The organism is Synechococcus sp. Lug-A (assembly GCF_024345655.1).
In the GTDB taxonomy this organism is placed as follows: Bacteria; Cyanobacteriota; Cyanobacteriia; order PCC-6307; family Cyanobiaceae; genus MW101C3.
The window spans coordinates 1-109,757 of record NZ_JAGQBN010000007.1 but is presented as its reverse complement, the minus strand read 5'-3'; the positions used below and the strand labels follow the sequence as shown (position 1 = coordinate 109,757).

113 protein-coding genes, 2 tRNA genes and 1 pseudogene (1 of these 116 running past the window's edge) are annotated in these 109,757 nt (G+C 66.8%); 61 read left to right on the top strand and 55 right to left on the bottom strand.

Translation table 11 applies throughout. The features are described from left to right. A protein-coding gene (gene nblS / locus KBY86_RS07080; protein ID WP_255101152.1) for a two-component system sensor histidine kinase NblS crosses the window boundary here: on the top strand, positions 1-952 show its end. Its footprint begins 1,085 nt before the window's first position; only the last 952 of its 2,037 coding nucleotides appear in the window; the start codon falls outside the window, past its left edge; the stop codon is at positions 950-952. 26 nt (positions 953-978) lie between these two features. On the opposite strand, the gene kaiC is transcribed toward nblS, so the two are convergent. The 3 genes from kaiC to KBY86_RS07065 all read right to left on the bottom strand — a co-directional run bounded on the left by kaiC (position 979) and on the right by KBY86_RS07065 (position 3,818). Beyond that, on the bottom strand, positions 979-2,520 hold the full coding sequence (gene kaiC, locus KBY86_RS07075; protein WP_094512689.1) for a circadian clock protein KaiC: 1,542 nt from the start codon (positions 2,518-2,520) through the stop codon (positions 979-981). A gap of 66 nt (positions 2,521-2,586) precedes the next feature. After that, positions 2,587-2,943: a circadian clock protein KaiB gene (kaiB, locus tag KBY86_RS07070; protein WP_094512690.1), complete on the bottom strand. Its 357-nt coding sequence runs from the start codon at positions 2,941-2,943 to the stop codon at positions 2,587-2,589. Then, complete coding sequence (locus KBY86_RS07065) at positions 2,940-3,818, bottom strand: circadian clock protein KaiA (RefSeq protein ID WP_255140664.1); 879 nt, start codon at positions 3,816-3,818, stop codon at positions 2,940-2,942. Before KBY86_RS07065 ends, kaiB begins: the two co-directional genes overlap by 4 nt. Before the next feature lie 177 nt (positions 3,819-3,995). Here KBY86_RS07065 and rplU point away from each other — a divergent pair, with 177 nt between their 5' ends. Together rplU and rpmA are read left to right on the top strand one after the other, a co-directional pair. Further along, positions 3,996-4,394 carry a 50S ribosomal protein L21 gene (rplU, locus tag KBY86_RS07060; RefSeq protein WP_094512692.1) on the top strand — a complete coding sequence of 133 codons (399 nt, stop codon included), beginning with the start codon at positions 3,996-3,998 and terminating at the stop codon, positions 4,392-4,394. Between the two features lie 51 nt (positions 4,395-4,445). Next, positions 4,446-4,709, top strand: a complete 264-nt coding sequence (gene rpmA / locus KBY86_RS07055; RefSeq protein WP_094512693.1) for a 50S ribosomal protein L27 — start codon at positions 4,446-4,448, stop codon at positions 4,707-4,709. Between the two features lie 288 nt (positions 4,710-4,997). On the opposite strand, the gene KBY86_RS07050 is transcribed toward rpmA, so the two are convergent. After that, on the bottom strand, positions 4,998-5,762 hold the full coding sequence (locus tag KBY86_RS07050; RefSeq protein ID WP_255140686.1) for a bifunctional 2-polyprenyl-6-hydroxyphenol methylase/3-demethylubiquinol 3-O-methyltransferase UbiG: 765 nt from the start codon (positions 5,760-5,762) through the stop codon (positions 4,998-5,000). A 74-nt stretch (positions 5,763-5,836) separates the two neighbouring features. Further along, positions 5,837-6,580 (bottom strand): queuosine precursor transporter, encoded by a 744-nt coding sequence (locus KBY86_RS07045; protein ID WP_094512694.1) that lies wholly within the window; start codon positions 6,578-6,580, stop codon positions 5,837-5,839. Positions 6,581-6,709: 129 nt separating this feature from the next. On the opposite strand from KBY86_RS07045, the gene truB reads away from it, so the two are divergent. Both truB and KBY86_RS07035 read left to right on the top strand, forming a co-directional pair. Next, complete coding sequence (truB, locus tag KBY86_RS07040) at positions 6,710-7,636, top strand: tRNA pseudouridine(55) synthase TruB (protein WP_255140663.1); 927 nt, start codon at positions 6,710-6,712, stop codon at positions 7,634-7,636. 49 nt (positions 7,637-7,685) lie between these two features. After that, complete coding sequence (locus KBY86_RS07035) at positions 7,686-8,534, top strand: YebC/PmpR family DNA-binding transcriptional regulator (RefSeq protein WP_255140662.1); 849 nt, start codon at positions 7,686-7,688, stop codon at positions 8,532-8,534. 49 nt (positions 8,535-8,583) lie between these two features. On the opposite strand, the gene KBY86_RS07030 is transcribed toward KBY86_RS07035, so the two are convergent. Beyond that, the gene (locus KBY86_RS07030) at positions 8,584-9,426 is read right to left on the bottom strand and encodes a glucosamine-6-phosphate deaminase (protein WP_255140661.1); all 843 of its coding nucleotides are present in this window, start codon (positions 9,424-9,426) and stop codon (positions 8,584-8,586) included. After that, the gene (locus KBY86_RS07025) at positions 9,384-10,838 is read right to left on the bottom strand and encodes a SpoIID/LytB domain-containing protein (RefSeq protein ID WP_255140660.1); all 1,455 of its coding nucleotides are present in this window, start codon (positions 10,836-10,838) and stop codon (positions 9,384-9,386) included. Before KBY86_RS07025 ends, KBY86_RS07030 begins: the two co-directional genes overlap by 43 nt. A gap of 113 nt (positions 10,839-10,951) precedes the next feature. Between KBY86_RS07025 and rnz the strand changes: the two genes are divergently transcribed. Together rnz and psbV are read left to right on the top strand one after the other, a co-directional pair. Further along, on the top strand, positions 10,952-11,902 hold the full coding sequence (gene rnz / locus KBY86_RS07020; protein WP_094512698.1) for a ribonuclease Z: 951 nt from the start codon (positions 10,952-10,954) through the stop codon (positions 11,900-11,902). Positions 11,903-12,029: 127 nt separating this feature from the next. After that, positions 12,030-12,551 carry a photosystem II cytochrome c-550 gene (gene psbV, locus KBY86_RS07015; protein WP_094512699.1) on the top strand — a complete coding sequence of 174 codons (522 nt, stop codon included), beginning with the start codon at positions 12,030-12,032 and terminating at the stop codon, positions 12,549-12,551. A gap of 160 nt (positions 12,552-12,711) precedes the next feature. Here psbV and KBY86_RS07010 read toward each other — a convergent pair whose 3' ends face one another. The 4 genes from KBY86_RS07010 to serA form a co-directional block, all read right to left on the bottom strand. Then, positions 12,712-13,146 (bottom strand): hypothetical protein, encoded by a 435-nt coding sequence (locus KBY86_RS07010; protein WP_233132943.1) that lies wholly within the window; start codon positions 13,144-13,146, stop codon positions 12,712-12,714. Positions 13,147-13,281: 135 nt separating this feature from the next. Further along, complete coding sequence (locus KBY86_RS07005; protein ID WP_094512700.1) at positions 13,282-13,581, bottom strand: ferredoxin; 300 nt, start codon at positions 13,579-13,581, stop codon at positions 13,282-13,284. Positions 13,582-13,726: 145 nt separating this feature from the next. Then, the gene (gene prmA / locus KBY86_RS07000) at positions 13,727-14,692 is read right to left on the bottom strand and encodes a 50S ribosomal protein L11 methyltransferase (RefSeq protein ID WP_255140659.1); all 966 of its coding nucleotides are present in this window, start codon (positions 14,690-14,692) and stop codon (positions 13,727-13,729) included. Next, positions 14,689-16,275, bottom strand: a complete 1,587-nt coding sequence (gene serA, locus KBY86_RS06995; protein WP_094512701.1) for a phosphoglycerate dehydrogenase — start codon at positions 16,273-16,275, stop codon at positions 14,689-14,691. The genes prmA and serA overlap by 4 nt, the downstream gene beginning before the upstream one ends. A 124-nt stretch (positions 16,276-16,399) precedes the next feature. Here serA and KBY86_RS06990 point away from each other — a divergent pair, with 124 nt between their 5' ends. From KBY86_RS06990 to KBY86_RS06965, 6 genes are all read left to right on the top strand, one after another. Then, the gene (locus KBY86_RS06990) at positions 16,400-16,903 is read left to right on the top strand and encodes a hypothetical protein (protein WP_094512702.1); all 504 of its coding nucleotides are present in this window, start codon (positions 16,400-16,402) and stop codon (positions 16,901-16,903) included. Continuing rightward, positions 16,900-17,715, top strand: coding sequence for a photosystem II S4 domain protein (locus tag KBY86_RS06985; RefSeq protein WP_255140658.1), 816 nt, complete (start codon positions 16,900-16,902; stop codon positions 17,713-17,715). Before KBY86_RS06990 ends, KBY86_RS06985 begins: the two co-directional genes overlap by 4 nt. 78 nt (positions 17,716-17,793) lie before the next feature. Continuing rightward, positions 17,794-17,865: transfer RNA gene (locus KBY86_RS06980), tRNA-Val, on the top strand. A gap of 18 nt (positions 17,866-17,883) precedes the next feature. Next, on the top strand, positions 17,884-19,326 hold the full coding sequence (murD, locus tag KBY86_RS06975) for a UDP-N-acetylmuramoyl-L-alanine--D-glutamate ligase (RefSeq protein ID WP_255140657.1): 1,443 nt from the start codon (positions 17,884-17,886) through the stop codon (positions 19,324-19,326). Between the two features lie 35 nt (positions 19,327-19,361). Continuing rightward, positions 19,362-19,823, top strand: coding sequence for an EVE domain-containing protein (locus KBY86_RS06970; RefSeq protein ID WP_255101096.1), 462 nt, complete (start codon positions 19,362-19,364; stop codon positions 19,821-19,823). After that, positions 19,820-20,620, top strand: a complete 801-nt coding sequence (locus tag KBY86_RS06965) for a hypothetical protein (protein WP_255140656.1) — start codon at positions 19,820-19,822, stop codon at positions 20,618-20,620. Before KBY86_RS06970 ends, KBY86_RS06965 begins: the two co-directional genes overlap by 4 nt. Here KBY86_RS06965 and KBY86_RS06960 read toward each other — a convergent pair. The 3 genes from KBY86_RS06960 to KBY86_RS06950 all read right to left on the bottom strand — a co-directional run bounded on the left by KBY86_RS06960 (position 20,607) and on the right by KBY86_RS06950 (position 22,005). Then, complete coding sequence (locus KBY86_RS06960) at positions 20,607-20,825, bottom strand: DUF2811 domain-containing protein (protein WP_255101154.1); 219 nt, start codon at positions 20,823-20,825, stop codon at positions 20,607-20,609. The genes KBY86_RS06965 and KBY86_RS06960 overlap by 14 nt on opposite strands. A 415-nt stretch (positions 20,826-21,240) precedes the next feature. Beyond that, entirely contained in the window at positions 21,241-21,657 is a 417-nt protein-coding gene (locus KBY86_RS06955; RefSeq protein WP_255140655.1) for a DUF1818 family protein, read from the bottom strand. Positions 21,658-21,774: 117 nt separating this feature from the next. Continuing rightward, positions 21,775-22,005, bottom strand: coding sequence for a DNA-directed RNA polymerase subunit omega (locus tag KBY86_RS06950; RefSeq protein ID WP_094512708.1), 231 nt, complete (start codon positions 22,003-22,005; stop codon positions 21,775-21,777). Positions 22,006-22,115: 110 nt separating this feature from the next. On the opposite strand from KBY86_RS06950, the gene KBY86_RS06945 reads away from it, so the two are divergent. From KBY86_RS06945 to KBY86_RS06935, 3 genes are all read left to right on the top strand, one after another. Continuing rightward, a complete protein-coding gene (locus KBY86_RS06945; protein ID WP_255140654.1) occupies positions 22,116-23,711 on the top strand; it encodes an Hsp70 family protein in 1,596 nt (531 codons plus the stop codon). 193 nt (positions 23,712-23,904) lie between these two features. Continuing rightward, positions 23,905-24,699: a hypothetical protein gene (locus KBY86_RS06940; RefSeq protein ID WP_255140653.1), complete on the top strand. Its 795-nt coding sequence runs from the start codon at positions 23,905-23,907 to the stop codon at positions 24,697-24,699. A 45-nt stretch (positions 24,700-24,744) separates the two neighbouring features. Beyond that, positions 24,745-24,966 carry a ferredoxin-thioredoxin reductase variable chain gene (locus KBY86_RS06935; RefSeq protein ID WP_094512711.1) on the top strand — a complete coding sequence of 74 codons (222 nt, stop codon included), beginning with the start codon at positions 24,745-24,747 and terminating at the stop codon, positions 24,964-24,966. An 11-nt stretch (positions 24,967-24,977) separates the two neighbouring features. Here KBY86_RS06935 and pyrR read toward each other — a convergent pair whose 3' ends face one another. Beyond that, positions 24,978-25,526 (bottom strand): bifunctional pyr operon transcriptional regulator/uracil phosphoribosyltransferase PyrR, encoded by a 549-nt coding sequence (pyrR, locus tag KBY86_RS06930; protein WP_094512712.1) that lies wholly within the window; start codon positions 25,524-25,526, stop codon positions 24,978-24,980. Between the two features lie 147 nt (positions 25,527-25,673). On the opposite strand from pyrR, the gene gpmI reads away from it, so the two are divergent. From gpmI to msrB (KBY86_RS06915), 3 genes are all read left to right on the top strand, one after another. Then, a complete protein-coding gene (gene gpmI / locus KBY86_RS06925; RefSeq protein ID WP_399221216.1) occupies positions 25,674-27,350 on the top strand; it encodes a 2,3-bisphosphoglycerate-independent phosphoglycerate mutase in 1,677 nt (558 codons plus the stop codon). 92 nt (positions 27,351-27,442) lie between these two features. After that, the gene (gene secG / locus KBY86_RS06920; protein WP_094512713.1) at positions 27,443-27,673 is read left to right on the top strand and encodes a preprotein translocase subunit SecG; all 231 of its coding nucleotides are present in this window, start codon (positions 27,443-27,445) and stop codon (positions 27,671-27,673) included. 16 nt (positions 27,674-27,689) lie between these two features. Further along, positions 27,690-28,172, top strand: coding sequence for a peptide-methionine (R)-S-oxide reductase MsrB (msrB, locus tag KBY86_RS06915; protein WP_094512815.1), 483 nt, complete (start codon positions 27,690-27,692; stop codon positions 28,170-28,172). Between the two features lie 274 nt (positions 28,173-28,446). On the opposite strand, the gene groL is transcribed toward msrB (KBY86_RS06915), so the two are convergent. Together groL and groES are read right to left on the bottom strand one after the other, a co-directional pair. Then, the gene (groL, locus tag KBY86_RS06910) at positions 28,447-30,084 is read right to left on the bottom strand and encodes a chaperonin GroEL (protein WP_094512714.1); all 1,638 of its coding nucleotides are present in this window, start codon (positions 30,082-30,084) and stop codon (positions 28,447-28,449) included. Positions 30,085-30,202: 118 nt separating this feature from the next. Beyond that, complete coding sequence (groES, locus tag KBY86_RS06905; RefSeq protein ID WP_094512715.1) at positions 30,203-30,514, bottom strand: co-chaperone GroES; 312 nt, start codon at positions 30,512-30,514, stop codon at positions 30,203-30,205. A gap of 245 nt (positions 30,515-30,759) precedes the next feature. On the opposite strand from groES, the gene atpD reads away from it, so the two are divergent. Both atpD and atpC read left to right on the top strand, forming a co-directional pair. Next, complete coding sequence (gene atpD, locus KBY86_RS06900; RefSeq protein WP_094512716.1) at positions 30,760-32,226, top strand: F0F1 ATP synthase subunit beta; 1,467 nt, start codon at positions 30,760-30,762, stop codon at positions 32,224-32,226. Between the two features lie 42 nt (positions 32,227-32,268). Next, entirely contained in the window at positions 32,269-32,676 is a 408-nt protein-coding gene (gene atpC, locus KBY86_RS06895; RefSeq protein WP_255101102.1) for an ATP synthase F1 subunit epsilon, read from the top strand. Positions 32,677-33,421: 745 nt separating this feature from the next. Here the strand turns inward: atpC and KBY86_RS06890 are convergent. Next, on the bottom strand, positions 33,422-33,880 hold the full coding sequence (locus tag KBY86_RS06890) for a 30S ribosomal protein PSRP-3 (protein ID WP_255101103.1): 459 nt from the start codon (positions 33,878-33,880) through the stop codon (positions 33,422-33,424). Between the two features lie 99 nt (positions 33,881-33,979). On the opposite strand from KBY86_RS06890, the gene KBY86_RS06885 reads away from it, so the two are divergent. Then, on the top strand, positions 33,980-34,756 hold the full coding sequence (locus tag KBY86_RS06885; protein WP_255140684.1) for a TIGR01548 family HAD-type hydrolase: 777 nt from the start codon (positions 33,980-33,982) through the stop codon (positions 34,754-34,756). 29 nt (positions 34,757-34,785) lie between these two features. Here KBY86_RS06885 and KBY86_RS06880 read toward each other — a convergent pair whose 3' ends face one another. Next, positions 34,786-36,105 carry an aminopeptidase P N-terminal domain-containing protein gene (locus tag KBY86_RS06880; protein WP_255140652.1) on the bottom strand — a complete coding sequence of 440 codons (1,320 nt, stop codon included), beginning with the start codon at positions 36,103-36,105 and terminating at the stop codon, positions 34,786-34,788. 110 nt (positions 36,106-36,215) lie between these two features. On the opposite strand from KBY86_RS06880, the gene KBY86_RS06875 reads away from it, so the two are divergent. The 5 genes from KBY86_RS06875 (at position 36,216) to ald (ending at position 42,068) form a co-directional block, all read left to right on the top strand. Continuing rightward, positions 36,216-37,232: a CNNM domain-containing protein gene (locus tag KBY86_RS06875; protein WP_255140651.1), complete on the top strand. Its 1,017-nt coding sequence runs from the start codon at positions 36,216-36,218 to the stop codon at positions 37,230-37,232. Further along, on the top strand, positions 37,229-38,545 hold the full coding sequence (locus KBY86_RS06870; protein WP_255140650.1) for a GTP-binding protein: 1,317 nt from the start codon (positions 37,229-37,231) through the stop codon (positions 38,543-38,545). Before KBY86_RS06875 ends, KBY86_RS06870 begins: the two co-directional genes overlap by 4 nt. Next, positions 38,542-39,156 carry a nicotinate-nucleotide adenylyltransferase gene (locus KBY86_RS06865; RefSeq protein ID WP_094512816.1) on the top strand — a complete coding sequence of 205 codons (615 nt, stop codon included), beginning with the start codon at positions 38,542-38,544 and terminating at the stop codon, positions 39,154-39,156. Before KBY86_RS06870 ends, KBY86_RS06865 begins: the two co-directional genes overlap by 4 nt. Continuing rightward, the gene (locus KBY86_RS06860; RefSeq protein WP_255140649.1) at positions 39,156-40,853 is read left to right on the top strand and encodes an NAD+ synthase; all 1,698 of its coding nucleotides are present in this window, start codon (positions 39,156-39,158) and stop codon (positions 40,851-40,853) included. The genes KBY86_RS06865 and KBY86_RS06860 overlap by 1 nt, the downstream gene beginning before the upstream one ends. A 75-nt stretch (positions 40,854-40,928) precedes the next feature. Next, positions 40,929-42,068: an alanine dehydrogenase gene (ald, locus tag KBY86_RS06855; protein WP_094512724.1), complete on the top strand. Its 1,140-nt coding sequence runs from the start codon at positions 40,929-40,931 to the stop codon at positions 42,066-42,068. 28 nt (positions 42,069-42,096) lie between these two features. On the opposite strand, the gene KBY86_RS06850 is transcribed toward ald, so the two are convergent. The 12 genes from KBY86_RS06850 to KBY86_RS06795 all read right to left on the bottom strand — a co-directional run bounded on the left by KBY86_RS06850 (position 42,097) and on the right by KBY86_RS06795 (position 52,107). Beyond that, positions 42,097-43,197 carry a DUF3326 domain-containing protein gene (locus KBY86_RS06850; protein WP_255140648.1) on the bottom strand — a complete coding sequence of 367 codons (1,101 nt, stop codon included), beginning with the start codon at positions 43,195-43,197 and terminating at the stop codon, positions 42,097-42,099. A 252-nt stretch (positions 43,198-43,449) separates the two neighbouring features. Next, positions 43,450-43,773 carry a 2Fe-2S iron-sulfur cluster-binding protein gene (locus KBY86_RS06845; RefSeq protein WP_094512726.1) on the bottom strand — a complete coding sequence of 108 codons (324 nt, stop codon included), beginning with the start codon at positions 43,771-43,773 and terminating at the stop codon, positions 43,450-43,452. Positions 43,774-44,033: 260 nt separating this feature from the next. Then, positions 44,034-44,759 carry a TIGR02466 family protein gene (locus KBY86_RS06840; RefSeq protein WP_255140647.1) on the bottom strand — a complete coding sequence of 242 codons (726 nt, stop codon included), beginning with the start codon at positions 44,757-44,759 and terminating at the stop codon, positions 44,034-44,036. Beyond that, entirely contained in the window at positions 44,740-45,693 is a 954-nt protein-coding gene (locus KBY86_RS06835; protein ID WP_094512727.1) for a F0F1 ATP synthase subunit gamma, read from the bottom strand. Before KBY86_RS06835 ends, KBY86_RS06840 begins: the two co-directional genes overlap by 20 nt. 26 nt (positions 45,694-45,719) lie before the next feature. Next, positions 45,720-47,237, bottom strand: coding sequence for a F0F1 ATP synthase subunit alpha (gene atpA / locus KBY86_RS06830; RefSeq protein WP_094512728.1), 1,518 nt, complete (start codon positions 47,235-47,237; stop codon positions 45,720-45,722). A gap of 79 nt (positions 47,238-47,316) precedes the next feature. Next, the gene (gene atpH / locus KBY86_RS06825) at positions 47,317-47,865 is read right to left on the bottom strand and encodes an ATP synthase F1 subunit delta (protein WP_094512729.1); all 549 of its coding nucleotides are present in this window, start codon (positions 47,863-47,865) and stop codon (positions 47,317-47,319) included. Next, positions 47,865-48,386, bottom strand: a complete 522-nt coding sequence (locus tag KBY86_RS06820) for a F0F1 ATP synthase subunit B (RefSeq protein WP_233132960.1) — start codon at positions 48,384-48,386, stop codon at positions 47,865-47,867. Before KBY86_RS06820 ends, atpH begins: the two co-directional genes overlap by 1 nt. Positions 48,387-48,403: 17 nt before the next feature. After that, positions 48,404-48,874 carry a F0F1 ATP synthase subunit B' gene (locus KBY86_RS06815; RefSeq protein WP_094512731.1) on the bottom strand — a complete coding sequence of 157 codons (471 nt, stop codon included), beginning with the start codon at positions 48,872-48,874 and terminating at the stop codon, positions 48,404-48,406. Between the two features lie 141 nt (positions 48,875-49,015). Then, the gene (atpE, locus tag KBY86_RS06810) at positions 49,016-49,264 is read right to left on the bottom strand and encodes an ATP synthase F0 subunit C (RefSeq protein ID WP_010315318.1); all 249 of its coding nucleotides are present in this window, start codon (positions 49,262-49,264) and stop codon (positions 49,016-49,018) included. A 149-nt stretch (positions 49,265-49,413) separates the two neighbouring features. Continuing rightward, positions 49,414-50,142: a F0F1 ATP synthase subunit A gene (gene atpB, locus KBY86_RS06805; RefSeq protein WP_094512732.1), complete on the bottom strand. Its 729-nt coding sequence runs from the start codon at positions 50,140-50,142 to the stop codon at positions 49,414-49,416. Positions 50,143-50,214: 72 nt separating this feature from the next. After that, positions 50,215-50,808, bottom strand: a complete 594-nt coding sequence (locus KBY86_RS06800) for an ATP synthase subunit I (RefSeq protein WP_255101109.1) — start codon at positions 50,806-50,808, stop codon at positions 50,215-50,217. A gap of 51 nt (positions 50,809-50,859) precedes the next feature. Next, on the bottom strand, positions 50,860-52,107 hold the full coding sequence (locus KBY86_RS06795; protein WP_261347482.1) for a class I SAM-dependent methyltransferase: 1,248 nt from the start codon (positions 52,105-52,107) through the stop codon (positions 50,860-50,862). A gap of 116 nt (positions 52,108-52,223) precedes the next feature. Here KBY86_RS06795 and KBY86_RS06790 point away from each other — a divergent pair, with 116 nt between their 5' ends. The 7 genes from KBY86_RS06790 to KBY86_RS06760 all read left to right on the top strand — a co-directional run bounded on the left by KBY86_RS06790 (position 52,224) and on the right by KBY86_RS06760 (position 60,518). After that, complete coding sequence (locus KBY86_RS06790; RefSeq protein WP_255140645.1) at positions 52,224-55,241, top strand: phycobilisome rod-core linker polypeptide; 3,018 nt, start codon at positions 52,224-52,226, stop codon at positions 55,239-55,241. 501 nt (positions 55,242-55,742) lie between these two features. Continuing rightward, positions 55,743-56,228 (top strand): allophycocyanin, encoded by a 486-nt coding sequence (locus tag KBY86_RS06785; protein ID WP_094512735.1) that lies wholly within the window; start codon positions 55,743-55,745, stop codon positions 56,226-56,228. 42 nt (positions 56,229-56,270) lie between these two features. Beyond that, positions 56,271-56,759 (top strand): allophycocyanin subunit beta, encoded by a 489-nt coding sequence (apcB, locus tag KBY86_RS06780; protein ID WP_094512736.1) that lies wholly within the window; start codon positions 56,271-56,273, stop codon positions 56,757-56,759. Between the two features lie 33 nt (positions 56,760-56,792). Continuing rightward, positions 56,793-56,993 (top strand): phycobilisome linker polypeptide, encoded by a 201-nt coding sequence (locus tag KBY86_RS06775; RefSeq protein ID WP_094512737.1) that lies wholly within the window; start codon positions 56,793-56,795, stop codon positions 56,991-56,993. 154 nt (positions 56,994-57,147) lie between these two features. Continuing rightward, positions 57,148-58,386: an FtsW/RodA/SpoVE family cell cycle protein gene (locus tag KBY86_RS06770; RefSeq protein WP_369803022.1), complete on the top strand. Its 1,239-nt coding sequence runs from the start codon at positions 57,148-57,150 to the stop codon at positions 58,384-58,386. A gap of 48 nt (positions 58,387-58,434) precedes the next feature. Beyond that, entirely contained in the window at positions 58,435-59,157 is a 723-nt protein-coding gene (locus KBY86_RS06765; protein WP_255101157.1) for a cytochrome c biogenesis CcdA family protein, read from the top strand. Further along, on the top strand, positions 59,154-60,518 hold the full coding sequence (locus KBY86_RS06760) for a cytochrome c biogenesis protein ResB (RefSeq protein ID WP_094512740.1): 1,365 nt from the start codon (positions 59,154-59,156) through the stop codon (positions 60,516-60,518). The genes KBY86_RS06765 and KBY86_RS06760 overlap by 4 nt, the downstream gene beginning before the upstream one ends. Before the next feature lie 77 nt (positions 60,519-60,595). Here the strand turns inward: KBY86_RS06760 and queF are convergent, their stop codons facing one another. Beyond that, entirely contained in the window at positions 60,596-61,000 is a 405-nt protein-coding gene (gene queF / locus KBY86_RS06755) for a preQ(1) synthase (protein ID WP_094512819.1), read from the bottom strand. Between the two features lie 350 nt (positions 61,001-61,350). Between queF and KBY86_RS06750 the strand changes: the two genes are divergently transcribed. Beyond that, a complete protein-coding gene (locus KBY86_RS06750; protein WP_094512741.1) occupies positions 61,351-61,572 on the top strand; it encodes a DUF4278 domain-containing protein in 222 nt (73 codons plus the stop codon). 354 nt (positions 61,573-61,926) lie between these two features. Further along, on the top strand, positions 61,927-62,265 hold the full coding sequence (locus tag KBY86_RS06745; RefSeq protein ID WP_094512742.1) for a P-II family nitrogen regulator: 339 nt from the start codon (positions 61,927-61,929) through the stop codon (positions 62,263-62,265). 591 nt (positions 62,266-62,856) lie between these two features. On the opposite strand, the pseudogene KBY86_RS06740 reads toward KBY86_RS06745, so the two are convergent. Further along, positions 62,857-63,552, bottom strand: a pseudogene (locus KBY86_RS06740) (TlyA family RNA methyltransferase); the annotation flags it as partial. Here KBY86_RS06740 and KBY86_RS06735 point away from each other — a divergent pair. Beyond that, the gene (locus KBY86_RS06735; protein ID WP_255140689.1) at positions 63,490-63,648 is read left to right on the top strand and encodes a hypothetical protein; all 159 of its coding nucleotides are present in this window, start codon (positions 63,490-63,492) and stop codon (positions 63,646-63,648) included. The pseudogene KBY86_RS06740 and the gene KBY86_RS06735 sit on opposite strands and share 63 nt — an antisense overlap. Positions 63,649-63,776: 128 nt before the next feature. Then, the gene (purB, locus tag KBY86_RS06730; protein WP_255101112.1) at positions 63,777-65,078 is read left to right on the top strand and encodes an adenylosuccinate lyase; all 1,302 of its coding nucleotides are present in this window, start codon (positions 63,777-63,779) and stop codon (positions 65,076-65,078) included. Between the two features lie 866 nt (positions 65,079-65,944). Here purB and KBY86_RS06725 read toward each other — a convergent pair. Both KBY86_RS06725 and KBY86_RS06720 read right to left on the bottom strand, forming a co-directional pair. Next, positions 65,945-67,369, bottom strand: coding sequence for a sodium/glutamate symporter (locus tag KBY86_RS06725; protein ID WP_255140644.1), 1,425 nt, complete (start codon positions 67,367-67,369; stop codon positions 65,945-65,947). After that, complete coding sequence (locus KBY86_RS06720; RefSeq protein ID WP_255140643.1) at positions 67,366-69,417, bottom strand: prolyl oligopeptidase family serine peptidase; 2,052 nt, start codon at positions 69,415-69,417, stop codon at positions 67,366-67,368. The genes KBY86_RS06725 and KBY86_RS06720 overlap by 4 nt, the downstream gene beginning before the upstream one ends. A gap of 40 nt (positions 69,418-69,457) precedes the next feature. Between KBY86_RS06720 and def the strand changes: the two genes are divergently transcribed. The 4 genes from def to rpsU all read left to right on the top strand — a co-directional run bounded on the left by def (position 69,458) and on the right by rpsU (position 71,547). Next, a complete protein-coding gene (def, locus tag KBY86_RS06715; RefSeq protein WP_094512745.1) occupies positions 69,458-70,063 on the top strand; it encodes a peptide deformylase in 606 nt (201 codons plus the stop codon). A gap of 6 nt (positions 70,064-70,069) precedes the next feature. Beyond that, positions 70,070-70,267, top strand: coding sequence for a hypothetical protein (locus KBY86_RS06710; RefSeq protein ID WP_255101115.1), 198 nt, complete (start codon positions 70,070-70,072; stop codon positions 70,265-70,267). Positions 70,268-70,330: 63 nt separating this feature from the next. Then, the gene (locus KBY86_RS15225) at positions 70,331-71,320 is read left to right on the top strand and encodes a DUF3747 domain-containing protein (RefSeq protein WP_315855841.1); all 990 of its coding nucleotides are present in this window, start codon (positions 70,331-70,333) and stop codon (positions 71,318-71,320) included. A 56-nt stretch (positions 71,321-71,376) separates the two neighbouring features. Continuing rightward, positions 71,377-71,547: a 30S ribosomal protein S21 gene (rpsU, locus tag KBY86_RS06700; protein WP_006172073.1), complete on the top strand. Its 171-nt coding sequence runs from the start codon at positions 71,377-71,379 to the stop codon at positions 71,545-71,547. A 373-nt stretch (positions 71,548-71,920) separates the two neighbouring features. Here the strand turns inward: rpsU and KBY86_RS06695 are convergent, their stop codons facing one another. After that, the gene (locus tag KBY86_RS06695; protein WP_255140642.1) at positions 71,921-73,528 is read right to left on the bottom strand and encodes a YifB family Mg chelatase-like AAA ATPase; all 1,608 of its coding nucleotides are present in this window, start codon (positions 73,526-73,528) and stop codon (positions 71,921-71,923) included. Between the two features lie 56 nt (positions 73,529-73,584). Between KBY86_RS06695 and KBY86_RS06690 the strand changes: the two genes are divergently transcribed. Genes KBY86_RS06690 through KBY86_RS06680 form a run of 3 tightly spaced genes read left to right on the top strand, consistent with a single transcriptional unit; the run spans position 73,585 to position 76,222 of the window. After that, on the top strand, positions 73,585-73,944 hold the full coding sequence (locus KBY86_RS06690; RefSeq protein WP_255140641.1) for a histidine triad nucleotide-binding protein: 360 nt from the start codon (positions 73,585-73,587) through the stop codon (positions 73,942-73,944). A gap of 57 nt (positions 73,945-74,001) precedes the next feature. Beyond that, on the top strand, positions 74,002-75,987 hold the full coding sequence (locus tag KBY86_RS06685) for an ABC transporter ATP-binding protein/permease (RefSeq protein ID WP_255140640.1): 1,986 nt from the start codon (positions 74,002-74,004) through the stop codon (positions 75,985-75,987). 7 nt (positions 75,988-75,994) lie between these two features. Then, a complete protein-coding gene (locus tag KBY86_RS06680; RefSeq protein ID WP_255140639.1) occupies positions 75,995-76,222 on the top strand; it encodes a chlorophyll a/b-binding protein in 228 nt (75 codons plus the stop codon). A gap of 21 nt (positions 76,223-76,243) precedes the next feature. Here the strand turns inward: KBY86_RS06680 and KBY86_RS06675 are convergent, their stop codons facing one another. The 5 genes from KBY86_RS06675 to psbX all read right to left on the bottom strand — a co-directional run bounded on the left by KBY86_RS06675 (position 76,244) and on the right by psbX (position 80,372). After that, positions 76,244-77,776, bottom strand: a complete 1,533-nt coding sequence (locus KBY86_RS06675) for a DUF2079 domain-containing protein (RefSeq protein WP_255140638.1) — start codon at positions 77,774-77,776, stop codon at positions 76,244-76,246. A gap of 91 nt (positions 77,777-77,867) precedes the next feature. Next, positions 77,868-78,353, bottom strand: coding sequence for a hypothetical protein (locus KBY86_RS06670; protein WP_255140637.1), 486 nt, complete (start codon positions 78,351-78,353; stop codon positions 77,868-77,870). After that, positions 78,350-78,868 carry a Tol biopolymer transporter periplasmic protein gene (locus KBY86_RS06665; RefSeq protein WP_255140636.1) on the bottom strand — a complete coding sequence of 173 codons (519 nt, stop codon included), beginning with the start codon at positions 78,866-78,868 and terminating at the stop codon, positions 78,350-78,352. The genes KBY86_RS06670 and KBY86_RS06665 overlap by 4 nt, the downstream gene beginning before the upstream one ends. A gap of 55 nt (positions 78,869-78,923) precedes the next feature. Then, entirely contained in the window at positions 78,924-79,937 is a 1,014-nt protein-coding gene (locus KBY86_RS06660; RefSeq protein ID WP_255140635.1) for a Ycf66 family protein, read from the bottom strand. 312 nt (positions 79,938-80,249) lie between these two features. After that, positions 80,250-80,372 (bottom strand): photosystem II reaction center X protein, encoded by a 123-nt coding sequence (gene psbX, locus KBY86_RS06655; RefSeq protein WP_094512754.1) that lies wholly within the window; start codon positions 80,370-80,372, stop codon positions 80,250-80,252. A 78-nt stretch (positions 80,373-80,450) separates the two neighbouring features. Between psbX and KBY86_RS06650 the strand changes: the two genes are divergently transcribed. Further along, entirely contained in the window at positions 80,451-80,780 is a 330-nt protein-coding gene (locus KBY86_RS06650) for a YggT family protein (RefSeq protein WP_094512755.1), read from the top strand. A gap of 154 nt (positions 80,781-80,934) precedes the next feature. Here the strand turns inward: KBY86_RS06650 and accC are convergent, their stop codons facing one another. Further along, positions 80,935-82,284, bottom strand: a complete 1,350-nt coding sequence (gene accC, locus KBY86_RS06645; protein WP_094512756.1) for an acetyl-CoA carboxylase biotin carboxylase subunit — start codon at positions 82,282-82,284, stop codon at positions 80,935-80,937. A 228-nt stretch (positions 82,285-82,512) separates the two neighbouring features. Between accC and KBY86_RS06640 the strand changes: the two genes are divergently transcribed. The 3 genes from KBY86_RS06640 (at position 82,513) to msrB (KBY86_RS06630) (ending at position 84,360) form a co-directional block, all read left to right on the top strand. Continuing rightward, positions 82,513-82,594 (top strand) — tRNA-Leu (locus KBY86_RS06640). 15 nt (positions 82,595-82,609) lie between these two features. Further along, a complete protein-coding gene (locus KBY86_RS06635; RefSeq protein WP_094512757.1) occupies positions 82,610-83,881 on the top strand; it encodes a glycosyl transferase in 1,272 nt (423 codons plus the stop codon). A gap of 38 nt (positions 83,882-83,919) precedes the next feature. Next, on the top strand, positions 83,920-84,360 hold the full coding sequence (gene msrB, locus KBY86_RS06630; RefSeq protein ID WP_094512758.1) for a peptide-methionine (R)-S-oxide reductase MsrB: 441 nt from the start codon (positions 83,920-83,922) through the stop codon (positions 84,358-84,360). A gap of 137 nt (positions 84,361-84,497) precedes the next feature. Here msrB (KBY86_RS06630) and KBY86_RS06625 read toward each other — a convergent pair whose 3' ends face one another. Both KBY86_RS06625 and smc read right to left on the bottom strand, forming a co-directional pair. Then, the gene (locus KBY86_RS06625) at positions 84,498-85,697 is read right to left on the bottom strand and encodes a PRC-barrel domain-containing protein (RefSeq protein ID WP_255140634.1); all 1,200 of its coding nucleotides are present in this window, start codon (positions 85,695-85,697) and stop codon (positions 84,498-84,500) included. Positions 85,698-85,776: 79 nt separating this feature from the next. Next, on the bottom strand, positions 85,777-89,361 hold the full coding sequence (gene smc / locus KBY86_RS06620; protein ID WP_255140632.1) for a chromosome segregation protein SMC: 3,585 nt from the start codon (positions 89,359-89,361) through the stop codon (positions 85,777-85,779). Between the two features lie 111 nt (positions 89,362-89,472). On the opposite strand from smc, the gene KBY86_RS06615 reads away from it, so the two are divergent. After that, on the top strand, positions 89,473-89,889 hold the full coding sequence (locus KBY86_RS06615) for a glycine zipper domain-containing protein (RefSeq protein ID WP_094512761.1): 417 nt from the start codon (positions 89,473-89,475) through the stop codon (positions 89,887-89,889). Beyond that, positions 89,886-90,290 carry a phage holin family protein gene (locus tag KBY86_RS06610; RefSeq protein ID WP_255140631.1) on the top strand — a complete coding sequence of 135 codons (405 nt, stop codon included), beginning with the start codon at positions 89,886-89,888 and terminating at the stop codon, positions 90,288-90,290. Before KBY86_RS06615 ends, KBY86_RS06610 begins: the two co-directional genes overlap by 4 nt. Before the next feature lie 48 nt (positions 90,291-90,338). Here the strand turns inward: KBY86_RS06610 and KBY86_RS06605 are convergent, their stop codons facing one another. Further along, positions 90,339-91,514 carry a class I SAM-dependent RNA methyltransferase gene (locus KBY86_RS06605; protein ID WP_255140630.1) on the bottom strand — a complete coding sequence of 392 codons (1,176 nt, stop codon included), beginning with the start codon at positions 91,512-91,514 and terminating at the stop codon, positions 90,339-90,341. Between the two features lie 1,008 nt (positions 91,515-92,522). Here KBY86_RS06605 and KBY86_RS06595 point away from each other — a divergent pair. Continuing rightward, positions 92,523-93,314 carry a M23 family metallopeptidase gene (locus tag KBY86_RS06595; RefSeq protein ID WP_255140629.1) on the top strand — a complete coding sequence of 264 codons (792 nt, stop codon included), beginning with the start codon at positions 92,523-92,525 and terminating at the stop codon, positions 93,312-93,314. A 41-nt stretch (positions 93,315-93,355) separates the two neighbouring features. Here KBY86_RS06595 and KBY86_RS06590 read toward each other — a convergent pair whose 3' ends face one another. Beyond that, positions 93,356-93,565, bottom strand: a complete 210-nt coding sequence (locus KBY86_RS06590; protein WP_094512765.1) for a hypothetical protein — start codon at positions 93,563-93,565, stop codon at positions 93,356-93,358. 111 nt (positions 93,566-93,676) lie between these two features. On the opposite strand from KBY86_RS06590, the gene KBY86_RS06585 reads away from it, so the two are divergent. Both KBY86_RS06585 and KBY86_RS06580 read left to right on the top strand, forming a co-directional pair. Next, positions 93,677-94,210 carry a hypothetical protein gene (locus tag KBY86_RS06585; protein WP_255140628.1) on the top strand — a complete coding sequence of 178 codons (534 nt, stop codon included), beginning with the start codon at positions 93,677-93,679 and terminating at the stop codon, positions 94,208-94,210. Between the two features lie 5 nt (positions 94,211-94,215). Further along, complete coding sequence (locus tag KBY86_RS06580) at positions 94,216-94,911, top strand: GAP family protein (RefSeq protein WP_255140627.1); 696 nt, start codon at positions 94,216-94,218, stop codon at positions 94,909-94,911. On the opposite strand, the gene KBY86_RS06575 is transcribed toward KBY86_RS06580, so the two are convergent. After that, positions 94,889-95,335 (bottom strand): hypothetical protein, encoded by a 447-nt coding sequence (locus KBY86_RS06575; RefSeq protein WP_233132951.1) that lies wholly within the window; start codon positions 95,333-95,335, stop codon positions 94,889-94,891. The genes KBY86_RS06580 and KBY86_RS06575 overlap by 23 nt on opposite strands. 149 nt (positions 95,336-95,484) lie before the next feature. Here KBY86_RS06575 and KBY86_RS06570 point away from each other — a divergent pair, with 149 nt between their 5' ends. The 5 genes from KBY86_RS06570 to KBY86_RS06550 all read left to right on the top strand — a co-directional run bounded on the left by KBY86_RS06570 (position 95,485) and on the right by KBY86_RS06550 (position 100,720). Continuing rightward, on the top strand, positions 95,485-96,465 hold the full coding sequence (locus KBY86_RS06570) for a DnaJ C-terminal domain-containing protein (protein WP_255140626.1): 981 nt from the start codon (positions 95,485-95,487) through the stop codon (positions 96,463-96,465). A 71-nt stretch (positions 96,466-96,536) separates the two neighbouring features. Next, positions 96,537-97,538: a porphobilinogen synthase gene (hemB, locus tag KBY86_RS06565; protein ID WP_094512769.1), complete on the top strand. Its 1,002-nt coding sequence runs from the start codon at positions 96,537-96,539 to the stop codon at positions 97,536-97,538. After that, a complete protein-coding gene (locus KBY86_RS06560; RefSeq protein WP_255140625.1) occupies positions 97,520-97,783 on the top strand; it encodes a hypothetical protein in 264 nt (87 codons plus the stop codon). The genes hemB and KBY86_RS06560 overlap by 19 nt, the downstream gene beginning before the upstream one ends. A gap of 61 nt (positions 97,784-97,844) precedes the next feature. Beyond that, positions 97,845-98,327: a VOC family protein gene (locus KBY86_RS06555; RefSeq protein ID WP_255140624.1), complete on the top strand. Its 483-nt coding sequence runs from the start codon at positions 97,845-97,847 to the stop codon at positions 98,325-98,327. After that, positions 98,324-100,720 (top strand): endonuclease MutS2, encoded by a 2,397-nt coding sequence (locus tag KBY86_RS06550; RefSeq protein ID WP_255140623.1) that lies wholly within the window; start codon positions 98,324-98,326, stop codon positions 100,718-100,720. The genes KBY86_RS06555 and KBY86_RS06550 overlap by 4 nt, the downstream gene beginning before the upstream one ends. Positions 100,721-100,871: 151 nt before the next feature. Here the strand turns inward: KBY86_RS06550 and KBY86_RS06545 are convergent, their stop codons facing one another. Then, entirely contained in the window at positions 100,872-102,131 is a 1,260-nt protein-coding gene (locus KBY86_RS06545) for an ABC transporter ATP-binding protein (protein WP_094512773.1), read from the bottom strand. Between the two features lie 64 nt (positions 102,132-102,195). Here KBY86_RS06545 and cgtA point away from each other — a divergent pair, with 64 nt between their 5' ends. Continuing rightward, positions 102,196-103,215, top strand: a complete 1,020-nt coding sequence (cgtA, locus tag KBY86_RS06540) for an Obg family GTPase CgtA (protein WP_255140622.1) — start codon at positions 102,196-102,198, stop codon at positions 103,213-103,215. On the opposite strand, the gene KBY86_RS06535 is transcribed toward cgtA, so the two are convergent. The 4 genes from KBY86_RS06535 to KBY86_RS06520 form a co-directional block, all read right to left on the bottom strand. Continuing rightward, on the bottom strand, positions 103,203-103,421 hold the full coding sequence (locus KBY86_RS06535; protein WP_094512775.1) for a Calvin cycle protein CP12: 219 nt from the start codon (positions 103,419-103,421) through the stop codon (positions 103,203-103,205). The two genes, cgtA and KBY86_RS06535, sit on opposite strands and share 13 nt — an antisense overlap. 146 nt (positions 103,422-103,567) lie before the next feature. Beyond that, complete coding sequence (locus KBY86_RS06530; protein WP_255101136.1) at positions 103,568-105,541, bottom strand: ABC-F family ATP-binding cassette domain-containing protein; 1,974 nt, start codon at positions 105,539-105,541, stop codon at positions 103,568-103,570. Then, positions 105,538-106,200, bottom strand: a complete 663-nt coding sequence (locus tag KBY86_RS06525; RefSeq protein ID WP_255140621.1) for a DUF2301 domain-containing membrane protein — start codon at positions 106,198-106,200, stop codon at positions 105,538-105,540. The genes KBY86_RS06530 and KBY86_RS06525 overlap by 4 nt, the downstream gene beginning before the upstream one ends. Further along, positions 106,197-107,165, bottom strand: a complete 969-nt coding sequence (locus KBY86_RS06520; RefSeq protein ID WP_094512826.1) for a glutathione S-transferase C-terminal domain-containing protein — start codon at positions 107,163-107,165, stop codon at positions 106,197-106,199. Before KBY86_RS06520 ends, KBY86_RS06525 begins: the two co-directional genes overlap by 4 nt. Positions 107,166-107,251: 86 nt before the next feature. Here KBY86_RS06520 and KBY86_RS06515 point away from each other — a divergent pair, with 86 nt between their 5' ends. Further along, entirely contained in the window at positions 107,252-108,217 is a 966-nt protein-coding gene (locus KBY86_RS06515) for an aspartoacylase (protein WP_255101138.1), read from the top strand. Positions 108,218-108,229: 12 nt separating this feature from the next. Here KBY86_RS06515 and KBY86_RS06510 read toward each other — a convergent pair whose 3' ends face one another. From KBY86_RS06510 to KBY86_RS06500, 3 genes are read right to left on the bottom strand one after another with little or no spacing between them, the layout of a single operon-like run. After that, positions 108,230-108,661 carry a hypothetical protein gene (locus KBY86_RS06510; RefSeq protein WP_094512779.1) on the bottom strand — a complete coding sequence of 144 codons (432 nt, stop codon included), beginning with the start codon at positions 108,659-108,661 and terminating at the stop codon, positions 108,230-108,232. Positions 108,662-108,692: 31 nt separating this feature from the next. Continuing rightward, on the bottom strand, positions 108,693-109,022 hold the full coding sequence (locus KBY86_RS06505) for a hypothetical protein (RefSeq protein ID WP_094512780.1): 330 nt from the start codon (positions 109,020-109,022) through the stop codon (positions 108,693-108,695). Positions 109,023-109,064: 42 nt separating this feature from the next. Continuing rightward, a complete protein-coding gene (locus tag KBY86_RS06500; protein WP_198948278.1) occupies positions 109,065-109,202 on the bottom strand; it encodes a hypothetical protein in 138 nt (45 codons plus the stop codon). Positions 109,203-109,757 lie beyond the last annotated feature (555 nt).

The window sequence follows — 109,757 nt, the reverse complement described above, 5'->3', positions numbered from 1 at the left end:
GCAGAGCGTGCGTGATGCCAGCGGCGAAAGCCTGAAGGGGATTGCCATGACGATCCAGGACCTCACCCGGGAAGTGGAACTGAACGCCGCCCAGAGCCGCTTCATCAGCAATGTGTCGCATGAATTGCGCACGCCGCTGTTCAACATCAAGAGCTATGTGGAAACCCTCCACGACATGCGTGACCAGCTGAGTGAGGAGGAAACCCAGGAGTTCCTCGGCATCGCCAACGCTGAAACCGATCGTCTCACACGCCTCGTGAACGATGTGCTCGATCTGTCGAGGCTGGAATCCGACCGTACCTGGGTGCTGGAGCCGATTGAACTGCGCCCGGCGATCGAGCAGACCCTGCGCAATTACCGCCTCAATGCCGATGAGAAAGGGGTGACGCTGGCGATGGATGTGGACGCCCAGTTGCCCCGCGTACGTGGCAACTGGGACCTCCTGCTTCAGGTCTTCGACAACCTGGTGGGCAATGGGCTCAAGTTCACCCAGCCGGGTGGCTGCCTGAGGCTGCGCGCCTATCCGTGGCCTGATTCCTGCCACATCGACCTCTCCATCCCCGTCCATGACAAAGACAGCCTCAGCTGCGGTCTGTCCTCACCCCTGCCGCGGCTGCGGGTGGAGATCGCCGACACGGGAGCCGGCATCTCCCGCGAAGACCAGGCCCGGATCTTCGATCGCTTCTACCGGGTCGAGAATGCCGTGCACACCGAAGTGGGAACGGGTCTGGGGCTATCGATCGTGAGAGGCATCATTGAAAAGCACGGTAGCCGCATCCACATGGTGAGCGAACTGGGCGTTGGCACCACCTTCTGGTTCGATCTACCCCTGGAGCAAGCCGACAGCGATGAACTGGCGATTGCAGGCGAGCGAAGTAACGCAGCTGCCGCCACGTCTACATTCAGCGCTGCGTTCTCACAGCCATCACCACCCGCTGCCAGCGCTGCCTGAGATCTGGCTCAGAACGGAGATCCCGATCAGAAAGCGTCATCCTCCACACCGCGCACAATGCGGGAGAGTTCCACCCGTTCATCGGAGGTGACACGGTGGGGCACGCCGCTGATGATACGCTCGAAATTGGAGAAGGAATCGCGTATTTCTGGGCCGTTGCCTGTGATCACGAATTCACGGATGCCCTTGTCGTGCCAGGAGCCACGCATCTTGAACACGTTGATCGCGCGGGCCATCTCACCGCGGATCTCCACATACTGCAGCAGCAGAATCGTATCAGTGATCGTGGAGATGTGGGAATCCGTGATGGAGTGACTCCCCATGAATTCTTCGGAGGTGTTGGTGAAGAAGCCGGCAATCTCTTCCTGCTTCGCGTATCCCGTCACGCCGATCACAAACTGCCGGAAAGCGTTGTGGCTCACCCCACGGGAGAGGGCAGATAGCGAATCAATCGCCATTCTGGAGGGCTTGAACTCGGCAATCTCGGTTTTGATGATCTGGAGATGATCTTCCAGGCCGGTGGATTCTGGATAAGCACAGATGATCTTGAGCATGCCATCTTGCTCCATCTGCTCAAAGTCAATGCCCCAGCTGGTGGCATTGCGAAGCAATTGCGCCCTTGACTCTTCGTAGGCAAAGAGGATGGCCCGTTCTTTGTTTCTGTAGGCGTTTTCAATGAACTTGCTCACCAGCAGTGTCTTGCCAGTGCCGGTGGCACCGGTGGCGAGGATGATCGAATCCTTGAAGAAACCACCGCCACACATCTCATCGAGGCGCGGTACTCCCGAGCTCAGGCGCACATTTGAAGAACGCTGCGTGAGGCGCATCGCACCCAGCGGGAAAATCGCTACACCCTGTGGCCCCATGGTGAAGGGGAACTCTCCTTTCATGTGGGTGGTTCCCCTCAGCTTGAGGATCTCCACCGTGCGGCGGCGGCGCTCCACATCCAGGACATTGCGCAGAATGATCACGTTGTCGGAGACAAACTCTTCGACGCCGTATCTGGCGATCGGGCCGTACTCATCGATGCGTTCGGTGGTCATCACCGTGGTGACGCCGATTTCTTTGAGCCGGGCAATCAGGCGGAAAATCTCCCGACGCACCACCGACACAGCATCATATTGCTGGAAAACCGCCGTGATTGAATCGATGGCCACGCGCCGGGCCTTGTATTTTCTGATCGCGTAGTTGATTCGCTCAATCAATCCCGAGAGATCGAAGCTTCCAGCCACATCCTGGCCATCGGGGTCCGGGGAAGCATCAAGGATGAACAACTTGCCTTGATCCACCAGCTCCTGCAGATTCCAACCAAAGCTGGAAGCATTGCGGATGATGTCCCGGGGCGATTCCTCAAAGGTAACGAAGATGCCTGGCTCATCAAAATGATGAATGCCGTTGTAGAGAAAGTGCAGCGAGAAAACGGTCTTGCCCGTGCCGGATGTGCCGCTGATCAGCGTGGAACGCCCAATCGGCAGGCCGCCCTGGCAAATGTCATCAAGGCCTTCCACCCCGGTCGGAAGCTTCTGAACCTGCATCTGCGAATGGGGATGGGAAGGAGAATCCGTCATGGCTGGTCTGGTGCCTGCATCAACCTAAGGCCCAGCTGAACAAAGCCCGGAAATTACTAGGAGGATCTACAGAATCTGGCCCGTGCCTCCGGCATCATCAGCCTGGGGTTCAGGATTGAAGAGATCATTTTCGGTGAGCTCGTCGTAAAGCAAATCAAGGCCGATCAGCACCCGCTCCCGATCAGAGAGATCGCCGATGATGCGTCGCACCGGCGGTGGGAGGATCTTGGCGAGCGTCGGGGTGGCCAGAATCTTGTCGTCTTCGGCCAGCTGGGGATTCTTGAGCACATCAATCACCTTCAGGGCATACACCCCCTTGAACTCCTGCTCCAGAATGTTGCGCAGGGTCTTGAGGGCGCGCATGGAATTGGGAGTGTTCCCCGCCACATAGAGCTTGAGGATGTAGGTCTTGCGAATGCTCAAGGGTGCACCTCAGAAGGTTGGTTGGATCGAAGGTCCTGAAGCGTGGTAGCAGCGACGGCGCGCGGCCCTGGGGCCGGCTCGTTGACGGGCAGGGATCGACGGTACATCTCGCAGAGATGGGCCATCACGTCAAGGAGGGCCAGGCGGTAATCACGAAGAAAATCGTCTTTCTGTCCTTTGAGCTTGAGCAATTTCCAGAATTCGTCGATCAGATTTGCATGGATGGCCACGGTCTTGGTGATGGAGAGATCACTGAAAAATGCGGTGTTCACGAAGCTTTCCAATGCCTGATTCGCTGCGGCCTCGTCCTTGAAGTAGCTCACCAGCAGATCTCTGTACGTGCGCTCCAGGGAGAGAAACAACTCCTTCTGCTCCAGGGGAGGCAGATTGCGGAGAAACCGCGAAGGGTCCCTCTTATAGAAAACCCCCAGATAGCCAAGCCGCTCCTGCAGGCGGCTTGACAGCCTCCAGGAGCCATCGCCGCCGGGCTCGCTCGGTAGACCCCCCTCCACGTTGCCACGTCGCAGGAAGCGGGAGATCGCCGCATCCAGGCTGTAGCTGAGCTGTTCCAGTTGGTCGGCGGGCAGATGCACCTCGGCATCGTGGTAATCCAGCTGCCCACTCACCGGGCCCACCACCACGGCGGGAAGCAGCAAACCCTGATGGCGTAAACCATCGAGTGCCTCAGGCAGGGCACCCTGTTCCAGCAGCACCGCGTCAAAGTTCTCCCAGCTCTCGGCCAGCAACGCGCAGGGGTCAGGGGCCAGGCCGAGCGCCACCACGTCGTAGCGCCCCTCCTGCAGCCACTGCCCGCAGGCAGCATCAAGGCCGGGATCGCGAATCAGCGAGGCGATCGTGAAGGCCGGCTGGGACATGCGGCGCGTGGAACCACGTTTGGGAGACCTTAAGGTTGACGGGCGGGGCTCTGGGAGTGGAGGATGGACACTTGTCCATTCTTCAGGATGTGCGCCAGGCCTGAATGCCGAGCCGTCCGGTGATCCCCAACAGGGTCGCTGGCCAGGAGCGGGCAGCCTGTCCACGCCTTCGCACCCATGAGCACCACCCCCGCCACCGGCGCCTCAGCGCCGAGCACAGACTCTCCAGCGCCGGGCGCCGGCACCTACGTGATCGCCGAGGCCTCAGGCCAGCAGTTCTGGCTCCAGCCGAACCGCTACTACGACCTTGACCGCATCGCGGCAGAGGTCGACGAGAGCGTCACCCTGGAGAACGTGCTGCTCGTGCGTGACGCCAGCGGCGCCACCACACTGGGCCACCCTTATGTGAGCGGTGTCACCGTTCAGCTCAAGGTGCTTGAGCATCGCCGCGGCCCCAAGATCATCGTCTACAAAATGCGGCCCAAGAAGAAAACCCGCCGCAAAAACGGCCACCGCCAGGAGCTCACCCGTGTGCGGGTCGAGTCGATCACCGTGGCGGGCAAGGCGCTCGCCTGATCCCGGTTCCACTTCCTCCTTCTTTCGCCCACCCTTCGTTTTCTCGCCCCCATGGCCCACAAGAAAGGCACAGGCTCCACCCGCAACGGCCGCGATTCCAATTCCAAACGGCTGGGTGTCAAGCGCTATGGCGGTGAAACCGTGAGCGCCGGTTCGATCCTGATCCGTCAGCGCGGCACCTCCGTGCTGCCTGGCAACAACGTCGGCCGCGGCTCCGACGACACCCTCTTTGCCCTCATCGACGGCGTCGTGAACTTCGAGACCATCAAGCGCGGCCTCCGCAACCGCAAGCGCATCCACGTGGCCCTGGGCTGAACGCCAACGGCCAGCCTTGGCCTTGCACACGCCAGGGCTGGCTCAACCTCTCAGGGCTGGCTGGGCTCAACGCAAAAGGCCCATCTTTCCTGAAAGCCACAGGACTGCAGCTCAAGACCGGGACTGCTGGTTCTCCAGCCTCCCGGTCTTTTCGTTTGGGTGCGGGTGCCAGCCTGGTGCGTGTGCACACCCGGGTGCGACAGGATCTGGCTCCGCTGTGGTGTCTGGCTTCGCTCCGGGGTCAGTCTTTCGCCTCCGCCTCCGCGCATGCGGCGGTCACCAGGCTGGTCAATCGGCGAGGCGATAGGCCCTGGTGGTGATCAGGAAGGGGTGGAACACCTCGAGGAAGCGGCTCTGGAGTTTGCGGAAGAAACGCTCCACCAGTTGCGGGTCATCGAAGTGGAACGGATACTCGCCAGCGAAGCCCTTGAAGAAATACCAGTTGAGCAGGGCCACCGCCTCCTTCGACATGCGTGAGGCGAACACCTCCAGCTGATCGGCCGGATGGCTCAGGTGCTCCAGCACATCCAGGCAGACGATGGTGTCGAACGCGGCCGGCAGGGCCGGATCGCTCAGATCGCGGCAGAAGCCGAGGCGATGGGCGAGGCCCAGGGCTTCCGCCCGCTGGCGCACGAACGCCCGGTTGTCGGGGTTGAGGTCCACGAACCACACCCGCTCCACCTGGGGCAGCGCCGCCGCCGCCAGGGCATGGGTGCCGATGCCGCCGCCGAAGTCGAGCACCTGGCCCCGGGCCAGATGCTGCTGCAGGCGCAGAGTGTCGGCGATGTAATCGCCGCTGCCCAGGTGCCAGGCCGAAAGCTCGAGCAGGTGGCCGTGGCCCACCGTTTCCTCGTAGAAGGCCTCCACCCGTTCCGGGTCGAAGCCGGTGGCGCCGGGGTGCAGGGCGGCCAGGTCGCTGCGGCTGTGGGCCAGGCGCTGCTCCAGTTCGCCTGGGCTCAGCTGCACGTAGGCCGCCAGCTGGTCGAACAGGCCGAAGCCGTCCCGCAGGAACCGCTCCACATCGAGGCTGGGCAGCACCGATGGGGCCGTCATGGTCTGGGTTGACTCGGACACTCCTGGTCCCCTTGGCAGACCGTCAGGGTAAGGGGCCGCCGCTCACGGCTGGCTCAGCGCCCCGGCCGGGGGAGCGGGAGTGGGCGGGGGTCTTCATGGCCCAGTTCCACCCCGTCGCCGGGCACCTCAAGCCAGCGCCGCAGCCAGCCCACCAGGAGGTAGAAGGGCAGGGTGTCGAGCAGGGCGGCCAGAAACTTGAACAGGTAGCCGCTGAGGATGAACGCCCATAGCTGGGGCAGCACCGGCTCACCAGAGCGGATCGGCAGCACATGGGCGGCGTAGTGGCTGATCAACACCACCGCTGTGGTGTCCACCAGCTGGCTGACCAGGGTGGAGCCGTTGTTGCGCAGCCAGAGGGCCTTGCCGCCGCTGAAGCGCTTCCAGAAATGGAAAAGGCGCACGTCGGTGAACTGGGCCGCCAGGTACGCCACCATGGAGGCCCCCACGGCGCCGAAGGCCAGGCGCCGCATCTCGAAGAAGGTGCTGGAGTCGGTGCCGGCCAGGCCAGGTAGCACCCCTCCAAGCCAGAGGATGAGCACGATCCATCCGTTGAGCAGCAGCCCCACCCACACCACCTGTCCCGCCTTCTGCTCGCCCCAGATCTCGCTGATCAGATCGGTGCAGAGGAAGGTGACCGGATAGGGCAGTGCACCCACCGCCACCACGATCGGCCAGCCGCCGATCGAGCCCAGGCTCAGGAAGCGGGTGAGGCCGAGGATGTTGAGCATGCCCATGGTGCCGAGGAAGAGGCCGGCCAGCACCAGGAAGGCCAGATCACGGCGGTGTTGCACAGGCACAGACGCGGTACCGGGGGAACAGGCACCCCAGCCTGAAGCCCCGCCTGGCTCCTGCCACCCCCTGGCGGCGATGATGCACCGCCGCCGGCCTTCCCTTTCCCGGCGTTTGCCATCTGCAGCGATGTCGCGGTGACCGCCTCCCCTTCGCCCTGCGGCTTCCTGGTGCTCGACAAGCCGGCAGGTCTCACCTCCCACGCCTGCGTGGCCAGGGTGCGCCGCTGCTACGGGCTCAAGCGGGTCGGCCACGGCGGCACCCTCGATCCTGCCGTCACCGGCGTGTTGCCGCTGGCACTGGGCGCCGCCACGCGCCTGCTGCCCTACCTGCCGAGTGGCAAGGCCTACCGCGGCGTGATCCAGCTCGGCTGGCGCACCAGCAGTGACGACCTCAGCGGTGAGTTGCTGGAGCGCCGTCCGGTGCCCGCCCTCAGCCACGACGACCTGGACGCCTGCCTGGAGCGCTTCCGCGGTTCGATCCTGCAGCAACCGCCCCAGGTGTCGGCGGTGCACGTGGATGGGGAGCGGGCGTATGCGCGGGCGCGGCGGGGCGAAACGATGGAGCTGGCGGCGCGGCCGGTGCAGATCGATGCGCTTGAGCTGCTGAGCTGGGAGCCCGCCAGCCAGCAGCTGGAGCTGGCGGTGCGCTGTTCCGCTGGCACCTACATCCGCTCCCTGGCGAGGGACCTGGGCAACGCCCTGGGTTGCGGTGGCACCCTGGCCAGCCTGCGTCGCACCGAAGCGCTCGGCTTCTCTCTGAGTGGCAGCGTCAGCCTGGAGGCGCTCGAGAGCGGGGCGCCCCTGCCGGCTCTCGACAATCCACTCCAGCCGCTCAGGCACCTGCCCTCGCGACAGCTGGATGCGGCGGATCTGGCAGGCTGGCGCTGCGGCCGCAGCCTCTGCGCCAGCGCCGTATCCAGCCCCGATCGGCCCGGTTTCGATCCCAGCGTGCTCGACCAGCCCGTGGTGATCCTCGATCCGCAGGGCCACCTGGCCGGCATGGCCCGCACCGCCCCGGGCGGTCGCCTGCAACCGCGGCTGGTGTTCGACGCGGCCGGCTAAGGCCGCCGCGTCGGCGCTTCCCTCCCGATCCCGCACCCAGCACCCAGCCATGGCCGGCCACAGCAAATGGAGCCAGATCAAACGCCAGAAGGCGGTGGTCGATGCCAAACGCGGGGTGGTGTTCACCCGTCTGGCTCGGGAAATCAGCGTGGCCGCCCGCGCCGGGGCCGATCCGGCCGGCAACTTCCAGCTGCGGACGGCCCTGGAGAAGGCCAGAGCCGCCGGGCTGCCCAACACCAACATCGAGCGGGCAATCGCCAAGGGAGCTGGCCAGGGCAGCGGTGACGGCGATCAGTTTCAGGAGGTCCGCTACGAGGGCTATGGCCCCGGCGGGGTGGCCGTGCTGGTGGAGGCGCTCACCGACAACCGCAACCGCACGGCGGCGGACCTGCGCCTGGCCTTCAGCAAGCACGGGGGCAACCTGGGCGAGGTGGGCTGTGTGGGGTACCTGTTCGAGCACCGCGGCGTGGTGCGGATCGCGCAGCCCCACCTCGAGGAGAACGCCCTGCTGGAGAGCCTGCTGGCCTTGGAGATGGCAGGCGGTCCCGCCGCGCTCACCTACACGTTCGAGCCAGCGGCAGGGGGGACGGCAGCCGGCAAGGGCGAACCTGCTGGGGGGGGAGGTCGTGGTGGAGCTGGAGCTGGCGACGCCTCCGCGGAAGTGGTGTGCAGTTATGCCGACCTGGAGGGCCTGCAGGATGCCCTGCGGCACCAGGGCTGGAGCGTGCAGGGCTGGGAGCACCGCTGGATCCCATCCACCACCTGCCGCCTGGAGGAGTCCGAGGCGCTGCGCCACTGCCTGCGCATGCTCGATGCCCTCGACGACCTCGATGACGTCCGCAGCGTGACCGCCAACCTTGAGGCCGACGAGGCCCTGATCGAAGCGTTCCTGGCGTGATGGCTGGCCTGCCGTCGCTGGCGGGGAGGTGAGCCGGCAGGTGCTGGCTTCAGCCAGTGAGCGCAGCCCGGTCGACCATCAGCCGGAGCCGCGGGTGCTGCTGAAGCCAGCTGGCCGGCAGCTGGGCGTTGGGGGGCTCCTGCAGTAGCCGTCTCAGGATCGGCCCTTTGGAAGAGCCGCTCACCACCAGCAGGATCCGCTGCGCCGCCAGGATCTCCGCCAGACCGAGCGTGATCGCCCATCGCGGCACGGCCTCTGGATCACCGCCGAACGCCGGGGCGTTCTGGGCGCGGGTGGCGGCATCGAGCTCCACCACATGACAGCGCTGGCTGGCCTCACAGGGGGGTTCGTTGAAGCCCACATGGCCGTTGTTGCCGAGCCCCAGCAGCTGGAGGCCGATGCCGCCGGCCTCCTCCAGCGCGGTGCTGTAGCGGACGGCTTCGGCCTGAGCGTCGGCGGCCAGGCCATCAGGCAGGGCCGCCTGCTCCGGAGCGAGACCAAGCGGTGCGATCAGCCGGGCCTCCATCTCAGCAGCGAAGCTGCGGGGATCGTGCCGGGGCAGGCCCACGTAGGCATCGAGGTTGAAGCTGCGCCATCCGGCCAGCAGGCGGGCCCGCTCCGCAGGCGGCAGCGCCGCGATGCGCTGCCGCAGTGCGCCGTACACCGCCACCATCGTGCGGCCCGTGGCCAGCCCCAGCGGCAGGGCCTGAGGGCGTAGCAACTGGTCGAACAGGGCCTCTGCCACCGCCTCGCTCAGTTGCTCCCCATCCGGAAACACCTCCAGCCGGTGGTGCCAACCGGGGATCGGAGCGATGGATTCAGGGCAAAGAGCGGGTAAGGCCGGTGCGCTCAGAGGCGAGCGGAACGCAGGGCCGCGTGGCGGGGACTCCATGGTGAGGAGCCTGATGCAGAGCCCGCATCCGCCGCCAGACGTGGTGTGGCGATGTCACCGTACGGACGCAGTTGGGCGCCGCGGTAGTAGTGGCGGAGAATCTCCTGGAAGCTGCTGCCTCGCTGGGCCATAGCCAGGGCCCCCCACTGGCTCATGCCCACCCCGTGGCCGAAGCCCCGTCCCACTGCCACCAGTGTGGGGTTGCGGGGAGGTAGCAGCGGCGGCGGCGCAGGCAGCGAGAGCAGCACGCCCGTGGCCGACAACCAGGTGGACGGCGGCACCTGAGGCTCAGTGAAGCTGAAGGGGGCTGCCTCGAAACGCACCAGCGTGCTCTTCAGGCCCAGCCGGCTGCGCAGCTCCGCCCCACTCACCAGAAGCTGGCCACTGGGGCCCACCACGCGGGCCTGCCGCACCCTGCCACTGGCGGTGGTGGAGAGGATGTCGATGCGCTGCACCCCGCCCAGTTCGGCGAAGGCGCGGGCCAGCAGCGGCGGCGGCAGTTCCTGGCGCCAGCGGCTCACCGGTGAGGCCTCATCGAAGTCGGCGACGCTCACCAGATAGGGCATCTGGCGCTGCCACAGATCGCCGCTGTTTTCGGTGGTGCCACCGGCACTGCTGTGGAACACCGCATTGATCAGGGCGTTCTGGTGGGTCAGCACCAATCCGCGGGTGCCGCGCACCGCCTCCCTGGTGGACGCGGTCTCCGCCTCCACCCCTTTGTAGACCTGGCTGCTGACGGTGGCCTTGAGGTCGAACGGCTGGTCGGGGCGGCGCTGGCGGAGGGCGTAGGTGCGCGCCGCCACGGCCTGGGCCCGCAAGGCCTCCAGGGGCCAGCTGGCGGGCATCTCGCTTCCCACCACGCTGGGAAGGTAGGTCTCGAGGGCGACCACATTGACCACTCGCAACGCGGAGGCGGCCGGGCGCACCACCAGCCGTCCCCGGTAGGCGCGGTTCTTCAGCTGCAGCACGGCGTCGCCACCGGGGGACTGGCCGGCATCGATCCACAGCTCCGCCAGGCTCAGCGATGCAGGCGCCGTGCCCAGCCCCCGGGGCGCCACCACCTCCACCCGCACGCCGCTGCCGGCAGGGCGCAGGGCAATGGCTCCGCCTTCGGGGAGGCGCAGCCGTTCTCGGCCGCTGGCATCAAGCAGGCGCAGGCCGCTGGCGCCGCCCACCCGTACCTCCGCCGTCTCCAGCAGCAGCACCCGCAGGCTCGGATCGGGACTGGCGCTGGCCGTCTGGGGCACCGGCCGGATGGCCGGCTGCTGGGCATGGGCCGCTGGCAGGCCGGGCAGCATCGCCCAGGCCAGCGGCATTGCCAGGCCGGCAAGGCCAAGGCGTGGCGCCAGTGAAGGTGCAGCGGACCGATGGAAGGCCTTCGGCAGCGCCGAGCGGGCGAACATCCCAGCCATGGCGACCAGCAGCGGAGCTCACAAGGGGGTCATTGTCACGACGATCCGGGCACCGCGCCAGCCCTCCGCCGGCCAGTGATCGACGTGGCAGCATGCGGCAAAGCGCAACTGGCTTGCAGGTCACTTTCCTCGGAACGAGTTCGGGCGTTCCCACCCGGGCCCGCAACGTGTCGGCCGTGGCGCTGCGGCTGCCGCAACGCGCCGAGCTGTGGCTGTTCGACTGCGGCGAAGGTACCCAGCATCAATTCCTCCGCAGTGACCTGCGGGTGTCGCAGCTGCGGCGCATCTTCATCACCCACATGCACGGCGACCACATCTTCGGGTTGCCGGGTCTGCTCGCCAGCCTGGGCATGGCTGGCAGCTGCCAGGGCATCGATCTCTACGGCCCCGACCCCCTGCGCGATTACCTCGAAGGCGTGCTGCGAACCTCATCGACGCGCATCGGCTATCCCCTGGCCAGCCATCGGGTACGCGAGGCCGCCACTGCCGGCACGGTGCTGCTCGACGATGACGATCTGATCGTGCGCTGTGCCCCGCTCACCCATCGCATCCCCGCCTACGGCTACCGGGTGGAGCAGAAGCCCCGCCCCGGGCGCTTCGATGTGCAGCAGGCCCGTGCGCTGGGCATCCCGCCCGGCCCCATCTACGCCGAGCTCAAGGCGGGTCGGAGCGTCACGCTCGAGGACGGGCGGATCATCCATGGAGAGCGGCTGTGCGGCCCGGCGCGGCCCGGGAGCACCTTCGTGTACTGCACCGACACCGTGTTCTGCGAAGCGGCGGTGGAGCTGGCGCGCGGCGCCGATCTGCTCGTGCACGAATCCACCTTTGCTCACGGGGAAGCGGAGATGGCGTTCCAACGGCAGCACTCCACCAGCACCATGGCGGCCCAGACGGCGGCCCTCGCCGGGGTGAAAACCCTGGCGCTCACCCACCTGAGCCCCCGTTACGTGCAGGGCAACACGGTCACCCCCGATGATCTGCTCGACGAGGCAAGGGCGATCTTCCCGAACACGTTGGTGGCCAAGGATTTCCTCACCCTTGAGGTCAACCCCGACGAGGGTTGAGGCACAGGCTGCGGGTTGGCCGGGCCGCTTGTGCCTGCAACAGTTCTTGATCCCGCCCCGGAGTGCCCTTCGCCCGTGATACAAGGTCTCAGGTGCGGTGTCCACCGCCAATTCGCCAGCTCCCTCCATGGCCCTTTCCCTTCCCGCCGCCCTCCGGTCGATCGCCCGCCTTCTGCTGGTGCTGCCGCTGGGATTGCTGCTGACCTTCGGAGTCTGGGTGGCTCCTCTGCAGGCCGCCCAATGGGATGCAGAAACGCTCACGGTCAGCGGCACACCGGATGGTGGCCTGGTCACCTTCAGCGAATCGGAGATCAAGAGTGGTCGCAAGTTGTTCAACGACAGCTGCGGCACCTGTCACGCCGGCGGTGTCACCAAGACGAACTACAACGTGGGCCTCGACCCGGAAACCCTGGCCCTGGCCACCCCGCCGCGCAACTCGGTCGACTCCCTCGTTGACTACATCAAGGACCCCACCTCTTACGACGGTGAATACAGCATCGCCGACGTGCACCCGAGCATGCGCAGCAGCGATGTGTTCGTCAAAATGCGCGATCTCAGCGACGACGACCTCCGCCTGATCGCCGGCTACATCCTGGTGGCCCCCAAGGTGAGCGGCACCCAGTGGGGTGGCGGCAAGGTTTACTTCTGATCCAGGCCTCTATCCGTGCCAGGCGCACGTCTGAGCCTCGCCCACCGGCAGGCTCTACCCGCCAATCAACGCCACCGCCCCCTTGCCCAGGGGGCTTTTTTTTGGCAGCGGTGCAGCACTACTGCAGGCAGTTCATGCGCCGCTGCTCCCGCGGCTCATCTCAGAGGCCTGAAAGGGAGACGGGGGGCGAGGCTGCAGGGTCGTTGGGATCCGCACTACCGGCCGAGGCGGCAGGTGGTCGCTGGCAGGCGGGATCGAGCGAGGCGGGCTGCTTGCTGTACCACCACTCCTGGAGCGCCGGCGAGAGGCGCAGCGGAAACAGCGTGATCACGGTGCGGGTGGGGCGGGAGCCCGGCTCCAGCACCTCCACCGCATAGGAGGGGCAGCGCCGCGAGGCCAGATCGGCCACAAAGCGGCGGCCGATGCGACGCCAGCTGGGTTCCTTGCTGCGCCAGGCCAGGCGGCAGCAGGGCCACGGCAACTCTTCCCGGTCGAACAGGCGGCAGCACGCTCCGATCACGCGGTAGCTGTACTGGCCCCCGGGGCTGCAATGTTCGCTGCCGTGGTCTTGGAGATTGTCGACCTGCACGGCCATCAAAAAGCCACCCCGAAGGGTGGCAGAGAAGGAGAAAGGAAACAAGCGGGGCGCCGGATAGCGATCAGTTCCGCCTGCTGGATGTGGAGAGCGCCCGACAGTGCGCCGGGCTGGCGGCGGGTAAGGCCCGTCGGCTCAATAGAGCTCTTCTTCGGCGTGGGTGGTGATGGTGACGTCGGAGGTGGGGTAGGCAACGCAGGTGAGCACGAAGCCAGCTTCGATCTGGTCGTCGTCGAGGAAGCTCTGGTCCGACTGGTCAACGGTGCCGGAGGTCAGCTTGCCGGCGCAGGTGGAGCAGGCGCCAGCGCGGCAGGAATAGGGGAGGTCAATGCCCTGCTCTTCAGCAGCATCCAGGATGTACTGATCATCGGGAACCTCGATGGTCTTGTTGAGGCCCTCGCTCTCGTTGATGAGGGTGACCTTGTAGGAAGCCATGGAAGGGAAATTTGGGGCTCACAGGCTCCTGGAGGATCCGGGCCTGTAGGACCGCACCTTCCTACATCGGACAGGGGCGATGGCGGCGGTCTTGGGGTGGGAGCCCCGGAAGCGCAATCAAAGGGTGAGCACGGATAAGCGTGATTTATATGACAAGAGGCTGTTGCTGGATCCTTATCACCCCCCAGCCGCCCTCGTCGGCGATCAGCTCGGCCAACCAGCCCAGGGAGGAGAGGGTGCTCTCCAGCGCCGGCGCCTGATCCACCAGCAGCCCGCTCAGGAACCCCACGCCAGCGGGCGCCAGCACCGACGTGAATCCCACGGCCAGCTCCGCGATCACCGGCGCCAGGATGTTGCAGAGCAGGATGTCGGCCGGTTGCCCCGCCAGCAGCTCGGCCAGGCCCTCCACCGAGCCCAGCGCCACCTGCATCAGCCCGCCAGGCCCTTCGCTGAAGCCGTTGAGACGGCCGTTCTCACGGGTGGCTCTCACCGCCAGCGGATCGTTGTCAGTGGCGGCCAGGGAGGCGGCATCCAGGCGCAGGGCGCCGAAGCCGAGGATGCCGCTGCCGCAGCCGAGATCGGCCACCCGCCGGCCCGTCAGAGCGCCGCCGGCCTGCTGCGCCAGCTGATCCAGGGCCTCCAGGCAGAGACGGGTTGTGGGGTGGCTGCCGGTGCCGAACGCACTGCCGGGATCGATGCGGATCACCAGGCGGTGGGTCTGGTCGTCGGGCACCTCCAGCCAGGCAGGCAGGATCAGCAGCCGCTCCCCCACCGGATCGGCTTGCCAGTGCTGCTTCCAGCTGAGGCTCCAGTCCTCGTCGTCCTGCAGGGCCCAGGCCAGCGGGGGCAGGGGCAGATCGAAGGTGGCCGCCAGTGGCGCCAGCGCCTCAGGCAGACGAGCGCGTTCAGGGTCGGGCCAGTCGATCGCCGGCAGCCAGGCCACGAGCTGGTGCTGGTCGGGGGTGCTGGGGTGATGGCGCACAGCCACCCGGGAGATCCCCAGGCTCTGCAGTTTCCACAGCAGCGACTCCTCCAGCTCCGGCGGAGCCGCCATCTCCAGGCGCCACCAACGGTGGTCGCTCAGCCGTGCGGCCGTGGGGTCGCCGGTCACAGCGTGACCGGGTGCGCCTCCTGGATGCCGTTGATCTTGCCGATCGAGGCGAGCAGGCTTGGCGGAATGGGGTCGTCGAGGCTGAGCACCATCACCGCGTCGCCGCGCACGATCCGACGGCCCACCTGCATCGAGGCGATGTTCACGTTGTGCTCGCCGAGCAGGGATCCGAGGTGGCCGATGATGCCGGGCATGTCCCGGTGGCGGGTGAACAGCATGTGACGGCTGGGGGCCACGTTCACCGGGAACTCATCGATCGTGGTGATGCGCAGGTCGCCATCGGCGAACACCGCCCCGGTGACGGTGTGGCTGCCCTGGGAACCGCGCGAGGTGAGCTGCAGCGAACCACCGGCGAAATCACGGCTGGAGTCGTCTTTCACCTCCAGCACGTGCAGGCCACGCCCCTTCGCCTCGAGTGAGGCGTTCACGTAGTTGATGCGGTCGCCGAGGGCGCTGGAGAGCAGCCCCTTGAGCGCGGCCACCACCAGCGGCTGGGAGGGGTGGTTGGCGAATTCGCCCTGCAGCCGCACCTCCAGCTCCTGCACCGAGCCCCCGGCCATCTGACTGAGCAGCAGGCCCAGGGTTTCGGCCAGCTGCAGGTGGGGCTTGAGTCGCTCCATCACCTCCGGGGTCATGCCGGGGATGTTCACGGCGCTGCGGGCCGGCAGGCCCAGCAGCACATCGCGGATCTGCTCGGCCACATCGATCGCCACATTTTCCTGGGCCTCTTCGGTGGAGGCGCCCAGGTGGGGCGTGAGGATCAGGCGATCGCGCACGGCCAGCAGCGGCGAATCGGGCTTCAGCGGCTCGTTCGCGTACACATCCAGCGCCGCCCCGGCGATGGTGCCGGCTTCCAGCGCAGCTGCCAGGGCGGCCTCATCCACGATGCCGCCACGGGCACAGTTCACCAGCCGGGCGGTGGGTTTCATCGAACCCAGCAGTTCGGCGTTGACCAGATTCTCCGTGTCCGGGGTGCGGGGCAGGTGCAGGCTGATGTAATCGGCTTCGGCGAACAGGGGCGCGACCGCCATCAGCCGCACCTGGAGCATCTGGGCCCGCTCGGTGGAGATGAACGGGTCGTAGGCGAGCACCTCCATGCCGAGCGCCTTGGCCACCCGGGCCACATGGGAGCCGATCTTGCCGAGGCCCACCACGCCGAGCTTCTTCTTGTAGAGCTCGTTGCCGACGTATTTCTTGCGGTCCCAGCCACCGGCCATGGTGCTGGCGTGGGCCTGGGGCACGTGCCGCGAGAGCGACAGCATCATGGCGAGCGCATGTTCTGCGGCGGCGATCGTGTTGCCTTCGGGCGAGTTCACCACCAGCACCCCCTGCCGGGTGGCGGCGGGCACATCCACGTTGTCGACACCGACACCGGCACGACCGATGATGCGGAGGCGTGGAGCTGCTGCGATCAGCTCGGCGGTCACCTGAGTGCCTGAGCGGATCATCAGAGCGTCGTAGTCGCCGATGATGCTGAGTAACTGGTCGGGCGGTAGGCCGGTGCGCACATCCACCTGGGCCACCTGGGAGAGGATGTCGATGCCCGTCTGATCGATGGGATCGGAAACCAGAACCTTTGTCATGACCCGCGACGTTGGGGAAGGAGCGGTCCGGAACGCGCCAGACACCGCAGGGGGTGAAGTGTAGTGATCCGCCGCCACAGCTCCTGCGCTCAGCAAAGAGAATCGTGCTTTGGGACACCGGGCCTTGGGATTGTGCGTGGTGGTGGTGCTGGCGGATCGCAAGAGCCTGCAACGCCTGAAGGACAAGCTGGATGGGGTCCGTCCGGCGCCAGCCACCCTGCTGACCATCGGTGAGGGGGAAACCTCGATCGACAGCGTGGAGCTGCTCAACCCGGGGCTGGCCCGCCAACGCCGTCAACGGGGGATGGTGCGCTGGCTGATGCCGTTCGGGTTCTTCGCCGGCCTCACCTTCACCTTCATGACCGATCTGCAGACCTTCGCCTTCGCCGGTCCTTACGGCGAGCCGCTGATCGGCGGCCTGCTGGGCATGGGCTCGGGCTGGATGGGAAGCTTCGCCGCCGCCGCCAGCGTCACCTCCGATCCCGACGACCGCATCCGCAGCCTGCGCAACCGCCTCGAGGAGGGCAACTGGCTGTTGCTGGTGGAGAGCGCCCCAGGCCAGGAGATTCCCTGGACCCTGATTCAGGAAACCCGGCCCAAGGCGGTGGTGCGCCTGGCGGAGCGTTGAGCGCCGTCACCCTCCCGCGCGGCGAGCTGCTGCAGGGCAGCCACGCCCCCGAACGGCTGGCAGAGCTGATTGATCACGCGGAAGAGGCCCTGCGCACCTGGCAGCCGGTGTGGAGCTCCTTCGTGACGCCACTCCTGCGTGAGGAGGCCGCGGCGCGCCTCGGCAGCCTCAGCGAGCTCACCCTTCACGCCGAAGGGGGGCACCCCGGCGCCGAGCGCTGCCGGCTGCAACTGACGCGCGCCGAGCTGGACGCCCCGCCACCAGGCACCAGCCAGGCGACGGACACCGCCCTGCCGCTGATCGGACTGACGCTGAGTGGCAACTTCCTGTTCGATTCCGCCAGCGCCGGCGATTTCCGCCGCGGGCTGCTGCAGGCGGGAGCGCAGGAGGCGGAGCTGGGGGATCTTTGGCTGCGCGGCGACCGCGGCGCCCAGCTGGTGGTCACCCCGGAACTGGCCGGGCGTTTTGATGGGGGCACCGCCCTGGTGCGCAGCGTGGAGGTGCAGCTGGAGACCACGCCCCTGGAGCGCCTCCAGCCTCCGGCCCGGCCCCAGCCCCGTCGCTTTTCCACCGTGGAGGCTTCGCTGCGGCTCGATGCGGTGGGCTCGGCCGGTTTCGGCGTCCCGCGCAGCCGCATGGCCGAGCAGATCCGCAACGGGGCGGTCCGCGTCAACTGGGACGACGTGCGCAGCCCCAGCAGGGAGCTCAGGGCCGGCGATCGGGTGCGGCTGGAGAACCGGGGAGAGCTCACCGTGCTGGAGGTGGAGCTCACCAAGCGCGACCGCTGGCGGCTGGCCCTGCTGCGCAGCTGATGCGCCTGGCTGCGGTGAGGGGGGAGAGGCCGGCTGCTAAGTTTCGGCTCCGGGTGTCGTCTTCATGACTCCCGACCCGGGCGATTAGCTCAGAGGTAGAGCACTACCTTGACACGGTAGGAGTCACTGGTTCGATTCCAGTATCGCCCACTCCTTTACGTTCTCCCGTTGACCCAACCGCTGCCGCTGCGGGAAGTTTCACCGCCCTTCGGTGCCTTCACCGTGGTGATCGGCCTGGGTCGATCCGGCGCCGGGGCGGCACGCCTGCTGCAGGCACTTGGCAGCCAGGTGCTAGTGCTGGAAAGCTCCGGCACGCCGGCGCAGTATCTCCTGGCCAACGATCTGCAGGCCGGCGGCATTGAGGTGCAGCTCGACAGCCCCCTCTCGATCGAGCTGTTCGAGGCCCTTGAGCGGCTGCCGGCCACGGTGGTGGTCAGTCCGGGCGTCCGCTGGGACCACCCCACCCTGGTGGAGCTACGTAACCGGGGCGTGCGGCTCTGCGGCGAACCGTCGGTGGCCTGGGCCGCCAGTCGCGGCATTCCCTGGATCGGGATCACCGGCACCAACGGCAAGACCACCGTCACCCATCTGGTCAGCCATCTGCTTCAGGCCGCCGGCCTCGATGCGCCGATGGCCGGCAACATGGGCACCTCAGCAGCCGAGCTGCTGCTCGAGCGCCGCCTGCGGGGCGAGGCCAACCCTGACTGGGTGGTGATGGAGCTGAGCAGCTACCAGATCGAGGCCTCCCCCGAGCTGGCCCCCGCCTTCGGCCTGTGGACCACCCTCACCCCGGACCACCTGGAGCGGCACGGCACGCTCGGCAACTACCGCGCGATCAAGCGGCGGCTGCTGGAGAACGCCACCGTGCGGCTGCTCAACGCCGATGACGCCGATCTCAGGGCCCAGGCCCCCAGCTGGGACCGGGCCGACTGGGTATCGGCCGGCCCCCGCGCCGATCTTCCCGCCGGGATCGATCCGCTGATCTGGATCGAAAACGGCAGGCTCTTCAGCCGCGAAGGCGAGCTGTTCGACGCCGCCAGCCTGGCCCTGCCAGGGCAGCACAACCGACAGAACCTGGTGCTGGCCGCCGCCGTGGGGCTCAAGCTCGGCCTGAATGCTGCCGTGATGGCCGCTGCCTTTCGCAGCTTCCCCGGGGTTCCGCACCGCCTTGAGCGGATCTGCGACCGCGCCGGGATCACCTGGTACAACGACAGCAAAGCCACCAATTACGACGCCGCCGAGGTGGCACTCAAGGCCCTGCCGGGGCCGATGGTGGTGCTGGCGGGCGGGCAGGCGAAACAGGGTGATGCCTCAGCCTGGCTCGCGGCGCTGCAACGGCAGGCGGCGGCGGTAGTGGTTTACGGCGCCGCCCGCGACCACTTCGCCGGGCTGCTGCGCAACAGCGGCTTCAGCGGCGAGGTGCGCAATGTTGAAGATCTCGGAGCCGCGGTGCAGGAGGCCAACGCCCTGGCCACGGCCTCCGAATCACCGACCGTGCTGTTATCGCCGGCCTGCGCCAGCTTTGACCAGTACAGCAGTTTTGAAGCCCGTGGCGACCACTTCCGCGCGCTTGTCTCCGCGCTGAATGCCACACCTGCCGCCATAGAGTGAGCTCCTGTTCAGCTGAGCAAGGAGCCGGCGCTGCGATGGCCTTCTGGCTGATGAAGAGCGAGCCGGACGTCTACGGAATCGAGCATCTCGCCAGCGAGGGCACCACCCTCTGGGATGGGATTCGCAATTACCAGGCGCGCAATTATATGCGCAGCATGCAGGTGGGCGATCAGGCCTTCTTCTATCACTCGAATACCAAGCCCCCCGGGATCATCGGCCTGATGGAGGTGGTCGCCACCGGGCTCACCGATCCCACCCAGTTCGATCCAACCTCCTCCTATTTCGACCCTGCCTCGAAGCCCGAGGCGCCGCGTTGGGATTGCGTACGGCTGGCTTATCGCCGCACCTTCGATCAGCTGCTGAGCCTGGATGCCCTGCGGGAATCGTTCACGCCCGAAGAGCTGATGGTGGTGCGGCGCGGCAACCGGCTTTCGATCCTGCCCGTTGCCGATGCCATCGCAGCGCGCCTGATGGCATTGCTGCTGCAGGCCCCATGACAACCGCCGGCGGGTCCATGGCCCCGCTGGCGATCGGTTCCTGCCTACGGCGGGGCTGGCGCGCCTTTGGGCAGGCGCCGTTGCGGTTCATGGGTTTCACCTTGCTGGGCGGGGTGCTCAACCTGATCGGCCAGCTGGCGCAGAACCGTGGCAGTGACGGGCTCCAGCAGGGCGGGCCGGCGGGTTATCTGTTCCTGGCTTTGGCCGGGCTGGCCGCTGGGGGGGCCAGCAACATCTGGCTGAACGTGGGGCTCCTCCGCGGTAACCAGATCGCCCTGGCGGCAGGGCAACCAAGCTTCGCCGAGCTGGCTCGCTGGGAAGGTGCGGCCGTGCTACGCCTCCTGGGCATGGCGGTGCTGATGCTGCTGGTCAACGCGCTGGTGCTGATCACCTGCGGGCTGGTGGCAGGGGTGCTGAGTCTGCTCACTCCAGTCCTGGGCATGCTGGCGCTGGTGCTGGGGGGCGCCGCCCTGCTGATCCTCAATGCCAGCCAGGTGTTTCAGCTGCCATTGTTGGTGGTGGAAGGGCTGGGGCCGGTGCGGGCCTTTCAGCGCGGCTGGTCGAGGAAGACACGCCGCTGGGCGCCGCTGTATTTGCTGACGCTGGCCCTCCATGGCCTCCAGGTGGTGATGGTGCTGCTGGTGCCCACCCCCTTCGCCGCTCTGGCGGTGCTGCTGGCGGTGGGGCTGCTGATCGGTTGGCCGGTGATGATCGGCACCCTCATGGCCGGCTACAGCGACCTGTTCGGCCAAGGCTTCGTGCAGGGCGGGATCACCCGGATGCTCAGCGAGCGCTGAAGCAGCCGTCCTCTGAGGCGTTCCAGTTGAACATGTTGCCGACGTAGCAACGGGTCACGGCGCGGCTGTTGACCCCGTTCTGCACCAGGAAGCCCGCCAGAGCGGCCTGGAACAGGCGGTACTGGTCCCAGTTGGGGTGAGCATCGATGAAGGTGCGCATCGAGCCCAGCAAGGCCTCCGGCACCTCTGCCCTGATGCTCACCACCCCGGCGGCACCATCGCTGCCCTCGGCAGCGTCAGGCGGACGAACGCGGGACGGGCAACGCGGGTAGCTGTCGACAACGGAGGCAGGATCCATCGAGGCGCGGCAGGAGGGTGGTCGTCACCCAGTTCCCCACAAGCTTCCGATGGCGTCAAATCGAGGGCAGAGGGGCTGACATTGCCCATCCCAGCGTGAGATTGCGGGCCCAGCTGCGCTCCGGGGTGGTAACGAGCGCGTTAAGGGTCGCCCTTGAAGCGATCGACGCCGCGTGTCAAGGGGAGAACCTGCGGCGGGGCGGTTCTCCACAGGTGACTGCCAGGGCAGCCGGTCCGGGCAGTCCGGCCTGTGGAAAAGCTGGGCAAAACCCGCCGCGATCCGGGGGCTGGGCTGGGAACAGGTTGCTGATCAGCAGTGCTGATCAGCCGCCCAATCCCTCCGTGGTCTCACACCCTGCCGGCTCCAGCACCAGGGGTGCCAAGGCCTGCGCCAGAGCGGCGCTGGCGGCAGGCGTCCAGCTCCCTTCCAGGCCCCGCTGCCCATCGCTGGGCGCCAGCACGAAGCGCAGCGCCCAACAGCGGCGATCGCCACAGAGGCCGAGCCACCAAGGGCCACGCTCCAGCTCCAGCTCCAGGCTCTCTTCTGCCATCAGCTGGCCCGCAATGGCGGTGTGTTGCTCGATCAGCTCGAGCAGGCCCCGGCGCAGTTCGGCCGCTTCGGCCAGGCTCAGCTCCGCTGCCCAGCCATCACCGCCGATCAACACGCCAAAGGGATGGCGGCCAGCCTCAAGAGCCAGCCGCCATCCCTCCCCCTCAGCGGCAAATCCTGCCGGGTGCATCAGGTTGCAGGGGCCGCAATTGAGAGCACTGAACCAGCCGGCACGGCCAGCTCAGGTGCAACGACCCCAGCCGGCACTCCTGAGCCAGAAACATCGGCGCTGCCAGCGGCGGATCGATCAGCCGGGCAGCAGATCGGGCTGATCCTGCTCATCGGAGAGCTCCACGATGGCCCGCTGGACTGGCTTGATCATCGAATCCTCCAGGAGCCCGTCGAAATCATCGAAACGGCGCTGCTTGGCCCGAAAGGCGATCTTCACCGTGGTGAGGTAGCGGTTGCTCGACTGACGAATCAGGCTTTCGGCACGCTGGGCCAGTTCCTTCGGGTTCACCGTGGCGCCGGAATACATAGGTCATGTTGATTTCCCTGACCTTAGGCCAGCTCGGGCGGAAGGGTCAGCCGCCAAGCGGATGCCGGCGGCCATCCGCCAAGCTGCGCGGAGCCCTTCGCCCGCTCACGATGGCGACACCTGGCACCCTGGCGATTGACCTGGGCAGCACCACCACGGTGGTGGCCTTCCAGTCCGCCGAGGGCGGCGCGCCCCAGCTCGTGGAGATCCCCCCCTACAGCTGCGCTGACCCCTGCGTGGTCCCCAGCCTGCTGTGGCTTGCCAGCGCCACAGCGGAGCAGCCGTTGATCGGGCGCCAGGTGATCGAGGCCGGCCTCGCCGGCAGTGAAGGCCCTGAGCTCTGCCGCGATTTCAAGCGCGGCATCGGCGGCTGCGCCGATGCCGGCCGCGAAGAAGGAGCCGTTGGCGCCGCCGCTGCGTCTGTGCTGTCCCCGGAGCAGGCCGGAGCGATGCTGCTGCGCCAGCTCTGGCGCCACCTGCCAGCGCAGCTGGCCCCCACCCGTCTGGTGCTCACCGCGCCGATCGACGGCTACCGCGGCTATCGGGAATGGCTGCACGCCGTCAGCCAGGACCTGGCTGTTGAGGAGGTGGCCCTGGTGGATGAGCCCACCGCTGCGGCCATCGGCGCCGGACTGCCCCCCGGCAGCCGCGTGCTGGTGGTGGATCTTGGTGGCGGCACGATCGATCTTTCGCTGGTGGCGCTCGAAGGCGGCGAGGGGCGCGCCGCGCCGGTGGCCCAGCTGCTGCGCTTCGCCGGCCGCGACCTCAGAAACAGCAGCCAGAAACTGCGCTGCGCCAGGGTCGTGGGCAAGGCGGGCGTGGCCCTCGGCGGCCGGGACATCGACCGCTGGATCGCCGCGGCGCTCTGGGCGCAGGTAAACGGCCAGGGCCCGCCACCCGGCACCTTGCTGGAAGCTGCGGAATCCCTCAAGTGCCGGCTGAGCGATAGCGCCGAGGCGTCGGTGCTGACGATGCTGCCGGGGGGCACCAGCCGCCTGCTGCAGCTGAGCCGCCAGGAACTGGAAACCACTCTTCTGGAGCAGGGATTTCTCTCTCTGCTGGAGGAGCTGCTGGAGCGGGTGCTCGCCGCCGCCAGGGCCGAGGGGCTGGCGTTGGCAGACGTGGAGGCCATCCTGCCGGTGGGGGGCAGCAGCCGGATTCCGCTCGTGCGCCGCTGGCTGCAGGAGCGATGCCCCGGTGTGCCCCTGCGCGACGAACGGCCGATCGAGGCGGTGGCCCTGGGGGCGCTGGCGCTCACCCCGGGCGTGCGGATCAAGGATGTGCTCGCCCGGGGCGTATCCCTGCGCTGCTGGGACCAGCGCAGCGGCAGCCATCGCTGGCATCCGCTGTTTGTCGAAGGGCAGAACTGGCCCACCACCCAGCCGCTGGAGCTGCTGCTCGCCTGCAGCGACGACGGCCAGGAGCAGATCGACCTGGTGCTGGGGGAGCCCCGCGACGACGAACGCTCCGAGGTGGTGTTTCGCGATGGACTGCCCCAGCTGCGGCGGCGGCCCGCAGGGGAGGCGGAGGTGCAGCCCTGGGGGCAGCAACCCGCGCCGATCAGTCTCGATACTCCCGGAAAACGTGGCAGCGATTGCCTGCGGCTCCACTTTCAGATCGATGGGCAGGGCCAGCTGGTGCTGGAAAGCGAAGACCTGAGCACGTCGCGGCGCTCACCCCCTCAGCCGCTTGGCCCCGTGCGTTGAGACCGCTCGCTTCCACTGAGACGAAGCGCTTCCGCTGGCCCCACCCGCGGTGATCAATCAGCCCACGCGTAGGCAGTGGACGACAGCGCGGCTGACCCCGCCAGGCTGAAAGCCGCGGGTCGTGTTCATAGAAAGGGAGGATTGCCTGTTCCTTGCCTTGGCCATCCGCCGCCACAGGCTTCCGCGTTTCTGGTTGGCGCTCACTCTCGGCCTGGTGGCCGCTGTGATCGGTGCGGCACGCTGGTGGGAAGGCCAACTGCCCGGCCGGCTCGAGCGGGCGGCCAGCGAGGGGCGCTACGAGGCCTGCCTCGCCTACAGCGACCAGCTGGCTTCACTCCGCTGGATGACAGGGCGCGCACCGCGCGAACAAGGCCGCTGCCGCCGTGCGCGCGCCGAGCGGCTCTGGCAGGGGCAGCGCTGGCAGGAGGCACTTCAGCTGCAACTGCTGCTGGCCAATTCCGAAGCAGGCATCCACGCTGACCGCGACCGGTTGCGCTCCTGGCAGGAAGAGCTGCGCACCAAGGCGATGGCCCGTTTCGAGGCCGGAGATCTGGAGGGGGCGATGGTGTTCCTCAAACCGATGGGCGAAGACCGCCACCCCGCGGGTGACGCGCTCGGTGACAACCTCAGGGAGTTCTGGAGCCGTAACCGCTTTCAGCAGGAGAGGGCTACCCAGTTGGTGGAGCAGAAACGCTGGTGGGAAGCGCTTGAAGCCCTCAACCGGATCGATCATCCCTGGTGGAAATCGCAGTCAGCCGTGCTGCGCAGGCAGGTGGAAACCGCCATCTCCGGTCTGAAAACCCAGGAGCAGGAGCATCACAGCCATGGCGCTACGGCAGCCAACTCCGTGCCCGTGGCCGAGCTGGATGCGGCCATCAAGGGTCTGCTCGCCCAGGGGGTCGACGACTGGTCGGCCTTCACCCGGGCCTGCCGGCAACTCGGCGGGAAGGTGGTGGAGAGCGGCCCCGAAACCACCTGTCAACGCTGAAGGGCTGCCGTGACAGGATTGCCGCCGTCCGCCACCGCATCCTTCATGAAGCCGGGAGAACAGGTCAGGGTCTGCCAGAGCGTCGTGGTGTACACCCATCCAGAGCACCGCGGTCAGCCCTTCGACCTCCAGGGACTGGAAGGTGAGGTGTTCCAGGTGCTTGACGACTGGAAAGGTCGTCCGATCAGCCCGACCCTGCCGGTGGTGGTGGCGTTCGGTCGCTATCGCGCCCATTTCCGCCCGGACGAGCTCGAGCCGGTGGCCTGAAGAGACTGGCCTCAGGGCTTGAGCAGCACCACACCATCGCGCCCATCCACGGCCGCCAGCCAGAGCTGAATCGACTCCTGGCGGCTGGTGGGCACCACCCGACCACAGAAATCAGGCTGGATCGGCAGCTCCCGGTGCCCCCGGTCCACCATCACCAGCAAACGCACCACCGCCGGCCGGCCCCAGGCGTGCAACGCCTCCAGAGCGGCGCGCACCGTCCGTCCAGTGAAGATCACATCGTCCACCAGCACCACATGGCGGCCTTCGAGCGCTGCAGGCAGCTGGGTGGCCTGCACCATGCGGGTGCCCACCCGGGCCAGGTCGTCGCGGTGGAAGGTGGGATCAAGGCTGCCCTGATCCACTGGATGACCGCAGCTGGCTTCGAGCTGGGCGGCCAGCACCCGTGCCAGTTCCACGCCGCGGGTGGGGATGCCGAGCAGCAACAGCTGGCGGCTGTCCGGCGCACTCTCCAGCACCTGGGAGGCAAGGCGATGAACCGTGCGTGTCAGATCCTGGGCGGAGAGAATCTCCACGCAATGGTCACCGATTGACGACACCATGTGGGGATCCCGGGGGTGAAATGGTAAGGGAGTCTCCTTGCGCTTATGCCCATTAGCTGACGCTTACCGGCCTGCTTTCTGTGACGAAGAGATCACACTGTAATTTTGAGGGCGATCAGCCTGTATCAGGGCTTTGCGGAAGAATCGGTGACCGACATTCCTTCCACGAGCTCCAGCTCTCGCCCGAGCGGCTCTCTCCCCCCTCCCTCCTCCGGCCCCGTGGATCACCGCTACGTGCCACCGGTGGTATTGGCCATTCTCGATGGCTGGGGATACCGCGAAGCCAGCGATAACAATGCGATCCGCGCGGCCAGTACCCCGGTGATGGATGCGCTGTGGGAGGCGTACCCCCACACGCTGATCCAGGCGAGCGGCGGCGACGTGGGCCTGCCCGACGGCCAGATGGGCAACTCGGAAGTGGGCCACCTCACCATCGGCTCCGGGCGGATCATCCGGCAGGAGCTGGTGCGGATCGGCAAAGCGGTGAAGGACGGCAGCCTTGCCGCCAATCCCGCCCTCAATGCCCTGGCCGACACCCTGCTGGTGAATGGCGGCGCACTCCACCTGATCGGCCTCTGCTCCGACGGCGGCGTGCACAGCCACATCGATCACCTGGGCGGGCTGTTGCAGTGGGCCGCAGGCCGCGGACTCAGCGACGTCTGCATCCATGTGGTCACCGACGGGCGCGACACCCCGCCCCAGAGCGCGATCGCCTTCCTCGACCGCATCGATGCCCAGATCACAGCCGCCGGCGTGGGGCGGATCAGCACGATCTGCGGCCGCTACTGGAGCATGGACCGCGACAACCGCTGGGACCGCACCGAGAAGGCCTACCGATTGCTCACCGAGGCCAGACCGGCCGACGGCCCGCTCACGGCCCAGCAGGTGGTCCTGGCGGCCTATGAGAACGGCATCAACGATGAGTTCCTTGAGCCCTACCGCCTCAGCTCCGGCCACCTGAGCCCAGGCGATGGCCTGATCTGTTTCAACTTCCGCCCCGACCGGGTGCGTCAGTTGGTGCGCGCCCTTGTGCTCGAAGACTTCAGCGGTTTCTCCCGGGAGCGCATCGAGCCTCTGCACCTGGTCACATTCACCCAGTACGAGCAAGCCCTCGACGTGGCGGTGGCCTTCCCCCCCGAGTCACTCGATGGTCTGCTCGGCCAGGTGGTCTCCGAACACGGGCTGCGCCAGTTGCGCACCGCCGAAACGGAGAAGTATCCGCACGTCACCTATTTCCTCAACGGCGGCATCGAGCAGCCCTTCAACGGCGAAGACCGCCACCTGGTGCCCTCCCCGCGGGTGGCCACCTACGACCAGGCTCCCGAGATGTCCGCCGCTGCCCTCACCGACAGCTGCATCGCCTCCATCAATAAAGGCATCTACTCCCTGGTGGTGATCAACTACGCCAATCCCGACATGGTGGGCCATACGGGGCAGATGGAGGCCACGGCCGCCGCCATCGCCACCGTGGATCATTGCGTGGGCCGACTGATGGAAGCCACCAATCGGCAGGGGGGCACCCTGCTGATCACCGCCGATCACGGCAATGCCGAAGTGATGAAAGGGGAGGACGGGCGGCCCTGGACGGCCCACACCACCAACCCGGTTCCGGTGATCCTGGTGGAAGGGGAACGGCGCAAGCTGGCTGGCCACGGCACGGATGTGCGCCTGAGGGAAGGGGGCGGCCTGGCGGACATCGCCCCCACCCTGCTGGAGATCCTTGAGCTGCCTGTGCCCGCCAACATGACGGGGACCTCCCTGATCGAGCCATCGCCACTGCTGCCCACTCCTGAGCCCTTGCGGCCACGGGCGCTGCAGGTCTGAGCCCGGCGGGCCGTCAGGGCCGTCAGCCTGCCCGCACTCTGAAGGGCCGATCGGCCTGGCGTTCGGGCCTGGTGTTTGGGTAGGGTCTGAAGATGATCACCACGGTTCTTTCCTGGATCTGGGCCGCTCTCGGCGTGCTCCTGATCGCCAGCGTGTTGCTGCACAGCCCCAAGGGCGATGGCATGGGAGGCCTGGCCAGCAGCGGCGGGTCGATGTTCAGCAGCGCCCGCAGCGCCGAAGCCACGCTCAACCGCGTCACCTGGACCCTGCTTGCCCTGTTTCTCGGCCTCGCCGTGGTGCTGAGCGCCGGCTGGCTGCGCTGACCCTGCCGTGACACCAATCAAACGCCGTGGCTTGCTGGCCTCGCTGGCCCTCCTGCTCTCTCCCCTGTTGGGAGGCCGAAAAGCTGAGGCTGCGAGCAAGGCGGGCGATCCTGCCTGGCAACTCAGTGAGGCTGCCTGGAAGGAGCGCCTGAGTCCTGCCGCCTTTGCAGTGCTGCGCCGTGAGGGCACGGAGCGGCCGTTCTCCAGCCCGCTCAACAACGAAAAGCGAGCCGGCACCTACGTGTGTGCTGGCTGCCGTTTGCCGCTGTTCTCCTCCACCACGAAATTCGACAGTGGCACCGGCTGGCCCAGCTTCTGGCAGCCCCTGCCGAATGCGGTGGTCACCCAGCTGGATTTCAAATTGATCGTGCCCCGCACGGAATACCACTGCCGCCGCTGCGGCGGGCATCAGGGCCATGTGTTCAACGATGGACCCAGGCCCACCGGCAAGCGTTACTGCAACAACGGCGTCGCGCTTGCCTTCGTGCCCGGCAAGTAGGAACTTGCTGCGGCAGGGACGTTGAGCCCTTGCGCCGTTGCGGCATACCTCTGCGCATCCACCGTGGCGCCTCCCCGCCGGCCACATGGACAAAGGACAAAAAAAGAGCAGGCTTTTGGCCTGCTCCGGTGATGCACTGATCGGTCGCAACTGATCTGCTGCTGGTTGGCAGCTGATCGCTTGAAGTTGGCGGTTCGAAGCTGCTGGCTTGAAGCAGTGACGGTTGATCTGAGCTGGATTCGCAGGGTGACCCTGCGAATCCAGGGGCAGACGATCAGTAGTCGAAGTCGCCGCCCATGCCGCCACCGCCGCCGGCGGGAGCTGCTTCCTTCTTCTCGGGCAGATCGGCCACGATGCACTCGGTGGTGAGCACCATGCCGGCGATCGAGGCGGCGTTCTGCAGACCGGAGCGGGTCACCTTGGCGGGATCAACGATGCCGGCAGCCAGCATGTCGACGTATTCACCGGTGGCGGCGTTGTAGCCCTCGTTGAACGGCATGCCCTTGACATGCTCAGCGACGACGGCGCCATTGACGCCGGCGTTCTGGGCGATCCGCATCAGCGGAGCGGTGAGGGCGGAGGCCACGATGGTGGCACCGATCAGCTCTTCGCCGGTGAGGTTGGCAGCCGCCCACTCCTCGAGGGCAGGGGCCAGGTGGGCCAGGGTGGTGCCGCCACCAGGAACGATGCCTTCCTCAACAGCCGCCTTGGTGGCGTTGATGGCGTCTTCCAGGCGCAGCTTTTTGTCCTTCATCTCGGTTTCGGTGGCTGCACCCACCTTCACCACGGCCACACCGCCGCTCAGCTTGGCCAGACGCTCCTGCAGCTTCTCCTTGTCGTAGGAGGAGTCGGTTTCGTCGATCTGCTTGCGGATCTGCTCCACACGGGCCTTGACGGCCACTTCGTTGCCTTCGGCGACGATGGTGGTGGTGTCCTTGTTGATGGTGATGCGGCGGGCGGTGCCCAGCATCTCCAGCTTGGTGTTCTCCAGCTTGAGGCCGGCGTCTTCGGTGATCAGCTGACCGTTGGTGAGAACAGCGATGTCCTCAAGCATGGCCTTGCGGCGGTCACCGAAACCAGGGGCCTTGACGGCGGCCACGTTGAGCACACCGCGGAGGCGGTTCACCACCAGGGTGGCGAGGGCTTCCTTCTCGATGTCCTCGGCGATGATCAGCAGGGGCTTGCCGGTGCGGGCGATCTGCTCAAGCACGGGCACCAGGTCTTGCACCAGGCCGATCTTCTTGTCGGTGAGCAGGATGTAGGGCTCGTCGAGCACCGCTTCCATCCGCTCGGTGTCGGTGGCGAAGTAAGGGGAGATGTAGCCCTTGTCGAAGCGCATGCCCTCGGTGACCTCCAGTTCGGTGGTCATCGACTTCCCTTCTTCCAGGGAGATCACGCCTTCTTTGCCGACCTTGTCCATAGCGTCGGCGATCATGCGGCCCACCTCTTCGTCGTTGCCGGCGGAGATGGTGCCCACCTGGGCGATGGCGTTGCTGTCGGCGATCGGCTTGGCGTGCTCCTCAATCTTCTTGACGAGGAAATCGGCAGCCTTGTCGATGCCCTTCTTGAGGGTGATGGCGTTGGCGCCCGCAGCCACGTTGCGCAGACCGGCCTTGACCATGGCGTGAGCCAGGACGGTGGCGGTGGTGGTGCCGTCGCCGGCGGCGTCGTTGGTTTTGGAGGCGGCCTGACGGATCAGGGCCACACCGGTGTTCTCGATGTGGTCTTCCAGTTCGATCTCTTTGGCGATCGTGACGCCATCATTGATGATCTGGGGAGCGCCGAATTTCTTTTCCAGCACCACGTTGCGGCCCTTGGGGCCGAGGGTGACGGCAACGGCCTCAGCGAGGATGTCGATGCCTTTTTCGAGGGCCCGGCGGGCGTTCTCGTTGTAAATAATGCGCTTGGCCATGGAAGGGATGCTCCTTGAAGTAGTTGGTAAAGGGTTGACCGTCCGACGAGTCGTCGGGGGTCAGGACGTGATCAGTGAGGGCAGTTGAGGCTCACAGGAACCTCATGTGCCGGAGCGATCAGTCGACGATGGCGAGAATGTCTTTTTCGGAGAGCAGCACGAATTCATCGGTGCCGAGCTTGATGTCAGTACCGGCGTACTTGCTGTAGAGCACCTTGTCGCCCACGCTCACTTCAGGAGCCTGGCGGGAGCCGTCCTCATTGCGCTTGCCGGGGCCCACTTGGACCACTTCGCCCACCTGGGGCTTCTCCTTTGCAGTGTCGGGGAGCAGGATGCCGCCCGCGGTTTTTTCCTCCGATTCGGACACCTTGATGAAAATGCGATCTCCAAGGGGTTTGACAGTGGAGACGCTGAGGGAGACAGCAGCCATGGATCGTTTCAAATGCGGTGGTGCGGCGCCGTGGGCGCCACAGGGGAGAGCGAATTAGCACTCGCCCTGCCTGAGTGCCAACCTATGGCGGTGGAAGGGTGCAGTGCAATCGGTACGGTGTGCGGTTGACCGAACCCAGCACGCGGCACGGGCCTCTGGCTCTGAAGACCAGGCCATTCGCGGTGGTAAGGTGGCGCGGCTTCAGGCGGGCGCGCGTCCCGCTGCGCGATCTTCCTTCCTTTCCTATGGCTGCTGCTGCTCCCGTCAACACCGGCTCCAAGGGTGTTGTCCGTCAGGTGATCGGCCCCGTTCTCGACATTGAATTTCCGGCCGGCAAGCTGCCCCGCATCTTCAATGCTATTCGCGTTGAAGGCCGCAATTCCTCGGGTCAGGACATCGCCCTCACCGCCGAAGTCCAGCAGCTCCTCGGCGATCACCGGGTGCGTGCGGTTGCGATGAGCGGCACCGACGGCGTCGTGCGTGGCATGTCTGCCCTCGACACGGGCGCCCCGATCAGCGTCCCCGTGGGAGAGGCCACTCTTGGCCGCATCTTCAACGTGCTCGGCGAGCCGGTTGATGAGCGTGGGCCGGTCACCTCCACCCTCACATCTCCCATCCACAGGGATGCGCCGAAGCTGATCGAGCTCGAAACCAAGCCCAAGGTGTTTGAAACCGGCATCAAGGTGATCGACCTCCTGGCTCCTTACCGCCAGGGTGGCAAGGTCGGCCTGTTCGGTGGCGCCGGCGTGGGCAAAACCGTGCTGATCCAGGAGCTCATCAACAACATTGCCAAGGAGCACGGCGGTGTTTCCGTGTTCGGTGGCGTTGGCGAGCGCACCCGTGAGGGCAACGACCTCTACGAAGAGTTCAAGGAATCTGGAGTGATCAACTCCGAAGACCTCCCGAAATCCAAGGTGGCGCTCTGCTTCGGTCAGATGAACGAGCCCCCCGGCGCCCGCATGCGCGTGGGTCTGTCGGCACTCACCATGGCCGAGCATTTCCGTGATGTGAACAAGCAGGATGTGCTGCTGTTCATCGACAACATCTTCCGCTTCGTCCAAGCCGGCTCCGAAGTGAGCGCCCTGCTCGGCCGCATGCCCTCCGCTGTGGGCTATCAGCCCACCCTCGGCACCGACGTTGGTGAGCTTCAGGAACGCATCACCTCCACGCTCGAAGGTTCAATCACCTCGATCCAGGCTGTGTACGTGCCGGCCGACGACCTCACCGACCCCGCTCCCGCCACCACCTTTGCCCACCTCGATGCCACCACGGTGCTGAGCCGCGGCCTGGCTTCGAAGGGCATCTACCCGGCCGTCGACCCGCTCGACTCCACCAGCACCATGCTCCAGCCGGCCGTTGTGGGCGACGAGCACTACCGCACCGCCCGTGCCGTGCAATCCACCCTCCAGCGCTATAAAGAGCTGCAGGACATCATCGCCATCCTCGGCCTCGACGAACTCTCCGAAGACGACCGTCGCACCGTCGACCGCGCCCGCAAGATCGAGAAGTTCCTGTCTCAGCCCTTCTTTGTGGCCGAAATCTTCACTGGCCAGTCCGGCGAATACGTGAAGCTCGAAGACACCATCAGCGGCTTCAACATGATCCTCGCTGGTGAGCTGGATGATCTTCCCGAGGCTGCTTTCTACCTCGTGGGCAACATCGATCAGGTGAAGGCCAAGGCCGCCAAGATCCTCGCTGACGCCAAGTCCTGATTCGCGACGGACTGCCTCTGATCTCCCTGTCACCTTCTCGCCATGACTCTCAATCTCCGTGTTCTGGCACCTGACCAGAGCGTTTTCGACGGCAGCGCGGATGAGGTGATCCTGCCCAGCACCACTGGGCAGCTGGGGATCCTCCCCGGACACGTCTCCTTGCTCACCGCTCTTGATGTGGGCGTGATGCGCCTGCGCAGCGGCAAAGACTGGACCGCCATTGCCTTGATGGGTGGTTTTGCCGAAGTCGAAGCCGACGAAGTCACTGTGCTTGTGAACACCGCAGAGCTCGGAGACAAAATCGATGCCGCCGCCGCCGAGCAGCAGGTGGAAGAAGCCCAGCTGCGTGCAGCCAGCTTCGAAGGCCAGCCGCCCAGCACGGAAAAGGTGAAAGCCGTCCAGAACCTGGCTCGGGCCCGGGCCCGGCTTCAGGCCACCCGCAAGGCCTGATCCATCAACGGGGTCGTCCTTTCCGGGCAGCCCCAATCTTCATGGCCGCAATGCCATCAACAGTCTTGGATCGGCTCTACAAGCCCGGTCCAAGATTTTTTTATGAGGGCCCTGGATGTTTGCCAGCAGGCCCTTGAGCTCTGCCAGCTGGCCCTGGTTCTCGGCCAAGAGGCCTTGGATCTCCGCCAGCAGGCCCTGCAACGCTCAGCGCCGGCTCACTAGCGCTGAATTCGGGCACTTCAACTTCCCACGAACGTCATCATCAACGTGGCGAAGTGAGAGTGGAGAATCGCTGTCAATCGATCCATACCATTCGGCGATCAAGCCTGGTGAACTTGATCATGAATGCAATCTGATGGTGGCTGGAACTTTGCTGCGAATGACAATCGATGAAGGATGCAGCTCGACCGCGGATGCAACCCGATAGCGGATTCAACTCGACCGTGGATGGAACTTGACCGTCGACCCAACTTGTTGACGAATTCGAGTTGGCCGAGGGCGAGTGTGGCAATCGAACGCTTGATCGACAGAGAAAAGGCCCCTGCTTGGGGCCTTTAGCGTGCTAGAGGTTCTAGCGAGTGTCGGTGAGCGATTTGCTGAAGAGCGGCACCCATCGACCGTTCGCTTCAGCAGGTGTTGAGCCGTTCCGTTCTTGAACCTGGCCAGTGAAGCCAAGCCAAACGAAGCGTGAACGGTCTGGGGGCTCCGCGGTAGGCCGTAGGCCATTGCAGCGTGCCGCTGACAATCAGGCAGTTCCGCAGAAGGTCACGTCAGGGAACTTGAGCTTGGCTTCGTCGAGCGACTTGCCTTTGCCTTCCTCTTGCCAGTAGTTGATCACCTCGGTGGCCTTGTTGAGGATCTCCACCCGCTCATTGTCGGTGATCCAGGATTTGGCTTCCAGTTCACCTTTGAGGGTTTCCCAGGCATCTTCCCGCGGCCAGAAGAAGTAGGAGGTGAGGGGGCTGGGACCACCGCCCACGATCTGATCAACGGCCAAAGCGACGTTGTCGGGCAGCCAGAGGATCTTGAGCAGGAAGCGGCCTTCATCGGCTTTCGGCGTGTGGCCGGAAGGAACGCCATCTTCGTCGAGGGTGGCCGTGGCCAGTGCGGCGCTGGCGCCACGCAGCACGGGACGCCCTTCTCGGGCGCCACTTGGATCAGCGGCGGCGGGAAGGATCTCAGGCATGGCGGACACGGCGGGCATCGCAGAAACCGCCGCGTCAGGGCTATCGCTGGCCGTCATAGGTTCGGCGCTCAAGGACAACAATCAAACGAGTAACCTACCAGCCCCGGCCTCCCTGCCCTGAAGCCCCGCGCTGTTCTGCTGTTCGACATCGACGGGGTCATTCGCGACGTGAGCGGCAGCTACCGCCGCGCCCTGGCTGAAACCGTTCACCACTACAGCGGTTGGCGGCCCGGACAGACCGAGGTGGATGCGCTCAAGAGCGAAGGTCTGTGGAACAACGACTGGGAGGCATCGCTGGAGCTGCTGCGGCGCCACGGGCATGATCCGCTACCCAGCTTTGGCGCCCTGGTGGAGGTGTTCAGCCAGCTCTATTTCGGAGGGGACCCAGACGGCCCGCCAGAAGCGTGGCAGGGCTTCATCCGGGAAGAAACGCTGTTGGTACAGCCGCCTTTCTTCGAGCAGTTGAGCCAGCACGGCTTCGCCTGGGGGTTCGTGAGCGGCGCTGAACCGGCTTCCGCGCGCTTCGTGCTGCATCAGCGGCTCGGATTGCCGCAGCCTCCCCTGATCGCCATGGGCGACGCTCCGGACAAGCCCGATCCCACCGGCCTGCTCACGCTTGCCGCCCGCCTGGCCACCACCGACCTGGGCCATGAAGCCCCCTTGGTGGCCTATGTGGGCGACACCGTGGCGGATGTGGAAACGGTGCAGCGTGCTCGGGCGTGCCATCCCGATCAGGCCTTCGTCAGCCTGGCGGTGGCTCCGCCTCACCTGCAGGACGCGGGAGCCGTTGCGCAACGGCAGGTCTACGAACACCACCTGAGCCAGGCAGGCGCCAACCACATCCTGACCACCACGGCGGAGGCTCCCGCGCTGCTGAACCGCCTGCTCGGCTGAGCGGAACGGCCCGGACCGTGCAGCCGGTTTCACCGCTCCATGGCGTCTGCTGATTTGAGAGCAGCGGCTGTGAGCACCTCGTGCCCGCTGGGGGTCACGGCCACGTCGTCCTCGATGCGGATGCCGATCCCCTTCCAGCGCGCGTCGATGGCGGGCTGGCCATCCGGGATAGGCAGCCGATCGCTCACGTAGAGCCCAGGCTCCACTGTGAGCACCATGCCGGGCTCAAGCGGCACCGGATGCTCGCCGAGGCGGTAAGCACCCACGTCGTGGACATCGAGCCCCAGCCAGTGGCCGGTGCGGTGCATATAGAGGTGGCGGTAGGCGCCCTGCTCGATCAGGCCATCCACCTCCCCCTGCAGCAGACCCAGCTCCACCAGTCCCTCCACCAGCACCCGCACCGCGGCCGCATGCACCTGCTCGGCATCGGCCCCTGGCTTCACGCAGGCGATCGCCGCCTGCTGGGCAGCCAGCACCAGGTCGTAGAGGGCGCGCTGCTCCGCACTGAAGCGCCCGCCCACCGGGAAGGTGCGGGTGATGTCGCCGTTGTAGTAATCGCTGAGGCTGCAACCGGCGTCGATCAGCAGCAGATCGCCATCCAGCAAGGGTGCATTGTTGCTCGTGTAGTGCAGCACACAGGCGTTGTCGCCGCCGGCGACGATCGAGCCGTAGGCAGGACCACGGGCGCCCTGAAGCAGAAAGTGCTGCTCGATCGCAGCCTGCACCTGCCGCTCGTTCAGCCCGGGCCGCGCCACCTGCCGCGCCAGCTCATGGGCTTCGGCGGAGATCCGGGCGGCCTCGCGCAGGCGGTCCAGTTCGTCCTCGGTCTTGCGCAGGCGCAACTGGTGCAGCAGCGGGCAGGGTGCCACCAGGCCAAGCGCCGCCTGACCGGTGCGCGGTGCCCGGTCGAGCTGGGCGGCCCAGGCGGAAAGCACCAGCGGCTCCACGCTCGGATGACGACCCACCCGGAACGCGATGCCTTCGGCCCCTTGGAGGTACTCCGCCAGCCGTTCGGCCAGTTCCGCCCGCGGATGGGCCAGGTCGGCGCCGAACTGGGACACCGCGCCTTCACACCCCCAGCGGAAGCCGTTCCAGACCTCGGCCGCAGGGTCCTTGGGTTCTACGAACAGCACGAACCTGTGCTCACTGCGGTGCGGCAGGAACAGGGCCACGGCCCCCGGCTCATCGAACCCCGTGAGGTACCAGAAATCGCTGTGCTGGCGGAAGCCATGTTCCACATCGGCGTGATGGGTGACCAGTGGAGCAGCGGGAATCACGGCGGCCACGGCACCGAGCCGTTCCAGGAAAAGCGCGCGACGCTGCTGGAAGGTGGCAGCGGAAATCACCATGGAGGAACCACGAAACGGCGGGACAGAGACTTAGACGATTAAATAAGGGCATGGAATGCCCTGCCTTGATGAAGGCGCCGACATGAGCGAGCTGGGAAGGGCGCGCCACCATGAATGAGCTGTTCGGCCTGGCAGCGCTGGTGGTGGTGATTCTGGCGGGATCAGCGCTGTGCTCAGGCGTCGAGGCGGCCATCCTCACGGTCAATCCCCTCAAGGTGCACGAACTGGCGGGCCGTCCGGTGCCGCCGCGCGGTGCCAGGGCCCTGCAACGGCTGAAAAACCGTCTGGGCCGCGCCCTGGCGGTGCTGGTGATTCTCAACAACGGCTTCAACATCTTCGGCAGCCTGATGATCGGCAGCTATGCCGGCTGGGTGTTCGCGCAGCTGGGCGTCTCCGGCATGGCCCTGCCCCTCTTTTCGTTCGGCCTCACCGTGCTGGTGATCCTGCTGGGGGAAATCCTGCCCAAATCGATCGGCAGCAGCATGGCCATGCCGGTGTCCCTGGCGAGCGCCGCCACGGTCAACGTGCTGCTGCGGTTGATGTTGCCGCTGGTGCTGGTGCTCGAACGGCTGATGCCGGCGATCACCGCCGAGAGCGAGCTCAGCACCGACGAGGAGGAGATCCGCCTGCTGGCCAGGCTTGGCTCCCGCACCGGCCAGATCGAAGCCGACGAAGCCGCCATGATCGGCAAGGTGTTCCAACTCAACGACCTGACAGCGCGGGATCTGATGGTGCCCCGCGTGGCAGCCCCCACCCTGCCTGGGATGGCAAGCCTCCAGAGCGTGAAGCCTCAATTGCTTGCCCAGCACGCCCCGTGGTGGGTGGTGCTGGGCGAAGAGGTGGACGAAGTGCTGGGGGTGGCCAGCCAGGAAAGCCTTCTGCAGGCCCTGGTGGAAGGCCGCGGTGAGACCACGATCCAGAACCTCATCAGCCCGGTGGAGTTCGTGCCGGAGATGATCCGCGCTGACCGTCTGCTCACCGCCTTCCGGCGCAGCAGCCATTCCGTGCGGGTGGTGGTGGATGAATTCGGTGGCTTCGTCGGTGTGATCGGTGCCGACGCCGTACTGGCGGTGCTGGCCGGCTGGTGGCGGCGGCCGCAGTCGCCTGTGGAGGTCCCCGGCGAATGAGGCCCACGCCCGACACCCCCACCCGCTGCCGCCAGTTGCTCAGGCTTTGGCGCTCGGAGCTCAACCTCACCCCTCGCGAGTGTTCGGCCCTGGGTCCGGAGCTGGCGGCCCTGGATCGCCAGATTGAGCGGCTGGAGCAGGGGCGCCTGCGGCTGGCGGTGTTCGGCCGGGTGGGTGTGGGCAAATCCAGCCTGCTGAACGCCTTGCTCGGGCGTTCCCGCTTCGCCACCGACCTGGCCCACGGCAGCACCCGCCTGCAGGAACGAGAACGCTGGCAGCAGCCGATCGCGGGTCTGAACGGCGTGGAGCTGGTGGACACCCCCGGCATCGACGAGGTGGATGGCCCGGCCCGCCAGCGGCTGGCCGCCAGGGTGGCTCTTGGCGCCGACCTGCTGCTGTTTGTGCTCGACGGCGACCTCACCAGCCCGGAAGGCGAAGCCCTGGAGCAGGTGCTCGGCTGGGGCAAGCCCTTGCTGGTGGTGGTGAACCGGATCGACTGCTGGCCGGCCGGCGAACGCGTCCAGCTGCTCGACAGCATTCGCCGGCGGCTGCCGGCCGCCGCCGCCGGCCTGGATCTGGTGGCGGTGTCGGCGGCGCCAAGACAGGCCCAGCTGCTGGCTGACGGCCGTGTGCGCAGCGAAGCCCGGCCGCCCGCCATCGAGCCTCTGCAGGAGCGGCTGGTGGACCTGCTGACCAGTCACGGGGCCCTGTTCCTCGCCCTCAACAGCCTCAAGGCAGGGGATCGATTCGCTCAGCGGCTGCAGGCCCAGCGCCTGCACCAGCAGCAACGCCAGGCCCATGGGGTGATCGGGCGGTACGCCACCCTCAAAGCCGCCGGCGTTGCCGCCAATCCACTGGTGCTGCTGGATCTGGCTGGTTCGCTCGCCTGCGACACCGCCCTGGTGATGCAGCTCTGCCGGCTGTACGGACTCACGATCAATGGCGCTCAGGCGCGGCGGATGCTGGCCCGGCTGTCAGGCCACAGCGCCTTGCTGGGCGGCACCCAGATCGGCATCCAGCTGCTGCTGGGCGCCCTGCGCCAGGCGCTGCTGGTGGCAGCGCCATTCACCGGCGGGCTCTCGCTGGCCCCTGCCGCTCCCGTGGCCCTGGCCCAGGCGGCGCTGGCTGTTCACACCACCCGGCTCACCGGCCGGCTGACCGCCGCGGAACTGCTCAAAGCGGCCCATCAGGGCCCGGCCCGCCCCGGTGCCCTGCTGCGGCGCCTGGCCCGGCAGGATCCCCAGACCCAGGCCTGGCTGCAGCAATGGTCGCCGCGGGGCTGGGATCCGGCCCTGCAGGGGCTGCAGCCATGAGCGCGCCCGACCAGGTGGCCCTGTTCGGCACGAGCGCCGATCCGCCCACCCTCGGGCACCGCGCTCTGCTGCAGGCCCTGGGAGAGCGCTACCCGCTGGTGCGCACCTGGGCCAGCGACAACCCCTTCAAGCAGCATGGGGCCCCCATTGAGGTGCGCGCCGTGCTGCTGCGGGCGCTGGTCGAGGGGATCGGCAATCCTCGTATTCAGGTGGACCAGAGCCTCAGCCACAGCCGCGCCCTCCACACTCTGGAGCAGGCCCGCCGGCTCTGGCCTGAAGCCGACCTGATCTTCGTGGTGGGCAGCGATCTGCTGCCGCAGATTCCCCGCTGGTACGCGGCGGATGCCCTGCTCGCCGCCTGCCGGCTGGCCGTGGTGCCTCGCCTGGGCTGGCCGCTCGACGCGTTGCACATCGATGGCCTGGTGCAACGGGGAGGCCGGGTGGAGGTGCTGCCGCTGCAGATCCCGGCCACGGCCAGTTCCCAGTTGCGCCTCCATCCCGATCCCCAGCTGATCCCGGCGGAACTGTGGCCGGAGCTGCGCAAGCGCAACCTCTACGGCCTGGGCGACGTGGCGGCCAGCAGGCGGCCGGCCACCCCGCCGCTGCGCTGATGCGGCTCGCCCTCGCCCAGATCGACCCGCTGGTGGGAGACCTGCGCGGCAACGGTGCACTGCTTCTGGAACGTAGCCGTCAGGCCGCCGCTGCCGGGGCTGATCTGGTCGCCAGCCCCGAGCTGTCGCTGTGGGGGTACCCGCCACGGGATCTGCTGCTGCGGCCTGCGCTGCTGCGCCAGCAGGAGCGGGTGCTCGATGCGCTGGCCCATGAGCTGCCCGGCGGGCTGGCTCTGTTGGTGGGCGTCGCCGAGCCGGTGGCTGGCAACGGGCTGCCGGCGCTTCACAACGCCGTGGCCCTGGTGGAGCAGGGCGGCTGGAGCATCGTCGCCCGTAAGCGCCTGCTCCCTAGCTACGACGTCTTTGATGAACGCCGCTACTTTCAGCCGGCCGACGCGGCCTGCCTGATCGAACGCCAGTGGGGCGGGCGCCCGTGGCGCATCGGCCTGACCATCTGCGAGGACCTCTGGGTGGAGGAACGCCTGCAGGGGCATCGTCTGCGCGGGGCGGACCCGATCGCCGCCCTGATGCCGCTGCAGCCCGACCTGCTGCTCAACCTCTCGGCGTCCCCGTTCGTGCAGGGCAAAGGCGCCGTGCGCTGCCGGCTGGCCCAGGCGGCTGCCGCCCGGCTGCAGTGCCCGGTGGCGTACGTGAACCAGGTGGGCGGCAACGATGAGCTGGTGTTCGACGGCGGCAGCTTCGTGGTGGACGCAGCCGGTGCCATGCGGCTTCAGTTGCCCTGCGCCGCCGAGAGCCTGGCGGTGTGGGACAGCGACCCAGGGGCTGAACCCACGGGCCCCGTCGCCCCACCTCCGGATCCGATGGAGCAACTGTTCCGGGTGCTGGTGCTGGGGGTGCGCGACTACGCCGGCAAATGCGGCTTCCGGCAGGCGCTGCTCGGACTCAGCGGCGGCATCGATTCAGCGCTGGTGGCCGCCGTGGCCGTGGCGGCCTTGGGGGCTGACCAGCTGTTCGCGCTGCTGATGCCTTCCCCCTACAGCTCAGCAGGATCCCGCACCGATGCGATCGCGCTGGCGGATCGCCTCGGCGTCGCCCACGGCTGCGTGGCGATCGAGCCGCTGATGCGGGGATTTGATCAGGCCCTGGAAGCGCCGATCGGAGCCGCACCCAGAGGGCTGACGGCCGAGAACCTGCAATCCCGCATCCGCGGCACTCTGCTGATGGCCATGGCCAATACCCAGGGCCGGCTGTTGCTCTCCACCGGCAACAAATCGGAGCTGGCCGTGGGCTATTGCACCCTCTATGGCGACATGAACGGCGGCCTGGCGGTGATCGGCGACCTCTACAAGACCACCGTGTTCCGCCTCTGCGCCTGGCTGGACAGCCCCGCCGCCGCCGACTGCCGCCGCAGTTGCGGGCTGCCGGCCAAGGGGGAGCTGATCGGCGCGGCGATCCGCGAGAAGCCACCAAGCGCTGAGTTGCGGCCTGATCAGCGCGACACCGATTCCCTGCCCGACTACGCCGTGCTGGACCCCCTGCTGCGGCAGTTCATCGAAGAGCTGCGCAGCCCGGAGGAACTGGTGGCCGCCGGCACGGATGCCCAGGTGGCCCAGCGTGTATACCGCCTGCTGCGCCGGGCCGAGTTCAAACGGCGCCAGGCCGCGCCGCTGATCAAGGTGAGCGGCCGGGCCTTCGGCAGTGGCTGGCGCATGCCGATTGCTGCCGCCATCGACTGAATCGTCTGCCGATGCGGACCAATTCCTGGCAGTGCGGCCCCGCCGCCGCCAGTGTGTAAGCAGATTGAGAGTTGCATGGCCAGCCCCGGTCCCACCGCGCCGATCGCGAGCATCGGCGTGCCCACGGAAATCAAGCGGGACGAACAACGCGTGGCCCTCACCCCCGATGGTGTCAGGGAGCTGGTGTCCCATGGCCTGGAGGTGCGGGTGCAGAGCGGCGCCGGCAATGGTGCGGGTATCGACGATTCCAGCTACGCCGAAGCCGGGGCGCAGCTGGTGAGCCAGGAAGAGGCCTGGGCGGCCCATCTGGTGGTGAAGGTGAAGGAGCCCCAGGCCGAAGAGTTCCGCTTTCTGCGCAGCGACCTGGTGCTGTTCACCTACCTACACCTGGCGGCCTACCCGGATGTGGGCAGGGCGCTGCTGGAGGCCGGCACCACCGGGGTGGCCTACGAAACCGTTCAGCTCGACAACGGCAACCTGCCGTTGCTCGCGCCGATGAGTGAAATCGCCGGCCGGCTCGCCGCCCAGGTGGGCGCGCACCTGCTCGAAAAGCCCCATGGCGGACGCGGGGTTCTGATCGGCGGTTGCACCGGCGTCAGGCCGGCGCGGGTCGTGGTGCTTGGGGCCGGCACGGTGGGGTGGAATGCGGCCCGCCTGGCGGCGGCGATGGATGCGGAGGTGTTCCTGCTCGATCACTCCCCTCAGCGTCTGCGCAGCCTGGAATCCGACCGAAGCGGCCGGCTGGTGAGCCTGGTGAGCAGCCGGGGCCTGATCGAGCGCATGGTGCCCGGCGCCGATCTGCTGATCGGAGCGGTGCTCACCCCCGGCGGCCGGGCGCCCACCCTCGTCGACGAAGATCTGGTCCGACGCATGAAGCCCGGCTCCGTGATCGTCGATGTGGCGATCGACCAGGGCGGCTGCATCGCCACCAGCCGCGAAACCACCCACACGGATCCAGTGGTCACGATCCATGGCGTGCAGCATTACGCCGTCGGCAACATGCCCGGCGCCGTGCCTTTCACCTCCACCGAAGCGCTGGTCAGCGTCACCCTGCCCTACATCGTCGGCATTGCCGGCCGGGGGCTGGTGGAGGCGGTCACCGAGCGGCCCGAACTGCTCTCGGGACTGAACACGGTGGATGGCGCGGTGTGCCATCCCGGGGTGGCCAAGGCGCTGGGTGTGCCCACCCGCCACCCGATGGCCTGCCTGCGCTGATCGGGATCACTGCCAGCGCTGATCCGGATCAATCCGCCGCCGCGCCAACAGCCAGCGAGGGGAGAGGGCGTACCAGCGCTGACGGTGCGATCCCCTCGCGCAGAGCCAGCACCAAACCCGCCGCCTCGGCATAGGTGGCGGCCGGAAGCACCGGAATCCCGAGGGCGTCGCCGCTGACCTCGAGCACACAGGCATTGCTCTGAACGGCGATCACCGGCAGGCCGCGGGCGGCGCAGCGCAGCACCGTCTCCCCCCCCAGCGCGCCGGCGGGAGCCACCACGGCGCCAATCCGGGCGGGGTGGATCAGCTCGGCGGGCAGCGCCGCACCGACCAGGGGGGATGCCGGCTGCAGCGGCACCAGATCAGGGGCGCGGCTCAGGCCCACGAGCACGCAGGGCAGAAACGTGTGCCCCAGTTCTTCAGCTGCGGCGCGTGGATCAAGGCCCACCTCCAGCGGCAGTGGCGCCAGGGCGGGCGCGTGGGCGCAGGGGATCCCCAGGTGGCGTCCCAGCAGGTGACTGATCACCGCCTCGGCACCGGCCAGCCCGTCGACGCCAGCGCCGCCGCGGTAGGCCGCAAGCTCCTGCGGGCCGTTGTCGTCCGGGAAGCGGGTCACGATCGCAATGGCTGTGGCCCCCGCCTCTCGCAGGCGTTCCCCGGCCCGCAGCAGCTCGGCTGGATGCTCAAGCCCACCACCGCTCGCTCCGCTGCTGCTGCGGCTCAACGCCACCCCCAGGGGCCGCTCGGTGGTGAGCACCGGGCCAACGGCAAGGCCGAGCGTGGCCCTGCAGGCATCCGCCACCTGCAGGTGCCGCTGACGCAGTTCCGGCTCGATGCCGGCATCCAGCAACAGTCCCACCTGGCGCTGACGCACGGGTGCGAGCGCCAGATCCCCGGCGGCGAAGCGGTTCAACGCCCAGCCCTCCACGTAGTGGATCCTCGGGTCGCTCCAGTAGAGAGCGGCACCATTCATCACGTTCGGGTGGGTGATCAGGCAGCCGCTGGCCGCCGCCAGCAGGCGCGCGGCAGGCAGACCATCACCGGCATAGCCGCCGATGCAGCATCCGATCCCGGTCGGGATCACCAGCAGGAGCGGCAAGGGCGCCGCTGGGCCGATGGCAGGGGTCATGGCTCCACCAGCAGCACTGCTTCCAGCCGTGCGCGCCTGGCCCCGTGCTCCGCGCTCTCGACGGCCGTGATCGCCCAGCGCAGCGGCACGCCCTCCTCGCGATCGAGAGCCGCCAACACAGCGGCCAGTACCGAAGCGGAGGACGATGGCGCGACTGGTGCTGGGGTTGGCGACGACGCAGCGACTGGAAGCGGCACCCACACCTCCCTGGCGATCAACCGCACGGCATCTCTGGCTTCACGGGCCAGGCGCTCACTTCTGATACTGCCCGAACTGGGCTACGTACAACGCGTCTTCCTGGCCCGCCTTCAGCTGCAGATCACTGCGCGGATAGGCCACACAGAGCAGGGCATAGCCCTGAGTCTGCAGGTCGGCCTTGACACCCATGGCGTCGGGCTGATGCACCGTTCCCTCTGTGATCACAGCCGCACAGGTGGTGCAGACCCCCGAGCAGCAGGAACTGGGCAGTGGCACGCCAGCGGCTTCCGCCGCCGACAGCACCGTCTGATCGGCCGAGCAGGAAAAGGTATGGGTCGCGCCGTCGAGCGCAGCGACGATGGTGAAGGTTTCACTCATGGCAGAGGATGCAAGCAGCGGAGCAACTCCGCTCAGGGAGGGCAGCGGCCCCATCTTCCCGGACGGAGGGCCAGCACGGAGCTCTCAGTCTTCACCGAAGGGCCCGAAGCAGGGAGCGAAGCCCGTTGGCAAAGGAATCGGGGAAACGCCGCTGTTTGGCGCCGGGCGAAACCATGCGGGGAGCGAGGCAGCTGGCGGGAAGCTGCTGGCTGAAAGGTGCTTCCTGAAAGCTGCTGGCTGGAAGCTGTTGGTTCGGACTCTCAGGCCGTGCGCGCAAACGGTGTCCACGAGCCGGGGTGGGGAGCGAGAAACTCAGGGGGATGGCTGCTGGAGGACCGGGCCGAGAGGAAAAGGTCAAAGCTCACCGAGCAGCGCCGCTCGTCGTCCTCATTGGGCAGCACCGCGTGATCGGTGCTCGCAGGAAAAAGCACCAGAAGACCAGCCTGAGGAGCCACGTCCTGCCAGGGGGCGTTGAGGGGGTGATCAGGGGTGATCGGCCCGCTGTGACCGACGGCCAGGCCCGGCACCAGCTCGTTCACCTGACGGTGCGGGAAGAGCCGCAGGCAGCCGCAGCGACCACTGCCATCCCCCGTGATGTAGTACACCGCACTGAGATGGGCGTTGGGGTGATGGTGGCGGCCGACGGCTTGACCCGGCTCGCTCACCACGGGCCAGGCACGCTGCAGGTGCAAGTCAATCTGCTCGGTGTCAAAACCGAGCGCTCGGAGATAGGCCGGCGCAGCACGTTCAAGCTGCGTCACGAGCCAGCCAAAAGCAGGGCGGCGATGCACCTGCCAGGCGTCATTCAGGTCGCCCGTCCAGGCGCAACCTTCGGACGGATTGCCATTGGCTGCACCGCGAAGCTGCAGGGCCTCCTGCAGCATCACGGCTGAGTCGAGCGGGTCGGGGCGCAGTTGCTGGCGGCCGAGCGCCAGCGGGAACAGCGGCTGGATCTCGATGATGGCCTCAGCCCATCGCCGAGCCACCCACGATTTCCAGGATTTCCTGGGTGATCGCAGCCTGGCGGGCCTTGTTGTAATCGAGAGTGAGCGACTTGGCGAGCTCCTTGGCGTTATCGCTGGCGCTGTTCATGGCCGTCATGCGGCTGGCCAGCTCACTCGCGGCGGCTTCCTGGAGGGAACGAAGCAGTTGGTTGTCGAGGTAAAGCGGCAGCAGGGCATTGAGCAGCTGATCCGGGCTCTGCTCAAACACGAACTCCGACTCCAAAGGCGGAACGCTGTTGCCGGAAGGCACGCCCCGTTCAACCGCCAGCCGACCTTCCCGTGTGGTGAGACGGAAAATCTCATCATCCTGGGCGGCAATGCCCTGGGGGTCGAGCGGCAGCAGGGTCTGGGAGACAGGGCCGCTGCTCACGAGGTTGATGAACTTGGTGTAGATCATCTCCACCCGGTCTGTGCTGCCGGAGAGGAAGGCCGCCAGCACTTCGTCGCCGATCTTGCCCGCCTCATCCGCTGTAGGCACCTGCTCAAGGCCGGTGAACGTGGTGAGGATCGGATAGGAACGGTTCTTGAAGTATCCGGCGGCCTTGCGTCCGATCAGCACCAGTTCCACCGTGAAACCCTGGCCCTTGAGCTCTGCGAAACGCTGTTCCGTGCGCTTGATGATGTTGGCGTTGTAGCCACCACAGAGGCCACGGTCAGCACTCACCACCACAAGGGTGATGTGACGCACAGGCCGGGTCTGTTCAAGCAGCGGGGTGTTGGCCACATCCTCGAAACGCAGACGGGTCTGCAGGTTTTCGAGCATCCGGGCCAGGCGGTCGGCAAACGGCCTCGACCGCAGCACCTGTTCCTGGGCACGCCGCACCTTGGCTGCCGCGACCATCCCCATGGCCTCGGTGATCTTGCGGGTGTTCTTGACCGAACTGATGCGGTCGCGGGTTTCCTTGAGGTTGGCCATGGTTCAGGTGCTTCGCTTCAGGGAGATCAGGCCGAAGCCAGAAGGGTGGAGGTGACTTCGCTGATGGCCGCCTTGAGCATGGCCTCGGAGGATTCGCTCAACTGCTTCTCGGTTTGCACCTGCTCGATATAGGCAGCCGCATTGGTCTTGAGGTATTCCCGCAGCTCGCGAACGAACTGGGTCACCTGGTCGATGGCCACGTCATCGATCAGGCCCTTGACCCCGGCATAGACCACGGCCACCTGTTCGGCCAGAATCAGCGGGCTGTACTGGGGCTGTTTGAGCAGTTCACGCAGGCGCTTGCCCCGGCCAAGCTGCTTCTGTGTGGCGGCATCCAGGTCAGAAGCGAACTGGGAGAAGGCAGCGAGTTCGTCGAACTGGGCCAGTTCCAGTTTGAGGGTGCCGGCGATCTTCTTGATGGCCTTGGTCTGAGCTGCACCGCCCACGCGGCTCACCGAAATGCCCACGTTGATGGCGGGCCGCAGGCCGGAGTTGAAGAGGTCGGACGTGAGGAAGATCTGGCCATCCGTGATCGAGATCACGTTGGTGGGGATGTAGGCGGAAACGTCTCCAGCCTGGGTTTCGATGATGGGCAGGGCTGTCATGCTGCCTTTGCCCATGGCATCGGACAGCTTGGCGGCCCGCTCAAGCAGACGGCTGTGGCAATAGAAGACGTCGCCGGGGTAGGCCTCACGGCCGGGCGGGCGGCGCAGCAGCAGGGACATCTGGCGGTAAGCCTGGGCCTGCTTGGTGAGGTCGTCGTAGATCACCAGGGTGGCCTGGCCTTTGTACATGAAGTACTCAGCAATAGCCGCGCCGGCATAAGGGGCGAGGTACTGAAGGGCCGCCGGCTCGGAGGCACAGGCTGCCACAACGATCGTGTAATCGAGGGCTCCCTTCTCACGCAGCACATCAATGACGTTGGCCACTGAAGCCTGCTTCTGGCCGATCGCCACATAGACGCAAACAACACCCTCACCCTTCTGGTTGAGGATGGTGTCGATGGCGATGGCCGTCTTGCCGGTCTGGCGGTCACCGATGATCAGTTCGCGCTGGCCGCGGCCGATCGGAATCATGGCGTCGATCGCGGTGATGCCCGTCTGCATCGGCTCATGCACCGACTTGCGCTGGATGATTCCAGGTGCGGGCGATTCGATCAGGCGGGTTTCCGAGGTGGCAATCTCACCTTTGCCGTCGATGGGCCGGGCCAGCGGATCCACAACCCGGCCGAGCATGGCGTCGCCCACCGGCACTTCAGCGATGCGTCCGGTGGCTTTGACCGTGCTGCCTTCCTGAATGCTGATGCCTTCGCCCATCAGCACCACGCCGACGTTGTCGTCTTCCAGATTGAGAGCAATGCCCTCGGTGCCGTCTTCGAACTCGAGCAGTTCGCCAGCCATCACCTGCTCAAGGCCATAGACCCTGGCGATGCCGTCGCCCACCTGGAGCACCGTGCCGACGTTGCTGACCGATACGGACTTGTCGTAGTCCTCGATCTGCTGCTTGAGGATGGCGCTGATCTCGTCGGGACGGATGGAAACCATGGGTTCAGTTCCCCGCGCGGGGAGGCGATGGAAGGAAAGGAGGGGAGGGGAAGAAGGAGAAAGCCGGGAACCTTGGGGTTCAGCCGCTCTTGGCGAGCGCCAGTCCAAGCCTCCGGACCTGGCCGGAGAGGCTGGCGTCGATCACCTTGGATCCGAATCTGACGATCAGCCCGCCAATCAACGAGGGATCGACGTCGAGCTTGAACTCGACGTTTTCGGTACCAGCCAGCGCCTGCACCTTGGTGCGCAGGGCCTGTTGCTGCTCGTCGCTCAAAGGCGTGGCGGAAACCACGCTGGCCAGAGCGATGTGGCGCTGCTCACGGAAGAGTGTGAGGAAGCGCTCCAGGATCGAATCAAGGATTGAGATCCTCTGACGATCAGCGAGGAGCTTGAGGAGGTTCAGGAACGACGGAGTGAGCTGATCCTGGAAGAGGGCCACCACAATGGCTTTCTTCGTTTCCGGCTCAATCACAGGGGAAACGAAGGATTGGCGCAACTCAGCGGATTGGTGCCAGAGATCAAGCAACTGCTTGGCCTGCTCGGCAACGAGTTCACTCTCACCGGATTGATCGGTGATCTGGAGAAGGGCTTCGGCGTAGGGCGAAGCGATGGTATTGAGCAAGGGCATCAGACTTCACCCAGCGATTCGATGGAACGGTCGATCAGTGCGAGCTGGGCACCGGCATCGAGCTTAGAGGGGAGAGCTGCAAGAGCCTTTTCAACCGCCAGCCTGGCCGCCTCGCGGCGGAGCTTTTCGCTCACCCTGTCGGCTTCTGATTGAAGATCGTTGCTTGAGCCCTGTTTCAGCAGCGCCATGGCTTCCACCGTGCGACGCTCGCTTTCGAGCCGGATGGACTCAGCGCGCACTTTGCCGTCGGCCCTGATCTGATCCGCCTTGATCTGAGCCTCGGCCAGATCCTTCTGGGCAGTGGCAAGGGCGGCTGTGGCTGCGCCAAGCCGCTCCTCGGCGTCCTGGAGATCGCTCAGGATCACTTCGCGCCTTCGCTCCAAAGCGCTGCCGAGAACCTTGGGCAGAAACCACACCAGCGCGGCGATCACGATCGCCAGGTTGATGACGTTGGTTTCGAAAAGATTGAGATTGAGCCCGAAATGTCCCTCGCTGGCGAACAGCGGGGAATGGGGCGCCATCAGAAAGAGGGAAGGGGTCATTTCGCAGCCAGCAGACGGTTGACGATCAGTTCGCTGAGAAGATCGGATTCGCCTTCAAGGTGCTCCATGGCCTTCTGACGTTCAGCCTCGATGGTGCGGCGTGCGCTTTCCATGCTGGCGTTGACATCGGCCTGTGCAGCAGCAAGAGCCGAGCGATACAGCCGGTCCATCTCCTCCTCGGCTTCCACGATCAGCGTCTGGGACTTCTGTCGAGCGTCCTTCAGCTGGGCGGTGAGATCGGCGGCGAGGCGCTCGGCTTGTGCAAGCTTCTGCTTGGCATCCGCACGGCTCAGAGTGATGTAGCTGTCGCGCTCTTCAACCGTGCGACCAATTGGCCGGAAGAACAGCAGGTTGAGAACGTAGGTGAGGAGCACCACCTGCACCGCCATGAGCGGCAGGGTGGCATCGAGGTCGAAGAGACCTCCCTCTGGAGCACCGGCTGCGGCGAGCAGAAGCCAGCTGGTCATGGGGCAGGGACGCTGGAAGGATCAGGTACGGCTGCCGTGCAAAGCACGGCAGATGGGTCTGGACGGTTCAAACGAAGCCAGGGTCTGGATCGGGGCCGCACCAAATGAATGGGCTGGTCTCCCGATCCCGACGGACGGCGATCAGCCTGCGAAAGGGTTCGCGAACAGGAGCACCAGGGCCACAACAAGGCCGTAGATGGTCAGAGCTTCCATGAAGGCCAGCGACAGCAGCAGGGTGCCGCGGATCTTGCCTTCGGCTTCGGGCTGGCGGGCGATGCCCTCAACAGCGCCGCCGGCAGCGGTGCCCTGACCGATGCCGGGGCCGATGGCGCCGAGGCCGACGGCAAGACCGGCAGCCACGACGGAGGCGGCGGAAGTGATGGAATCCATTTTGGAACGGGGGGGATGGAAGGCGCCGGTGAAGCGCGGGTTGGACCTGGCGCTTGGGACATCCCCGGATCGGAGATGGGCCCGGCAATGGCCGGACCTACGCGCAGGAGGTTTAGCAGATCGCTGGGACGTGCCTGGGCGGCAGAGGTTCAGTGAGCTTCTTCGTGAACAGCCTCGCCGATGTAGTAGGCAGCAAGGGTGGCGAAGATCAGGGCCTGAATGGCGCTGGTGAACAGGCCAAGAAACATGGCAGGCAGCGGCACAATCAGGGGCACCAGGAAGGCCAGAACGGCCACCACAAGTTCGTCAGCAAGAATGTTGCCGAACAGACGGAAAGAAAGGGAGAGAGGCTTGGTGAAATCCTCAACGATCTTGAACGGAAGCATGATCGGAGTGGGCTCCACGTAGTACTCGAAATACCGGAAACCTTTCCGGCTGAGACCTGCGTAGAAATAGGCGAGAGAAACAAGCAGCGCCAAGGCGATGGTTGTGTTGATGTCGGCGGTGGGCGCACCGAGCTCTCCACTCGGAAGGTGGATCAACTTCCAGGGAACCAGGGCGCCGCCCCAGTTGCTGACGAAGATGAACAGAAACAGGGTGCCGATGAACGGCAACCAATCGCGGTAGGCCTTTTCGCCGATCTGCTCACGAGCCAGATCACGGACGTAGGACCAGAGGAACTCCAGCAGGTTCTGAACACCCCTGGGATCTCTCTCCAGCTTGCGGGTGCCCACCACGACCAGTGCCAGCAGGGCGCCGATCACAACCCAGGAACTGATGAACACCTGACCGTGGATCACCAGACCACCAATCTTCCAGTAGAGGTGTTTTCCAACCTCCAGTTCGGCCAGGGGCAGCAAGAGAGACAACGGTGCCATCGGTGTGCTGGGGTGACGCAGAAGCGACGAGAAAGGACAGGAGGCCCGGATCGACGGGACGGTGGCCGGGAATCAGCGGTCGGTGAGAGCCTGAAGAATCAAGGCCGGCTTGTAGAGAAGAAATCCAACAAGCGAAGGCACGATCTCCAGATATGGCAACCGGGAGGCTGCCAGCACAAGCACGATCGGCACAAGCAACTGGGACTTGCCGACCGCGCGTTTGTCGCCGCCGATGCGAGCGACACTGCGGGCAAGCATCCGCATGTAGAGCATGCCGGCCAGTGCGCCTACAGCGAGGCTCAAAGCCGTGGAACGATCGAACAGGAGGGCAGCAAGAACAACGGCAAACGCGGAAAGAATCAGCGTGGCCAGCTGAATGCGGCGCTGCAACCTGGCGTAGTCGTCCATACCGTTGGCCAGCGGGGCCTCGGTTGGGAGCGTTGCGTCAGGTTGAACCGGTTGGATCAGAAGCGGAACTTCCGAGGAACGCCCGGAGAGATCGCGCAGAAGCGCTGCCCGCAGATCATTGATTTCCTGAGGAGGAAAAACGTCTGTGGTGGGCTCGAGGCTCAGGGCCTGACGGGAGCCGCCCGAAACACCCCCGGCAGGCATGCCGGATGTGATCTTGGACGCGTCGGGAAGAGCCTGCAAACGCTCCAAATCCATTGGAAAGGCGGCCGGAATCTATCACGGAGCCCGCACAGCTCCCTTGACGTTTCAGGCTGGCACTGGTGCGCTCAGCAACAGCAAACGGTGCTGCCAGAGCCAGCGGGCAGTACCGGCGATGCGGGCGGGCTCCCAGTCGAGCGGCAGTGCCCTGAGCGCTGTGCCCGGTGGCGCCTGCTCGATCTGAGTGAGCAGCTCCACGGCATCCGGGGTGAGATCGCGTGGCCGCAGATCGGGGTCCAGCAGGCTGGCACCGGGCCAGCCCCAGAGGCAGGGGTTGCGGCAGCCGTGCGCAGCCAGCAGCGTGGAGTCGTCCTCCCAGGTCTGCCTGGCCAGCTCGCCACGGCTGAGGAAGAACTCGAAATGGCTGATGTCCGGGTCGAGGGCCTCCACCAACGCCCAACGCTCCCGCTCGGGCAGGGCACGAGCGCGTTCGAGCAGTTCTCCTGACAACAGCCGGGCCGGATCCCAGACCTGGGGATTGGAGAAGCCAGCGAAACTCAGGTCGGCCTGATCGACGAAATCGAACAGACGTTTGATGTCGTAACTGGTCTCCTGCGGGTGGAGATACATGTCCGCGAAGTTGACGTCGGCCGCCGTATCGAGCGCCCAACGCTGCTCATGGTGGAGACGCAGGCGGTTGGCTGGCGGCAGAGCATCGAACAGCTGGCGCCCCAGGCGCAGTCCTTCGCCATCGCCATTGACCCCCATCAGAGAGAGGGCGGCCTGAACACGGTGAATCTCCCAGCGCCCTCCATCGGCATAGAGGAAAAGGTGCAGGAGTCCGCCTGGGCGCAGCAACGCTGCCAGGGCCTTCAGGCCAGCTTCCGGTTGCCGCAGGTGGTGCAGCACTCCCACGGAATTGATCAGGTCGAAGGGGCCTTCGCCCTGGAGGTCCAGCAGGCTGCGTTGCTCGATCCGCAAGGAGCCGGCCACCCTGGTGCCGCCCGAGCGCTCCAACCGCCGGCGGGCCACCTCCAGCGTGCCAGGGCTGATGTCCACCGCGAGGATCTCGGCCCCAGGGTTGAGATGGGCGAGATAGTCGGTGCTCACGCCCGTACCGCAGCCGGCATCAAGCAGGCGCAAGGGCTCCGCCTGTTCCGGGAGCATCCCCGTGCAGGCGCTCACCACGCAGGGGTAGCACCAGCGCCAGTTGTACCCGGGCGGGGGGCCGTCCTGCAGGGGATCGCCGGGATAAGGGAAGCGGTCGTAGAAGGAGCGCACCGCCGGTGTGGCGGCATCGGCGACTGGCTCGGACACAGGCAAAGGAACGGAGAAGGGGAAAGGCGAGCTTTTCATGGCCGGGCCCAGCCTGTGCCCCTCGTGCCCTCAGGGCTGCAAACATTTGTCTATGGCGTTCAAAAGGGCCGGAAGCTGAGCCGTACCCTGGCCAGGCCTGGTACACGCCCCTCTCCATGACCGTGACCGCCAGCAGCGGCAGCAACAGGGTCAGCCCTCAGCGCTACGACACCCTGCCGCTCTCCAGCGTCCGTCAGGCGGAGCAGCAGGATCGCTTTCCCGAAAAGGGGGAGCTCGACACGCTCCTCACCTTCTTTCAGAGCGGCGCCACCCGCATGGAAGCGGCCCGCAGACTCTCGGCCAATGCGGATGCCATCGTCGCCAAGGCGGCCAACCGCATCTTCGCCGGCGGCACACCGCTCTCCTATCTCGATGAGCCGCTGACGCCCTTTGCGGTCACCGTGCCTGAAGAGGCCGTACTTGCCGCCGACCAGGCCGCCTTCAGCCGTTCGGTGCGCACCTTCGCCCAGGGAACCGGCGGAAGTGGCCTGCTCGGGCGGGTGCTCGAGGGTCTGCAAGCCGACGCCGACGTACGGGTGGTGCTGCCCACGGGCTTCACGCCGATCAGCGTGGCTCGCTACGGCACTGAGCGGATGCGCAAGTCCCTCCGGGACATGGGCTGGTTCCTGCGCTACGTGGGATACGCCGTCGTGGCGGGCGATCCCAGCATCCTGGCGGTGAACACCCGGGGCCTCCGCGACGTCCTGGAGAAAGCCTGTTCCCTGGCCGCCACCAATGTGGCGCTGCAGGAAATGCGAGCAGCAGCGGCCAATCTTTTCCGGCAGGAATCAGAGGCCCGTCAGCTGGTGATCGACTGCTTCAACGTCCTGCTCAAGGAACTGGACGTTCCCACGCCTTCACCGCGCCAGCGCCTCGGCAGCCCTGAGAACCAGGGCCTGCAGCTGCCGGCGATCTACGCCCTCGCAGCCGAATCCCCCCAGCGCTTCGTGATGAAGCCAGGCCTCTCCGGGCGTGAGAAGGCCGAGGTGATCCGGGCCGCCTATCGCCAGGTCTTCGAACGCGACATCGTCAAGGGCTACTCCCAGGTGGTGTGCCCGGTGGAAGACACCCAGCTGCGACAGGGCCAGCTGGCGATGCGCGATTTCATCCGCGCCCTCGGTCGCAGCAAGGAATACCGCCGCCAGTTTTACGGCAGATTCTCCAACAGCCGGGTGGTGGAGCTGGCCTTCCGTCATTTCCTCGGACGCGGTGTCAGTTCGATTGAGGAGTTCCGCCGCTACTTCGCGATTGTCAGCGCCCAGGGCCTGGCCGGCCTGGTCGACTCCCTGATCAATTCCATGGAGTACGCCCAGGTGTTCGGGGAGGAAACGGTTCCTTACCTGCGCGATCTCGGTGAAGAAGCTCAGGAGAGTGCCGGCTGGGGTTCCAACCGCAAACTCTTCCGGTTCAGCGCCCCGTTCGAAGGCGCGCCTCAATACATCACCCTCTACGCCGCTTACAGGCAGCCTCTGCCCGACCAGCACGTCTACGGCGGCGGCAACGACCCTCTGGGCCTCACGTACGGGGCAATCTTTCCGTCGTCCACGGCCTCGGTGGCCACCCGGCCAGCGCCCTTCGGCTACGACACCCGCCGCATCCTGGTGGGCAACGGCATGAAGCAGCCGGGTCAGATGGACAGCCCCCAATTCCGCGCGTCCACTCCGCGACGGGTGGGGCCGAAGGTGGTTCGCCTCCAGCAGATTTCCACCGGTGGCGCCTCCGTGCCCCGCCGAGGTGGAGAACCCAGCATTCGTGGCACCGAATCCAGCACCCAGGCGGTGATTCGTGCCGTCTACGTCCAGGTGCTCGGCACCGCTGGCTACCAGGGCGAACGACTCACTGTCGAAGAGATCAAGCTGGAGAACGGTGACATCTCCCTGAGGGAGTTCATTCGCCTGGTGGCGCGTTCGAATCCCTTCCGCCGCCGCTACTGGTCGGGTCTGTACATCACCAAAGCGATTGAGGTGATCCATCGACGTCTGCTCGGCCGGCCTACCTTCGGCCGCTGGGAGATCAACAGCTACTTCGACACAGCCGCTCGCAAGGGCTTCTACGGCGTCATCGACGCGATCCTTGAAAGCGCCGAATACAGCCAGTCCTTCGGTGAGGACACCGTTCCCTACGAGCGGTTTGTCACGCCGGCCGATCTCAACGCCCGTCGGGTGCCGAAGCTGAAGGTGCCTTACAACGCGGCAGCGGTTGTGGAGCTCACCCCTGTGCGCCGCCCCGAAACTGCCCGTAACGAGTCGTTCCGCGGTAGCGGCGACCTCACCCAACGCAACCTGCCAGACCGTCGCCTGCAGCGCGTTGTGGGCGGCTGGAGCCCCAAGATCGCCGATGGCGAGCAGCCTGCTGCCCGTCCTTCGGTGGAGGGACCCCAGAGCATCAAGCAGCCGCCGGAGCCCACCCGGCGCTGGAGTGCTGCACGTCAGCGCTTTGGCTACGCGGCTCCTGCCTGGTCACCCGCTCCCGCCCAGACCACGCGCCAGCTTTCTTCTCCGCCGGTGGGGGGCTGGTCTGCCCGCCTGAGCGGCAATGGCGCCAGCTTCACTCAGGTTCGCGAACCCCAGGCCGCGATGGCGAACGCCCTCCAGGGTGCCCGTCCTCAGGGCTTCAGCCGCCGACGTGGCATCGGCGCGCCGATCACCTGGCGGCCCGGAGCCAGCGAGTCTTCACTTCAGGCTGTGATTGCAGCCACCTACCGGCAACTGCTGAATCGCATGCCATTGGCAGCTGAACGGCTCGGTGACGCCGAATCCCAATTGCGTGATGGGCAGATCTCCCTGTCCGAGTTTGTCGGGATCGTCGCGTCCAGTGACCTGTTCCAGCAGCGCCTCAACCGCATGGCCCCGCTTCGCGCCGCCTCTGCGGCCTATCTCGCCCTGATGGGGCGGGCCGGTCAACCCAAAGAGGTGAGCGATTTCCTGGCCGTGCGCGGCAAGCAGGGCCAGACGACCGCCCTGAGCGCTCTGCTCACCAGTGAGGAGTATGCCGCCCGCTTCGGCCGCGACACTGTTCCTTATCTCTGGGGCCTCAACACCGAGGACGGCATCCCATTGCCCACTGTGAACCGAACCGCTGCGCTCTACGCCGGCAACGCCGGACTCACCCCACCCACCCGGGGCGCCATCTGAGCATCAAGCCCAGACACTGATTCAATCTCATCTGCGCCACCCTGCACCTCCTGGATCTCAATCCAGGAGGTTTTTTGTGCTTGGGTATCAATCTGGCCCAACCAAGTGCGCAGATCGAAGTGAAACCTTGGTCAAAGTTCAGGGGAGACCTCGCATGATCCTGACAAGTTGGGCGATCAACGTCCAACGGCAGCCAATGTTTTCCATGGAGTTTCCTGACAATGACCCCCAGGAACACGGCGTGATGGATCGGCGAAAATCGTTGCCCCACCTGGGATTTCGCGGTTCGCTCGCCGTGAAGAACTGTTACCGGGCCCAGGCCTGCGGTGGGTCTTGCCGCAGAATGATTCGGCGATCGGCAAGCACGATCGTCAGCCCACGCTTGCAACACCATTCGCTCTGGCCCTCAAAGCCATCGGACGTCGCAGGTCAGGGGGGCATCCCTTACCCACCGGATATCGGTCTCCATAACGGCGACCGCTTGTTTCGAGGCAGAACTGCATGAGCATCGTCTCCAACTCGATCATCAACGCGGACGCCGAAGCCCGCTATCTCAGCCCTGGCGAACTCGACCAGATCAAGTCTTTCGTAGCCGGCGGGCAGCGCCGTCTGCGGGTGGCTCAGGTCTTGAGCGAGAGCCGCGAGCGCATTGTGAAGCAGGCCGGCGGCGCCCTCTTTCAAAAGCGTCCCGACATCATCTCCCCGGGCGGCAACGCCTACGGAGAAGAGATGACAGCCACCTGTCTTCGGGACATCGACTACTACCTCCGTCTCGTGACCTACGGAATGGTCGCGGGAGACGTGACGCCCATCGAAGAGATCGGCATCATCGGTGCCCGCGAGATGTACAAGGCACTGGGCACACCGCTTGAGGCCATGGCCGAAGCCGTGCGGGAGCTCAAGAACGCCTCTCTCGGAATTCTCACGGGAGCCGATGCCGAAGAAGCTGGCTTCTACTTCGACTACGTCATCGGCGCCCTTTCCTGAGCGTTCGCCACACCCCCTGCCCACCGCCTCTTCCCCGGACACATGCAAGACGCGATCACCAACGTCATCAATCAGTCCGACGTTCAGGGCCTTTACCTGGACGATTCCTCCATCGGACGCCTTGAGCAGTATTTCGCCAGTGGCGAACTGCGTGTGAGGGCTGCTGCCACCATCAGCGCCAACGCCTCAGCGATCATCAAAGAAGCTGTGGCCAAGACGCTGCTGTATTCGGACATCACCCGTCCGGGCGGCAACATGTACACCACTCGGAGGTACGCCGCTTGCATCCGCGATCTCGACTACTACCTCCGTTACGCCACCTACGCCATGCTGGCTGGTGACACCTCCATCCTTGATGAGCGTGTCCTCAACGGCCTGAAGGAGACTTACAACTCTCTGGGTGTGCCCATCGGTGCCACGGTGCAGTCGATCCAGGCGATGAAGGAAACGGCAGCTTCTCTGGTCGGCGCTGATGCCGGTCGCGAGCTCGGCACCTACCTCGACTACATCAGTTCCGGCCTGGGCAACTGATCACCTCCCAAGGAACTCAGCGAGGGCTTCTTCATGCGTCTGTTCAAAATCACGGCCTGCATTCCATGCCCAGAAAAGGTGCGGAGTCAGAGGGAGTTGCAAAACACTTTCTTCACCAAGTGGGTGCCGTATGAAAGCTGGTTTGCTGAACAACAGCGAATCATGAAGCAGGGAGGCAAGATCCTCAAAGTCGAACTGGCTACCGGCCGTCGTCAGGTCAACGTCGGCAACTAAGCCTGAGTTTTGCTTCATCTGTAGTGGTCTTCACTGATCATTACCGTCACGTCCCGGCCCAGCCGGGCTTTTTTTTGTCCCTGTTGCACTGAAAAAGTCGCAGCGACACGGCTGAATAGGGAATGGTTTTCCCTTTCCACCCGTGCCAGGTTCTCTGACACCTCGCGCTAGGTCTGGCGCCCATGCGGCGGGATCCAAGGAGGGGACCCAGCGAACCGCTGGTTTCACCTGGGAACAGTGGCCTGCCGAAGCCCGTCTGCTGCTCGGCATGGTGGCGATCTGGAGCCTGGCGGGCCTGGTGATCCTGTCGTCTGCCAGTTGGTGGGTGGCGGAGCGTGAGATGGGCGACCCGGCCTTCTACCTCAAACGCCAGGCACTGTGGATGCTGGCGAGCTGGGTTCTGCTCTGGTTGTCGATTCGCACCCAGCTGAGACGCTGGTTGAGGCTGGCTGCCCCGGCCGTACTGATCGGTGGTGTGTTGATTTTCGCCACGCTGGTGGCGGGCAGCACCGTCAATGGGGCTAGTCGATGGTTGGTGTTGGGTCCCGTTCAGATCCAGCCATCTGAACTGATCAAACCGTTCATCGTGCTGCAGGGGGCCTCACTCTTCGCTCACTGGAGCCGCATCGGCAACGACCAGAAGATGTTCTGGCTGGGCATTTTCAGCGTGATTCTGTTCCTGATCCTTCGGCAGCCCAACCTCAGCACCGCGGCACTCACTGGGTTGTTGCTCTGGCTGATGGCCTTGGCGGCGGGGCTTCCGTTGCTGGGATTGCTGGCCACCGCAGCAGCCGGCGGCATCACGGGTGTAGCGAGCATCCTGATCAACGAGTACCAGCGAGTCCGCGTGGTGTCGTTCCTGGACCCCTGGCGGGATGCTCAAGGCGATGGCTATCAATTGGTGCAGAGCCTGCTGGCCATCGGCTCTGGCGGTGTTCTCGGCGAAGGATTCGGTCTCTCCACCCAGAAGCTCCAATACCTTCCGATCCAGTCCACCGATTTCATCTTCGCCGTCTTTGCTGAGGAATTCGGCTATGTGGGGTCGGTGGTGATGCTGCTGTTCCTGTTGCTGTTCGGCTTCGTGGGGCTGAGGGTGGCCCTGGGCTGCCGCAGCAACCAGCAGCGCCTCGTGGCGATTGGTGCCACCACCTTGCTGGTCGGTCAATCCATCCTCAACATCGCCGTGGCCAGTGGCTCGATGCCCACCACCGGCCTGCCGTTGCCAATGATCAGCTACGGCGGCAACTCACTGCTGGCCAGCTTGTTGACAGCCGGATTGTTGATCCGCTGTTCCCTGGAATCAGCCGGCTTGGACCAACCCACTGGCCGGCGGCGACGCCAGGGGACGGACCGGTCGGCTGGCGACCTGGCCCACCATGCCCCGATAGGCTGACCATCCTTATCAGTGCCAGGCCAACCCCCTGGCCTTGCCAGCAAGCGGATGGATGCGGTGGGGTTCCAAGTCGCAGATCTGGCCCGCTGGGCGGAGGATCTGATCATCGGTTCGCTCAACACACCAGGCCCTTCCACCCTGGTTCTGATCTTCGCCGCTGGTTTGCTCACAAGCCTGGGGCCCTGCTCCCTTTCGTTGCTGCCGGTCACGGTCGCCTACATGGCGGGGTTTTCAAGCAAAACCTCCAAGCCATGGCTGCTGAGTGCCTGCTTTGCCGGGGGGATCGTGCTCTCCCTCGTGATGCTGGGTCTCGCTAGTGCCGTTTTGGGGCGTCTCTATGGGCAGGTGCCAGGCTTCATCCCCACCGTGGTGGCTGTGCTCGCGGTGGTGATGGGGCTCAACCTGCTGGGCCTGCTGCGCCTTCCCCTGCCGGCTGGTCCTGACCCGGAACGTTGGCGCGGGCGCGTCCCGGCGCCGCTTGGCCCGGTGGCGGCCGGTGCGGCCTTTGGTCTGGCGGCCAGCCCCTGCACCACCCCTGTGTTGGCGGTGTTGCTGGGCTGGATGGCCCAGCAGGGCCGTCCGTTGGTGGGGATGGTGCTGCTCACCTGTTTTGGTGCCGGCCAGGTGCTCCCGTTGGTGCTGGCCGGCAGTGCCGCCGCCTCAATGCAGCGCCTGCTGGCGCTGCGCGCGCTCAGCCGTTGGGTGCCTCCGATCAGCGGCGTGGTGTTGATCACCAGCGGTGGACTGGCATTGTTGGCGCAGCTCTCGTGACTCCTTCTCCCGTTCAAACCCGCACACCGACCTGGCGGCGACTGCTCGCGTGGCTCTCCGACCTTCGCCTCGCCATCGGGCTGCTGCTGGTGATCGCCGCCACCAGCGCCATCGGCACGCTGATTCCCCAGCGTGAGGCCAGTGAGGCCTATCACCAGCTCTACGACCGCAAGCCCTGGTTGGGCGTGGTCACCGGCGACTGGATCCTGAAGCTGCAGCTCGACCACGTCTACGCCAGCAGCTGGTTCCTCGCTCTCCTGGCCTTGCTGGGCCTCTCGCTTGTGCTGTGCAGTTGGCGGAGACAATGGCCCGCCCTGCAGGCAGCGCTGCGCTGGGTTGACTATCACTCCCCGCGGCAGCTCAGCAAGCTCAGCCTGGCGGAAACCATCCCCAGCGCAGACCCGGACACCGACCTGCAGAACCTGCAACACCTGTTGCACACCAAGGGCTGGCAGTTGCAGGCGGCCAACGGTCGCCTGGCCGCCCGCAAAGGGGTGCTGGGCCGGGTGGGGCCCCTTCTGGTGCACGCCGGCTTGGTGGTGCTGATGGTGGGTTCGGCCTGGGGCGCACTGGCGGGCCAGCGGCTGGAGCGCTATCTGGCGCCTGGCCGCGAGCTCGAGCTGCTCAACTCCAGAGGGGATAACCAGCTGACCGTGGCGCTCGAGCATTTCGAGATTGATCGTGATTCGGTCGGCCGCCCGGAGCAGTTCCGCTCCCAGCTCAAGCTGCTGGATTCCACCGGGGCGCCTGTGGAAGAAACCGAGATCAGCGTCAACCACCCGCTGCGCTTTCGGGGCATGACCGTCTATCAGGCCGACTGGTCACTGGCGGCGATCACGATTCAGCTGGGTCGCAGCCCCCTGCTGCAATTTCCGCTGCGCGCACTGCCCGAACTGGGCGAGCAGGTCTGGGGCCTGGCCGTCCCGACCCGCCCGGATGGCAGCGAACCGGTCCTGCTCACCCTCAGCAGCGAGCAGGGCCCCGTGGAGGTTTACGCAGCTAACGCTCAACCCATCGGCCGGCTGAGCCCCGGCGGCGCTCCGATCGACATCAACGGGTTATCCCTGCGCGTGGCCGAGGTGATGCCTGCAAGCGGCCTGTTGCTCAAGAAAGATCCAGGTGTGCCACTGGTCTACGGCGGTTTTGCGATTGCCCTCGCCGGCGGCGCGCTGAGCCTGATCGCCACACGCCAGCTTTGGGGCATCTCCGACCCGGCACACGATCAGCTGCACGTGGGTGGCCTCTGCAACCGCAATCTCACGGCGCTGGCCGGGGAGCTGCCTGCCTTGCTCCTGGAGATTCGTCAGCTGCGCCCTTCCACCGGCGAAGCCAAGGAGCAGGGGCAACCGCAAACGGTCTGAAACTCAGGGCCGGGGGACGCCCAGGAGCTGGCCCTCAGGGCCGGCTCCGGATGAGAGCAGCGCTTCCAGCCGTCGGGTCAGCAGGGCAGCCGAACTCCGTGGCTGACCCGGATCACAGTGTGGACATTGCCTCGGGGATTGAAATCGGCTTCCAGCTGCATCCAGAGCGGATCGCTGGCAGCCACGAGGTCGTCAAGGATGCGGTTGGCCACTTCCTCATGGGAAATGCTGCGGTCACGCCAGCTGTTGACGTAGAGCTTGAGCGCCTTGAGCTCCAGCACCTTGGCGCCCGGCTGGTACAGCAGGCGCAGCACAGCGAAGTCGGGGTACCCGGAAAAGGGGCACTTGCAGGTGAACTCGGGCAGCTCGATCGCCACTTCGTAGGCGCGACCGGGCCGGGGATTGTCAAAACCGATCAACTGGGACTCGGCGATCACCCGCTCGCCGTAATGCGGAGTGGTGGTGGCCGGTGGGGTGGGCAGGGTCACGGCAGCAGGGCTGGGGAAAGGCCTGTCCCGGCTTTGCTTTAGGCAGCGCGGGCCCACCGGTAGGGGAGCACAGGGCCTGCAGGCATGGGGGAGCGGGTTGTGGGGGAATGCTACAAAGACAGACCGTTCGCAACGATTTACGAAGATGAAACGAAAATGTTCGTCACGAACAGCGCGAACTTGCTAGAAAGGCATCGAAGGACAAACCGTTGACCAGGTGAGGGGCGATCCGCTCTCCACCCCTGTCGGAAGTAGCCCCACCGCGAGGCGAAGCAACGCTCCTTCCCACGAAGCGGCACCAGCCAGCGGGCTGGTGATCCCCACCCTCTTCGAGGCCATCCATCATGACCAAGACCCAACTCGTCTACCGCGGCGTCGCCTACGACGGCACCCAACACGCTGAACTCCCGGCCCAGCCCGTTGAGCACGTCTATAGAGGCGTTCACTACCGCGAGGCCCTGCGTCACGAGCCCACCCAGCCCGACGAAGCACTTGAGCTTCACTACCGCGGCCATGCCTATCACCACAGGCGCGCCGAAGCCGCCCGCCAGGTGAACGCCGGCTGAACGCTGACACGGGGATCTCCCCGTAGCAACTGCTACACCGGAGCCCTGCAGGCTCGGGCCTAATGGCCTGAGTTGCAGGGTCTTTTCATGGATCTCGCTCTTACGTCCACCAGCGATGGGGGCTTCAGGCTGGGCCCTCAATCGGCCATCGGTATGTTGTGGTTGCAAACCCACTTCGAAATCGAGCACTGGTCGCTGTTGGCCGCTGGTCAAATCCAAGTGGACGGATCCTCTGCGGATCTGCTCTGCGAGGATGCCAGGGCCGCTGGGTTGCTTGTCTGTCGCACCCCTATCCTGCCTGTCTCGATCCAATCTTCAAACTAACCTTTTCGTTCTGAAATCTCAGGAGAATTCATGAAAAAAGTTGAGGCCATCATCCGTCCCTTCAAGCTCGAGGATGTCAAAGTTGCGTTGGTGAATGCGGGCATCGTTGGCATGACCGTGAGTGAGGTCAGGGGTTTTGGCCGTCAGAAGGGCCAGGTGGAGCGCTACCGCGGCTCCGAGTTCACAGTGGAGTTCCTACAGAAGTTGAAGCTGGAAGTGGTGGTTGAAGACGAAAATGTGGACACAGTGGTGACCGCCATTCAGGACGCCGCACGCACCGGAGAGATTGGCGATGGCAAGATCTTCATTAGCACCATTGGCACCGTGATCCGGATTCGCACCGGCGATCGCGACAGCACGGCAATCTGAAGCATCGCTTCAGCTGTTGGATTCAGCTGACCTGAAGCTCACCTTCAGGTCAGCACCGATGAAGGGCAAGCACTGAGTTCAGTGCAGTGTCGATTTCACGATCCTTTCAATAGCGGCAGCCTCAAGTGTTCCACCTGCCGCTGCGAGTTCCCTTTGCTGGCCAATCGCATCATCTGAGGGAGCATTCATCTGAGAACTCTCACCATCGCGCGTAAGCCAGTCGTCTGATGTCCGCTCAGCGTCGGGTGATTGCTCATCAACGGATGACTGTTCACCGCCATGCGGCGCTTCAGCAGCGTTTGGAGACTCTGCCGTGGAAACAAGCTGAGCCTCCCTTCCACTCGCAGCCGAATTGACACCCGCAGCCAGCTTTGCACTCTCAGCGAGCTCTGCAATCTCGGCGGCCCTTGCACGCTCAGCGGGCACTGCATTCCCAGCCTTGATCCTTGGCTCTCCGTGTTCTGAGCGCTCTAGGTGCTGTGGGTGACCACACTCTTCTGAGAGCACTCCCGTTTGTGAGCACTCGGCAGTTCCCATCAGCCCAGTGTTCCTGAGGGGTTCGTCCCCTGCAGCGCTGCTCCCGAGGGATTGAGGGCGAAGCCAGAGCAGGTATTCGTGATTGCCGGCGGGCCCCGTGAGCGGCGAGGCCACCAGCCCCGCTGCCCTCCACCCACAGGGGAGCGCCGCCGCAATCACCGCTGAAATTGCATCCACGTGGGCGCGGGGATCGCGCACCACCCCACCTTTGCCGACCCGCTCACGCCCCACTTCGAACTGGGGTTTCACCAGCACCACCGCTTCAGCCGCATCGCTGCGCAGCAAGCCGCGCAGTGCGGGCAGCACCCGCGCCAACGCAATAAAGGAAAGATCCGCCACACCAAGGTCGGGCCAGGGATCCGCCGGTCGATAGAGGTCGGCGGGATCGAGGTGCCTCAGGTTTGTGCGCTCCCGCAGCACCACGCGTTCATCGCTGCGCAGCGACCAGGCGGTCTGTCCGTAGCCCACATCGATGCCGTAGACCCTGGCGGCACCGTTCTGCAGCAAGCAATCGGTGAAACCACCTGTGGAGATGCCTGCATCGAGGCAGATGCGGCCACGCAATGCCAGCGGGAAAGCCTGGAGCGCCGCTGCCAGCTTCTCGCCGCCGCGGGACACAAAGCGGGGCGGGGCTTCGAGCTCAGGCACCAGCTCCTTGTCGACTTCCTGCCCCGGCTTGTCGAGCACGTGGCCCTGCAGCCGCACCCGGCCGGCGCGGATCAGCTGCTGGGCCTGATGGCGGCTGGTCACCAGACCCAGCTCGACCAGCAGCAGATCAAGGCGTTGTTTTCTGCCCATGACGCCTTGGCTCTGGGTATATCCGACTGGGATCCCTGGCGGATCTGAGGCCATCCAACCACGCCGGGACCAGCTGGCCAGCGCCCGCAAGAGTGTTGAAGCGCCACCGGACGCTGCGGCACGGAGGCCAGAGGACTGCCCCATAGATTGGCCAGGTGTGCCTGCGCCGTGGAGCCTTGATCGAGCGTTACACCCTGCCCGAAATGGGCGCTCTGTGGAGCGAAGAGGCCAAGTTCCAGGGATGGCTGGATGTGGAGCTGGCCGCCTGCGAAGCCAACTGCACCCTCGGCCGGGTGCCCGCTGAGGCCATGGCCGAAATCCGTGCCAAGGCCCGCTTTGAGGTGCCGCGCATCCTGGAGATCGAGGCAGAGGTGCGTCACGACGTGATCGCCTTTCTCACCAACGTGAATGAGCACGTGGGGCCTGCGGGGCGCTACATCCACGTGGGCATGACCAGCTCGGACGTGCTTGATACCGGGCTCGCCCTGCAGATGAAGCGCTCGGTACGCGTGCTGCTGCAAGAGATGGAGGCCTTGGTGGAAGCGCTGCGGCAGCTTGCGTGCGCCCATAAGGACACCGTGATGATCGGGCGCTCCCATGCCATCCACGGCGAACCGATCACCTTCGGCTTCAAGGTGGCGGGTTGGCTGGCCGAAAGCCTGCGCAACCGCCAGCGCCTGCAGCAGCTGGAGACCACGGTGTCCGTGGGCCAGGTGAGCGGGGCGATGGGCACCTATGCCAACACTGATCCCCAGGTGGAGGCTCTGGCCTGCGCCAGCCTGGGGCTGGAGCCGGATACGGCCAGCACGCAGGTGATCAGCCGGGATCGCCATGCGGAGTATGTGCAGACCCTGGCACTGGTGGGGGCTTCCCTGGAGCGTTTCAGCACCGAGATCAGGAATCTGCAGCGCACTGATGTGCTTGAGGTGGAAGAGAACTTCGCCAAGGGGCAGAAAGGCAGTTCAGCGATGCCCCATAAGCGCAACCCGATTCGCAGCGAACGCATCAGCGGGCTGGCCCGCGTGCTGAGGAGCTACACGGTGGCGGCGTTGGAAAACGTGGCGCTTTGGCATGAACGTGACATCAGTCATAGCTCTGTGGAGCGAATGATGCTGCCGGATTGTTCCTGCACCCTGCATTTCATGTTGCGTGAAATGACGGAGGTAGTCAAAGGGCTGGGTGTCTATCCCGACAACATGACCCGCAATCTTCACATCTATGGAGGCGTTGTGTTCAGCCAACGGGTGCTGCTGGCACTGGTGGAGCATGGGCTCAGCCGTGAGCAGGCCTATCAGCTGGTGCAGCGCCACGCCCACAGCGCCTGGAACACCGAGGGCGGGAATTTTCGCGCCAACCTGCTGGCCGACCCCGAGGTGACAGGCGTGTTGAGCACTGCCGAACTGGACATGTGCTTCTCCACCGATCTGCACCGCGCCCAGCTCGGGGTGATCTGGGCCCGACTAGGCCTGGACGACTGAGGCGTGCGCCCGTTCTTGCAAGCGGGGGCAGACACGCAGAATTGCTCACGGAAACCCAAAAGGAGACGCCCGGACGTCGGTATCGTTGTATTGGCGTCGTAGTATTGCTCCACTGACGACCAGTCAACCACTATGTGTCAACGCTTTGTCTCAATGACTTCGCTATTGCTGGTTTCCGCCAGCAATTTTGTTGACCGCGGGGATGCATTCAGCAACTGATCGGGCGACCAGTCGCCCGGGATTGAGGTGGAGACCACAGTCGCTCATGTTCATGACCTCATGCCAGCGCCTGAGTTGCGCCAAGCTAAGCCAGATGCTGCCGATACCGGCGATGGTAAGCAAGGTATTGAACATCGTCCTGATTTGAGGGCAAGTTCATCCCCTTCCGAGCTCTCCTGAGACTAAGCAGGTGGCGAGGCCTGCCATTGCTGTGGATGGACCATTGGATGATCCAGGTTGGCTGCGCCAAGTCGTAGGCGCCTGCCTGTAACCGTCTCACTTCCTGCTAAAGGGTGAACATCCTTTTCGTGCAATCAAGTGGTCTTTCGGCTTTGGGAGGATCTACGTGCGGTTGCTCAAAACCAGCTGCCAGTTGAGCGCGTTGGCCGCCTTGATCAATCTGCGTTTGGTGCGTCCCAGGTTTCTGGGCAGGTCATTCTCGGTCAAATGGTGTGTCCATCAGTGCTGATAATGGCAAGAAAAAAGGGGCATTCGTTCGAAGAGGCTGGCATCACTACAGTCAACTCTTGGCCTGCAACGTGAAGGGCCGACGCGAGCATTGTTGGGTTACAAGCATTGCTTGCAGACTTGATTGCCTGGATTTTTCTTGGCCGGTGCCTTGATTGCCACTCTCAAAGCCGCGCGTGTCAGTCAGTATTTGCCTGCTGTGCCAGAACGAGCCCCAGAGCGATCCAGAGCAGCACAAGCACCAGGCAGAGGGAGGTCCAGGCCGGCAGTCCCCAGCCCACCACCACCAGCGGGGCCACCACGGTGATCACGCCGCCGGCCAGCAGGGGCTGCAGCAGCAACTGCTTGATCGAAAAGGCCGTCACCGCTTCGCTGCGATCGTCCGGGTCGGCCATGCGCAGCAGCAACAGGCCGCTGGCGGCCACGCCGGTGGCCTGGCCGAATTCCAGAATCGCTCGCTCAAACCAGTCGGCCGGCAGGATCCGCGGGGCCAGCAGCAGCACCACCGCCAGGTTCCAGAGCAGGCCCGCCAGCGCCAGCACCGTCAGCGGCAGCCAGTCGGCGGCCAGCAGCCGCAGGTCGAGGCAGGCCGTGGCCGCTGTGATCAGCAGATCCGCCGCCAGCGTGCCGGTCTGGCTCTGGATCGGTGTGGACACCCAGCGCTCCTGGCCGCTTTTCTCCAAAGCCAGCCGCACCAGCAGCGATCCCACCAGCGCCAGCGGGAACACCGGCAGCGCGTCGATCACCATGGCGAACACCCCACCGCTGCGATCGGCGCCCCAGCGGAGTGCTGCCAGCAGACCGCAGCCGATCGCCACGGCGATGCCCGCTAGGGCCATGTTCACCGCCCAGTCCGCCCCCTGCCGCCACCAGGCCGGCAGTTCCAACGTGCCTTCCTCAAGGGGTTGGTCGGCAGGGATCGCCTCCAGCGGTGGGGTCTGCTCCACCACGATCTCCATCGCCTCCTGCAACGGGATCGCGGCGCCGAAGCTGAGCCAGCCCCGTGCCCGCGCCAGCACCACCACCAGCCCGCCGACCACGGTGGAGGCCAGCAGCCCCACCGTGGCCATCGCCAGCCCCAAGGCCTGGCCGCCCTCCAGCCCCAGGCGCTCGTAGGTGGGGCCCATCGCCGCCGCCGAGCCATGCCCACCCTCGTAGGCCACCTCGATCAGCAGCGCCATCACCGGACTCGTGCCCAGCAGGGGCTGCAGCACCAGCAGCACCGCCAGCCCGCCCACCAGGAACTGGCCGAAGGCGAGCGTGAGGGCCATCAGCACCTGCCCGGAAAGCGGCCGCCACAGCCCACCCAGCTTTGGCAACGGCTTGCCCAGCAGCAGGCTGGCGAACACCAGCGTGAGCAGTGGCAGCGGCAACTGGTTCCAGAGGTCGATCACCGGCTGTGGCACCAGCGGCAGCAGCCCTGCCGGGGCCAGCAGCAGCCCGAGGCCGCCGGCCAGCAGCGCCTCCGGCAGACCCCAGCGCTTCATCCCGAGCCGGTTGCCGATCAGGCGCCCCAGCAGCAGCAGCACCACCAGCACCACCAACGCCAGCAACGGCCAGTGCCAGCCCCGCAGCAGCGATTCCACAGCGTCCGGAAGCCTCACAGGCCGAACTGCCGGCGAAAGAAGGCCTCGGTGGCCTCCAGCACCTCGATGCGCACCTCCGGGCGGCGAAAGCCATGGCCTTCACCGGCGAACCGACGCACCTCCACCGCCAGGCCGTTGGCCGCGAGGGCCGCAGCCATGGCGTCGGTCTGCTCGGGTGGCACCACCTCGTCGTCGAGGCCCTGGAAAAAGATCACCGGGCAGCGCATCCGGCCGGCATGGTGCAACGGCGAGCGCTGCGCATAGAGCGCCTGGGCCGCCGGCCACGGGCCCACTAGGCCCTCGAGATAGCCGGCCTCGAAGCGATGGGTGCTGCGCACCAGCGCCGCCAGATCGGCCACCCCGTAGCGGCAGGCCCCGGCGCGGAACACGTCGGTGAAGCAGAGCGCCGCCAGGGTGGTGAATCCGCCGGCGCTGCCGCCCTCGATCGCGAGGCGCTCCGGGCTCGCCGCACCCGCCGCCACCAGCGCGGTGGCCGCCGCGGCGCAGTCGCTCACGTCCACCACACCCCATTGGCCGGCGAGACGATCGCGGTAGGCCCTGCCGAAGCCCGTGGACCCGCCGTAGTTCACGTCCACCACGCCCCAGCCGCGGCTGGTCCAGAACTGAACCGCCAGATTCAGCCCCGTGCCGGCCATGGCGGTGGGCCCGCTGTGACTCTTCACAAGCAAGGGGGCCAGCGGCTGGGCGCCGCCGATCGGCGGGTAGTACCAGGCGTGGGTGGGCAGGCCGCCGTGCCCCTTGAACCAGAGCGCCTGCGGGGTGCTGATCGCTTCCGCCGTCAGGGGTGTTGTCCTCGCCGGCGCTCCTGCTGATCCGGCCCCACCCGCCGGGGTGTGGCTCCAGCTGCCGTGGTGAAGATCGATCTCCAGCAGGCCCTGTGGGGTGACGGCATCGGCGGCCACGGCCACCACCCGGCCGCCGCCGGCACTGAGGCCATCGAGTGCGTCAAAGGGCTGGGCGAGCGGCTGCCAGCGCCCCTCGGCGGCGCCTGGCTCCGGCAGAGCGATGGTGCCGAGTTCCCAGCGGCCGGCCCGGCAGACCGCCGCCACCAGTTGCTGGCCATCCCAGCCCGTGGTGCGCCGCCCGTACACCCAGGCCGGGAGACCGAATTCCGCCTCCATCGGCAACAGCGGCTGCCAGTGCAAGGCAGTGGTGGGGGGTGGGGAGGCCACTGTTAGGGGCAGCGGCCCGGCCGCCACCGAGGGCTCCACCGCCGTCAGGCGCTCTGCCGCCGGCAGGCGCTCCAGGTTCCACCAGCCGCTGCGGTCCGTGGCCACCACCAGGTCGCCAGTCGGCAGCCAGAGCGGTTGCACCACCGACACATCGGCGGCGGTGGGCCCGGTGGCGGCGCCCCCGGCCAGCGGCCGGCAGTCGTGCAGCACCCCGCGGGCGTCAAAGCGGCCCAGCCACAGCTGACTGCGGTCCCAGGGCATGAACGGCTGCTGCCATTCCACCCAGGCCAGATGGCTGCCATGGGGGCTGAGCACGGCGTTGCCGCAGAAGTCGGTGGGCTGGTGCAGGAACACGGGCTCTCCGCCCGCGAGCGGCACGGCCACCAGTTGATCGACGCCATCGCACTCCATGACGCCGATCCAGCGCCGGCGCGGGCCGTCGATCAGGCCGTCGGCGAAAGCCCGGGCCGCTGGTGCGGTGAGCCGCCTCGGCTCCGGCAAGGGCGGCTGCGGCAGGGACGGCTCCGGCATCACGGGGGCCTCCGCCGGCAACTCCAGCGCCCACAGGCAGCGGTCGCCGTCGTTGACGAACACCACGGTGGTGCCGCCGGCCACGCTTCCCACCGCCACCACGCCGCCGCCATAGGTGTGCACCCGGCTGCGCAGGTTCCAGGGGGCGGGGGTGAGCTCCTGGCTGGGGCCACCGGGCCGCTGGCGCCACAGCAGGGTGACGCGGCCCTGCTCCAGGGGCCGCTGCTCCAGCCAGAACAGCTCCTGTCCGTGCAGCAGCGGCTCCTTCACCGTGGGTGCCGCCTCCACCGCCACCCGGGCCGGCAACGCTGCGGGCTCGGCCGGGCTCCAGTTCCCCCCCACACGCACCTTCTAGAATTCACCCATCGTTTCAGGTGATGCCTTGGCCAGCAGCTTCGCCAAAATGGCCCGCCAGGCGGAGCTCACCAGCCGTGGGGTTCACGTCTCCAAGGAGGTGCTGGATCACCCCCCGCTGACCATTCACACCCTCGGCGATGCCGCGCTGCGCCAACCGGCCAAACGCATCAGCAAGGTGGATGAAGCGGTGCGGGATCTCGCCCGCGACATGCTCCGCAGCATGTATGCCGCCCATGGCATCGGCCTGGCCGCGCCCCAGGTGGGTGTCCACAAGCAGCTCGTGGTGATCGATCTCGATCCCGAGAACCCGGCCACCCCGCCCCAGGTGTTCATCAACCCCGAGATTGGCGCCACCAGCGGCTCGCTCACCACCTATGAAGAAGGTTGCCTGAGCATTCCCGGCGTGTATCTGCAGGTGGTTCGTCCCACCACCGCCGAGGTGAGCTTCCGTGACGAGCACGGCAGGCCCCGGCGGATCAAGGCCGATGGCCTGCTGGCCCGCTGCCTGCTCCATGAGATGGACCATCTCCATGGAGTGCTGTTCGTCGACCGCGTCACCGATGAACTGAGCCTCAACGATGGGCTCAAGGAGCACGGGTTCGAGCGCGCCGCCGTCCACTCCCTGCGCTGACGCCCAATGCCGATGAAACCGTTTGCCGGGGTGTTCCTGGCGCTCGCCTGCCTGCTGGGCATCGCCGCCACAGGCTCGGTGTTTGAGCTCTCCTATGGCGACCCAGATCTCGGGGTCGCCACCACCCGTCTGATCCTGGCGGCTTGCCTGCCCGGCACGGTCCTCAGCCTGCTGGTCGCAATTCGTCTCAACAAGCCGGCCTAAGGGGGGCTGGCACCCTCGGGCCTCACTTCTACCATCGGCACCTCCTGCCGCTGGGCACCTCCGATGCGACATCTCCGGCCGATCCGCGCCCTGCCATTCCTGTCCGCGCTCGGCGTCGTTGCGGTGGGCGGGTCCCTTGCACCCCTCCATGCCCAAGGGGCGCTGTTCGGTGCCCGAGATGTGGCGCAGGAGCGCTTCGTGCTGGTGGCCGCGCCGATCGGGGACGGCAGTCGCGCCCAGCTCAACATCTATGAACAGGTCACCAACCGCCGTCCCTGCTTCGCTGTGTCCGGCGCCAATCCGGCCCGCGTCGATCCGTTGCTGGGCACCTTCGACTTCACCGGCATCTGCACCCGCTACATCGACGCCAACGGCTATTCGCTGCGGGTGGGTGACAACGATCTGGCCACCGTGTATCGGATCAGTGTGGTGCGCAGCGGCAACGACAACATCCTGCTGGCCACGCCGCACCGTGGCAAAACCGGCCCCGAGATGATCCTGGCTCGTACCAACGGCCAGGCCGCCGGCTTCCTTCAGTTCACACCGGAGCCGGGGTGGCGCCTGAAGCGCCGTCACTTCGGCACCCGTGCCCTCGGCCACGTCTACATCTATCGCGATAACTGGCCGGGCGAAACAACGGCCGCCCCGGCCGGATCGGGTGCACCAGGGGGCACAGCTCCTGGCAGCACCGCTCCCGCCCCTGCGGGCCGTGGAACACCAGGGGCCACAACACCACAGCCCACGACCCCAGCCGCCCGCCCCACTTCCGCGCCTGCGGTCCCCGGCAGCAGCACTCCTCGAAGCACTACCCCCAGCACCACCGCTCCACGCACGGCGGTTCCCGGTGCAACGGCACCCGGTACCACGGCCCCTGCCTCCACAGGGCCCAGCACCACAGCGCCCAGCACCACCGTCCCGCGGCCCTCATCGCCAGCGGGTGCTGCAGCACCGACCGGCTCAGCGCCCGCTACCGGTGCCACGCGCACCGCTGTTCCCCTGTCGCCGCCCCCGGTGGTTCCGCCGGCGCCAACCTCAGCACCGCGCACTCGGTGAAGCCAGGGCGGAGGCAGTTGCTACATTGAGCAATCTCCAGCCCCACTGCGTGGTTCATGACCCAGGTCACCGTCGGCGAAAATGAAGGCATCGAATCGGCGCTGCGCCGGTTCAAGCGTCAGGTGTCCAAGGCAGGGATCTTTGCCGACCTCAAGCGCCTGCGTCACCACGAAACCCCCACCGAGAAGTACAAGCGCAAGGCCCAGCAGCGCCGCCGCCGCCGCTGATCCAGCCGACCGCTCGGAACGCTCACTGCCGCATTCCCAGCACCACGCCGGCTCAACCCTGCGGAACCTCTGTTCCGTGGGGTTTTCGTGTTTCCAGGAAACCTGGCCATCGGCTCGGTAGGTCCGGCTTCGTCGGTCCCGCGTCCTCAGCCCTGTGTCGTCAGCCCGGCTTTGTCAGCCGTGTGTTGTCCGTTCGGCGGCAGGTCCTATCCGGTCTCCGTCCCATCCGCCCCGCGGCGGGGGCAGGGGTTCAGCCCGTTGGCCCGCTGAACCGGCTGGCCCGCTCCTCTCTGACTCGCCGCCTCATCCAGCCGATCGCCTGGCTGCCTGCGCTTGAGCGTGTAGTCCGCGGCGCTTCCCGACTGCCCATGGTTCAACCCGTGTCTCCCCGGACCTGCTGCTTGCCTCCACTCAGCAGCTGGTCGGTGCCGGTTTGTAGCTGATCGAAGGAGCGATAGGTGAGGGCTTCCGCCAGGTGGGAGGCCTGCACCTCGTTGCTGGCTTCGAGATCAGCGATCGTGCGCGCCACCCGCACCAGCCGTTCGGCTGAACGGGCCGAGAGCCGCCGCTGCCGGATCGCGCCGCGCCAGCGCTCCAGCGCCGCCGCCGACAACGCCAGATGCTGCCGAAGAGCCTCGCCCGTCAAGGCGCTGTTCGCTTGCCCTGCCGGGTTTCGCCGCGTCATCCGTTCGCGCGCCTGCCGCACCCGCTCCGCCACCGCCCCGCTGCTGGGCGGTGGGCTATGGCCGCCGCCCTCGCCGCTGGCGGCGGGAAGCCCCACCAGCTCATCAGCCTCCAGGCGCCGCATCACCACCTGAAGATCGATCCGATCCAGCAGTGGCCCCGACAGGCGCGCCCAGTAACGCTGGCGCACCCCTTCCGGGCATTGGCAGCTGCGCAGCGGATCGCCGAACCAGCCGCACGGGCAGGGATTGGTGGCCGCCACCAGCGCTATCCGGCAGGGGAAGCGGGTTCGCTGGCGCTGGCGGCTGATCCAGACCTCCCCCTCCTCCAGCGGCTCGCGCAGCTGATCGAGCACGGCCCGCTGGAATTCAGCCAGCTCGTCGAGAAACAGCACGCCGTGATGGGCCAGCGACAGTTCACCTGGCCGCGGCAACGCCCCGCCTCCCACCAGGGCCGTGGCGGTGCAGCTGTGGTGGGGGGCGCGGAAGGGCCGCTGGCGGATCAGGCCCGCCTCGCCGCTCAGCAGACCTGCCACGGAGACCACCTGGGTGAGCTCGAGTGCTTCCTCCGGCGGCAGCGGTGGCAGCAGTCCCGGCAGGCGGCGGGCCAGCATCGTCTTGCCGCTGCCCGGAGGGCCCACCAGCAGCAGGTGATGGTGTCCGGCTGCGGCGATCTCCAGCGCCCGCCGGCCGTGGTGCTGCCCCCGCACATCGGCCAGATCCGCCGCTGCCCCCTCGCCTGCTCCTACCGGCTTACCTGCGGCGGGCCGGCAGGGGCAGGCGAGGGCTGGATCCAAGAGCAGCTGGGCCACCTGCTGCAGCGTTTCGGCCGGCCATACCGTGAGCCCCTCCACCAGGGACGCCTCAGCGCCGTTGGCGGCCGGCACCACCAGGGCCCGCGCGCCGGCCTGCCTGGCGGCCAGGGCCAGGGCCAGCGTCCCGCGCCCAGGCCGCAGGGTGCCATCGAGGCCCAGCTCGCCGGTGCTCCAGACGCCGATCAGCCGCTGGGGATCGAGCTGGCCGCTGGCCAGCAGCACGCCCAGGGCGATCGGCAGATCGAAGGCGGGCCCCTCCTTGCGCAGGTCGGCTGGAGCCAGGCTCACGATCACCCGGGTGAGCGGGGGCCGGAAGCCGCTGTTGCGCAGCGCCGCCCGCACCCGCTCGCGGGATTCGCGGCCGGCGGTGTCGGAGAGGCCCACCAGCTGCAGGGCCGGCAGGCCCGGGGCGATGTCCACCTCCACCACCACCGGCGCCGCCTCCAGTCCCAGCAGGGCGGCGCTGTTGCAGCGTGCCAACATCGATCGGAAACCAGGGTCACCTCACCGGTTCCCGCCCTGTCCTGCCCTGTGGCGTCATGGCCTCCAGCACCCCACCCGCGGCCGACACGATCTTCGGGCGGATCCTGCGCGGTGAGATCCCCTGCGATCAGGTCCACGCCGACGACCTCTGCCTGGCCTTCCGCGATGTGAACCCCCAGGCGCCGGTGCACGTGCTGGTGATCCCACGTGAACCCCTGGTGAATCTCAATGCCGCAGGGGAGGAACACGAGGCCCTGCTGGGGCATCTGCTGCTGGTGGCCGCCAGGGTGGCCCGCCAGGAGGGGCTCAAGGGGTGGCGCACCGTCATCAACAACGGCGCCGAAGCCGGCCAGACCGTCTTTCACCTGCATGTGCATGTGATCGGTGGCCGTCCGCTGCACTGGCCACCGGGCTGACCGCCCCCTCCCACCGCTCCCTGCCAGCGGCGACAATGGGCGGACCTGTCACGGTCCATGAGCTTCTTCAAGGCGTTCCGCGAGCAGCTCGGCAAGCTGCAGCGCCTGGCCCAGCCTTACTTCCTCCCGCTGGAGGAGAGCAGTTCCTGGCAATTCCTGCTGCTGGTGCTGTCCCTGCTTGCGGTGGTGGTGGGCGTCACCCTGCTGCTGCTCACCGGCTCGGTGGCCGCCGCGGGTGTGCTCATCCCCGATCTGCGCAGCCGCTTCTTGCCAGGGGTGCCCGAGCAGGTGGCCGCGCTCTGGAGCGGCCCGATCGGTCCGGTAGTGATGGCCCTGTTCGCCGGCGGCCTGGCTGTGTTCAGCAGCTTCCGGGCGAAGCTGCGCCAGGGCCGCTGGCTTCCCTGGCTGTTGATCGGCGTGATCACGTTGTTGATCCTGGTGATCAACGGCATCAACGTGGGCATCAGCTTTGTGGCCCGCAACGTTGATAACGCCCTGGTGGCCTACGACCAGGACGGCTTCTGGAAGATCGTGGCGATTTATGCCTTCTGCCTGGTGCTGGCTCTGCCGATCCGCGCCACGCAGAGCTACCTGATCCCCAAGCTTGGCCTGCTGTGGCGCGAGTGGTTGAGCGGTCGCCTGCTCACCCGCTACCTCTCGAACCGCGCCTATTACATCCTCAATCCCAACGACGAATCCCTGCAGGAGATCGATAACCCTGACCAGCGGATTTCTCAGGACACTGCCAGCTTCACTGGCACCAGCTTGAGCGTCACGGTGGAGATCCTCTCCGCGCTGCTCACCTTCGTGAGCTTCATCATTGTGCTGTGGAGCATCAGCGTGAATCTCGCGCTGCTCCTGCTGGCCTATTCATTGGGCGGCACCGCACTGATCGTGTTCGCCAGCCGCAAGCTGGTGGCGTTGAACTATCAGCAGCTGAAGCTGGAGGCCGATTTCCGCTATGGCCTCGTTCACATCCGCGACAACGCCGAGTCGATTGCCTTCTATCGCGGTGAGCAGCAGGAAGGCAAAGAGGCGGAGCGCCGGCTGAGTGGTGCGATCGTGAACTACAACAAGCTGATCGTGTGGGAGGCGCTGATCCAGGTGATCCAGCGCTCCTACGACTACTTCTCGCGCTTTCTGCCCTGGCTGGTGATCGCTCCGGTCTATTTCGCAAAGGAAGTTGATTTCGGCGTGTTCGGGCAGGCCAGCATCGCCTTCAGTCAGGTGTTGTTCTCGGTCAGTTACATCGTCAACAACATCGATCGCCTGGCGGCCTTTTCCGCGAGCATCAGCCGCCTGGAGGGCTTCCAGCTCAAGGTGGATGAGATCGGCAGCCAGGCCCGCGAACGCAGCTACCAGGATTCACTGCTGGCAGATGCCTCACACCAGACCATCCTCGTGAAGCATGCGGATCTGGTGCCACCCCACACAGACCGCCGCCTGATTCACGACATCAGCCTGGAGGTGGGCCCTGCTCAGCGGTTGCTGGTGGTGGGCCCCAGCGGCTGCGGCAAAACCTCGTTTCTGCGCATGGTGAGTGGCCTGTGGCCGGCTGCGGCCGGCACGGTGGAGCGGCCACCGCTGGCGGAGTTGTTGTTCATTCCCCAGAAGCCCTACATGATCCTGGGCAGCCTGCGGGAACAGCTCTGCTACCCCCAGCAGCCCGAGCGCTTCAGCGACGACCACCTGCGCAGCGTCCTGGAAGAGGTGCGGCTGCCGGAGCTGGTGCGCCGCTACCCCGACCTCGACATCAAGCAGGACTGGCCCCGCCTCCTCTCCCTCGGCGAGCAGCAGCGCCTGGCCTTCGCCCGGTTGCTGCTCAACTCGCCGCGGTTCGTGGTGCTCGATGAGGCCACCAGTGCCCTCGATGTGAACACCGAGAAGCATCTCTACAAGTTGCTCACCGAGCGGGACATGGCCTTTGTGAGCGTGGGCCACCGCCCCACCCTGGCCGCCTTCCACGACACCGTGCTCGAACTGGACGGCCAGGGCGGCTGGCGCCTGCTGCCGGCCACCGGCTATGACTTCACTCGCACCTGAACGCCCCATGCCCACCGATCCGGAACCCGCCACCGACCAAGCCACTGCTCCAGCGGCAGATCTCGCCGTGCCAGCTCCCACAAGCGCCACCACGGCCGATGCCCCTGCCTTCGGCTGGAGCGGTTATGCCGAACGGGTCAATGGCCGCTTCGCGATGATCGGCTTTGCCTCCGTGCTGCTGATCGAAGCCCTCAGCGGTGACACCTTCCTGCACTGGGCTGGCCTGGTGCCCTGAGCCTGGCTTGGGGCGGGGTTGTCATGAGAACACATCCACCGATTTGAGCACCGATGGTGACCAGGGCAGGGGGCGATTGGTGCGAAAGAGCATGAAATCAGGAGATTGGTAGATCATGCGGAAGGATTGATCGGCCTTGAGTCGCCGTTGCAGCACGCGATCCTTCTTCGAATCGGAGCCATTCAGCAGAATGTAGTCGTAGTGCTGCATGAACTTTGATGTCATGTACCGCTCGCCATCACTGTGCAGGCGCTTGCTGATCACTCTTCGATGGGAGAGGTGGGGAGCGATGTCGATGGGAGCCAGGACTGCCGAGTCTGGCTGAATCAACGACACAACGCGATGGGCCTCTTCAATCCGCTCGAAAGACGAATGGTTCGTCATGATCCTGATGAACTTCGTTAACCCGAACATGCACAGGACAGCCCACGCAAGCAAAAGGCTGGATCGGATCTTGGGAAAGCCGTAGGTTCGCGAGGAAATCGCAAACAGAATGATGAACGGAACAATCGGCAAACTGTAATGGAGCATGAGCCCCTTGTGATTGGGGTGATCGCTCAGCAGATTCAGCAACAGCGCAGGAATGGCACCCGTCAGTTCAGGAAATGCCTTGATGTTGCTGGTGAAGATGACAGGGAGAATCAGCAGGAACAGGTAGAAGGCATTCTCAACGGAGAACAGATGGCGAATCAGAACCATCGGGTTGAACAGGATGGTAGTGACCACCTCTTGGTGGGAATTACCGAGATAGCTGAAAAACCGGCCAATCCAGTCGTGCTTAATCACCCCACCCCCGAATGATGGGGTAACGACCGAAATGATCAGGGCGAGGTAGAAGGTGGACAGGCCCATCACCAACAGGCCTGTCCTGCGGTCCCGCCTGATCAGGAAGTAGGCACCAAGCCCGATGCATGTGAGCGCCAGGGCCTGCTTGCAGGCCAACACCACTCCGATCGCCAGAAGGGTCATCCAGAGATGGCCTCTCCGCTGGCTGTAGATGGCCAGGAAGAGAAATGGAATGGCAATGATTTCGGGATGGAAGTCGGAAACACTTGCATTGATCACCACCGGATAGAGGAAGTAGATGAAGGCCATCAGCCTTGCGTCCTGATCGCTCAGTCGAAAATCTTTCGCGATCAGATAGACGATTGGCCCACTGATTGCCAGGCTGAATGCCTGAACGGCGAACAGCCACTGAACCGATGGATGAATCCTGTACAGCAAACTCAGGGGGTAGAAGATCCATGAGGCATGATCGCCAAGAATGTGAAAGCCCAGGTAGGAGGAGATCGGTGGCAATCCCTGGCTGATCAGGTACACAGCCTGATCAAAGATGCCGAGGTCGAAGGCACTGGAAGAAAGGGTGTAATGGCGGTAGGAGGCGCTCAGGAAGAACACCACGAAGAGGGCCAGAGAGGCCAGCCACAGGCCACGCGGAACCTTCCGATCGGCACCGTTGACGCCAGCGGCGGTTCCGACCTTGTTGCCCGGCGAGGGCGTTGATTCCATTCTTCGTGATTCGGTCATGCCGTGCCCATCTCCTGCCTCAGCCATGCTTCCACAGCAGGCTGTGAGGGCCCCCACTCCGCCGTCGCACCTGCCTGATGACCCATGCCGGGGCCGGCCATCGCGCCGGGTTTCCGGTTCATGGCAGCTCCAGCAGGTCCACCTGCCAGATCCCGCCGCGGCTCACCTCCACCGCCAGCTGGCGCCCATCGCCGCTGAGGCTCACCTGGCGCGGCACCCCCGCTGGATCCAGCGGCAGAGGCTGAAACCCCTGGATCGAGCGCCGGTACAGCCCCAGCTCGGTGCGGCCGTCCCGCTGCCGCACCACCGCCAGCCGCTCGCCGCTCCCATCCACGCTGGCGCTCACCGGTTGGGCATCGGGGCGGTTCAGTCCCGGCACGGGAACCGGCCGGTTGGTCCGCAGATCGACCAGAACCACCTGCTCCCGGCCCTGGCGGCCGCTGATCAGGGCCAGCCACCCGCTGGCCAGGGACGGCTCACGCCCAGTGGCGCCGGCTTGCTCCAGGGCCTGGTTGATCGGTACCAGCGGCCGCAGGGGGGAGGCACTGCAGCCGGCCAGACCGACCAGCAGCAATCCAACAACCAGGGTCGGCGGCTCCCTCATCGCCCCGGCACTGCCAGCCCGGGCGGCAGATCGGGTTCGAGCAGACCACTGAGATCGAACAGTTCCACCTGCCGCTGGCCGCCGCGCACCAACTGCATGGCGAGGCGCCGGCCGTCCGGGGCCAGGCTGAGTCGCTCGGGCTCCTGGCCTCCCGGCAGGGGCAGGGGAGTGCCACGGCCGTTGGCACGGTCCTCGATCACCGCCAGGCGCCGCTCACCCCGCTGCACGATCACGGCCAGGTAGCGACCGTTCCAGCTCAACGACGGGGAGCTGTGGGGCTGCTGCCGCTGCAGGTGGCGCAGGGGAATCACTCTGCCGCTGAGCCGATCCTGGAGCAGCACGGTGGTGCGCCCGCCGCGCTCCACCAGGGTGGCCAGCAGCCGGCCATCCCCGCTCAATGCCGGCTCCTGGCGCGCCTCGGGTCCGAGGCCGGTGGAGGGGGCCGGCCGGCTGCTCGGGCCCAGCCCGCAGCCTGAGAGCCAGACCACCAGCTGCAGGGCCAACAGCCAGGGCACCCAGCGCAGGGGGCATGGCTGGCCCCAGCCCAGAGCTCTCACCGGTGGCTGGGGGTCAGTCGTCGAAACGGGAGCTGTTGTCGCGGCTGGAGCCAGGGCGAGCGCTGCTGGAGGCATTGCGGGCACCGGCAGGACCGGACTCATTTCGAGCACTGGCGCTGCTGCTGGAGCGCAACGGTGTGTAATCCGCGTCGCTGGCCGGATCAGGGGTGCTGCCGGAGGCTGGTGCACCGCCAAGACCGCCGCGCAGCGGTGAACCCATGGGTACCCCGGCTGCGGGCCGTGACGAGGGCTCAGCGCCGCCGGGCAGTGGACCGGCACCCGGAACAGGGGCGTTGCCGGTGCGCCGGCTGGAGCGGGGAACAGACTCGCTGCTGGCGGTAGGGCGGGTGCCTCGCCGCGGCTCCGCAGCCACATCCCGATCACGACGGCGAGCGCCGAAGGCGGGGCCTGAGCTGGGGGCTGCAGTGCTGCGGGGGGATGAGCCTGCGCGGAAGCCGGGATCCACAGCGGCCGGGCGGTCGTCCACGCGGGGGGAGCGGGGGGCAGGATCCCAGTCGTCGGTGTCGGCGGGGCGGCGGCTGGCGGCCCGCTCGGGGATGGCAGGGCGCGCGGTGCGGCGCGGACGGTAGAAGTCGTCGTCTTCGGGTTCCGCTTCGCGTGAACGGATCCTGCGGCGCAGGGGCTGGGGTTCTTCCAGGCGGTCGACATCGGGGTTCCAGTCGCCGCCACCCATGCGGCCACGGGCGGGAGGTGGCAGGGGTTCGTCGTCGTCGAAGAAGGAGGAGCGCCGGGCCTGCTCGGTGGTGACGCCCCTCAGGCGCACGCTCTCGTAGGCGAAAAAGACGGTGGTGCCGGCCAGCAGAAACTGACCGAACTGGAGGATCGGATCGAGGCGCCAGCCCTGGAAGAAGAGGATCCCACCGCAGAGGAGGCCGATCGCCGCGAAGAAAACGTCGTAGTCGCGAGCGAGGGCGGGCTTGAAGCTCCTCATGAAATAGAGAAAGGCTCCGCCGACGGCCAACACGATGCCGACGATGCTCGCCCAGTTCAGGCTGGCATTAACCACGTCTGGAAGACCTCAGGCAGAACGGACGTCCGCATCCTCCGACTGGAGAACCCGTTCAAGCACTTTAGGGACATCTCCAGAGCGCGGCCGGGAAGACCCATTCACCGTTGCCGCACCAACGGTGAGCAGCAATCAAGCCAGTGACGGGAGCCTGCCGGTTGCGTTCTGCAGGCCGATCCTGTGGAGCTCTGCGGCGGATCTTTGCAACGCACTGCTACTGGAGACCGGCGTGGCCTCCAGTAGCTCAAGGCCGTGCTGCTTCTCGACGCTTGGGTCTGCCTGTGCGAGCGCTGGCCGTGTTGGTCAAGCGGATCAGAGCTTGCGGTCGACCTGATCGGTTTGGCTGATCAGCACGAGCGCGATGCTGATGGGGATCACCACGATCACCGCTCCCCAGACGAGGCTGCTCAGGAAGTTGGCGAGGGAAGGGGTCATGGTGGCGCTGGTGGAGGCTGGGATCCTAGTCAAGGGCCACCGCTTCCTACGATCAATGGCCTTTCTGCTTAGAGCTTTGTGACGGCTGCAACCTTGCTGCGTTCGCTGCCGGCGCTGAACCTGCTGCTGGGTCTGGTGCTGGGCGCCTGGACCCTGCTGTTTCTGTTCCGCATCGTGCTCACCTGGTACCCCCAGATCGATCTGCAGCGGGGCGCCATGCGGTTGATCGGCTGGCCCACGGAGTCGCTGCTGGCCACCACCCGCCGCGTGGTGCCGCCGATCGGTGGCGTCGACGTGACACCGGTGATCTGGGTGGGGTTGATCAGCCTGGTGCGCGAGTTGCTGCTGGGCCAGCAGGGCCTGCTCACCCTTGTGGCGCGGCATGGATCCACCCTGGGGGCCGGCTGAACCGTTTCGCCCAGGGCGAACAGGACAGCCTCAGAGTGCTGGCCGGACCACCACCCACAATCCGCCCGTCACAGAATGGTGGCTGAATCGCGCCGGACCCGAACCAGCAGCCAGAACTGCCAGCCTCGGCAAACCACTGGCTGATCTGCCGGCATCAGCCCGGCAGCATCTCCTGCTCCACGAACTTGGTGTGGATGTCGCCGCGCTGAAACTCGGGCCGGTCCAGCAGGCTGAGGTGGAAGTCGATCGTGGTGGAGATGCCTGTGATGGCGCATTCCATCAACGCGCGCCGCATGCGCCGGATGGCGCCCTCACGATCGGGTGCCCACACGATCAGCTTGCCGATCAGGGAGTCGTAGAAAACCGGAATCTCGTAGCCCGTGTAGACGTGGCTGTCGACCCGCACTCCAGGCCCGCCCGGAGGCAGCCAGCCGGAGATGCGCCCCGGCGCTGGCCGGAAATTCTTCTGTGGATCCTCGGCGTTGATGCGGCATTCAATGGCGTGCCCGCGCAGCTGCACATCGGCCTGCCGCATGCGGAGGGGCTCACCACCGGCGATATGCAGCTGCTCGGCGATCAGGTCGATGCCGGTCACCATCTCCGTGACCGGGTGCTCCACCTGGATGCGGGTGTTCATCTCCATGAAGTAGAAGGCACCGCTCTTGTCGAGCAGGAACTCCACGGTGCCGGCGCCCTCGTAGGTGATGCTGCGGGCCGCTGCCACCGCCGCTTCCCCCATGCGCTGACGCAGGTCAGCATCAAGCGCCGGGCTGGGCGCTTCCTCCAGCAGCTTCTGGTGACGGCGTTGGATCGAGCAGTCGCGCTCCCCAAGATGCACCACGTTGCCGTGGCGGTCGGCCAGCACCTGCACTTCCACGTGCCGGGGCCGGTCGATGAACTTTTCCATGTAGAGGCCAGGATTGCCGAAGGCAGCCTCGGCCTCGCCCTGGGCCGCTTTGAACAGGCTCTCGAGCTGGTCGGCATCGGGCACCAGCCGCATGCCCCGCCCGCCGCCACCGGCGGTGGCTTTGATCATGACCGGATAGCCCATGGCCGCGGCGACTGCCGCTGCCGTCTCGGCATCGGCCAGCAGGCCCTCGCTGCCCGGCACGGTGGGAACACCCACCCGCTGCATGGTGGCCTTGGCGGTGGATTTGTCGCCCATCGCCCGGATCGCCTCCGCCGAAGGACCCACGAAGGTGAGGCCGTGTGCGGCGCAGATCTCAGCAAACCGGTCGTTTTCGGCCAGGAAGCCATAGCCGGGATGGATGGCGTCAGCGCCGCGGGAGATGGCCGCCGCGATGATGTTGGGAATGTTGAGATAGCTCTTTCTGCTGGGCGCCTCGCCCACGCACACCGCTTCATCGGCGAGCTGCACGTGCAGGGCGTTGCGATCCACAGTGCTGTAGATGGCCACTGTGGCAATGCCCAGTTCTCGGCAGGAACGCAGGATTCGCAGCGCGATTTCGCCCCGGTTGGCGATCAGCAGCTTGCCGATGGGCATCCCATATGCATCTAGGCGCAGCGGACTGTATCAGCGCTCAATCAAGCGCCTGCCGCCCGCTGCCATCCCGGCAGCCTGCCCGGTGGAAGCGGCCCACCAGTTAAGCGCTGATGGTTGGTGCTGACCCATCTGCGCTGTGCCATCGCGCGAGGTGTGGGGCGCAGCGGAAGGGTGGGCCGGGCGATCGGTATATTGACGAGTCGAAGGGGGTTCGCCCTTGACGGCCACGCGGATGTGGTGGAATTGGTAGACACGCACGTTTGAGGGGCGTGTGGCTTCGGCCTTGCGAGTTCAAGTCTCGCCATCCGCATTTCTCTTCCCCAACTTGACCGGCCCGCCGTCCGCCACAGCGATCGTGCTGGTCTGCAACGGCCCCGGTGAACTCACCACCTGGGTTCGGCCTCTGGCCGAACGGTTGCATGCGTCCCTGGCCTTGCGTCCCCGCCAGCCTCAGGCGGCCACAGAGCTGCGGCTGGTGCTGGTTCCCTGCCCGAATGCCACCGGCCATGAGCGCCAGGCCGCCGAAAGGCTTGGCCTGTTCAACTCGATAGTGCCAGCCGACAGGTTCTGGAAGCTGCTGCTGCGTCCCCGCCGCTATGGCCCTTGGCCGGCCAGGGGTGTGGTGGTGTTCCTGGGCGGCGATCAGTTCTGGACGGTGCTGCTCAAGGCCCGCCTCGGCTATCGCCACCTCACCTACGCGGAGTGGGTGGCGCGCTGGCCTCGCTGGAACGACCGGATTGCTGCGATGGGCACGGAGGCTGAGCGCCGCCTGCCCGCCCGCTGGCGCCACCGCTGCACCATCGTGGGCGATCTGATGGCTGACCTCTCCGAGACGGCCCGTGCTGAGGCGCCCTTGCCGGCCGGCCAGTGGGTGGCCCTGCTGCCAGGTTCGAAGCGCGCCAAGTTGCTGGTGGGGGTGCCCTTTCTGCTCGACACCGCCGACCGGCTCGCCGCTCTGAGGCCCGACTGCCGCTTTCTGTTACCCGTGGCGCCCACCACCACCGTGGCCGAACTGCTCGCACTGGCCGGACCCGCCAATCCGTTGCAACGGCACTACGGCAGCAGCGAGCCCCGCTTGCTAGAGCCCTCCGCCGAGGCGCCATCCCGCTGGCTGGAAACCGCCGCCGGCACGCGCATCCTGCTGGTGGAGCAGCATCCCGCCCACGGGGCGCTGAGCCAGTGCGCCCTTGCCCTCACCACCGTGGGCGCCAACACTGCCGAGCTCGGCGCCCTCGGGGTGCCGATGATCGTGCTGGTGCCCACCCAGCATCTTCAGGTGATGCAGGCCTGGGACGGATGGCTGGGGCTGGTGGCACGCCTGCCGCTGCTGCGCTGGTTGCTGGGGGTGGCGCTTACCGCCTGGCGGATGCGCCAGCGCGGCTTCCTTGCCTGGCCGAACATCTCCGCCGGGCGGGCTGTGGTGCCCGAGCGGGTGGGGCCGATCCTTCCCCAGGAGATCGCCGCTGAAGCCGCTGACTGGCTGTCCCATCCGGACCGTCTGGCGGGGCAGCGGGAGGACCTGCGCAGCTTGCGGGGGCAGCCCGGAGCTGTGGCCGCTCTGGCCGCGATGGTGACTGATCTGCTTCCCACTGCGTAGGTTGAGGGCTGCCTTCTCGCCGCTCGTCGCCTCCGGCCATGGCCCCTTCCGATTCAGCTGCCGCTTCCTCCCCCGCTCCCACCCCGGCGGAAGCGGATCAGATCTGGCAGCAGAAGCTCACGCCTGAGCAATACCAGGTGGCGCGCCTCGGGGGCACGGAGCGGGCCTTCACCGGTGCCTATTGGAACAACAAGCAGGCCGGGCACTACAACTGCGTCTGCTGTGGCACCCGGCTGTTCACCTCCGACGCCAAGTACGACTCCGGCTCCGGTTGGCCCAGCTTCTGGAGCGGCCTCGATCCCAAGGCGATCACCACCGTCGAAGACCGCAGCCACGGCATGGTGCGCACGGAAATCCGCTGTGCCAACTGTGAGGCGCACCTTGGACACCTGTTCACCGACGGTCCAGCGCCCACCGGTCTGCGTTACTGCGTGAACTCGGCTTCGCTCGACTTTGAACCGAAGGAAGGGGCAGGATGAAAATCGCTCCACGAGCGCTGTGATCAGCCCAGGCAATGATCAGCGACGGGCGCAATCAGTCTTGGCCCCCAAAACCTACAGTCCGCATCACTTCAGGCCGCGCGGTGACAGTGGACCTTCATCACAGAAGGCCGTGATCACCAGGGATCTTCAAAATCGTTACGGCGGCGCCGAGCGGCCTGATCGGTCACATCCTCATCTGTGTACGGCTCCACGTCCACATCGACGGGATCCTCGGCGATGGGTGGGCGCCGACGGCTGTCCGGGCGCGCCTGAAGAGGGCGCTCGCGCAGGGGCAGCGTGCGCTCTGAGCGTGGCGGGAGAGGATCAAGGGGTTCCAGTGGTTCACGGCCGGGCTGGTCATTGCCGTAGCCGCTCTCCTCGCCGCGGATGAAGTCCCGGTCTTGAGGACGACCGAGGCCGCGGACCTCGTCGTTGCCATAGCCACGGCCCTCTTCCCGGTTGAAGCCCCGGTCGTCGTCGCGGTCGAAGCGGCGCGACTCGCCACGGCCATAAGATTCCTCCTCGCCGTCGTCGAGGTAGCGGCGCTGACGCAGCGGCTCCTGCCGCCGCCGCTCCAGCTCCACGTATTCGAGCTCCTGATCGACGCTGGGCTCCACAGCCCGGTTGGTGGCGGGCTGGATCCGGCGCTGCTCCTGGACGCTGGGCTGCCCGGAGGCCAGTTGGTTCTCCACCGGCACCATCGTCTGGCGGAAGCGATCGCGCTCTTCCTGCTCCCAACTGGGGCCGCCGATGCCGAGCTTCTCGAGCAGGCCCGTGCCCAGTTGCTTGAGTTTTTCTTCCGCCCCCTCATACACAATGATGCGGTCGGGGCCGCTGCTGACGACCTCCTCCACCGCCAGTTCCCAGGTGCTCAGCACCCCCTCGCCCAGCAGGGGCACGCCGAGGGCCCCCAGCACCAGGGTGGTGAGCTCACCGGTCTCGATGTCGAAGCTGAAGCCGAGCACCCGGCCGAGCTGCTCGCCCGACTCGCTGATCACCTGGCAGTTGATCACCTTGCTGTAGCGCTCGGGATTGAACCCCTGCGCCAGCGAATCGACGGAATCCACCAGGATCACATCGCCCACCTGACGGATGCGGTCGAGCGGCATCCAGCGGGGCAGGCCCGGCAGGAAGCGTGTGAGGGGGTTGTCGCGCAGGCCGAGGGCCACCACCTCACGCCGGTCAATGTCCACCACCACCTCGCCCACCACCCCAAGGCGGCGCCCCGTGTCACGGGTGATCACCTGGGTGCCCATCAGCTCCGACCGCAGCCAGAGACGGTCGCTGGGTGCGGCGGCGGCGGGATCGGCGGAAGGAGGAATGGAAGAGGTCAACGGCCAGATCCCGCGGGGTGTCGGCGACATTGGGGCTGGGGGTCATTGTGACCCACGACCCCGGTGCTGGGGGTTCGGTCTAGGCGGCAGTGGGCAGACCCACCACCTGAGTGTGGGCGCCACGGGCCTGGGTGACGCCGATCGTGCGGGTGGCGGCCGCGATCATCGGGCGGCGGTGGCTGACCACCAGGAACTGGGCCTGGTCCGCCTGGCTGGCGATCAGGGCGGCCAGCCGCTCCACGTTCACCCCATCGAGGAAGCTGTCCACCTCGTCGAGGGCATAGAAGGGAGAAGGGCGAAAGCGCTGCAGGGCAAACAGGAAACTCAGCGCCGTGAGCGATTTCTCCCCCCCTGACATCGAGGCCAGCCGCCGCACCGCCTTGCCCTTGGGGTGGGCCACCAGGGTGAGTCCCCCTTCCAGCGGTTGCTCCGGGTTTTCCAACTGCAGGTGTCCTTCGCCATCGGAGAGCCCGGCGAAGATCGTGCGGAAGTGCCCGTCCACAGCCTGGAAGGCCTCCAGGAAGGCCTCCTGACGCAGCGTGGCCACGGTTTCAATTCGCAGCAGCAGCTCCTCCCGTTCCTTGCTGAGCACCTCGAGGCGCTCCTCCAGTTCGGCAATCCGCCGCTCCAGCACCTCCAGCTCCTCAAGGGCAAGCATGTTCACCGGCTCCAGCGCTTCCATCCGCTGCTGCAGCCGCAGCTGCGACTGCTCCAGTGCCGCCAGCCCCGCCTCGCGCACGCCCGCCGGCAGCTCCGGCAGGGGATCGGGCAGCTCGCGCTGCATCGCCTCCAGCCGCAGCCCCAGCCCCCGCTCCTGCTCAGCCAGAGCAGCGAGTTCCTCCTGCAGCCGCTGCAGATCCCACTGCTGCTGCTGCAGGGCGAGGCGTGCGGCCGCCAGGCGGGCTTCGGCCTCATCGCGCGCGCGCCGCCGCTCCCCGAAGCGTTCCTGCAGCGCACTTTGCTGGGCTTCCAGGGCGGCACGGCGCTGTAGGGCCTCGCTCTGCCGCTCCCGCCACTGGCCATGGGCTTCAGACAAGGCGAGCACGGCCTGACGCAGCCGCTGCTCCTCGCTGGCCAGGGCGTCGAGCTGATGGCCGAGCCGCTCCGCCGCCAGGGTGCGTTCCCGGCGCGCCGTCAGCAGGGCGTCGCGGTGCTGGCGGGCCTCGTGCAAGGCGGCATCGGCGCTTTCGAGCTCCTGCTGCAGCCCCTGCCAGCGGTCGCTGTCACCGCTGCCCTGGGCGGCGGCCTCCTCCTGCTCCAGGGCCGCCAGCTGCTGCTGCGGAGCTTCCAGCAGCGCCACCACCTCACTGTGGCGTTGCTGATCGGCAGCTTCGGCGGCGCGGGTGTGCGCGAGGCGCTCGTTGAGCTGCCGCAGACGCTCCAGCTGGGGGCCGGCAGCCCGCTCAGTGGCAGCGCGCTCGGCTTCAAGGCCGGCCAGCCGTTGCTGATGTCCCTGCAGCAGCGGCCGCAACTGCTCCAGCTGGCGCCCCAGCTCAGCCTCCTGGCGGCGGCAGGCCACCAGGCTTTCGCCCAGTTCCAGCAGGCGCCGCCGCAACGGTTCGGCCTCGTCGTGCTCGCCGCTGCTGCCGAAGCTGAGCCTGTCGCTGCGTTGCTGCAGGCTGCCGCCGGTCATGGCGCCACTGCGCTCCAGCAACTCGCCCTCCAGGGTGACGGCACGGCAACGCCCCAGCTCCTTGCGGGCGCTGGAGAGGTCTTCGAACACCAGCGTGTCGCCGAACACGTAGCGGAACACCTCGCCGTAGACGGGCTCGTAGCGGATCAGATCCACCGCCCGCCCCACCAGCCCACCGGGGTTGCTCCAGCTGCTGGACGCCGCCTGGCTGCTGCCGCCGCGGATGCGGTTCAGGGGCAGGAAGGTGAGCCGGCCGGCCCGGCGGCTCTTGAGCAGCTCGATCGCCCGGGCGGCGATGCGATCGTCGTCGACCACCACCTGGCCCAGGCGCGCCCCGGCCGCCACCTCCAGCGCCAGCCGTACCCGTTCCTCCACATCGCCCAGCTGGGCGACAGGGCCGTGGATGCCCTCCAGGCCGGATTCGAGCAGCAAGCGCAGCGCGCCGGTGCCCCGGCTTTCCTGCAGGGTTTCGCGGCGGCTTTCCAGGCGTGCGATGTCACGCTCCAGGCCGATCTGTTCCTGCTCCAGCCGGGCGCGGGTGCGTTGCTGCAGCGCCAGGGCTTCGGCCAACTGCTGGGCCTGTTGCTGCTGCCCGGCCAGGGTGCGCTGCAGCGCGAGGGTTTCCGTCTCCAGACCGGCCCGCCGTTGCTGCAGCTCCTGGTCGTCGCCGCTGCCACCCTCCAGCTCGGCGCCCAGTTCCAGCAGGCGCTCCTGCTGCTGGCGCAACCGTTCGGCCAACTGCTGCCGCTCCTCCAGCAACGGGGCGATCACGCTCTGCAGCTGGCTGCGCTGCTGGCTGCGTCGCTTCTGCGCGTCCAGCCAGCTGCCGGAACGCCCGGCCACCTCGCCCAGCCGACGCCGCGAGAGGTTGACGGCTGCTTCAGCGTTGTGGCAGGCCTGCTCGGCCGCCTCCAGCTCCTGGCGATCGTCGTCGCCCGTGAGGGCGTGCTGCTGCTGCCGCAGTTCCCCTTGCTGGCGGCTGAGCGCCTGGCGCTGCTGCTGCAATTGCTCGGCTTCCTGCTGATTCCGCTCGCCCTGACGGGCCAGTTCCCGGTTGCTGGAGTCGAGGCCGGCCAGTTCGGCCTGAACGCCGAGCAGCTGGTCTTCGCCGAGGGCCTTCACTTCCGCTTGCAGGGCTTCAAGCTGCTGCGCGTTCTGCTCCAGAGCCTCCTGGGCGGCAGCGATGGCCAGCCGGTCGGCGTCCTGCTGCGCCGTGAGCGCCGTTTGGCGGCGCGTCACGTCGGCGCGTTGCGCCTGGGCCTGCTCAAAGCGCAGCAGCTGTTCCTGCAGGCGGCCGTCGTGGTGCTGCTGGCGCAGGTCCTGGTACAAGCGGGCCTTGGCGCAATCGCGCTCGAGTTTCTGGCGGCTAGCCAGCAGCTCCTGCTCAACGATGCGGCAGCGTTCCTGTCGCTCCTGCACCTCGTCGAGCTTGGCGCGGGTCTGCTCGATGCGGCAGTCGAACAGGGCCACGCCCGCCAGTTCGTCGATCAGGCCCCGCCGCTCACGTGCGCTCATCGACACGATGCGGGTGACGTCGCCCTGCATGACCACGTTGCTGCCCTCCGGATCCACCCGCAGGCGCCGCAGCTGGGTCTGCAGTTGCTGCAGGTTGCAGGGCACGCCATCGGCGCTGTAGCTGCTGCTGTAGGTGCCGCCTGGCGCCACCCTCAGGCGCCGGCTCACGGTCCATTCGCGCTGGCCGGCCTGGATCCAGGGACCCTCTGCCGGGGCCTCAAGGCCCTCTTCGGCGCCATCCGGCTGCCAGTCGCCGAGATCAAAGCGCACACTCACCACCGTTTCGGCGGCCTTGCCCTGGCGCAACACGGCGCTGTTGATCAGATCCGGCAGGCGCTCGGCCCGCATGCCGCGGCTGGAAGCCAGGCCCAGGCAGAAGAGCACTGCATCCAGGATGTTGCTCTTGCCCGAACCGTTCGGCCCGGTGACCACGGTGAAATTGGGTTCGAGGCTGATCGCCAGCGATCCGCCGAACGACTTGAAATGTTTGAACTCGACCTGATTGATGTGAACCAACAGGCCCGCGCTTCGAGCAGGCCGAATCTATCGGACTCCGACACAATCTCAACCCCCACCCGCGAGGCGCTGCTTAGCCTGGAACCGCAAGCGTCACCCCCGGGCAGCCCCATGGATCAGCACACCCCGACGCTCAGCGCCGAACGGTTCCGCGAGCGGTTCGAGGCCCTGCTGCCCACCATCCAGCAGGAATGGCCCCAGGTGGCTAAGGAAACCCTAGAAGCCACCCGCGGCAGCTTCGACGAGGTGGCCTCCCTGATCGCCGAGCACACCGGCCGCACCGTCAGCGGAGTGCGTGGCCAGCTGCTGGATCTGCTTCATGGCGCCTCCGATCAGACCCGCCAGTTGGCCGATCGCATCGGTCCCCTGGAGGAGCAGCTGGAGAACCTGCTCGACGACCTGAACACCAGCCTGCGGCCCCGCCTTGAGAAGCCAGTGCGTGAGCGCCCCCTGCTGGCCGTGAGCGTGGCGGCGGCCGTCGGGGTCGTGGTCGGCCTGCTGCTCTCCACCGGGCGGCGCTCCGAATGAGTGGCGACAACCACCGCCGCAACGACGACGGCGCCGGCGTGGGCCGCATGGCAGCGGGCCGCATCACCGCCCTGGTGGCTTCTGTGATGGACCTGCACGTGCGCATCGCCCTGCAGGAGGCCGACAAGGAAAAGCGCCGCCTGATCAGCGGCGGCCTGCTGCTCGGTGCGGGCATCAGCATGGTGATACTGGCCACGGTGGCCAGCCAGCTGGCCCTGGTGCTCTGGCTGCAGCTGGGGCTGGCCTGGGGCTGGATCCGGTCGGTGCTGGCCGTGATGGCCCTCGATCTGGTGCTGGCCGGGCTGTTCCTGCGCATCGGCGGGCAGCTCACCAAGGGGCCCTACCTGCCCCAGACCACCGCTGGCCTGACCAAGACCACGCGAGCGATTCTGGGCCGCTGAGGCACGCGCCAGGCGGTCGCGATCAGCGGAGGTGTTCAGCGGAAGAGTTCAGCGGATCGTGTAATTCAGCCAGCGGCAATCGATTCCGCCGTTGCTCACCGGAACGCGCCGGTTGGCCTTCATGCGCAGGGCGCCGGTGTGGGCGGCGTTGCCGCTCAGCAGCCACAACGACCAGCCGGAGCAGCGCTCCTTGAGCAGGCGGCCGAGATCGCTGTAGAGCGCCTCCAGATCGTCGTCGGCGCCGAGGCGCTCGCCATAGGGAGGGTTGCAGACCAGCACGCCGGGGGTTTCCGGGGGCTGGAAGTCCCGCACATCACCGGCCTGCAGGTCGATCCAGGGGGCCACACCGGCCGCGGCGGCATTGTGGCGTGCCTGCTCCAGCACGTCCGCGTTCTGCTCGCGTCCCACGATCGGCGCCAACGGGCTGCCGTCGGCCAGACCGGTGCGGCGGCGGCAGGCGGCAGCAGCCACCGCCTGCCGCCACAGCTCCGGGTCGAAGTCGGGCCAGCCCTCGATCGCGAAACGGCGCGGCTGGGGCTGACCGTTGGCGTCATCCAGCAGCCCCGGAGCCCGCGCCAGCGCCAGACAGGCCGCCTCGATCAGCAGGGTGCCGGAACCGCACAGCGGATCCGCCAGCGGCACCCGGCCATCCCAGCCCGTGCAGGCGATCAGGCCGGCGGCCAGGTTCTCCTTGAGCGGCGCCAGGCCCACCGCCGCCCGCCAGCCGCGGCGGTGCAGGCTGCTGCCGGCGGCTTCCACGCTCAGTTGCGCCTGGCCGCCGCCCAGGTGCAGTTGCAGGCTGAGATCGGGATGGTCCAGGTCGATGCCGGAGCGGCGGCCGTGGCGCTGGCGCTGCAGATCCACAAGAGCGTTCTTCACCTGCAGGGCCGTGAAGTGGCTGTGGTTGAGGCCCGGGGCCGAGCCGGTCACATCGACGCGGAAGCTGGCGTCCGGCGGCAGCCAGCGGTCCCAGTCGGCTGCCCGTTGGATGCCGTCGTAGAGCGCATCGGCGCCCGCACAGGGAAAGACCGCCAGGCGCCGCAGCAGGCGAAAGGGCAGACGCGCCTCCAGCAGCACGCGATAGAAGCCCGCCGGCTCGATCCGAAAGCTGGCCGCCCGCCGTAAGGGCCGCACATCGCTGGCACCGAGCTGGGCCAGCTCCTCAGCGCCCTGCTGTTCCAGGCCCTGGGGCAGCACCGCCACGGCAGCGACAGGTTCGGTCATGCCCACCGGCTTTCCCCCATGCCCTGTGCCTTCACTGCTGCCACAATGACAAGGTCCGTCCTCGGGCGGACTAGGTGGCTCACACCGGTGCTTCGGACAGCGGTTCGATTCCGCTCAGCTCCATTCCCGCCTCTGCGGGCCTCCAGGGGCTGCAATGGTTTCGACGGGGTATGAGGAGGGTGACTGAAGCCTGCTCGGTAAGAGCAAACCCGTAACAGCGAACAACATCGTTCGTTTCTCCCGTCAGACCGCCCCTGTGGCTGCCTGACTCCTATAGGGAGATGGGGTAAGTCAGCCTTATCACCCAAATGACTCACGGGGGCTGGAAGGCCCCCATTTCATTGGCGCCTGCAGCGGACCTTCCTGAGCGGTTCTGTTGGTCTTCCGAGGGGAAGATCGCTGCACCCAACGCCTGCCTTGCGGTGGTGTCCATCACCGTCCGATCTGTGCGGCCAGGCCCGGCAGGATGAACAGCGGGCCTGGCATCATCGTTCACCCGTGCCAGGTGGACGCACGTCAGGAAAAGCGCTCTTGATCGCGTTCATTTGCCATGCTGCGCTGCTGCCCCATGGGTTGGGGTCCGGCATGTCTGTGTTCTGCGGCCTTGGCGCCATGAGCGCCAGTTCCTTGGCGGCGGCACTTACAGAAACGCTGGGGTGGCAAAGATCTGCTCAACACATTCGAAGAAGCACGCTATCGATCCCTCCCAATCGATCACCTCACAGGGATCACTCTGATGTGGGCTGATCTCGATCGATGCTGAACCGGGTCGGCATGCCCGACCAATGACTGTGCTGAAGACATTCGTCTGGCTTGAGCAGCAGCCGAGCAGATGCACGGCAAGGGTGCGGGCCATTGTTGGCGCGGCGATCTCGCGGTCGCCGAGGCTGCCATGGGCTCTGGGCCGCTGCCGCGGCCATCGGCGCATAGCTTCGCTGCCGCTCCGGCGGCCCCTTGGCAAGCCGATCAGCGCCGATACGTTGAGCCGGCTTGTGTGGCATGGCGGACATGAAGCGGGCAGCTGACACTTGCGTGCGGCGCAGCCGGCAGCGGCCTGGCCGGAGGCGCGCCGAAGCCGGTGGGGGCAAGGCGCTGGCCTTGCTGCTGGCGCTGTGTTGCCTGACCTGGGCGACCTGCGGTGCTGTGGCTGCCTACGAGAGCGCTCTGCCGCCGCGGCCGCTGGACGTGCCTGCCGAAACTCCGGTGGCGGACTTGGGCGCCAACGAGGCGTTGCCAGAGCACCTGCTGGCCGTGCTGCAGCCCGGCCCTCAGCCCCACCCGGAGCCGCTGCCCCTGGCCGCCGGCACTCTGCCGCTGCCACCACCCCCACCGCCACCACTGCTGGTGCCGCTGGGAAACAGCCCCGTGCTGGCCTATCCCCTGGCCGTGCCGGCCACCGAGCTCGACCCTTACGGCTGGCGTTACTCAGAGTCGCGTGGTCGCTGGCGGATGCATGCCGGTGTGGACCTGATCGTGCCCGCTGAATCGGCCGTGCTGGCGGCCCTGCCCGGCACCACCAGGCTGGTGGATGACGTGAGCGGGTACGGCCTCACGGTGGTGATCGATCACGGCGATGGCTGGCTCACGCTTTATGCGCATCTTTTGGATGTGGCCGTGGTGCCCGGGCAGGGTGTGAGCAGCGGTGAACGCATCGGCCGGGTGGGCCAGACAGGCAGAGCCACCACGCCCCACCTGCACTTCGAGCTGCGGCGACAACGGGACGGCCGCACCGTGGCCATGGATCCATGGCCGGTGATGGCGGAGCCGCTGCTGGCTGGCGCGGCGGCTGTAGGCCGCTGAACCGCGATGGCTGCAGAAGGCGGATGCCGCAGCCCCGGTCCTCAGGGCTGCAGTGGTTTCATGATGGCGTCCTCCCGTTGCGTCTCCAGCTGGGTTTGCTGGCGTGCCGCTTCCTGGGCGCGGCGCAGGCTGCCGTCCATCGCCGCAGGGCCGGTCGGAGCGGCACCTGTGGGTGGAGCGGGGGCGCCCATGCGTGTCCACCACAGGCCGCCCAGCAGCAGAGCGGCGATCAACAGCGTGAGGAGTCCCATGGCGGCGCAAGGGTGTGGACTGAGCATGGCGCGGCAGGGCGCCGGCGGCAGCAGCCGGGGCCGACCGGTGGCACGCTGGGACCCGCCGCCCCGGGGAGGGCCATGCCTGCCTTGAACCGCTGCGCTGTGAGCGTCGTGCCGCGCCAGCCCCTGCTCGACTGGGCCGTAGGGCTCGGCCTGGAGCTGCCGGGAGAAGCCGCGCGTGAAGCCGGGCTGTATCTGCTCCCTCCCTATGCCACCGATGCGGAGGCGGAAGGCTTGCTGCGCCGCGCCCACGCTGTGATCTTTGAAACGGAACTGGCGGTGTGGTGCCCCGTGCAGCACCTCTGGCCCCAGGACCGCAGCTACGGGGTGTTCCGCCGTTGGTTCGAGCCCCGTTTCCATCCGCTGGTGCAGGATCTCGTCGCAGGCGGCAGCCTCACCGCCGACTCCTCCAAGGCGGCCGTCCTGGCCGCCGTTGCTGCCCGTGCTCCGCTGGCGGGCGATGACGCAATGCCAGAGCGGACGGGCATGCCGCTGCCGCTGCGAATCCTGGCCGGGGTCGGTGCGCTGTCGTTTCTGCTGATTGGCCTCAACAGCCTGCTGCTGCCGCCGGCCGCCCCACCGGCCGCCCCGCCCCAGCCATCGGCCGGTCAGGCGACCTGAGCGCGATGGCGGCCGCTGCGTCAACAACCCTCTCTGCAGCAGCCGTGCTGGCGGCGGTGCTGCCACTGGCAGTGGGTGCGGCGATGAGTCCGCTGGTGCTGGTGCTGCAGGTGCGCCAGTTGCTGGCACCTGCTCTGGGGCTGGCGCGGGCCTGGGCGTTCCTGTTGGGCGCTGCCGTGATCACCCTCGTTTGGCTGGGGCTCGGCCTGGCCGTCGGCGATCTGCTGCCGCCCCGCCCCACGGGGCCGGATCCGGTGGCGGCGACCCTGCATCTGGCCGTGGCGGCGTTGCTGGTGTCGCTGGGCGCGGCCAATCTGCTGCGTGCACAGCCTGGTCTCGCGGTTGCCCCACCACCCCCGACACCTGCAAGGGCCGCCGCGCCGTGGTCGGCGTTTCGGCTCGGTCTGGGGGCGATGGCGGCCAACCTCAGTTCTCTGGCGCTGTTTCTTCCGGCGGTGCAGGATCTTGCCCGCGCCTCGCTCGACGCCGCTGAACGCGCCGGCCTGTCGGCATTGCTGGTGGGCTTCACCCTCCTGCCTGCCCTGTTGCCGCCGTGTCTGGTGCTGGCCAGTGGCCGCCGCGGTGAGCAGCTGCTGGAGCGGCTCTGGCGCTGGCTGAACAGCCATCAGCGCCAGGTGAGTGCCACGCTCTGCTTTGTGTTCGCCGCTCTGCTCACCGTCAACGGGCTGGCTCGGCTGTAGGGCTGCGGAAGCCGCTCCAGGCCTTGAGCTGCTCGAGGGTCTGCAGGCCTTCCCGCCGCTCCCCTTTGAGGGTCCAGGTGGGGTAGGCCCGCACGCCGGCGCTGCTGCAGCGCTGCCGCCCCGCGTCGTCCTTGTCGCATTCCACGTAGGGGAGGCGGCGGCCCGCCTCGGTGCCGAACAGGTTCTTCTGCTCGAAGCAGTAGGGGCACCACCAGGCGCCGTAGAACACCGCCCCCTGCTGGATCAGAAAGTCGACCAGTGCCAGTTGTTCGGCGTTGGAGGGCTTGAGGGCTTCACCGAGCGTGCCGGTGCTGGAGGTTGCTGGCCTGGAGCCGGAGGCCACAGCGGGCGCAGCTGCCAGCGCTGCCGGGCCTGGCTGGGCACCAAGGGCACTGAGGGCGAGAACCACGGCGAGCAAAGGCATCGGCAGCGCCAATCACGACCTGCAGCGTAGGCAGAGCCCCAACGGCGGCGTTCGGGCTTCCGCCCTCCGCCGGCCTTCCACCACGACGCTCCGGCTGGGAAACTGGAGGGGCTGAACGTTCTTGCTGACGTGCCGATGAGCCTGCCTCGATGAGCGCCAACGGCTATCGCGACTACTACAAAGTGCTGGGCCTTGAACGGGGAGCCGACGCGGACGCCATCAAGCGTTCCTTCCGCAAGCTGGCCCGTCAGCACCATCCGGATGTGAACCCCGGCGACGCGGCGGCAGAAGCACGCTTCAAGGAGATCAGTGAGGCCTATGAGGTGCTCTCCGATCCTGACAAGCGCCGCAAGTATGAACAGTTCGGCCAGTACTGGAGCCAGATGGGCGGTGGCGGCGCACCGGGTGTCGATGTGGATTTCAGCCGCTACGGCAACTTCGACGACTTCATCAACGACCTGCTCGGTCGCTTCGGCGGGGCCGCCGGCCCCGGTGGCTTCGCGGGTGCACCGGGCGGGTTCGGCTTCTCGGGAGGCTTTCCGGCCGGGTTCGGCGGTGGCTTCACTCCAGGCACCGGCCGCGCTAGCGGCGCCCAGCTGGATGCGGAAGCCACGATCACCATCACCTTTGCCGATGCCTTTCGCGGCTGCGAGCGCACCCTGGCCGTCAACGAAGAGCGGGTTCAGGTGCGCGTGCCCGCTGGGGTGAAGAACGGCAGCCGCCTGCGCCTCAAGGGCAAAGGCAACCTTCAGCCCGGCACCGGCCGGCGCGGCGACCTCTACCTCAACCTCACCCTGCAGGAGCATCCAGTCTGGAAGCTGGAGGGGGATCAGCTACGGGCCGATCTGCCACTCAGCCTCGACGAGCTCGCCCTTGGCGGGGATATCCGGGTGATCACCCCGGACGGCGATGCCACCGTTCAGGTACCCCCCGGTGTGCCCCTGGGGCGCAGCCTGCGCTTGAAGGGCAAGGGCTGGCCCCAGAAAGATGGCCGCGGCGATCTGTTGCTCACCCTCACCCTTGCTCTGCCTGATACCTACAGCCAGCAGGAGCGAAAGCTGCTCGAGCAGCTGCGCGATGCGCGCAGCACCGACCCAAGGCGGGAGTGGCGCAAAGCCGCCATTCTCTGAACCCCTGCCACAGGAGGGCCTCCGAGGCGGGGAGCGCTGATCCGTAGGATCCGGCCAGCAGGTCTGCCCGTATGGAACTCACCTATCGACCCCGTCGGTTGCGCCGCACCCCGGCTCTTCGAGCGATGGTGCGCGAGTTTCACCTCGACCCCGCCGATTTCATCTACCCCCTGTTCGTGCACGAAGGGGCCAGCAATGAGCCGATTGAGGCCATGCCCGGCTGCCAGCGCTGGAGCCTGGAAGGGCTCGTGGAAGAAGTGGGCCGCGCCTGGGATCTGGGCATCCGCTGCGTGGTGCTCTTCCCCAAGGTGGCCGATGGCCTCAAAACGGAAGATGGCGCTGAATGCTTCAACGAGGGCGGGCTGATTCCTCGTGCCATTCGCCGCCTGAAACAGGAACACCCGGCCATGGCGATCATGACCGACGTCGCTCTTGATCCCTATTCCTGCGATGGCCATGACGGCATCGTCAACAGCGAAGGTGTGGTGCTGAACGATGAAACCGTGGCCCAGCTGTGCCGTCAGGCGGTGGCTCAGGCCCGCGCCGGCGCCGATCTGCTCGGCCCCAGCGACATGATGGATGGCCGGGTGGGAGCGATCCGGGAGGCGCTCGATGAAGAAGGCTTTGAGCACATCGGCATCATCAGCTACACCGCTAAGTACGCCTCCGCTTACTACGGCCCCTTCCGGGAGGCACTCGATTCCGCCCCGCGTCCGGTGGGGAACAAGCCGATCCCCAAAGACAAGTCCACGTATCAGATGGATCCGGGCAACGGCCGCGAGGCGCTCACCGAAGCCTTGCTGGATGAGCAGGAAGGGGCTGACATCCTGATGGTCAAGCCTGGCCTGGCTTATCTCGACATCATCCATCGCCTGCGCGAGGAATCGGAACTGCCGATTGCGGCTTACAACGTGAGTGGTGAGTACGCCATGGTGAAGGCAGCTGCCCAGCGCGGCTGGATCGACGAGCGCGCCGTGGTGCTCGAAACGCTGCTCTGTTTCAAGCGCGCCGGTGCCGATCTGATCCTCACCTACCACGCCTGCGATGCGGCCCGATGGCTGAGCGAACGGTGACCTCCTCCGAGCCGGCGGCACCTCGCCCCACTCGTCAGGCCCGGCGGCGCCCCTCCCCATTGATGGTGTGGGTGCTGGCCCCCTGGCTGGTGGCTCTGTTGCTCGTGCTGCTCGCCCTGCGCCTGCTCGCCCTTGAGGATTTCAACCTTCAGGCCTCCGGCTGGGGCCTGCTGGGCAGCGCCGCCATCTGCTTCTCGATCGGCTGCGTCTGCCGGGTGTCGCTGCTGCTGGCCGACCGGCGCTGAGCTCCGCCTCACCGCGGGGCCTGCGGCGGCTCAGAATGGACTCAAGACCAGGACACTGTCGATGCCGGTGCGAAGACTGGGCCACGTGGCCCTGCGGGTGCAGGACATGGCCCGCGCCAAGGCGTTTTATCAGGCCCTCGGCCTGCGCCTCACCTGGGAAGCCGACGATTGGTCCTATCTGCAGGCCCCCGACGGCGGTGACGGGGTGGCCCTGCTGAGCCCGGCCTACACCGCCGCCGGGCCCCACTTCGCCTTTCACTTCAGCGAGCGCGCCGAGGTGGATGTTGTTCACGGCGAGCTGCGCGCCGCTGGCCATCCGGTGGGCCCGCTGCATGATCACCGCGACGGCACCGCTTCCTTTTACCTCCAGGATTCGGAAGGAAACTGGCTGGAGATGCTCTACGAGCCTCCCGAAGGCATCCCCTCCAACCAGGGCGAGGAGCCGATCGCTGCGGCTCTGCCTGATGTCTCCTCAGCCGCCATGGCCGGCGCCGGAGCCACCGGAGCCGCTGCCCTAGCCGGACAGGTGCAGGGGCTGGCTTGAACCCGATCGAGGCGGAAGCCCTTGACCTGCTGGAGTGGCCTCGCCTGGCGGAGCACCTGGCCAGCTTCGCCAGCACGCGCGCCGGTGCCCGCCACTGCCGCTCCATGCTGCCCGCCGCCAGCTGCGCCGAGAGCGAGCGCCTGCTCTGTGAAACCACGGAGTTGCTGGGCCTCGATGGCGTGCTGGAGGGGGGGCTGAGCTTTCAGGGCGTCGCCGATCTCGGTGGCACCCTCCAGCACTGCAGCAAGGGGGGCACCGCCTCCGGTGAGGCCCTGCTGGAGGTGGCCACCACACTGGCGGCCGGCCGCCGCCTGCGCCGCCAGATCGAGGACGAGGACCTGCGGCCCGTCACCAGTGGCCTGGTGCAGAACCTGCGCACCCTGCCGGAGCTGGAGCAGCGTCTGCGCTTCTGTATCGAGGACGGCGGGCGTGTGGCCGACCGCGCCAGCCCGGCGCTGGCCGCGCTGCGGCTGCAGCTCTCGGCTCTGCGCCAGCAGCGGCGTGAGCGGCTGCAGGAGCTGATGCGGCGTTGTGCGCCCCTGCTGCAGGACAACGTGATCGCCGAACGCAACGGACGGCCGGTGCTGGCGGTGAAGGCCGGAGCGGCCTCCCAGCTCAGCGGCCTGGTGCACGACAGTTCGGCCTCCGGCAACACCGTGTTCATCGAGCCCCAGGCAGTGATCACCCTGGGCAACCGGCTGCGGGAGCTGGAAGGTCAGGAGCGCGAGCTTGAGCTGCAGGTGCTGGCAGAGCTCAGCAGCCTGGTGGCGGCGGACGCTGACGCCCTCCACACCCTGCAGACGGTGTTGGTGCAGCTGGATGGGGCCGTGGCCCGCGCTCGCTACGGCCAGGACCTCGGCGGCGTGCGCCCCGAGCTGTCCGCCGCTCCCGAGGCCCCCTTCCAGCTCGTGGATCTCTGCCATCCGCTGCTGCTCTGGCAGGAGCGGCGCGAGGGCGGCAGGGCGGTGGTGCCGGTCACGGTCACCGTGGGCAGCGACCTGCGGGTGGTGGCGATCACCGGCCCGAACACCGGCGGCAAGACGGTCACGCTCAAAAGTGTGGGGTTGGCGGCCCTGATGGCGCGCGCCGGCTTGTTCCTGCCTTGCCGCGGTACGCCGCGACTGCCCTGGTGCGGCTCTGTCCTGGCCGACATCGGCGATGAGCAGTCGCTGCAGCAGAACCTCTCCACCTTCAGCGGCCACGTGCGCCGCATCGCGCGCATCCTCGAAGCGCTGCCACCGCCGGCAACGCCTGGCGGCGCCTCCCTGGTGCTGCTCGATGAGGTTGGCGCCGGCACCGACCCCACCGAGGGCACCTCGCTGGCCATCGCCCTGCTGCGCCATCTCGCCGGCCGCGCCCGCCTCACCATTGCCACCACCCACTTCGGTGAGCTGAAGGCGCTCAAGTACGAGGATGCCCGCTTCGAGAATGCCTCGGTGGGCTTTGACGTCGAAACCCTCTCGCCCACGTATCAACTGCAGTGGGGCATTCCGGGCCGCAGCAACGCCCTGGCCATTGCCAGCCGCCTCGGCCTGGAGCCGGCCGTGATCGCGGGCGCCACCGCCCTGCTGGCGCCGAAGGGGGAAGGGGAGCTGAACCAGGTGATCCGTGGCCTGGAGGATCAGCGGCGCCGCCAGCAGGAGGCTGCCGAAGAGGCGGCTGTGCTGCTGGTGCGCACTGAACTGCTTCACGAGGAACTGCTGCAGCGTTGGCAGCACCAACAGGAGCAGTCTGCGGAACTGCAGGAGCAGCGGCGCCGCCAGCTGGAACACTCGATCCGCGATGGCCAGCGGGAAGTGCGCCGCATCATCCGCCGTCTTCGCCAGGGCGACACCGATGGGGAGGAGGCGCGTCAGGCGGGCCAACGGCTCAAGCGCCTGCAGCAGGAGCATCAGCCTCAGCCGGAACGCCGCCAGCACCGCGGCTGGCGGCCCTCTTTGGGGGAGCGGATTCGCGTGCTCTCGCTCGGCAAGGCGGCGGAAGTGCTGGAGATTGCCACCGACGGCCAGGAGCTCACGGTGCGCTGCGGCGTGCTGCGGCTCACCGTGCCGCTCGACGGGGTGGAATCCCTCAGTGGCGAGAAGCCGGCGCCACCGGAGCCGCCTGTGGTGCAGGTGCGCCGCCAGCCCGGCCGCAGCGGCGGCAGCGCCCAGGTGCGCACCGAACGCAACACCGTGGACGTGCGCGGCCTGCGGGTGCACGAAGCGGAGGCAGCCGTGGAGGAACGGCTGCGCGCGGCGGAAGGGCCGGTGTGGGTGATCCACGGCATCGGCAGCGGCAAGCTCAAGCGTGGCCTGCGCCAGTGGCTGGACACCGTGCCCTACGTGGAGCGGGTGAGCGATGCGGAGCAGGGTGACGGCGGCCCAGGCTGCAGTGTGGTCTGGGTGGCATGAAGCCTCAGATCATTACAACACCGGTGATGGTGAGTGCCAGACCGGGGCTGAGAGTGTGCAGGGTGGGAACGACCCGGGGGCATTTCACTCTTGAAGTGGCTGACCCGTTAACGAGGTGGTCTTCCCCTTATGCACCTCCGCCCTGCTGGGCTCAGAGATCGAGCACGGGCAGTTGAGGTTCCGGCCCCGTGCGCTCGGGGCCGGCGGTGGTGGTCGGTGGCAGTGCCAGTGCCTCCCCGGCGGCATCGAACAGCCGCCAGCCGCTGGGGTCCACGTCGATGTGGATCCGCTGCCCCGGCACCACCCGCTGGGAGGGGTCGGCCCGCAGCTGCACCAGATGGCCGCCCTCCAGCAGCCGGGCGCTGATCAGCAGTTCATTGCCGAGCGCCTCCACATGGGTGACGTCGCCCGGCAGATTCCGGTTGGTGGCCGGTGCCAGCTTCAGATGCTCCGGCCGGAGCCCGCCTGTAAGGGGCGTGGAAACTCCACGGGCGGCATGGGAGGCCAGGGCGGCGGCCATCGGGCCTTCCACCAGGAAGCGACGGGCATCGAGCTGAATCTGATCGCCACCTGCGGCCTGCACCGGCAGCAGATTCATCGGTGGGCTGCCGATGAACTGGGCCACGAACAGATTCGAAGGCCAGGTGTAGAGCTCCATCGGCGTGCCCAGCTGCTGCAGCCGGCCTTGGTTGAGCACGGCGATGCGATGCCCCATCGTCATCGCCTCCACCTGGTCGTGTGTCACGTAGAGCGTGGTGGTGCCCAGCCGCTTCTGAAGCGCCACGATCTGGGCGCGGGTGCCCGTGCGCAACTTGGCGTCGAGGTTGCTGAGCGGCTCATCCATCAGGAAGACGGCGGGCTCCCGTGCGATCGCCCGCCCCAGGGCCACCCGCTGCTTCTGGCCGCCGGACAACTCCTTGGGACGCCGGTCGAGCAGGGGCGTGAGGCCCAGCTCCTCGGCCACCCCGGCGATGCGTGCCTCGATGCGCTGCTCACGCTTCGAGGGCAGGCGCAGGGGGGCGGGCAGCCCGCGGCTGCAGCGATGCAGGCTGTCCTGCAGCTGCTGGGCCACGCTGCGGGGACGGCTGCGCCGCAGCCCGAAGCCGATGTTGTCGGCCACGCTCAGGTGCGGGTAGAGCGCGTAGCTCTGAAACACCATCGCCACGTCCCGCTGGGCCGGGCGCAGGCCACTCACGGGCCTCCCGCCCACCAGCACTTCACCATCGGTGGGGGTTTCCAGGCCCGCCAGGATGCGCAACAGAGTGCTCTTGCCGCAGCCGGAGGGACCCACCAGCACCAGGAATTCACCATCGGGCACGTCGAGGTCGAGCTGGCGAAGCACCTCCACAGGCTGGCTGCCCCGCCGTGGTGGAAATGTTTTGCTGACCTGCTGGAAGCGAACCTCTGCCAAGACGGAGCCTCTGACCGGCCGATCCTAGGGTTGGCCTCAGGTTCGGCCTTCGTTAAGGGATTCCTTGCAGTTCATCGATCAAGCCCGCATAGCGGTCCAGGGCGGCCGGGGCGGCGACGGCATCGTCGCGTTTCGTCGGGAAAAATATGTGCCGGCCGGTGGTCCTTCCGGCGGTGATGGCGGCCATGGTGGGGCCGTATGGCTGCAGGCCGATGCCAACCTGCAGACCCTGCTGGATTTCAAATACAAGCGGCTGTTTGCCGCCCCGGAAGGCCGCCGCGGCGGCCCGAACCGCTGCTCCGGCGCCGGCGGGGAGGATCTCGTGGTGCGGGTGCCCTGCGGCACCGAGGTGCGCGACCCTGACACCGAAGCCCTGCTCGGCGATCTGATCGAGCCAGGGGATCGCTTGCGGGTGGCGGCTGGAGGCCGCGGCGGGCTGGGCAACGCCCACTACCTGAGCAATCGCAACCGGGCCCCCGAGAAGTTCACCGAAGGCAAGGACGGGGAAGAGCGGCAACTGCAGCTCGAACTCAAGCTGCTGGCTGAGGTCGGCATCATCGGCCTGCCGAATGCCGGTAAGAGCACCCTCATCAGTGTGCTGTCGGCCGCCAAGCCGAAGATCGCCGATTACCCCTTCACCACCTTGATCCCGAATCTCGGTGTGGTGCGCAAACCCAGTGGGGATGGCACGGTGTTCGCCGACATCCCCGGTCTGATCGCCGGCGCCGCCCAGGGCGCGGGGCTGGGCCACGACTTTCTCCGCCACATTGAGCGCACCCGACTGCTGGTGCACCTCGTGGATGGCTCCAGCTCGGATGTGGCCCACGACCTGGCGGTGGTGGAAGCGGAGCTGGTGGCCTACGGCCATGGGCTAGCCGATCGCCCCCGGCTGCTGGCCATTAACAAAGTGGAACTGCTGGATGAAGATGCCCTGGCAGGGGCTTCAAACGCGCTGAAGGAGCGGTGGCCCCGGGAGGTGCTGGCCATCTCCGGGGCAACGCGTCAGGGGCTCGATCGATTGCTGGAAGCGGTCTGGAAGGAACTCGACCGCAGCGAACAGGCCCTGGTGGCTCAGTCGTCGTAGACGCGGCACTCGGGGGCTTCAGGGTTCAGGTCGCAGTAGACCTCGAGCGAATTGGGATCGTGATTGTCCTCGGGGTGATGGGTCTTGTATTCCTGCAAAGACTTGAGCTCTTCCTCAAGGTGACGCACCTTGGCCTCGTTGCCCGTGGCCTTGGCGGTTTCGATTTCGATCTGGTCCTTGAGGATGTGCTCGTCGATGGAAGTCATAAGACGGCCGACCTGCGGCAACCGAATTTTTCCAGTCCACCCTACGGGTCGTGCGCCAGCTTCGCCGGGCCGTGTGGGCTCCAGCTCATCAACCCCCCGCCAACATGGGGTAGATCCCTGTGCCAGCGGGTGGTTTTGCCCTGGTCTCAGGCCGGCAGATCACTCAGTTCCAGCCATCGCTCCTCGCCGGCATGGATGCGTTCCACCAGGGCGGCCAGTTCCTGGGTGAGGCTCTCCAGCCGGGCGTAGTCGCCCTGCCCGCCGCCGGCCAGCTCTGCTTCGAGCCGGCTGCGGCGCTCCTCCCAGCCCGGCAACTGCTGCTCCAGATCCGCCAGCTCGCGGCTTTCCCGGTAGCTGCGGCGCCGGGGCCTCTCGGTGCGTTCGCCCGTTCCCCTGGCCGGCGGGGCGGACGCTTCAGGCGTGGGCGGCGCTGCAGTGGGCGCCGGTGAGGGTTTGGCGGCGGCCTGGGCGGACTGGGCCAAGTAGGCGCTGTAGTTGCCCTCGAAGCGCCGCAGCACCCCGCCCTCGAAGCAGAACAGCCGGTCCACGGTGCGATCGAGAAAGTAGCGGTCGTGGGACACCACCACAACGCAGCCGCGGAAATCCTCGAGGAAGTCTTCCAGCACCGTGAGCGTGTGCACGTCCAGGTCGTTGGTGGGTTCGTCGAGCAGCAGCACGTTGGGCGCCTGAATCAGCAGCCGGCACAGGCAGAGCCGCCGCCGCTCGCCCCCGGAGAGCTTGCCGATCGGGCTGTGCTGCTGGGCGGGGGGAAACAGGAAGCGCTCCAGCAGCTGGGACGCACTCACCTGCACACCGCCCAGATCGATCCGGCTGGCTGCCTCCTGCACAAAATCGATCACCTTGCGCTCCATGCCCTTGCCGGCGAACAGATCGTCGGTCTGCTGGTCGAAGTAGGCCAGCTGCACGGTGCTGCCCAGCTCCAGGCGGCCCTGCTGGGCCTGGCGCCGCCCGGCGATCAGGTCGAGGAGGGTGGACTTGCCGGAGCCGTTCGGGCCGATGATGCCCACCCGGTCTTCCGGGCTGAAGTCGTAGCTGAAGTCGCGCAGCAACGGCGTGCCGCTCGGGGTGGTGGGCGTGGTGGCCGCCTCTGCCCCGGCCGGGCCCTGCGGCGCCCACACGCTGAGATGCTCCGCCGTGATCGCCCGCTTGCCCAGCCGCCGACTGGTGGTGGCCAGGCTGAGCTGGTCCTTGCCGGCGCGCACCGGCGCCTCCCGCATCGCCTCGATCCGCTGGATGCGGGCCTTCTGCTTGGTGCTGCGGGCCTGCGGTCCGCGTTGCAGCCATTCCAGTTCGCGCCTCAGCACTCCCTTGAACTTGGCGGCACTGGCTGCTTCGGCGGCCTCCTCACCCGCCTTGATCTGCAGGTAGCTGGCGTAGTTGCCCTCATAGGTGCGGGCTTCGCCCCGGTCCACCTCCACGATGCGGCGGGTGACCCGGTCGAGCACGTAGCGGTCGTGGGTGACCAGCACCAGGGCGCCGCGGAAGCGGTCCAGGTGGTTCTGCAGCCATTCGATGCAGTCGGCATCCAGGTGGTTGGTGGGTTCATCCAGCAGCAGCACGTCCGGCTCAGCCACCAGTGCGGAGGCCAGGGCCAGGCGCTTGCGGAAGCCACCGGAGAGCTCCCCCACCTTGCGCTGGGTGTCGCGGATGCCGAGCCGGTCGAGCACCTCGCGGCACTGCTGCTCCAGATCCCAGGCCTGGCAGTGGTCCATGCGGCTCTGCAGATCGCCCAGCTCCGCCAGCAGGGCGTCGTGCCTGGCCCCGGACGACCCGGCCAGCGCCTCACTCACCGCGGTGAAGCGCCGCAGCAGCTCCGTCTTCTCGCCACTGCCGGCGAACACCTGCTCCAGCACGGTGCGCTGGGGGTCGAGCGTGGGGTCCTGGTCGACCAGCACCACGTTCAGGCGGGGCGAGCAGCGGCGTTCCCCTTCCCCCGCCGGCTCCACCCCGGCGAGCACCTTGAGCAGGGTCGATTTGCCAGCGCCGTTCGGGCCGATCAGCCCGAGCCGATCGCGCTCGCCCACGTGCAGGGTGAGGTCGCGGAAGAGGGTCTTGATGCCGAAGTCCTTGGCGACCCCCACCAGGCTGATCAGGCTCATCGGCTGACGCCCTGCGCCTGGGCCTCGAGATGGGCGAACACGCTTTTGTCACCCACATCAGCCTGCGCCGCCATCGGGAATTTTCGCAGGCACAGCACCAGCAACAGGGCCGCCTGCAGCAGCAGCAACCCGAACGTCTGGCGGGGATCCAGCAGCCCGCTGAGCCGGCCCAGCAGGGCCACGGGCAGCACGAGGGTCACGCCGATCGCCTCCGGCCGCTGAAAGCAGAAGAACTCCTTGAAGCCGATGCCGGCCTGGGCGGCGAAGAAGGGGCCGATCGCCCAGATCCAGCGGGGATCGGCCGCCAGCGTGTCGAGCATGGCGTCGGGGCCCACCCGCAGCGCCAGTCCCACACCACCGGCGCAGCCCAGCAGCCAGAACAGCTGCAGCGCCCGGTGCAGAGGCCGCAGGTAGATGTGAATCCACTGCAGCGCCAGCCCCAGCCCTGCCGCCATCACGACCAGCCACGGCCACGACCAGACCCCGCCGAAGCGTTGCCACTGCCACAGCAGGGCCAGCTCCGCGATCGCGAGCGCCAGCAGAGCGAGGCGATAGCCGAGCACCTCACGCCGGTCCTCGGCCGTGATCGTGAACAGTCCGTAGACACCCTCGAACACCGGATCGGTGCTGGCGCTGGGATCGATCGATCGGGCGTTCATCGCATCATCTCGAGGGGAGAAGCCTTCACCAGTGTGGTCAGGTCGGGGCCGGCCGGAATGATCCCGGAGGGGTGCAGTGGAAACAGAGCACCGAAGTAATCCTGCCGCCATGCCATGGGGAAGCAGGTCTTGGCGACTCCTTCGATCGCATGGAAGCGGCTCCGCCAGCCCCATAGGGCGGGGAATTGCCAGAGCGGCCGGCGGCTGCAGCCGAACAGGGGGGCATAGACCAGTTCCAGGCGAATCAAGGTGGGGAACAGCACCACGTCGGCGAGGCTGGGGGCGGTGCCGCACAGCCAGGGCCCAGCGGCCTGCAGCTCCGCCTCGGCGGCCTCGAGGGCCTCGAACAGGGCTGACTCGGCGCGGTTGTAAGCCGCCTGGTTGCGGGCGAAGCCGCAGCGGTACACGCCGTCATTGACGTCTCCCTGCAGGCGCTGGCGCCAGGCATCGCGGCGCTCGCTCTGATCGGCAGGTTCAAGATCGGGCACCCCCTCGGGTGCCGGCCAGCGGTTGAGCAGCTCGATCAGCCGCGCGCTCTCATTCACCACGATGCGGCGCTCGGCGCGGTCGTAGAGCACCGGCACCGAAGCCGGCGCGGTCGCTGGAGCTCCGCAGCTGCTGTAGAGGTCGGCCAGAGCCTGGGCCCCTTCGAAGGGCGCTGAGAACTGCCAGCGGCCGGCGCCGGGGTCCGGTTCCACAACCACCAGATCAATCGTCGATTGCAACTGGCGCAGGGTCCATACCAGCCAGGCGCGATGGGCCCATGGGCAGCTGCGGCCCACGATCAGCACATGGCCCGCGCTGGTGCCGGCTGTGGCCGGCAGGGGCGGCAGCACGGCGAAGGCCCCGGCGGGACGGCAGTAGTTGCCCTCGGCGTCGGCGGGGCCCAATCCACCCATCAGCTGTTGCCATTGCCAGCGCCAGGCCGCGCGAACGCAGGCCACCACGGGCGGAGGAACGGCCATTTCCACTACGGGCGAGTGCTCCGACTCTGGCCTGGCCGGGATCCCCTGCCAGCCTGTGGCGCAGGTGTTCGCAGGGACGGGCGCAAATGGCCGCAGACAAGGTGCTGGTGGTGGGCGGAACCCACGGCAACGAACGCAATGCCCCCTGGCTGCTGGAGCACTGGGGCCGCCACCCCGCCCACCTCGACCGCGCCGGGCTGGCGGTGGAGCTGGCGGTGGGCAATCCCGCGGCTCTGGCGGCAGGGGTGCGGTACCTCGATCACGATCTCAATCGTTCCTTTGGCCTGGAGGCTCTGGCGGATTCCGAGCGCAGCTCCCTGGAGCTGCTGCGGGCGCGCCAGCTGCTCGCCGATTTCGGGCCCACAGGCGCCAATCCCTGCGGGGTGGTTCTCGATCTGCACAGCACCACGGCGGCGATGGGCAGCTCCCTGGTGCTCTACGGGCGCCGCCCCACCGACCTGGCCCTGGCCGCCGGCATTCAGGCGCAGCTGGGGCTGCCGATCTACCTGCACGAGGGCGACCCCGCCCAGAGCGGCTTTCTGGTGGAGCGTTGGCCCTGCGGTGTGGTGATCGAGGTGGGTCCGGTGCCGCAGGGGGTGATCACCGCCACCATCTGCCACCAGACGGCCCTGGCCGTGGAGGCGGCGCTGGCCACCCTGGCAGCGGCACGCGCCGGGTCGCTACGGCTGCCGGTGGCTCTCACCGTCCACCGCCACCTTTGCAGCCTCGATCTGCCACGCCATCCGGATGGCCGTCCGGCCTGCTGCCTGCATCCCAGTCGTCAGCACCGCGATTGGCAGCCCTTGCAGCTCGGCGATCCCCTGTTTCAAGGCGCCGATGGGGCCACCGTGCCGTTCGAGGCGGAAGCGGCCGGCATGATCGGCACTGCCATGGCAGCAGGAGATTGCACCTGGCCGGTGTTCATCAACGAAGCGGCCTACGGCGAGAAGGGCATCGCTCTGAGCCTCACCAGGCGGGAGCGGTGGCCCAGCAGCCAGGAGTGGGGGGAAGCCCTCCAGCAGCTGGCCCGGGATCTCGCTTGTGCCCGTTGAAGGGTGAGGCGCTCAGCGAGGGGCCTGGCCACCATCGGGGCTGGCCTGATTCAGCGGAGCTGCCTGGGGGGCGGGGGTGGGCCGGGGAACGCCGTTGTAGACCACGCCAAGAACCTGGCGGCCATCGGCCGAAATCCTCAGCTCGGTTTCGGTGTTCGGCGGCAGGCCGAGCACCTGCCAGCCAGGAGGGCCTCCCAGAAAACGGAAGGTGTAACCCTCGGCATCGGCCTTTATCAGGCAGTTGCCGGCGGCACGGTTGTACATGCAGGCGTCAGGGCGGTAAACGCTGAGCCCGCCATTGAGTTTCTCGGCCTGCATGCGGGCCAGGTTGGTGGCCCGCTGGCGGGTGAAGGGGAAGGTGTTGTAGGGATCGGTGGTTTGGCCGATCACGGCGGAGGCCGACAGCAGCAGGCTGGCGCCCAGGAGAACGGGGGAGAGTCGCATCAGGGGAAAAGAGCGGCAGGGGCGCCGGAGATCAACCGCAGACCCAGGTGCCTTGCTCCTTGGTGCAGGGAAGGTCGGAGCTGGATCCATCTGCCCAGTAAATCCTGAGCCGGTCGTCCTGGCTACCCATACGGAAGGTGAGCGACTTGACGACGCCGGCAGGCGGTTTGCCTGCGGGGTCGGCAGGGTTGGGGCGGGAGGGAGCAGCCAGCCGCTGCTCCAGCTGCTGGAGCCTGAGTTCGACCCGATCCAGCCGTTCAGGCGTCTGGTCCGCTGTTTTGAAACAGCCAGTGAGGCCGGCGGCACTGACCCCGAGTGCGAGCACCGTGAGGGTGAGTCTTGATGGTGCAGGCAACGACATCGCTGGAAGCGCGGTCAGGTCGATGCACTCCTAGCAATCGGACTAGCCGTTGGCCAGCCGCTCGCTCCAATAGACGACGGCGCCCTGCTGCTCGAGCTGCAGGCGGCGGTGGCGGGCTTGGTGGACAGGAACCGTTTCGGTGCAACGGTTTCCGTGCAGGTCCCAGCAAATCAGAACCATGGGGTGCGGGTGGCCGGGAATACAAAGAAAACCTTAAGCCCGCTGCCTGTGGCGCGGTCGCTATGTGGTCGATTCATGACCCCCACCCCGCGTCTGTTTTGGGGTGCAGCCTCCGCTGTGCTGCCCGGGCCCAGTGCTGGGGTGGCGTTTCGATCGCCTGCCAGGCACTGAAACCCTCGTGTCTGCCGGCCACAGCCGCCGTGCACCGCTCTCCTTGATCGCAGGCCAAGCCGCTGAAGTTTGCGTCTGCGAGCTGGGCCCCGTCGGTTCGCGCCGGAGCAGGGAGCCTTCGCGCCTGACAACAGGTTGAACCTGAACGCTTCGGGGCTTCAGACGGCTTGCCTGAGCGCTTCAGGTCTGAAGGCTTCGAACCCGAAAGCTTCGAGATTGAAAGCGTCTGGCCTGAACGCGTTGAACCGTCGAGACTGAAACCGAAGCCAAACCTTAAGCGCCCCACACATCCCGCAATGTCCTGTTACATTGCGTCAGGCGAAAGGCTCCGGCCTGCGGAGGGGACGTTCCCCCGACGCTTTCGCCTTACTTAACCGACCCCTT

Coding starts and splice junctions, on each gene's coding strand:
- kaiC (WP_094512689.1), bottom strand. CDS start 2,520: ATGACGGATTCTCCTTCCCATCCCCATTCGCAGATGCAGGTTCAGAAG.
- KBY86_RS07065 (WP_255140664.1), bottom strand. CDS start 3,818: ATGTCCCAGCCGGCCTTCACGATCGCCTCGCTGATTCGCGATCCCGGC.
- rplU (WP_094512692.1), top strand. CDS start 3,996: ATGAGCACCACCCCCGCCACCGGCGCCTCAGCGCCGAGCACAGACTCT.
- rpmA (WP_094512693.1), top strand. CDS start 4,446: ATGGCCCACAAGAAAGGCACAGGCTCCACCCGCAACGGCCGCGATTCC.
- KBY86_RS07050 (WP_255140686.1), bottom strand. CDS start 5,762: ATGACGGCCCCATCGGTGCTGCCCAGCCTCGATGTGGAGCGGTTCCTG.
- KBY86_RS07035 (WP_255140662.1), top strand. CDS start 7,686: ATGGCCGGCCACAGCAAATGGAGCCAGATCAAACGCCAGAAGGCGGTG.
- KBY86_RS07030 (WP_255140661.1), bottom strand. CDS start 9,426: ATGGAGTCCCCGCCACGCGGCCCTGCGTTCCGCTCGCCTCTGAGCGCA.
- KBY86_RS07025 (WP_255140660.1), bottom strand. CDS start 10,838: ATGGCTGGGATGTTCGCCCGCTCGGCGCTGCCGAAGGCCTTCCATCGG.
- psbV (WP_094512699.1), top strand. CDS start 12,030: ATGGCCCTTTCCCTTCCCGCCGCCCTCCGGTCGATCGCCCGCCTTCTG.
- KBY86_RS07010 (WP_233132943.1), bottom strand. CDS start 13,146: ATGGCCGTGCAGGTCGACAATCTCCAAGACCACGGCAGCGAACATTGC.
- KBY86_RS07005 (WP_094512700.1), bottom strand. CDS start 13,581: ATGGCTTCCTACAAGGTCACCCTCATCAACGAGAGCGAGGGCCTCAAC.
- serA (WP_094512701.1), bottom strand. CDS start 16,275: ATGACAAAGGTTCTGGTTTCCGATCCCATCGATCAGACGGGCATCGAC.
- KBY86_RS06970 (WP_255101096.1), top strand. CDS start 19,362: ATGGCCTTCTGGCTGATGAAGAGCGAGCCGGACGTCTACGGAATCGAG.
- KBY86_RS06965 (WP_255140656.1), top strand. CDS start 19,820: ATGACAACCGCCGGCGGGTCCATGGCCCCGCTGGCGATCGGTTCCTGC.
- KBY86_RS06955 (WP_255140655.1), bottom strand. CDS start 21,657: ATGCACCCGGCAGGATTTGCCGCTGAGGGGGAGGGATGGCGGCTGGCT.
- KBY86_RS06950 (WP_094512708.1), bottom strand. CDS start 22,005: ATGTATTCCGGCGCCACGGTGAACCCGAAGGAACTGGCCCAGCGTGCC.
- KBY86_RS06945 (WP_255140654.1), top strand. CDS start 22,116: ATGGCGACACCTGGCACCCTGGCGATTGACCTGGGCAGCACCACCACG.
- KBY86_RS06935 (WP_094512711.1), top strand. CDS start 24,745: ATGAAGCCGGGAGAACAGGTCAGGGTCTGCCAGAGCGTCGTGGTGTAC.
- pyrR (WP_094512712.1), bottom strand. CDS start 25,526: ATGGTGTCGTCAATCGGTGACCATTGCGTGGAGATTCTCTCCGCCCAG.
- secG (WP_094512713.1), top strand. CDS start 27,443: ATGATCACCACGGTTCTTTCCTGGATCTGGGCCGCTCTCGGCGTGCTC.
- groL (WP_094512714.1), bottom strand. CDS start 30,084: ATGGCCAAGCGCATTATTTACAACGAGAACGCCCGCCGGGCCCTCGAA.
- groES (WP_094512715.1), bottom strand. CDS start 30,514: ATGGCTGCTGTCTCCCTCAGCGTCTCCACTGTCAAACCCCTTGGAGAT.
- atpD (WP_094512716.1), top strand. CDS start 30,760: ATGGCTGCTGCTGCTCCCGTCAACACCGGCTCCAAGGGTGTTGTCCGT.
- atpC (WP_255101102.1), top strand. CDS start 32,269: ATGACTCTCAATCTCCGTGTTCTGGCACCTGACCAGAGCGTTTTCGAC.
- KBY86_RS06890 (WP_255101103.1), bottom strand. CDS start 33,880: ATGCCCGCCGTGTCCGCCATGCCTGAGATCCTTCCCGCCGCCGCTGAT.
- KBY86_RS06880 (WP_255140652.1), bottom strand. CDS start 36,105: ATGGTGATTTCCGCTGCCACCTTCCAGCAGCGTCGCGCGCTTTTCCTG.
- KBY86_RS06875 (WP_255140651.1), top strand. CDS start 36,216: ATGAATGAGCTGTTCGGCCTGGCAGCGCTGGTGGTGGTGATTCTGGCG.
- KBY86_RS06870 (WP_255140650.1), top strand. CDS start 37,229: ATGAGGCCCACGCCCGACACCCCCACCCGCTGCCGCCAGTTGCTCAGG.
- KBY86_RS06865 (WP_094512816.1), top strand. CDS start 38,542: ATGAGCGCGCCCGACCAGGTGGCCCTGTTCGGCACGAGCGCCGATCCG.
- KBY86_RS06860 (WP_255140649.1), top strand. CDS start 39,156: ATGCGGCTCGCCCTCGCCCAGATCGACCCGCTGGTGGGAGACCTGCGC.
- ald (WP_094512724.1), top strand. CDS start 40,929: ATGGCCAGCCCCGGTCCCACCGCGCCGATCGCGAGCATCGGCGTGCCC.
- KBY86_RS06850 (WP_255140648.1), bottom strand. CDS start 43,197: ATGACCCCTGCCATCGGCCCAGCGGCGCCCTTGCCGCTCCTGCTGGTG.
- KBY86_RS06845 (WP_094512726.1), bottom strand. CDS start 43,773: ATGAGTGAAACCTTCACCATCGTCGCTGCGCTCGACGGCGCGACCCAT.
- KBY86_RS06835 (WP_094512727.1), bottom strand. CDS start 45,693: ATGGCCAACCTCAAGGAAACCCGCGACCGCATCAGTTCGGTCAAGAAC.
- atpA (WP_094512728.1), bottom strand. CDS start 47,237: ATGGTTTCCATCCGTCCCGACGAGATCAGCGCCATCCTCAAGCAGCAG.
- atpH (WP_094512729.1), bottom strand. CDS start 47,865: ATGCCCTTGCTCAATACCATCGCTTCGCCCTACGCCGAAGCCCTTCTC.
- KBY86_RS06820 (WP_233132960.1), bottom strand. CDS start 48,386: ATGGCGCCCCATTCCCCGCTGTTCGCCAGCGAGGGACATTTCGGGCTC.
- KBY86_RS06815 (WP_094512731.1), bottom strand. CDS start 48,874: ATGACCAGCTGGCTTCTGCTCGCCGCAGCCGGTGCTCCAGAGGGAGGT.
- atpE (WP_010315318.1), bottom strand. CDS start 49,264: ATGGATTCCATCACTTCCGCCGCCTCCGTCGTGGCTGCCGGTCTTGCC.
- atpB (WP_094512732.1), bottom strand. CDS start 50,142: ATGGCACCGTTGTCTCTCTTGCTGCCCCTGGCCGAACTGGAGGTTGGA.
- KBY86_RS06800 (WP_255101109.1), bottom strand. CDS start 50,808: ATGGATTTGGAGCGTTTGCAGGCTCTTCCCGACGCGTCCAAGATCACA.
- KBY86_RS06795 (WP_261347482.1), bottom strand. CDS start 52,107: ATGAAAAGCTCGCCTTTCCCCTTCTCCGTTCCTTTGCCTGTGTCCGAG.
- KBY86_RS06790 (WP_255140645.1), top strand. CDS start 52,224: ATGACCGTGACCGCCAGCAGCGGCAGCAACAGGGTCAGCCCTCAGCGC.
- KBY86_RS06785 (WP_094512735.1), top strand. CDS start 55,743: ATGAGCATCGTCTCCAACTCGATCATCAACGCGGACGCCGAAGCCCGC.
- apcB (WP_094512736.1), top strand. CDS start 56,271: ATGCAAGACGCGATCACCAACGTCATCAATCAGTCCGACGTTCAGGGC.
- KBY86_RS06775 (WP_094512737.1), top strand. CDS start 56,793: ATGCGTCTGTTCAAAATCACGGCCTGCATTCCATGCCCAGAAAAGGTG.
- KBY86_RS06765 (WP_255101157.1), top strand. CDS start 58,435: ATGGATGCGGTGGGGTTCCAAGTCGCAGATCTGGCCCGCTGGGCGGAG.
- KBY86_RS06750 (WP_094512741.1), top strand. CDS start 61,351: ATGACCAAGACCCAACTCGTCTACCGCGGCGTCGCCTACGACGGCACC.
- KBY86_RS06745 (WP_094512742.1), top strand. CDS start 61,927: ATGAAAAAAGTTGAGGCCATCATCCGTCCCTTCAAGCTCGAGGATGTC.
- KBY86_RS06710 (WP_255101115.1), top strand. CDS start 70,070: ATGCCGATGAAACCGTTTGCCGGGGTGTTCCTGGCGCTCGCCTGCCTG.
- KBY86_RS15225 (WP_315855841.1), top strand. CDS start 70,331: ATGCGACATCTCCGGCCGATCCGCGCCCTGCCATTCCTGTCCGCGCTC.
- rpsU (WP_006172073.1), top strand. CDS start 71,377: ATGACCCAGGTCACCGTCGGCGAAAATGAAGGCATCGAATCGGCGCTG.
- KBY86_RS06695 (WP_255140642.1), bottom strand. CDS start 73,528: ATGTTGGCACGCTGCAACAGCGCCGCCCTGCTGGGACTGGAGGCGGCG.
- KBY86_RS06690 (WP_255140641.1), top strand. CDS start 73,585: ATGGCCTCCAGCACCCCACCCGCGGCCGACACGATCTTCGGGCGGATC.
- KBY86_RS06685 (WP_255140640.1), top strand. CDS start 74,002: ATGAGCTTCTTCAAGGCGTTCCGCGAGCAGCTCGGCAAGCTGCAGCGC.
- KBY86_RS06680 (WP_255140639.1), top strand. CDS start 75,995: ATGCCCACCGATCCGGAACCCGCCACCGACCAAGCCACTGCTCCAGCG.
- KBY86_RS06675 (WP_255140638.1), bottom strand. CDS start 77,776: ATGGCTGAGGCAGGAGATGGGCACGGCATGACCGAATCACGAAGAATG.
- KBY86_RS06670 (WP_255140637.1), bottom strand. CDS start 78,353: ATGAGGGAGCCGCCGACCCTGGTTGTTGGATTGCTGCTGGTCGGTCTG.
- psbX (WP_094512754.1), bottom strand. CDS start 80,372: ATGACCCCTTCCCTCGCCAACTTCCTGAGCAGCCTCGTCTGGGGAGCG.
- accC (WP_094512756.1), bottom strand. CDS start 82,284: ATGCCCATCGGCAAGCTGCTGATCGCCAACCGGGGCGAAATCGCGCTG.
- msrB (WP_094512758.1), top strand. CDS start 83,920: ATGGCCCCTTCCGATTCAGCTGCCGCTTCCTCCCCCGCTCCCACCCCG.
- KBY86_RS06615 (WP_094512761.1), top strand. CDS start 89,473: ATGGATCAGCACACCCCGACGCTCAGCGCCGAACGGTTCCGCGAGCGG.
- KBY86_RS06610 (WP_255140631.1), top strand. CDS start 89,886: ATGAGTGGCGACAACCACCGCCGCAACGACGACGGCGCCGGCGTGGGC.
- KBY86_RS06605 (WP_255140630.1), bottom strand. CDS start 91,514: ATGACCGAACCTGTCGCTGCCGTGGCGGTGCTGCCCCAGGGCCTGGAA.
- KBY86_RS06595 (WP_255140629.1), top strand. CDS start 92,523: ATGAAGCGGGCAGCTGACACTTGCGTGCGGCGCAGCCGGCAGCGGCCT.
- KBY86_RS06590 (WP_094512765.1), bottom strand. CDS start 93,565: ATGGGACTCCTCACGCTGTTGATCGCCGCTCTGCTGCTGGGCGGCCTG.
- KBY86_RS06580 (WP_255140627.1), top strand. CDS start 94,216: ATGGCGGCCGCTGCGTCAACAACCCTCTCTGCAGCAGCCGTGCTGGCG.
- KBY86_RS06575 (WP_233132951.1), bottom strand. CDS start 95,335: ATGCCTTTGCTCGCCGTGGTTCTCGCCCTCAGTGCCCTTGGTGCCCAG.
- KBY86_RS06570 (WP_255140626.1), top strand. CDS start 95,485: ATGAGCGCCAACGGCTATCGCGACTACTACAAAGTGCTGGGCCTTGAA.
- hemB (WP_094512769.1), top strand. CDS start 96,537: ATGGAACTCACCTATCGACCCCGTCGGTTGCGCCGCACCCCGGCTCTT.
- KBY86_RS06560 (WP_255140625.1), top strand. CDS start 97,520: ATGGCTGAGCGAACGGTGACCTCCTCCGAGCCGGCGGCACCTCGCCCC.
- KBY86_RS06555 (WP_255140624.1), top strand. CDS start 97,845: ATGCCGGTGCGAAGACTGGGCCACGTGGCCCTGCGGGTGCAGGACATG.
- KBY86_RS06535 (WP_094512775.1), bottom strand. CDS start 103,421: ATGACTTCCATCGACGAGCACATCCTCAAGGACCAGATCGAAATCGAA.
- KBY86_RS06530 (WP_255101136.1), bottom strand. CDS start 105,541: ATGAGCCTGATCAGCCTGGTGGGGGTCGCCAAGGACTTCGGCATCAAG.
- KBY86_RS06525 (WP_255140621.1), bottom strand. CDS start 106,200: ATGAACGCCCGATCGATCGATCCCAGCGCCAGCACCGATCCGGTGTTC.
- KBY86_RS06520 (WP_094512826.1), bottom strand. CDS start 107,165: ATGGCCGTTCCTCCGCCCGTGGTGGCCTGCGTTCGCGCGGCCTGGCGC.
- KBY86_RS06515 (WP_255101138.1), top strand. CDS start 107,252: ATGGCCGCAGACAAGGTGCTGGTGGTGGGCGGAACCCACGGCAACGAA.
- KBY86_RS06510 (WP_094512779.1), bottom strand. CDS start 108,661: ATGCGACTCTCCCCCGTTCTCCTGGGCGCCAGCCTGCTGCTGTCGGCC.
- KBY86_RS06505 (WP_094512780.1), bottom strand. CDS start 109,022: ATGTCGTTGCCTGCACCATCAAGACTCACCCTCACGGTGCTCGCACTC.
- KBY86_RS06500 (WP_198948278.1), bottom strand. CDS start 109,202: ATGGTTCTGATTTGCTGGGACCTGCACGGAAACCGTTGCACCGAAACG.